103 protein-coding genes, 5 pseudogenes and 1 riboswitch (1 of these 109 running past the window's edge) are annotated in these 115,343 nt (G+C 67.9%); of the genes and pseudogenes, 62 read left to right on the top strand and 46 right to left on the bottom strand.

Features of this window, described 5'->3' with window-relative positions:
- Positions 1-36 carry the end of a methionine synthase gene (gene metH, locus AWC14_RS07185; RefSeq protein WP_057003118.1) on the top strand. Its footprint begins 3,690 nt before the window's first position, so only the last 36 of its 3,726 coding nucleotides appear in the window; the start codon falls outside the window, past its left edge; the stop codon is at positions 34-36.
- Positions 37-53: 17 nt separating this feature from the next.
- The gene (locus AWC14_RS07180; RefSeq protein WP_052425598.1) at positions 54-1,070 is read left to right on the top strand and encodes an SAM-dependent methyltransferase; all 1,017 of its coding nucleotides are present in this window, start codon (positions 54-56) and stop codon (positions 1,068-1,070) included.
- On the opposite strand, the gene AWC14_RS07175 is transcribed toward AWC14_RS07180, so the two are convergent.
- Positions 1,067-1,837, bottom strand: a complete 771-nt coding sequence (locus AWC14_RS07175; protein ID WP_045379517.1) for an enoyl-CoA hydratase/isomerase family protein — start codon at positions 1,835-1,837, stop codon at positions 1,067-1,069. The genes AWC14_RS07180 and AWC14_RS07175 overlap by 4 nt on opposite strands.
- 23 nt (positions 1,838-1,860) lie before the next feature.
- On the opposite strand from AWC14_RS07175, the gene AWC14_RS07170 reads away from it, so the two are divergent.
- The 5 genes from AWC14_RS07170 to AWC14_RS07150 all read left to right on the top strand — a co-directional run bounded on the left by AWC14_RS07170 (position 1,861) and on the right by AWC14_RS07150 (position 6,381).
- On the top strand, positions 1,861-3,258 hold the full coding sequence (locus AWC14_RS07170; RefSeq protein WP_057003119.1) for a sugar porter family MFS transporter: 1,398 nt from the start codon (positions 1,861-1,863) through the stop codon (positions 3,256-3,258).
- A 113-nt stretch (positions 3,259-3,371) separates the two neighbouring features.
- Entirely contained in the window at positions 3,372-3,653 is a 282-nt protein-coding gene (locus tag AWC14_RS07165) for a phosphoribosyl-ATP diphosphatase (RefSeq protein WP_045379514.1), read from the top strand.
- Positions 3,653-4,504, top strand: a complete 852-nt coding sequence (hisG, locus tag AWC14_RS07160) for an ATP phosphoribosyltransferase (RefSeq protein ID WP_045379512.1) — start codon at positions 3,653-3,655, stop codon at positions 4,502-4,504. The genes AWC14_RS07165 and hisG overlap by 1 nt, the downstream gene beginning before the upstream one ends.
- 27 nt (positions 4,505-4,531) lie before the next feature.
- Positions 4,532-5,014 carry a DUF4126 family protein gene (locus AWC14_RS07155; protein WP_045379508.1) on the top strand — a complete coding sequence of 161 codons (483 nt, stop codon included), beginning with the start codon at positions 4,532-4,534 and terminating at the stop codon, positions 5,012-5,014.
- Entirely contained in the window at positions 5,011-6,381 is a 1,371-nt protein-coding gene (locus AWC14_RS07150; RefSeq protein ID WP_045379505.1) for an FAD-containing oxidoreductase, read from the top strand. The genes AWC14_RS07155 and AWC14_RS07150 overlap by 4 nt, the downstream gene beginning before the upstream one ends.
- Here the strand turns inward: AWC14_RS07150 and AWC14_RS07145 are convergent, their stop codons facing one another.
- Both AWC14_RS07145 and AWC14_RS07140 read right to left on the bottom strand, forming a co-directional pair.
- Positions 6,382-7,158, bottom strand: coding sequence for a thioesterase family protein (locus tag AWC14_RS07145; RefSeq protein ID WP_045379502.1), 777 nt, complete (start codon positions 7,156-7,158; stop codon positions 6,382-6,384).
- Positions 7,155-8,021 carry a RecB family exonuclease gene (locus AWC14_RS07140; RefSeq protein ID WP_045379499.1) on the bottom strand — a complete coding sequence of 289 codons (867 nt, stop codon included), beginning with the start codon at positions 8,019-8,021 and terminating at the stop codon, positions 7,155-7,157. Before AWC14_RS07140 ends, AWC14_RS07145 begins: the two co-directional genes overlap by 4 nt.
- A gap of 74 nt (positions 8,022-8,095) precedes the next feature.
- Between AWC14_RS07140 and trmI the strand changes: the two genes are divergently transcribed.
- A complete protein-coding gene (gene trmI, locus AWC14_RS07135; RefSeq protein WP_057003120.1) occupies positions 8,096-8,938 on the top strand; it encodes a tRNA (adenine(58)-N(1))-methyltransferase TrmI in 843 nt (280 codons plus the stop codon).
- On the opposite strand, the gene AWC14_RS07130 is transcribed toward trmI, so the two are convergent.
- The 3 genes from AWC14_RS07130 to AWC14_RS07120 are packed head-to-tail and all read right to left on the bottom strand — an operon-like array spanning position 8,935 to position 10,293.
- Positions 8,935-9,228 (bottom strand): DUF503 domain-containing protein, encoded by a 294-nt coding sequence (locus tag AWC14_RS07130; protein ID WP_045379496.1) that lies wholly within the window; start codon positions 9,226-9,228, stop codon positions 8,935-8,937. The two genes, trmI and AWC14_RS07130, sit on opposite strands and share 4 nt — an antisense overlap.
- Positions 9,229-9,235: 7 nt before the next feature.
- Positions 9,236-9,781, bottom strand: coding sequence for a lipoprotein LppK (gene lppK / locus AWC14_RS07125; RefSeq protein ID WP_235215920.1), 546 nt, complete (start codon positions 9,779-9,781; stop codon positions 9,236-9,238).
- Between the two features lie 11 nt (positions 9,782-9,792).
- Entirely contained in the window at positions 9,793-10,293 is a 501-nt protein-coding gene (locus AWC14_RS07120) for an MTB12 family secreted protein (RefSeq protein WP_045379492.1), read from the bottom strand.
- A 146-nt stretch (positions 10,294-10,439) separates the two neighbouring features.
- Here AWC14_RS07120 and arc point away from each other — a divergent pair, with 146 nt between their 5' ends.
- From arc to AWC14_RS07090, 6 genes are all read left to right on the top strand, one after another.
- Entirely contained in the window at positions 10,440-12,266 is a 1,827-nt protein-coding gene (gene arc, locus AWC14_RS07115) for a proteasome ATPase (RefSeq protein ID WP_045379490.1), read from the top strand.
- A 115-nt stretch (positions 12,267-12,381) separates the two neighbouring features.
- Positions 12,382-13,878 carry a pup deamidase/depupylase gene (gene dop / locus AWC14_RS07110; protein ID WP_045379488.1) on the top strand — a complete coding sequence of 499 codons (1,497 nt, stop codon included), beginning with the start codon at positions 12,382-12,384 and terminating at the stop codon, positions 13,876-13,878.
- Positions 13,879-13,972: 94 nt separating this feature from the next.
- Positions 13,973-14,167 carry a ubiquitin-like protein Pup gene (locus AWC14_RS07105; protein ID WP_045379485.1) on the top strand — a complete coding sequence of 65 codons (195 nt, stop codon included), beginning with the start codon at positions 13,973-13,975 and terminating at the stop codon, positions 14,165-14,167.
- Positions 14,164-15,048 (top strand): proteasome subunit beta, encoded by an 885-nt coding sequence (gene prcB, locus AWC14_RS07100; RefSeq protein ID WP_057003121.1) that lies wholly within the window; start codon positions 14,164-14,166, stop codon positions 15,046-15,048. Before AWC14_RS07105 ends, prcB begins: the two co-directional genes overlap by 4 nt.
- Positions 15,045-15,803, top strand: coding sequence for a proteasome subunit alpha (gene prcA / locus AWC14_RS07095; protein ID WP_057003122.1), 759 nt, complete (start codon positions 15,045-15,047; stop codon positions 15,801-15,803). The genes prcB and prcA overlap by 4 nt, the downstream gene beginning before the upstream one ends.
- A 100-nt stretch (positions 15,804-15,903) precedes the next feature.
- A riboswitch (M-box (ykoK) riboswitch) is annotated at positions 15,904-16,074 on the top strand.
- Between the two features lie 87 nt (positions 16,075-16,161).
- Positions 16,162-17,670 (top strand): stealth family protein, encoded by a 1,509-nt coding sequence (locus AWC14_RS07090; RefSeq protein ID WP_045379587.1) that lies wholly within the window; start codon positions 16,162-16,164, stop codon positions 17,668-17,670.
- Positions 17,671-17,685: 15 nt separating this feature from the next.
- Here the strand turns inward: AWC14_RS07090 and AWC14_RS07085 are convergent, their stop codons facing one another.
- Positions 17,686-18,606, bottom strand: a complete 921-nt coding sequence (locus tag AWC14_RS07085; RefSeq protein WP_045379482.1) for a phosphodiesterase — start codon at positions 18,604-18,606, stop codon at positions 17,686-17,688.
- A 142-nt stretch (positions 18,607-18,748) separates the two neighbouring features.
- Here AWC14_RS07085 and pafA point away from each other — a divergent pair, with 142 nt between their 5' ends.
- From pafA to AWC14_RS07050, 7 genes are read left to right on the top strand one after another with little or no spacing between them, the layout of a single operon-like run.
- Entirely contained in the window at positions 18,749-20,107 is a 1,359-nt protein-coding gene (pafA, locus tag AWC14_RS07080) for a Pup--protein ligase (RefSeq protein ID WP_142281590.1), read from the top strand.
- A gap of 10 nt (positions 20,108-20,117) precedes the next feature.
- Positions 20,118-21,107 (top strand): helix-turn-helix transcriptional regulator, encoded by a 990-nt coding sequence (locus AWC14_RS07075; RefSeq protein WP_045379581.1) that lies wholly within the window; start codon positions 20,118-20,120, stop codon positions 21,105-21,107.
- On the top strand, positions 21,104-22,063 hold the full coding sequence (locus tag AWC14_RS07070; RefSeq protein WP_045379479.1) for a helix-turn-helix transcriptional regulator: 960 nt from the start codon (positions 21,104-21,106) through the stop codon (positions 22,061-22,063). Before AWC14_RS07075 ends, AWC14_RS07070 begins: the two co-directional genes overlap by 4 nt.
- 29 nt (positions 22,064-22,092) lie before the next feature.
- Positions 22,093-22,323: a Sec-independent protein translocase subunit TatA gene (gene tatA / locus AWC14_RS07065; protein ID WP_045379476.1), complete on the top strand. Its 231-nt coding sequence runs from the start codon at positions 22,093-22,095 to the stop codon at positions 22,321-22,323.
- Between the two features lie 52 nt (positions 22,324-22,375).
- Positions 22,376-23,311 (top strand): twin-arginine translocase subunit TatC, encoded by a 936-nt coding sequence (tatC, locus tag AWC14_RS07060; RefSeq protein WP_045379473.1) that lies wholly within the window; start codon positions 22,376-22,378, stop codon positions 23,309-23,311.
- Positions 23,295-26,036 (top strand): DEAD/DEAH box helicase, encoded by a 2,742-nt coding sequence (locus AWC14_RS07055; protein WP_045379470.1) that lies wholly within the window; start codon positions 23,295-23,297, stop codon positions 26,034-26,036. Before tatC ends, AWC14_RS07055 begins: the two co-directional genes overlap by 17 nt.
- A gap of 59 nt (positions 26,037-26,095) precedes the next feature.
- The gene (locus tag AWC14_RS07050; RefSeq protein WP_045379467.1) at positions 26,096-26,863 is read left to right on the top strand and encodes a DUF4333 domain-containing protein; all 768 of its coding nucleotides are present in this window, start codon (positions 26,096-26,098) and stop codon (positions 26,861-26,863) included.
- A 1-nt stretch (position 26,864) separates the two neighbouring features.
- Here the strand turns inward: AWC14_RS07050 and AWC14_RS07045 are convergent, their stop codons facing one another.
- The gene (locus tag AWC14_RS07045) at positions 26,865-27,821 is read right to left on the bottom strand and encodes a 5'-3' exonuclease (RefSeq protein WP_045379464.1); all 957 of its coding nucleotides are present in this window, start codon (positions 27,819-27,821) and stop codon (positions 26,865-26,867) included.
- Between the two features lie 18 nt (positions 27,822-27,839).
- On the opposite strand from AWC14_RS07045, the gene AWC14_RS07040 reads away from it, so the two are divergent.
- Positions 27,840-28,967: a M24 family metallopeptidase gene (locus AWC14_RS07040; protein ID WP_045379462.1), complete on the top strand. Its 1,128-nt coding sequence runs from the start codon at positions 27,840-27,842 to the stop codon at positions 28,965-28,967.
- Between the two features lie 87 nt (positions 28,968-29,054).
- Positions 29,055-29,729 (top strand): GNAT family N-acetyltransferase, encoded by a 675-nt coding sequence (locus AWC14_RS07035; RefSeq protein ID WP_045379461.1) that lies wholly within the window; start codon positions 29,055-29,057, stop codon positions 29,727-29,729.
- A gap of 83 nt (positions 29,730-29,812) precedes the next feature.
- Here the strand turns inward: AWC14_RS07035 and AWC14_RS07030 are convergent, their stop codons facing one another.
- Entirely contained in the window at positions 29,813-30,226 is a 414-nt protein-coding gene (locus tag AWC14_RS07030; protein WP_045379458.1) for a F420-dependent biliverdin reductase, read from the bottom strand.
- A 35-nt stretch (positions 30,227-30,261) separates the two neighbouring features.
- On the opposite strand from AWC14_RS07030, the gene AWC14_RS07025 reads away from it, so the two are divergent.
- Genes AWC14_RS07025 through AWC14_RS07010 form a run of 4 tightly spaced genes read left to right on the top strand, consistent with a single transcriptional unit; the run spans position 30,262 to position 33,678 of the window.
- Positions 30,262-31,011: an SDR family NAD(P)-dependent oxidoreductase gene (locus AWC14_RS07025; RefSeq protein ID WP_045379455.1), complete on the top strand. Its 750-nt coding sequence runs from the start codon at positions 30,262-30,264 to the stop codon at positions 31,009-31,011.
- The gene (locus AWC14_RS07020) at positions 31,008-32,183 is read left to right on the top strand and encodes a bifunctional cobalt-precorrin-7 (C(5))-methyltransferase/cobalt-precorrin-6B (C(15))-methyltransferase (protein WP_057003123.1); all 1,176 of its coding nucleotides are present in this window, start codon (positions 31,008-31,010) and stop codon (positions 32,181-32,183) included. The genes AWC14_RS07025 and AWC14_RS07020 overlap by 4 nt, the downstream gene beginning before the upstream one ends.
- Positions 32,180-32,935 carry a precorrin-4 C(11)-methyltransferase gene (gene cobM / locus AWC14_RS07015; protein ID WP_045379452.1) on the top strand — a complete coding sequence of 252 codons (756 nt, stop codon included), beginning with the start codon at positions 32,180-32,182 and terminating at the stop codon, positions 32,933-32,935. The genes AWC14_RS07020 and cobM overlap by 4 nt, the downstream gene beginning before the upstream one ends.
- A complete protein-coding gene (locus AWC14_RS07010) occupies positions 32,935-33,678 on the top strand; it encodes a cobalt-precorrin-6A reductase (RefSeq protein ID WP_045379449.1) in 744 nt (247 codons plus the stop codon). Before cobM ends, AWC14_RS07010 begins: the two co-directional genes overlap by 1 nt.
- On the opposite strand, the gene AWC14_RS07005 is transcribed toward AWC14_RS07010, so the two are convergent.
- Together AWC14_RS07005 and AWC14_RS07000 are read right to left on the bottom strand one after the other, a co-directional pair.
- Positions 33,666-33,941 (bottom strand): type II toxin-antitoxin system RelE family toxin, encoded by a 276-nt coding sequence (locus AWC14_RS07005; protein WP_045379446.1) that lies wholly within the window; start codon positions 33,939-33,941, stop codon positions 33,666-33,668. The genes AWC14_RS07010 and AWC14_RS07005 overlap by 13 nt on opposite strands.
- Positions 33,938-34,207: a type II toxin-antitoxin system Phd/YefM family antitoxin gene (locus tag AWC14_RS07000; protein WP_045379444.1), complete on the bottom strand. Its 270-nt coding sequence runs from the start codon at positions 34,205-34,207 to the stop codon at positions 33,938-33,940. The genes AWC14_RS07005 and AWC14_RS07000 overlap by 4 nt, the downstream gene beginning before the upstream one ends.
- A gap of 124 nt (positions 34,208-34,331) precedes the next feature.
- Between AWC14_RS07000 and AWC14_RS06995 the strand changes: the two are divergent.
- Both AWC14_RS06995 and AWC14_RS06990 read left to right on the top strand, forming a co-directional pair.
- Positions 34,332-37,485, top strand: a pseudogene (locus AWC14_RS06995) (AAA family ATPase).
- Positions 37,485-38,021 (top strand): maleylpyruvate isomerase family mycothiol-dependent enzyme, encoded by a 537-nt coding sequence (locus AWC14_RS06990; RefSeq protein ID WP_045379441.1) that lies wholly within the window; start codon positions 37,485-37,487, stop codon positions 38,019-38,021. The pseudogene AWC14_RS06995 and the gene AWC14_RS06990 overlap by 1 nt, the downstream one beginning before the upstream one ends.
- Positions 38,022-38,067: 46 nt before the next feature.
- Here the strand turns inward: AWC14_RS06990 and AWC14_RS06985 are convergent, their stop codons facing one another.
- From AWC14_RS06985 to cobG, 3 genes are read right to left on the bottom strand one after another with little or no spacing between them, the layout of a single operon-like run.
- Positions 38,068-39,528, bottom strand: coding sequence for a precorrin-2 C(20)-methyltransferase (locus AWC14_RS06985; RefSeq protein ID WP_045379438.1), 1,461 nt, complete (start codon positions 39,526-39,528; stop codon positions 38,068-38,070).
- Complete coding sequence (locus AWC14_RS06980) at positions 39,525-40,139, bottom strand: precorrin-8X methylmutase (RefSeq protein ID WP_057003124.1); 615 nt, start codon at positions 40,137-40,139, stop codon at positions 39,525-39,527. Before AWC14_RS06980 ends, AWC14_RS06985 begins: the two co-directional genes overlap by 4 nt.
- A gap of 9 nt (positions 40,140-40,148) precedes the next feature.
- Positions 40,149-41,285, bottom strand: coding sequence for a precorrin-3B synthase (gene cobG / locus AWC14_RS06975; protein ID WP_142281589.1), 1,137 nt, complete (start codon positions 41,283-41,285; stop codon positions 40,149-40,151).
- Between the two features lie 98 nt (positions 41,286-41,383).
- On the opposite strand from cobG, the gene AWC14_RS06970 reads away from it, so the two are divergent.
- From AWC14_RS06970 to AWC14_RS06960, 3 genes are all read left to right on the top strand, one after another.
- Positions 41,384-42,199, top strand: a complete 816-nt coding sequence (locus tag AWC14_RS06970; RefSeq protein WP_045379435.1) for an ABC transporter permease — start codon at positions 41,384-41,386, stop codon at positions 42,197-42,199.
- A 10-nt stretch (positions 42,200-42,209) separates the two neighbouring features.
- Positions 42,210-42,965, top strand: coding sequence for an ABC transporter ATP-binding protein (locus AWC14_RS06965; protein ID WP_045379432.1), 756 nt, complete (start codon positions 42,210-42,212; stop codon positions 42,963-42,965).
- Between the two features lie 281 nt (positions 42,966-43,246).
- The gene (locus tag AWC14_RS06960) at positions 43,247-45,892 is read left to right on the top strand and encodes a helix-turn-helix transcriptional regulator (RefSeq protein WP_235215919.1); all 2,646 of its coding nucleotides are present in this window, start codon (positions 43,247-43,249) and stop codon (positions 45,890-45,892) included.
- On the opposite strand, the gene AWC14_RS06955 is transcribed toward AWC14_RS06960, so the two are convergent.
- Together AWC14_RS06955 and AWC14_RS28580 are read right to left on the bottom strand one after the other, a co-directional pair.
- A complete protein-coding gene (locus AWC14_RS06955; RefSeq protein ID WP_045379429.1) occupies positions 45,893-47,278 on the bottom strand; it encodes an FAD-dependent oxidoreductase in 1,386 nt (461 codons plus the stop codon).
- 5 nt (positions 47,279-47,283) lie between these two features.
- A complete protein-coding gene (locus tag AWC14_RS28580; RefSeq protein ID WP_158089870.1) occupies positions 47,284-47,664 on the bottom strand; it encodes a nuclear transport factor 2 family protein in 381 nt (126 codons plus the stop codon).
- 181 nt (positions 47,665-47,845) lie between these two features.
- Here AWC14_RS28580 and AWC14_RS06945 point away from each other — a divergent pair, with 181 nt between their 5' ends.
- A complete protein-coding gene (locus AWC14_RS06945) occupies positions 47,846-49,297 on the top strand; it encodes a flavin-containing monooxygenase (RefSeq protein ID WP_045379573.1) in 1,452 nt (483 codons plus the stop codon).
- On the opposite strand, the gene AWC14_RS06940 is transcribed toward AWC14_RS06945, so the two are convergent.
- Complete coding sequence (locus AWC14_RS06940) at positions 49,298-50,110, bottom strand: SDR family oxidoreductase (protein ID WP_142281588.1); 813 nt, start codon at positions 50,108-50,110, stop codon at positions 49,298-49,300.
- A gap of 45 nt (positions 50,111-50,155) precedes the next feature.
- On the opposite strand from AWC14_RS06940, the gene cobN reads away from it, so the two are divergent.
- Positions 50,156-53,734, top strand: coding sequence for a cobaltochelatase subunit CobN (cobN, locus tag AWC14_RS06935; protein ID WP_045379421.1), 3,579 nt, complete (start codon positions 50,156-50,158; stop codon positions 53,732-53,734).
- 79 nt (positions 53,735-53,813) lie between these two features.
- Positions 53,814-54,194 (top strand): PPOX class F420-dependent oxidoreductase, encoded by a 381-nt coding sequence (locus AWC14_RS06930; RefSeq protein ID WP_045379418.1) that lies wholly within the window; start codon positions 53,814-53,816, stop codon positions 54,192-54,194.
- A 261-nt stretch (positions 54,195-54,455) separates the two neighbouring features.
- Here AWC14_RS06930 and AWC14_RS06925 read toward each other — a convergent pair whose 3' ends face one another.
- The 4 genes from AWC14_RS06925 to AWC14_RS06910 all read right to left on the bottom strand — a co-directional run bounded on the left by AWC14_RS06925 (position 54,456) and on the right by AWC14_RS06910 (position 57,466).
- Positions 54,456-54,875 (bottom strand): hypothetical protein, encoded by a 420-nt coding sequence (locus AWC14_RS06925; RefSeq protein WP_428838953.1) that lies wholly within the window; start codon positions 54,873-54,875, stop codon positions 54,456-54,458.
- A 94-nt stretch (positions 54,876-54,969) separates the two neighbouring features.
- Entirely contained in the window at positions 54,970-55,383 is a 414-nt protein-coding gene (locus AWC14_RS28025) for a hypothetical protein (RefSeq protein WP_142281587.1), read from the bottom strand.
- On the bottom strand, positions 55,380-57,140 hold the full coding sequence (locus tag AWC14_RS06915; RefSeq protein ID WP_057003127.1) for a hypothetical protein: 1,761 nt from the start codon (positions 57,138-57,140) through the stop codon (positions 55,380-55,382). Before AWC14_RS06915 ends, AWC14_RS28025 begins: the two co-directional genes overlap by 4 nt.
- Positions 57,131-57,466, bottom strand: a complete 336-nt coding sequence (locus tag AWC14_RS06910) for a type VII secretion target (protein ID WP_085241056.1) — start codon at positions 57,464-57,466, stop codon at positions 57,131-57,133. The genes AWC14_RS06915 and AWC14_RS06910 overlap by 10 nt, the downstream gene beginning before the upstream one ends.
- A gap of 277 nt (positions 57,467-57,743) precedes the next feature.
- Between AWC14_RS06910 and AWC14_RS06905 the strand changes: the two genes are divergently transcribed.
- A complete protein-coding gene (locus AWC14_RS06905; protein ID WP_142281586.1) occupies positions 57,744-58,280 on the top strand; it encodes a hypothetical protein in 537 nt (178 codons plus the stop codon).
- A 219-nt stretch (positions 58,281-58,499) separates the two neighbouring features.
- Here the strand turns inward: AWC14_RS06905 and AWC14_RS06900 are convergent, their stop codons facing one another.
- Entirely contained in the window at positions 58,500-59,210 is a 711-nt protein-coding gene (locus tag AWC14_RS06900) for a dienelactone hydrolase family protein (protein ID WP_045379564.1), read from the bottom strand.
- A 67-nt stretch (positions 59,211-59,277) separates the two neighbouring features.
- Here AWC14_RS06900 and AWC14_RS06895 point away from each other — a divergent pair, with 67 nt between their 5' ends.
- The 4 genes and pseudogenes from AWC14_RS06895 to AWC14_RS06880 form a co-directional block, all read left to right on the top strand.
- On the top strand, positions 59,278-59,697 hold the full coding sequence (locus AWC14_RS06895; RefSeq protein WP_045379408.1) for an FxsA family protein: 420 nt from the start codon (positions 59,278-59,280) through the stop codon (positions 59,695-59,697).
- A 70-nt stretch (positions 59,698-59,767) separates the two neighbouring features.
- The gene (locus tag AWC14_RS06890) at positions 59,768-61,300 is read left to right on the top strand and encodes an amidohydrolase (RefSeq protein WP_081968160.1); all 1,533 of its coding nucleotides are present in this window, start codon (positions 59,768-59,770) and stop codon (positions 61,298-61,300) included.
- Positions 61,293-63,098 (top strand): annotated as a pseudogene (lnt, locus tag AWC14_RS06885) (apolipoprotein N-acyltransferase); the annotation flags it as partial. The gene AWC14_RS06890 and the pseudogene lnt, both read left to right, overlap by 8 nt.
- Positions 63,099-63,227: 129 nt before the next feature.
- Positions 63,228-64,051, top strand: a pseudogene (locus tag AWC14_RS06880) (polyprenol monophosphomannose synthase); the annotation flags it as partial.
- Positions 64,052-64,091: 40 nt separating this feature from the next.
- On the opposite strand, the gene rbpA reads toward AWC14_RS06880, so the two are convergent.
- Positions 64,092-64,430, bottom strand: a complete 339-nt coding sequence (gene rbpA / locus AWC14_RS06875; protein WP_057003129.1) for an RNA polymerase-binding protein RbpA — start codon at positions 64,428-64,430, stop codon at positions 64,092-64,094.
- 191 nt (positions 64,431-64,621) lie between these two features.
- Between rbpA and AWC14_RS29140 the strand changes: the two genes are divergently transcribed.
- The 3 genes from AWC14_RS29140 (at position 64,622) to AWC14_RS06860 (ending at position 80,099) form a co-directional block, all read left to right on the top strand.
- Positions 64,622-64,960: a hypothetical protein gene (locus AWC14_RS29140; RefSeq protein ID WP_081968122.1), complete on the top strand. Its 339-nt coding sequence runs from the start codon at positions 64,622-64,624 to the stop codon at positions 64,958-64,960.
- A gap of 151 nt (positions 64,961-65,111) precedes the next feature.
- Entirely contained in the window at positions 65,112-77,474 is a 12,363-nt protein-coding gene (locus AWC14_RS06865; protein WP_045378510.1) for a type I polyketide synthase, read from the top strand.
- A 24-nt stretch (positions 77,475-77,498) separates the two neighbouring features.
- Complete coding sequence (locus AWC14_RS06860; protein ID WP_045378508.1) at positions 77,499-80,099, top strand: NAD-dependent epimerase/dehydratase family protein; 2,601 nt, start codon at positions 77,499-77,501, stop codon at positions 80,097-80,099.
- Between the two features lie 28 nt (positions 80,100-80,127).
- Here AWC14_RS06860 and AWC14_RS06855 read toward each other — a convergent pair whose 3' ends face one another.
- Positions 80,128-80,802, bottom strand: a complete 675-nt coding sequence (locus tag AWC14_RS06855) for a hypothetical protein (protein WP_045378504.1) — start codon at positions 80,800-80,802, stop codon at positions 80,128-80,130.
- A 77-nt stretch (positions 80,803-80,879) separates the two neighbouring features.
- On the opposite strand from AWC14_RS06855, the gene AWC14_RS06850 reads away from it, so the two are divergent.
- From AWC14_RS06850 to AWC14_RS06840, 3 genes are read left to right on the top strand one after another with little or no spacing between them, the layout of a single operon-like run.
- Positions 80,880-82,385: a carboxylesterase/lipase family protein gene (locus AWC14_RS06850; protein WP_045378502.1), complete on the top strand. Its 1,506-nt coding sequence runs from the start codon at positions 80,880-80,882 to the stop codon at positions 82,383-82,385.
- A 10-nt stretch (positions 82,386-82,395) separates the two neighbouring features.
- Positions 82,396-84,390: a DUF7064 domain-containing protein gene (locus tag AWC14_RS06845; RefSeq protein ID WP_045378546.1), complete on the top strand. Its 1,995-nt coding sequence runs from the start codon at positions 82,396-82,398 to the stop codon at positions 84,388-84,390.
- 23 nt (positions 84,391-84,413) lie between these two features.
- Positions 84,414-84,875 carry a gluconokinase gene (locus tag AWC14_RS06840; protein WP_045378543.1) on the top strand — a complete coding sequence of 154 codons (462 nt, stop codon included), beginning with the start codon at positions 84,414-84,416 and terminating at the stop codon, positions 84,873-84,875.
- On the opposite strand, the gene AWC14_RS06835 is transcribed toward AWC14_RS06840, so the two are convergent.
- Complete coding sequence (locus tag AWC14_RS06835; RefSeq protein ID WP_052425576.1) at positions 84,865-85,350, bottom strand: RDD family protein; 486 nt, start codon at positions 85,348-85,350, stop codon at positions 84,865-84,867. The two genes, AWC14_RS06840 and AWC14_RS06835, sit on opposite strands and share 11 nt — an antisense overlap.
- A 51-nt stretch (positions 85,351-85,401) precedes the next feature.
- Here AWC14_RS06835 and AWC14_RS06830 point away from each other — a divergent pair, with 51 nt between their 5' ends.
- Entirely contained in the window at positions 85,402-85,773 is a 372-nt protein-coding gene (locus AWC14_RS06830) for a DUF2784 domain-containing protein (RefSeq protein ID WP_142281595.1), read from the top strand.
- Here AWC14_RS06830 and AWC14_RS06825 read toward each other — a convergent pair.
- The 3 genes and pseudogenes from AWC14_RS06825 to AWC14_RS06820 all read right to left on the bottom strand — a co-directional run bounded on the left by AWC14_RS06825 (position 85,759) and on the right by AWC14_RS06820 (position 87,800).
- Complete coding sequence (locus AWC14_RS06825) at positions 85,759-86,640, bottom strand: DoxX family protein (RefSeq protein WP_045378536.1); 882 nt, start codon at positions 86,638-86,640, stop codon at positions 85,759-85,761. The genes AWC14_RS06830 and AWC14_RS06825 overlap by 15 nt on opposite strands.
- A gap of 159 nt (positions 86,641-86,799) precedes the next feature.
- A pseudogene (locus AWC14_RS29470) lies at positions 86,800-87,204 on the bottom strand (DUF6328 family protein); the annotation flags it as partial.
- 23 nt (positions 87,205-87,227) lie between these two features.
- Positions 87,228-87,800: a TetR/AcrR family transcriptional regulator gene (locus AWC14_RS06820; protein WP_045378493.1), complete on the bottom strand. Its 573-nt coding sequence runs from the start codon at positions 87,798-87,800 to the stop codon at positions 87,228-87,230.
- 54 nt (positions 87,801-87,854) lie between these two features.
- Between AWC14_RS06820 and AWC14_RS06815 the strand changes: the two genes are divergently transcribed.
- Positions 87,855-88,532: a class I SAM-dependent methyltransferase gene (locus tag AWC14_RS06815; RefSeq protein ID WP_235215895.1), complete on the top strand. Its 678-nt coding sequence runs from the start codon at positions 87,855-87,857 to the stop codon at positions 88,530-88,532.
- Here the strand turns inward: AWC14_RS06815 and mmpH are convergent.
- From mmpH to manT, 3 genes are read right to left on the bottom strand one after another with little or no spacing between them, the layout of a single operon-like run.
- A complete protein-coding gene (gene mmpH / locus AWC14_RS06810; RefSeq protein ID WP_045378490.1) occupies positions 88,516-89,589 on the bottom strand; it encodes an MMP endo-(1,4)-3-O-methyl-alpha-D-mannosidase in 1,074 nt (357 codons plus the stop codon). The genes AWC14_RS06815 and mmpH overlap by 17 nt on opposite strands.
- A complete protein-coding gene (locus tag AWC14_RS06805; protein WP_045378487.1) occupies positions 89,576-90,307 on the bottom strand; it encodes a class I SAM-dependent methyltransferase in 732 nt (243 codons plus the stop codon). Before AWC14_RS06805 ends, mmpH begins: the two co-directional genes overlap by 14 nt.
- Complete coding sequence (manT, locus tag AWC14_RS06800) at positions 90,301-91,557, bottom strand: MMP alpha-(1->4)-mannosyltransferase (protein WP_045378530.1); 1,257 nt, start codon at positions 91,555-91,557, stop codon at positions 90,301-90,303. The genes AWC14_RS06805 and manT overlap by 7 nt, the downstream gene beginning before the upstream one ends.
- A gap of 205 nt (positions 91,558-91,762) precedes the next feature.
- On the opposite strand from manT, the gene pncA reads away from it, so the two are divergent.
- The gene (gene pncA / locus AWC14_RS06795) at positions 91,763-92,320 is read left to right on the top strand and encodes a pyrazinamidase PncA (protein ID WP_045378484.1); all 558 of its coding nucleotides are present in this window, start codon (positions 91,763-91,765) and stop codon (positions 92,318-92,320) included.
- A complete protein-coding gene (locus AWC14_RS06790) occupies positions 92,320-93,144 on the top strand; it encodes a ketosteroid isomerase family protein (RefSeq protein WP_045378481.1) in 825 nt (274 codons plus the stop codon). The genes pncA and AWC14_RS06790 overlap by 1 nt, the downstream gene beginning before the upstream one ends.
- Here AWC14_RS06790 and AWC14_RS06785 read toward each other — a convergent pair.
- Positions 93,096-93,443, bottom strand: coding sequence for a DoxX family protein (locus AWC14_RS06785; RefSeq protein WP_045378478.1), 348 nt, complete (start codon positions 93,441-93,443; stop codon positions 93,096-93,098). The genes AWC14_RS06790 and AWC14_RS06785 overlap by 49 nt on opposite strands.
- 69 nt (positions 93,444-93,512) lie before the next feature.
- Here AWC14_RS06785 and AWC14_RS06780 point away from each other — a divergent pair, with 69 nt between their 5' ends.
- Genes AWC14_RS06780 through AWC14_RS06760 form a run of 5 tightly spaced genes read left to right on the top strand, consistent with a single transcriptional unit; the run spans position 93,513 to position 98,473 of the window.
- Complete coding sequence (locus AWC14_RS06780; protein ID WP_045378475.1) at positions 93,513-94,394, top strand: sigma-70 family RNA polymerase sigma factor; 882 nt, start codon at positions 93,513-93,515, stop codon at positions 94,392-94,394.
- On the top strand, positions 94,384-95,700 hold the full coding sequence (locus AWC14_RS06775) for an ABC transporter substrate-binding protein (RefSeq protein WP_045378472.1): 1,317 nt from the start codon (positions 94,384-94,386) through the stop codon (positions 95,698-95,700). Before AWC14_RS06780 ends, AWC14_RS06775 begins: the two co-directional genes overlap by 11 nt.
- On the top strand, positions 95,697-96,587 hold the full coding sequence (locus tag AWC14_RS06770) for a carbohydrate ABC transporter permease (protein ID WP_045378469.1): 891 nt from the start codon (positions 95,697-95,699) through the stop codon (positions 96,585-96,587). The genes AWC14_RS06775 and AWC14_RS06770 overlap by 4 nt, the downstream gene beginning before the upstream one ends.
- 2 nt (positions 96,588-96,589) lie before the next feature.
- Positions 96,590-97,420, top strand: a complete 831-nt coding sequence (locus AWC14_RS06765) for a carbohydrate ABC transporter permease (protein ID WP_237761601.1) — start codon at positions 96,590-96,592, stop codon at positions 97,418-97,420.
- Between the two features lie 3 nt (positions 97,421-97,423).
- A complete protein-coding gene (locus AWC14_RS06760; protein WP_045378466.1) occupies positions 97,424-98,473 on the top strand; it encodes an ABC transporter ATP-binding protein in 1,050 nt (349 codons plus the stop codon).
- Here AWC14_RS06760 and AWC14_RS06755 read toward each other — a convergent pair.
- From AWC14_RS06755 to AWC14_RS28575, 3 genes are read right to left on the bottom strand one after another with little or no spacing between them, the layout of a single operon-like run.
- Positions 98,470-99,396, bottom strand: coding sequence for an SDR family NAD(P)-dependent oxidoreductase (locus tag AWC14_RS06755; RefSeq protein WP_045378463.1), 927 nt, complete (start codon positions 99,394-99,396; stop codon positions 98,470-98,472). The two genes, AWC14_RS06760 and AWC14_RS06755, sit on opposite strands and share 4 nt — an antisense overlap.
- A complete protein-coding gene (locus tag AWC14_RS06750; protein ID WP_045378460.1) occupies positions 99,393-100,031 on the bottom strand; it encodes a TetR/AcrR family transcriptional regulator in 639 nt (212 codons plus the stop codon). The genes AWC14_RS06755 and AWC14_RS06750 overlap by 4 nt, the downstream gene beginning before the upstream one ends.
- A 38-nt stretch (positions 100,032-100,069) precedes the next feature.
- Positions 100,070-100,225, bottom strand: a complete 156-nt coding sequence (locus tag AWC14_RS28575) for a hypothetical protein (protein WP_156419143.1) — start codon at positions 100,223-100,225, stop codon at positions 100,070-100,072.
- A gap of 343 nt (positions 100,226-100,568) precedes the next feature.
- On the opposite strand from AWC14_RS28575, the gene AWC14_RS06745 reads away from it, so the two are divergent.
- Together AWC14_RS06745 and AWC14_RS06740 are read left to right on the top strand one after the other, a co-directional pair.
- Positions 100,569-100,802, top strand: coding sequence for an AbrB/MazE/SpoVT family DNA-binding domain-containing protein (locus tag AWC14_RS06745; protein WP_142281585.1), 234 nt, complete (start codon positions 100,569-100,571; stop codon positions 100,800-100,802).
- Positions 100,786-101,220, top strand: a complete 435-nt coding sequence (locus tag AWC14_RS06740) for a type II toxin-antitoxin system VapC family toxin (protein WP_081968121.1) — start codon at positions 100,786-100,788, stop codon at positions 101,218-101,220. Before AWC14_RS06745 ends, AWC14_RS06740 begins: the two co-directional genes overlap by 17 nt.
- 430 nt (positions 101,221-101,650) lie before the next feature.
- On the opposite strand, the gene AWC14_RS29135 is transcribed toward AWC14_RS06740, so the two are convergent.
- Both AWC14_RS29135 and AWC14_RS06730 read right to left on the bottom strand, forming a co-directional pair.
- Positions 101,651-101,872, bottom strand: a complete 222-nt coding sequence (locus tag AWC14_RS29135; protein WP_142281584.1) for a hypothetical protein — start codon at positions 101,870-101,872, stop codon at positions 101,651-101,653.
- An 84-nt stretch (positions 101,873-101,956) separates the two neighbouring features.
- Positions 101,957-102,610, bottom strand: coding sequence for a winged helix-turn-helix transcriptional regulator (locus AWC14_RS06730; RefSeq protein ID WP_045378452.1), 654 nt, complete (start codon positions 102,608-102,610; stop codon positions 101,957-101,959).
- A 156-nt stretch (positions 102,611-102,766) separates the two neighbouring features.
- Here AWC14_RS06730 and AWC14_RS06725 point away from each other — a divergent pair, with 156 nt between their 5' ends.
- From AWC14_RS06725 to AWC14_RS28570, 3 genes are all read left to right on the top strand, one after another.
- The gene (locus AWC14_RS06725) at positions 102,767-103,114 is read left to right on the top strand and encodes a TfoX/Sxy family protein (RefSeq protein ID WP_045378449.1); all 348 of its coding nucleotides are present in this window, start codon (positions 102,767-102,769) and stop codon (positions 103,112-103,114) included.
- Complete coding sequence (locus AWC14_RS06720; RefSeq protein WP_057003130.1) at positions 103,104-104,630, top strand: MFS transporter; 1,527 nt, start codon at positions 103,104-103,106, stop codon at positions 104,628-104,630. Before AWC14_RS06725 ends, AWC14_RS06720 begins: the two co-directional genes overlap by 11 nt.
- A 358-nt stretch (positions 104,631-104,988) precedes the next feature.
- A complete protein-coding gene (locus AWC14_RS28570; protein WP_156419144.1) occupies positions 104,989-105,138 on the top strand; it encodes a PIN domain-containing protein in 150 nt (49 codons plus the stop codon).
- Positions 105,139-105,290: 152 nt separating this feature from the next.
- Here the strand turns inward: AWC14_RS28570 and AWC14_RS06710 are convergent, their stop codons facing one another.
- The 9 genes from AWC14_RS06710 to AWC14_RS28565 form a co-directional block, all read right to left on the bottom strand.
- The gene (locus AWC14_RS06710) at positions 105,291-106,481 is read right to left on the bottom strand and encodes a PPE family protein (RefSeq protein ID WP_045378446.1); all 1,191 of its coding nucleotides are present in this window, start codon (positions 106,479-106,481) and stop codon (positions 105,291-105,293) included.
- Between the two features lie 20 nt (positions 106,482-106,501).
- Complete coding sequence (locus tag AWC14_RS06705; RefSeq protein WP_045378442.1) at positions 106,502-106,792, bottom strand: PE family protein; 291 nt, start codon at positions 106,790-106,792, stop codon at positions 106,502-106,504.
- Positions 106,780-108,078, bottom strand: coding sequence for an MFS transporter (locus AWC14_RS06700; protein WP_082632482.1), 1,299 nt, complete (start codon positions 108,076-108,078; stop codon positions 106,780-106,782). The genes AWC14_RS06705 and AWC14_RS06700 overlap by 13 nt, the downstream gene beginning before the upstream one ends.
- Positions 108,078-109,217 (bottom strand): PLP-dependent cysteine synthase family protein, encoded by a 1,140-nt coding sequence (locus AWC14_RS06695; protein ID WP_045385079.1) that lies wholly within the window; start codon positions 109,215-109,217, stop codon positions 108,078-108,080. The genes AWC14_RS06700 and AWC14_RS06695 overlap by 1 nt, the downstream gene beginning before the upstream one ends.
- A 105-nt stretch (positions 109,218-109,322) precedes the next feature.
- Positions 109,323-109,691, bottom strand: coding sequence for a putative copper homeostasis (lipo)protein LpqS (gene lpqS / locus AWC14_RS30305; protein WP_487246464.1), 369 nt, complete (start codon positions 109,689-109,691; stop codon positions 109,323-109,325).
- A gap of 259 nt (positions 109,692-109,950) precedes the next feature.
- A complete protein-coding gene (locus AWC14_RS06685; protein WP_045385076.1) occupies positions 109,951-110,571 on the bottom strand; it encodes a DUF5134 domain-containing protein in 621 nt (206 codons plus the stop codon).
- Between the two features lie 510 nt (positions 110,572-111,081).
- The gene (mymT, locus tag AWC14_RS29465; RefSeq protein ID WP_081968367.1) at positions 111,082-111,225 is read right to left on the bottom strand and encodes a copper-binding metallothionein MymT; all 144 of its coding nucleotides are present in this window, start codon (positions 111,223-111,225) and stop codon (positions 111,082-111,084) included.
- A 275-nt stretch (positions 111,226-111,500) separates the two neighbouring features.
- Positions 111,501-111,788, bottom strand: a complete 288-nt coding sequence (gene ricR, locus AWC14_RS06675) for a copper-sensing transcriptional repressor RicR (protein ID WP_045385073.1) — start codon at positions 111,786-111,788, stop codon at positions 111,501-111,503.
- On the bottom strand, positions 111,789-111,953 hold the full coding sequence (locus AWC14_RS28565) for a hypothetical protein (protein WP_156419145.1): 165 nt from the start codon (positions 111,951-111,953) through the stop codon (positions 111,789-111,791). It abuts the gene before it with no gap.
- A gap of 183 nt (positions 111,954-112,136) precedes the next feature.
- Here AWC14_RS28565 and AWC14_RS06670 point away from each other — a divergent pair.
- Together AWC14_RS06670 and AWC14_RS06665 are read left to right on the top strand one after the other, a co-directional pair.
- Positions 112,137-113,303 (top strand): annotated as a pseudogene (locus AWC14_RS06670) (permease); the annotation flags it as partial.
- A 110-nt stretch (positions 113,304-113,413) separates the two neighbouring features.
- Positions 113,414-114,937: a multicopper oxidase family protein gene (locus tag AWC14_RS06665; protein WP_045385071.1), complete on the top strand. Its 1,524-nt coding sequence runs from the start codon at positions 113,414-113,416 to the stop codon at positions 114,935-114,937.
- Positions 114,938-115,343: the final 406 nt, after the last annotated feature.

The following is a 115,343-nucleotide window of genomic DNA, read 5'->3' as shown; positions in this document are numbered from 1 at the left end:
CTGAGCTCCAACCTCGCCTACAACCCGGAGGACTGAGGCCGGCGTTGAGCGGCATGCACGCAACGTGGTGGCTTCCCCCGACCGAGGCGTTGAAGAATCTGCGCGCCACATTGGGACTGCTTGCCGACTCACGTGGGCTTAGTCGCATCCGTTTTCTCGGCGCGGCCGAGCGGATTGGCTTGATAGCGGCGCTGCGCAGGCCGGCGACCGTCGACGAACTCGGCCGCACCCTGAGCATCGGCGACGTCGACTTGCTCACGGGATTGCTGGACGTCGGTGTCGCGATCGGTGAGCTGCGATGCCGCAAAGGTCGATATTCCTTGAAAGGCAACCGGATCCGCGCGTTGGCGTCGCACGACGGCGAGTGTCTTCGCGGGTTCACTGCGGAGCTGGCCGACTATCGCGGCGACGTCTACCGCGACCTGCCGGCGCGGCTACGGACCGGCGAACGCGGTCAATACCTCGAGGAATACGACGAGGTGGTCGCACGGGGTTCGCGGCTGGTCGAACCATTCATCGCCCGGTTCGTCCGTCGAGTCGTCGAAGACCAATCCCCTCACATGATGCTTGAAATCGGTTGTGGCACAGGCATCTACGTCCGGCACGCGGCGGAGGCGTGCCCGCGGTTGTCCGTGGTCGTCATCGACCTGTCGGAGCGCGTCGTGGCGCTGGCGAAGGCCAACCTGGCTGCCTGGGGACTGGCCGATCGCTGTGCGGTACTGCACGCCGACATTCGCGACTCGGACCTTGCGGAGCTCGCCGGCCCGTTCGATCTGATCACGTTGCACAACAACATCTACTACTTCCCGCCGGCGGAGTGGCGGACCTTGTTTGCGGAGCTGCGACGACGCCTTGCCCCAACCGGCCGGCTGGTACTGACCTCGATGTTCGCCGGAAGTTCGCTGTCGGCAGCCGAATTGGATCTCGTGTTGCGCGCGACGGCGGGTTGTTGGCCACTACCGCAACGCGGCGAACTCGTCGACGCGCTCACCCACGCGGGGTACGGCGACGTCGCGTTTCACCGTCTGCTCGTCACCGATCCGCTGTTCGGCGTCGTCGCCGAGCGCTAACCGCGGCCCAGGCGCGTCAGGTAGGCCTGCGCCGCTGCTCGGGACTCGGGATCGCCCAGCGCGGTGACCAGCGAGTCGGCGTCGTTCCAGGCGCGGGCGGTGCCGACCATGCCTTCGGTGACGGCGTTGGTGTGCCGCTTGGTGGCGGTCAAGGTCAGCGCCGACTTGTCGACCAGCACGCCGACCAGTTCGCCGACCGCGGCGTCGAGCTCGGCGGCGGGCACCACGCTGTTCAAAAAGCCCGCCGTCAACGCCTCCGCGGCGCCGAACGGGCGGCAGGTCATTACCAGCTCCTTGGTCCGGGCCGGGCCGATCTCGCGCACCAGTCGGGGGATACCGCCCCAGGCCAGCGGGATGCCCAGGTCGACCTCGGGAATCGAGAAGCGGGTGTCGTCCGCGGCGATCCGCAGATCGCAGGCCGCGGCCAGCACCACCGCGCCGCCGACGCAGTGGCCGTGGATCCGGGCGACGGTCACCGCCCGCATCGCCTCGATCGCGTCGGCCATCCGCCGCCCGGCGTCGGCCGCCTCACGCGGCGGCGGCCCGCCCTCGGCAGTGAACGACGCGAGGTCGGCGCCGGCGCTGAACGCTCGGCCCCGCCCAGAGATCACCACCACCTTCACACTGGGCTGGGTGTCGAGCTGGCGCGCGGCGGCCACCAACTCGGTCAGGGTAGTAGTGGACAGCGGGTTCAGCTTGTCCGGTCGGTTCAGCGTGATGGTCGCCCGGGCGCCGTCGACGGCGACCTCGATCTCGGAGAACTTCATGCCACACCGTACGTTGGAAACTCGTGGGAAACGACGTGACCGCCCGTGCTGTTCGATTCGCGTCGGTGGCCGCGATCGGTGGGCTGCTGTTCGGCTACGACGTGTCCGTGACCAACGGCGCGGTGAGGGCGCTGCAGGCCGACTTCCAGATCGGCAACGTCGTCCTTGGGTTCGCGGCGGCCTCGGGACTGCTCGGGGCGGCGGCGGGAGCGACGATCGCCGGACGCATCGCCGACCGCACCGGCCGCCTGGCGATGATGCGGCTGGCCGCTGCGCTGGTCTTCGCCTGCGGGCTGGGTACCGGGCTGGCGAGCAGCATCTGGATGTTCATCGCCTTTCACATCGTGGGTGGTCTGGGCATCGGCGTCGCATCGGTGATCGGGCCGGCATACATCGCCGAGATATCGCCGCCAGACATCCGCGGCCGGCTCGGCTCGTTGCAGCAGCTTGCGATCGTGTCCGGCATCTTTTTGTCGCTGGCGGTGAATTGGCTGCCGTTTCACATCGCGGGCGGCTCGCGCGGCGAACTGTGGCTGGGCATGGCCGCTTGGCGCTGGACATTCATCGGAGAAATGATTCCAGCGCTGGTCTACGGTTTGCTGGCGTTCACCATCCCCGAATCACCGCGGTATCTCATTGCCTCACAGCGGGTTCCGCAAGCCCGCCAAGTGCTCTCGTTGCTGCTCGACGAACGCGACGTGGCTCCCACCGTGAACCGGATCGTCGAGACGCTGCAGCGCGAAACACCGCCGTCTTGGCGTGACTTGCGCAAGCCGACCGGCGGCCTGTACGGGATCGTGTGGGTGGGGCTGGGGGTGGCCTGTTTTCAGCAGCTCGTCGGCATCACGGTGATCTTCTTCTACTCCGATGTGCTGTGGGAGCACGTGGGCTTCGGTGAGGGGTGGTCGTTCACGATCGCTTTGGCCACCTCGGTGGTCAACGTGATCATCACCCTGATCGCCATCGCGTTGATCGACAAGGTCGGCCGCAAGCCGTTGTTGCTGGCGGGTTCGGCGGGCATGGCCGTGATGCTGGCCACAATGACCATTGTCTTCGCCAGCGCGCCGGTCATCGACGGCAAGCCGCACCTCGCCGGCGCGTCGGCGGTGGTTGCCTTGGTCGCCGCGAACCTGTTCGTCGTCGCGTTCGGCGTGTCGTGGGGCCCGATCCTGTGGGTGCTGCTGGGCGAGATGTTCCCCAACCGGATCCGGGCGGCCGCGGCGGGACTGGCGGCCACCGCGCAGTGGATCACCAACGCCACAGTCGCCGTGACCTTCCCGGCACTGCGGCACATGCTCGGCTTCGCCTACGGCTTCTACACGCTGTGCGCGGTGCTGTCGTTCGTGTTCGTGTGGCGCTGGGTGCGCGAGACCAACGGCGTGGCGCTGGAAGACATGCACGCCGAGTTACTGCACGACTAACCCCCTCTGCCGCGAGCGTGCATGGTTGTACGTCGATCTGCCGTGCAGAGCGTCATTTTGTGCACGCTCGCGGGGAGGTGGCGCGAAATTGCCGTGACTTTGCTGACCGGCGCATGAAACAATCGCTGGCCGTGAAGACGTTCGAAGATCTGTTCGCCGAACTCGGCGAGCGCGCCCGCACCAGGCCGCCCGGCAGCGGCACGGTGGCCGCGCTCGACAGCGGGGTGCACGCCGTCGGCAAGAAGATCCTCGAAGAGGCCGGCGAAGTGTGGCTGGCGGCCGAACACGAGCCCGACGACGCTCTCGCCGAGGAGATCAGCCAATTGCTGTACTGGACGCAGGTGCTGATGATCGCGCGGGGGCTCTCGCTCGACGACGTGTATCGGAAGCTGTGATGCTGCGCGTCGCCGTCCCCAACAAGGGAGCACTCAGTGAGCCGGCCGCCGAGATCCTCGCCGAGGCCGGATACCGTCGTCGCACCGATCCCAAGGACCTGACCGTCCTCGACCCGGTGAACAACGTCGAGTTCTTCTTCCTGCGCCCCAAGGACATCGCGATCTATGTCGGGTCGGGGGATCTCGACTTCGGGATCACCGGCCGGGATTTGGCCCGCGAGTCCGAGGCGCCGGTGGCCGAACGGTTGTCGCTGGGGTTCGGGTCGTCGAGTTTCCGGTACGCGGCGCCGGCCGGTCGTGACTGGACCACCGCCGATCTGGCAGGCCGGCGGATCGCCACCGCCTACCCGAACCTGGTGCGAAAAGACTTGGCGGCCAAGGGAATCAAAGCCACGGTGATCCGGCTCGACGGCGCGGTGGAGATCTCGGTGCAACTGGGAGTGGCCGATGCCATCGCCGACGTGGTGGGTTCGGGCCGAACCCTGAGCCTGCACGACTTGGTGGCTTTCGGTGAGCCGCTGTGTGATTCGGAGGCGGTGCTCATCGAGCGAGCCGACGCCGGCGAGCATCCCAGTGCCGCCCGCGACCAGCTGGTGGCCCGGGTGCAGGGTGTGGTGTTCGGTCAGCAGTATCTGATGCTGGACTACGACTGCCCGCGTTCGGTCCTCGACAACGCCACGTCGATCACGCCGGGGCTGGAGTCGCCGACGATCGCCCCGCTGGCCGACCCGGATTGGGTGGCGGTTCGCGCGTTGGTGCCCCGCCGCGACGTCAACGCGATCATGGACGAGCTCGCCGCGATCGGGGCCAAGGCGATCCTGGCCTCCGACATCAGGTTCTGCCGATTCTGACCGCGTTCCCGTGTTAGCGTCCTGGCCATGGCGACGCACGTCCTTGTCCTGCTGCTCGCTCTGCTGATCGGCGTGGTCGCCGGCTTGCGGTCGCTGACGGCCCCCGCCGTGGTCGCATGGGCGGCGCTGCTGGACTGGATCAACATGGACGGGACCTGGGCCTCGTGGGTCGGGCACCCGGTGACGGTCGCGGTGCTGAGCATTCTGGCGGTCCTCGAACTGGTCGCCGACAAGCTTCCCGCCACACCGAGCCGCACCGCCGCGATCGGGTTCATCGCCCGGATCGTCTTGGGCGCGTTCGCCGGTGCCGTCATCGGCACTGCGTGGGGCTACACCTGGAGCGCGCTGGGCGCCGGCGCCGTCGGCGCCGTCCTGGGCACTCTCGGCGGCTATGAAGCCCGCACCAGGCTGACCGCCGCACACGGCCACGATCCGTCCATCGCGCTGCTCGAAGACGCGGTCGCGGTGCTCGGCGGCTTCGCCATCGCGGTAACGACAGCTGTGCTGTGACAAGCCATTTCGACGCGATCGTGGTGGGTGCCGGTCAGGCCGGACCGCCGCTGGCAGGTCGGCTGACCGCCGCGGGGCAGCGCGTCGCGGTCGTGGAGCGCAAGCTGATCGGCGGCACCTGCGTCAACACCGGCTGCATCCCCACCAAGACGTTGGTGGCCAGCGCACACGCGGCACACTTGGCCCGGCGCGGCGCCGACTACGGTGTGGGCACCGGATCGGTCAGCGTGGACATGGCGAAAGTCAAGGCGCGCAAAGACGACATCATGCTCAAGGACCGCAAAGGTGTCGAGGACTGGCTGACCGGCATGGACGGCTGCACGGTTGTCCGCGGCCATGCCCGCTTCGAGGACGCGCACACACTGCGGGTCGGCGACCAACTGCTGCACGGCGACCGCATCTTCCTCAACCTCGGGGGCCGCGCCGTCGTGCCGGACATCGCCGGGCTTTCCGACGTCGCGTTCCTCACCAACGTGTCGATCCTCGACCTCGACGTGCTGCCGGAGCATCTGGTGATCATCGGCGGCAGCTACATCGCGCTGGAATTCGCCCAGATGTACCGCCGCTTCGGCGCCGCGGTGACGGTCGTCGAGAAGGGCCCGCGATTGGCGTCCCGCGAGGACGACGACGTCTCGGCCGCCATCCGGACGATCCTGGAGAACGAGGGCATCGACGTCGTCGTCAACGCCGACGACATCCGGGTTACCAAGCGGGACAACGGGTTCGAGGTGACACCGCGAGCCGATGCGGAAGCGATCGCAGGCAGCCATCTACTGGTCGCGGTGGGGCGACGGCCCAACACCGACGACCTCGGCCTCGAGCGCGCCGGTGTGCAGACCGACGCCCGCGGCTACATCACCGTCGACGACCAGCTCAAGACCAACGTGGATCACATCTGGGCGATGGGCGACTGCAACGGGAAGGGCGCGTTCACCCACACCTCCTACAACGATTTCGAGATCGTCGCGGCCAACCTGCTCGACGGCGACCCGCGCCGGGTCAGCGACCGCATCGCCACGTATGCGCTCTACATCGACCCGCCCTTGGGACGCGCCGGCATGACGGTCGAGCAGGTGCGCGCTTCGGGCCGCCCGGCGTTGCTCGGTCAGCGGCCGATGACCCGAGTCGGGCGGGCGGTGGAAAAGGGTGAGACACAAGGCTTTATGAAAGTCGTCGTCGACGCGGACACGAAACAGATTCTGGGAGCGGCCATCCTCGGCGTCGGCGGCGACGAGATCATCCACGCCATCCTCGATGTGATGTCCGCCAAGGCGCCCTACACCACCCTGTCACGCACCATGCACATCCATCCCACGGTCAGCGAGCTGATACCCACGATGCTGCAGGAGATGTCGCCGCTGCAGTAGTCAACGGCGTTGCACCAGAAGTGTTTGCGCCGACGTCCCGATAAACCCGCCGCGGTCGAAGATCTCCGCGCTGGTCACCCCGATCCCGTCGGGTCCGATCGAGCCGCGCGCCCGCAACGCAAAGTCACTGCCGTGCGGCGCCCGGTGCAGATGCACCACGGTGTCGGTATTCATGAAAGTGAACTGCTCGGGGTGCAGCGCAGCGCCCACGCCGTTGGCGGAGTCGACGACCATGGCCAGGTTCTGCAGCGGCGTGGCCTCCTCGGCATCCACCACATGCACCAGTGGGCGCAACCACCACACCGCCGCGCCGGCGGAATCGTCGGGCTGCGGGCGCCATTCCACCGACTTCAGATATCCGCCGACGTTCCACCAATACGACGGCAGCGGCCGGGCCGGGACCTCGACCAGTGGCGGGTAGCGGTCGGTGGCCACGTCGGCGGTGTCGCTGGTGGCCAGCGCCCAGGCGCTCAGCCGCGCCACCGGACGGCCAGCATGCATTTCGGCCGCCAGCAACGAGATTCGCTTGCCGGGCCGCTCGACCCAGGCCCGCACCGACACCGGCGCGACCGGGATGACACCCAGGATGTCGAGGCTCAGCCGGCCGATCCGCAGCGGCGAACCGGTCAGCAGCTCTTCGATGGCTTTGGTCAGCAGCGCCAGCGGCGGCGAGCCGTGCTGAAGATCGGACGCCCAGTTGCTGCGGGTGAAGTCGGTGGATTCGAACCGCACGACGTCGCCGTCGGCCCCGAGCCGACGGTAGTGACAACCGATCACGCCGCGGGATCCGCGCGGTGCAGGACGGTGTCCGGATCGCCCTCGTCGGGATGGTCCGGCCAGCCCGGGTAGGGCGGCGGCGTTCCGCCGTACACCGGACAGTGCGCCCGGTGTGGGCACCAGTCGCACAGCCGCGACGGGCGGGGCCGGAAATCGCCTGTGGCGCCGGCTGATTGGATTGCCCGCCAGATCGCTATCAGTGTCTTCTCGAAGCGCAGCAGCTCGTCCTCGTCGGGGGAGTAGTCCAGCAGCTGGCCGTCGGCCAGGTACACCAGACGCAGCCGGGTGGGCAGCACCCCGCGGGAGCGCAGCAGTGCCACTGCGTAGAACTTCATCTGAAACAGCGCCTTGAACTCGGCAAGCGCGCGGGCTTCCGGCGGCGCCTTACCGGTCTTGTAGTCCACTACGCGCAGCTCACCGGTGGGCGCGACGTCGATCCGGTCGATGAACCCGCGCAGCAGCGTGCCGTCGGCCAGTTCGACCTCGACGCGCTGCTCGCAGCTTTGCGGATCGAACCGCGTCGGATCCTCCAGCCGGTAATAGCCGGACAGCAGCGCCCGGGCCTCATCGAGCAGTTCGCTTCGCTGCGCGGCGTCCAAGTCGGCGGCCAGCGTGGGCTCTTCGGCCAGCAGCTGCTCCCACGCCGGGCCTACCAGCGCGCGGGCGGTGTCGGGGACGCGCTGCTCGGCCGGCAGACCATAGAGCTGTTCGAGCGCGGCGTGCACCAGCGACCCCCGCAGTTGCGCGATGGACGGCGGCTCGGGCAGCCGGTCGATCGCGCGGAACCGGTACAGCAGCGGGCATTGTTTGAAATCGGCCGCCCGCGACGGCGACAGCGCCGGCCGGGACGCTTCGCCACTCATACCCGCAGCCTAAAGTCCGTATCCGACAACCCCGCGCATCGGTGTCGGCGCGTCTGCTGGCAGGCTAGATAGCCGTGTCCGCAAGCGGTCCGTTCGGCGTCGGTGATCGCGTTCAGCTGACCGACGCCAAGGGCCGGCACTACACGATGCTGCTCACCCCGGGCGGCGAATTCCACACCCACCGCGGCGCGATCGCGCACGACGCCGTGATCGGGTTGTCCGAAGGCAGCGTGGTCAAATCCACCAACGGTGACCAGTTCCTGGTGCTGCGCCCACTGCTGGTCGACTACGTGATGTCGATGCCCCGCGGAGCGCAGGTGGTCTATCCGAAGGACGCCGCTCAGATCGTGCACGAGGGCGACATCTTTCCCGGCGCGCGGGTGTTGGAGGCTGGCGCCGGGTCGGGCGCGCTGACCTGCTCGCTGCTGCGCGCGGTCGGGCCGGCGGGCCAGGTGATCTCCTACGAGGTGCGCGCCGACCACGCGGAGCACGCCCGCCGCAACGTGGAGACGTTCGTCGGCGGCACGCCCGACAACTGGCGGCTGGTCCACGCGGACCTCGCCGACTGCGACCTGCCCGACGGGTCGGTCGACCGGGCGGTGCTCGACATGCTGGCGCCGTGGGACGTGCTCGGCGCGGTGTCGCGGGTACTGATCGCCGGTGGTGTGCTGATGATCTACGTCGCCACCGTCACCCAGCTGTCGAAGACCGTGGAGGCGCTGCGCGAGCAGCAGTGCTGGACCGAGCCGCGGGCGTGGGAAACGCTGCAGCGCGGCTGGAACGTCGTCGGTCTGGCGGTGCGCCCGCAACACAACATGCGCGGCCATACCGCCTTCCTGATTTCGGCGCGCCGGCTGGCCCCGGGCACAGTGACGCCGACGCCGTTGCGCCGCAAGCGGTTAGCGCCCGAGGGTTAGTCGTCGCTGCGTTGGAGCCCACGGCGCACCGACAGCAGCTCGAACTCGGGGTGTGCGGCCACCATGCGTTCGGCCGCGTCGAGCACCTTGACGGCATGCCCGCGGTCGGCCGAGGTCATCGCCACCCCGATTCCGGCGCGCCGGTACAGATCCTGTGACCCCGTCTCGGCCGCCGACACGCTGAGCTTGCGCTGCAGCTCGGCGATCACCGGACGGATCACCGACCGCTTCTGCTTGAGCGAGCGCACGTCACCGAGCAGCACGTCGAATTCCAGCCAGCCGATCCACATGGTGTCGTCAGGGCGTCGGCGTCGGAGGGGCCCCGGGTGGCGCAGCGCCGAAGGCGAGCAGTGTCTCCGCGGTGCGCTGCGAGAGCTGCCAGCCGCCCTGGTACGGCTTGAATTCCATCGGGAACGAAAATCCGGGCACACCGCGCCGGGGTGTGCTGACGTCGACGGTGGCCACCACATCGGCGGGATCCCGGTCCGACCAGGCGATGTCGCGCGCCTCGAAGGTCATCGGCGCGTAGCCGCCATTGAGCAGCGCGTTGGCGAATTTGTCCAGAGCTGCGGCGTTGTCGGGCGTTGCGCCCTCGACGAGGTTGAGCTTTTCGACGCCGGGCACCGCCGGGTCGGCAAGGCGGTACAGCACATCCGTGAGTGCTTCGGGCGCCGGCACCGGGGCGCTCTGCGGGGCCGCCGTCGTGGCCGGTGCAGCTTCCGACGACGACGACGTCGACGGGGCGGGAGAGCCCGAACCGCCGCTCGAACACCCCGGCAGCCCCAGCGCCGCCACCATGGCGGCGGCGCTTAGGACTGCCCGCAGGTGCCTGGAAACCGGCACGGCAGCAGCGGTCAGCCCGCGGACTGGATCTGCTGCACCAGCGTCATCGCCGAGGCGCGGGAGAGCTTCCAGCTGCCCTGGTTGACGAACGTGATGTTCTGCGTGGTCGGCGCCAGAGTCGGACCCGAGGCGGTGATATCCGCCGACGCCGCACCCGGCCCAGCCGGCGCGATGTTGGCCACCTGGAACGTCAGCGGCAGCGAACCGTGCTGGGCGGCCTGCTGCAGCTTGCGGTCGGCGATGCGTCCCTCGACGCCGCCGACGCCGCCCTCGACCAGATAGCCCTTGCTCGCGAAGGGAACACTCGGGTTTTGCAAGCCGTTGAGGACGCTGATCAACTGGTCGGGAGTCGGGACATCCGTGGCGGGATCGAGCGGCATCGGCACCCCGAATACCACGGGCTGCACTTGCGGCGCGGCCGGGGCAACGGATGCAATGGAGGTCACACCGGCGGCCGCCGCACCGATCGCGGCGACGGCTGCAGCAGCTGTGGCTAGGGATTTCACGGTCACGAATGTCCTCTCGATTAGGCCAGATCGGTGTCATGTTAAACGGTTCTGTCAGCGCGCCCCATTTCGAGTTCACGCATGAATCCCAAATCGCCGGTAGCGTTGAAGTATCCGCCGTGCCACATTCCGGTGCGGGAAAGGAGCGCAACATGGGTGAGTCAGAGCGTGAAGCGTTCGGAGCCCCTCGCGAACACGACTTGTCCAGCGACGATGCCGCCGAGCTGGAGGAGTTGCGGCGCGAGGCCTCGATACTGCGTGAGCAGCTGGAGAGCGCGGTAGGCCCCCAGAGTGCTGTGCGCAACGCCCGCGATGTGCACCAGCTCGAGGCACGCATCGACTCGCTTGCGGCGCGTAATTCCAAGCTGATGGAAACCCTCAAGGAAGCGCGCCAGCAGCTGTTGGCGCTGCGCGAGGAGGTCGACCGGTTGGGCCAGCCGCCCAGCGGGTACGGCGTGCTGTTGGCCACCCACGACGACGACACCGTCGATGTGTTCACCTCGGGCCGCAAGATGCGGCTGACGTGCTCGCCGAACATCGACGTCAACTTGCTGAAGAAGGGTCAGACGGTTCGGCTCAACGAGGCTTTAACCGTCGTCGAGGCCGGCACCTACGAATCGGTCGGCGAGATCTCGACGTTGCGGGAGATCCTGGCCGACGGTCACCGGGCGCTGGTCGTCGGGCACGCCGACGAGGAACGCATCGTCTGGCTCGCCGAGCCGCTGGTGGCAGCCGACCTGCCCGAGGGCATTCCCGACGCCCTCAACGACGACACCCGGCCCCGTAAACTGCGGCCCGGCGACTCGCTGCTGGTCGACACCAAGGCCGGGTATGCCTTCGAGCGCATCCCCAAGGCCGAGGTCGAGGACTTGGTGCTCGAGGAAGTGCCTGACGTCAGCTACGAGGACATCGGCGGTCTGACCCGCCAGATCGAGCAGATCCGCGACGCGGTGGAGTTGCCGTTCCTGCACAAGGAGCTCTACAAGGAGTACGCGCTGCGCCCGCCCAAAGGCGTGCTGCTCTACGGCCCGCCCGGCTGCGGTAAAACGTTGATCGCCAAGGCCGTTGCGAACTCGCTGGCCAAGAAGATGGCCGAGGTCCGCGGCGACGATGCACGCGAGGCCAAGTCGTACTTCCTCAACATCAAAGGCCCAGAGCTGCTGAACAAGTTCGTCGGCGAGACCGAGCGGCACATCCGGCTGATCTTCCAGCGGGCCCGCGAGAAGGCGTCCGAAGGTACCCCGGTGATCGTGTTCTTCGACGAGATGGACTCGATCTTCCGCACCCGTGGCACCGGCGTCTCCTCCGACGTCGAGACCACGGTGGTTCCCCAGCTGCTGTCGGAGATCGACGGCGTGGAGGGCCTGGAGAACGTCATCGTGATCGGCGCCTCCAACCGTGAGGACATGATCGACCCGGCGATCCTGCGGCCCGGCCGCCTGGACGTGAAGATCAAGATCGAGCGCCCGGATGCCGAAGCGGCACAGGACATCTTCTCGAAGTACCTCACCGAGGAGCTGCCGGTGCACGCCGACGATCTCGCCGAGTTCGGCGGCGACCGCTCGGCATGCATCAAGGCGATGATCGAAAAGGTCGTCGACCGGATGTACGCCGAGATCGACGACAACCGGTTCCTGGAGGTCACTTACGCCAACGGCGACAAAGAAGTCATGTACTTCAAGGACTTCAACTCCGGGGCGATGATCCAGAACGTCGTCGACCGGGCGAAGAAGAACGCGATCAAATCGGTGCTGGAAACCGGCCAGCCGGGTCTGCGAATCCAGCATCTGCTGGATTCGATCGTCGACGAGTTCGCCGAGAACGAGGACTTGCCCAACACCACCAATCCCGATGACTGGGCACGGATCTCGGGCAAGAAGGGCGAGCGGATCGTCTACATCCGCACGCTGGTCACCGGCAAGAGCTCGAGCGCAAGCAGGGCCATCGACACGGAATCCAACCTCGGCCAGTACCTGTAGTCGCCTTCCCCGCGAACGTGCGGGTGTCCCAGATTGACATGCGGACACACCCGTGTTTTGCGCACGCTCGCCCCGAAGGCTTCGTCGCCATCGTCATCCCTCTAGTCTTTAGGTCATGCAACGGATCATCGGGACCGAGGTCGAGTACGGCATTTCGTCGCCGTCGGACCCGACCGCGAACCCGATCCTCACCTCGACGCAGGCGGTGCTGGCGTATGCCGCCGCCGCCGGTATCCAGCGCGCCAAGCGCACCCGCTGGGACTACGAGGTGGAGTCGCCGCTGCGCGACGCCCGCGGGTTCGACCTGAGCCGTTCGGCCGGACCGCCGCCGGTCGTCGACGCCGACGAGGTGGGCGCCGCCAACATGATCCTGACCAACGGCGCGCGGCTCTACGTCGACCACGCGCACCCGGAGTACTCCGCGCCCGAGTGCACCGACCCGCTCGACGCGGTGATCTGGGACAAGGCCGGCGAGCGGGTGATGGAAGCCGCCGCGCGACATGTCGCCAGCGTGCCCGGGGCGGCCAAGCTGCAGCTGTACAAGAACAACGTCGACGGCAAGGGCGCCTCTTACGGCTCGCACGAGAACTACCTGATGAGCCGCCAGACCCCCTTCTCGGCCGTCATCGCCGGGCTGACGCCGTTCCTGGTGTCCCGCCAGGTGGTCACCGGCTCCGGGCGGGTCGGCATCGGGCCCGCCGGCGACGAGCCGGGGTTCCAGCTGTCGCAGCGCGCCGACTACATCGAGGTCGAGGTCGGGCTGGAAACCACGCTCAAACGCGGCATCATCAACACCCGCGACGAGCCGCACGCCGACGCCGACCGCTACCGCCGGCTGCACGTGATCATCGGCGACGCCAACCTCGCCGAAACCTCGACGTATCTGAAGCTGGGCACCACGGCGCTGGTGCTCGACCTGATCGAAGAGGGCATCGATCTGACCGACCTGGCGCTGGCACGCCCGGTCCACGCCGTGCACGCCATCAGCCGTGACCCGTCGCTGCGCACCGCCGTGGCGCTGGCCGACGGCCGGGAGTTGACCGCCCTTGCGCTGCAACGGGTTTATCTGGACCGGGTGGCCAAGCTGGTCGACACCCGCGACCCCGATCCCCGCGCCAACGACATCGTGGAGACCTGGGCGCACGTGCTCGACCTGCTCGAGCGCGACCCGATGGAGTGTGCTGACCTGCTGGACTGGCCGGCCAAGCTGCGGATCCTCGAGGGCTTCCGGCACCGGGAGAACCTGAGCTGGTCGGCGCCGCGGCTGCATCTGGTCGATCTGCAGTATTCCGACGTGCGGCTGGACAAGGGCCTGTACAACCGGCTGGTGGCGCGCGGCTCGATGAAGCGGCTGGTGACCGAGCAGCAGGTGCTCAACGCCGTCGACAACCCGCCGACCGACACCCGCGCCTACTTCCGCGGAGAGTGCCTGCGCCGGTTCGGCGCCGACATCGCGGCGGCCAGCTGGGACTCGGTGATCTTCGACCTCGGCGGCGACTCGCTGGTGCGAATCCCGACGCTGGAGCCGCTGCGGGGCAGCAAGGCGCACGTCGGGGCGCTGCTGGACTCGGTGGACAGCGCGGCGGAGCTGGTGGAACAACTGACGACGTGAGCTTCGTTACCCGAGGAAAGGTCGGTGGCGACCGGTAGGGTAGAGAGACCGGCGGGCGTGTAATGCGCCGCCGATGACATAGCAGGAGGCAGCGATGGCTCAGGAGCAGACCAAGCGCGGCGGTGGCGGCGGCGACGATGACGACCTGACCGCCAGCACAGCCGCGGGCCAGGAGCGTCGCGAGAACCTCACCGAGGAAACCGACGACCTGCTCGACGAGATCGACGACGTTCTGGAAGAGAACGCCGAGGACTTCGTGCGCGCGTACGTCCAAAAGGGCGGCCAGTGACCTGGCCGTTTCGCGATCGCCTGGCCACCAACTCAGCACTTCCCGGAATCCCCGCCAACCCTGTAGACCTGTCCTCGTTCGCTGACTTTCTGCGTCGCCAGGCGCCCGAGCTGCTGCCGGTCGGTGCGGGCAGCGCCGAACCCGGCGCCGGCAACCAGCTGCCGCACGGCACCACGATCGTCGCGCTGAAATACCCGGGCGGGGTCGTCATCGCGGGCGACCGGCGCTCGACGCAGGGCAACATGATCGCCGGGCGCGACGTGCAGAAGGTCTACATCACCGACGACTACACGGCCACCGGCATCGCCGGGACCGCCGCCATCGCCGTCGAGTTCGCCCGGCTCTACGCGGTCGAACTCGAGCACTACGAAAAGCTCGAAGGCGTGCCGCTGACGTTCGCCGGCAAGGTCAACCGGCTGGCCATCATGGTGCGCGGCAATCTCGGCGCGGCGATGCAGGGCCTGGTGGCGCTGCCGCTGCTGGTGGGTTACGACCTCGACGATCCCGACCCGGAGAAAGCGGGCCGCATCGTGTCGTTCGACGCGGCCGGCGGCTGGAACCTCGAGGAGGAGGGCTACAAGTCCGTCGGCTCGGGGTCGATCTTCGCCAATTCGTCGATGAAGAAGCTGTATTCGCAGGTGACCGACGGCGATTCGGCGCTGCGGGTGGCCGTCGAGGCGCTCTACGACGCCGCCGACGACGACTCGGCCACCGGCGGCCCGGATCTGGTCCGCGGCATCTACCCGACCGCGGTCACCATCGGCGCCGACGGCGCGGCCGAGGTGCCGGAGCAGCGCATCGCCGAGCTGGCCCGGGAGGTCATCGAAAGTCGTTCGCGCGCTGACACTTTCGGCCCGGATGCGCAACGGGGTGACTCGTGAGCTTTCCGTACTTCATCTCGCCGGAGCAAGCGATGCGCGAGCGCAGCGAGCTCGCGCGCAAGGGCATCGCCCGGGGCCGCAGCGTGGTGGCGCTGGCCTACGCGGGCGGCGTGCTGTTTGTCGCGGAGAACCCGTCGCGGTCGCTGCAGAAGATCAGCGAGCTCTACGACCGGGTCGGTTTCGCCGCCGCGGGCAAGTTCAACGAGTTCGACAACTTACGCCGCGGCGGAATCCAATTCGCCGACACCCGCGGCTACGCCTACGACCGCCGCGACGTCACCGGCCGCCAGCTGGCCAACGTCTACGCGCAGACGCTGGGCACCATCTTCACCGAGCAGGCCAAGCCCTACGAAGTCGAGCTGTGCGTGGCCGAGGTCGCCCATTACGGCGAATCCAAACCCCCTGAGCTGTACCGGATCACCTACGACGGATCGATCAACGACGAGCCGCATTTCGTGGTGATGGGCGGCACGACGGAGCCGATCGCCAACGCGCTCAAGGACTCCTACGCCGAGAACGCCGACCTCGCCGACGCCGTGCGGATCGCGGTGACTGCGCTGCGGGCGGGCAGCAGCAACGGCGGCGACCAGCCCAGCCTTGGGGTGTCCATGCTGGAGGTGGCCATCCTGGATGCCAACCGGCCCCGGCGCGCGTTCCGGCGGATCACCGGGTCGGCGCTGGAGGCGCTGCTGCCCAAGCCGGACTCGTCGTCGGGGAAGTCGGGGTCGGGCAAGTCGAAATCGGACGGTAAGTAAAGCCGACCGCTCGCGGGACCTGCACGGCGTCAAGCCGTTTGGCCGCGCCTGGCCCCGACGCGACCGTGTTGCCGGATCGAGGAATCGCGGCTATCCTGCTGGAGCACCTCGTTAGGCGAGGCTTCTGGACGAACACAGGCCACTGATCTGACGACGTCGAGAGACGCCCAAGATCAGGACAGATCTCCCCGGCTTAAGGGGTGATCCCAAGTGGCTTCCCGGTTTCCGGGATACGTCGCTCAGTGCCAAAGCTCAACGTGTGAGGGCATCGTCGCCGCTCCACCGCTTCGCGGGATCCCTCTTCGTGCGCGTCGTGACCGACATCGAGCGTGGAAGGCAGGTGTTTCCCATGACCAGCATGATCGACGTCCGCCGGACGGATTTGGACGGATCATTCGGCTCAGCCGATGGGCTGCGCCTGACTCCGTACGAGGCGATGGTGGCGGACCTGTTGTTCATCAGCGGCGAGCTGGAGATGGCGGGCATCCCGTTCCTGCTGATCCGCGGCGCCGACGGGCGGCCCGCGCTCATCGTGGATATCGCGCTGCGCGCCCGGGTGGCCGAGGCTCTGATGGCCGCATGTCTGGAAGCTCCGTTGCGCGCCAAGGTGTTCGACGGGACGGGACGCCGATCGGTCGATCTCGCCGACGGTCTGCTCTCGACGGCGCCCGACCCGCGGCTGCTGCGGATTTTCCGTCGGCGCGAATGCCCGCGGTCCGGCATTCGGTACGGCGCGTCGGCGGGTGTCGAGCTGCAGTTCTGGGTGTTCGACGGGCAGCAGGTGATCTGCCCGATCGAGAACTCGTTGACCCGGAAGGCGTTGCCGCTCAGCGACATTGTGTACGCAGACGTCGAACTGCACGGCCGCACTTGGTTGACCATCGACGGGATGTTCGCCCCGCATGCCGGCGACATCACGTTCGACATCGACATGGTGTTCTCCTGGGTCGACGGCAACGACCCGGAGTTCCGGGCCCGCCGCGCGGCGGCGATGGCCAATCATGTTGTCGGCGAAGGAGATGACGCCGACGCGCGGATCCGTCAGATCGACGAGCTCAAGTACGCACTGCGGTCGGTGCACGCCTTCGCGCCCTGGGTGCGGCGGATCTTCATCGCGACGGACTCGCCGGTTCCGCAGTGGCTTGCGCCGCACCCGAAGATCACCATCGTGCGCGCCGAGGAGCACTTCACCGACCTGTCCGCGCTGCCGGTGTACAACAGCCATGCGGTCGAGACCCAGCTGCACCACATCCCCGGTCTGGCAGAGCATTTCCTGTACTCCAACGACGACATGTTCTTCGGCCGGCCGCTCTCGCCGACCATGTTCTTCTCGCCAGGCGGGGTGACGAAGTTCATCGAGGCGGGCACCCGCATCGGGCTCGGTCTCAACCACCCCGAGCGCAGCGGCTTCGAGAACGCCGCCCGGGTGAACCGTCAGTTGCTGTGGGAGAAGTTCGGGAAGATCATCACCCGCCATCTGGAGCACACCGCTGCACCGCTGCGCAAGAGCGTGCTGCTCGAGCTGGAGCGCGAGTTCCCGGCGGACTTCGCCCGCACCCAGGCGAGTCGCTTCCGGTCGAGCACTGACATCTCGGTGACCAACTCGCTGTACCACTACTACTCGCTGCTGACCGGGCGGGCGGTGCAAAACGAGTCGGCGAAGGTGCTCTACGTGGACACCACGCTGCGGTCGGGCCTGGCGAAACTCCCGAAGCTACTGAAGAAGCGCAAGTTCGACTTCTTCTGCCTCAACGACGGCAGCTTCCCGGAGGTGAGCGCCGAAGAACGGGCCCGCGTGGTCGGGGAGTTCCTGGAAAGCTACTTCCCGGTCCCGGCGCCGTGGGAGCGGGTCGTCGGCGACGAGTGACAAGCGCCCGGCGCGCTAGCGTCGCGCGAACTGCGGCGCCAGGCGCGGAATGCGGGCGGCCGGAAGGATGCTCGTCGCGGCGTCGGCGAGTTCGCGCCGCACGGCGTCCGGGGCGACAAACCGGCCGACGGTCGGGCCGGCCGCCAGTGGCACGACAGTGTGCACCACCGTTTCCGGATAGCAGTGCACCAGGTTGAACGCCTGCGCGGCGTCGCGGCCGCGGGTGCCGGCGGTCAGCAGGTCTTGGGTGTAGCAGCTCGCCGAGGCCACCGAAACGGGAATGCCGGCGAAGGTGGCCGTGGTCGAGTAGTGCAGGTGGCCGGCCAGGATGCTGCGCACATCGGTGCCGCGCAACACCTCGCCCAGCGGGCTTTGGTCACGCAGCTCCACCATCACGGCGAGGTCCTGGACGCTGGGAACCGGGGGGTGATGCATCGCCAGGATGGTGCCGAACGGCGCCGGCTCGGCCAGCTGCTCGGACAGCCACCGCAGCTGCTCCGGCGCGATTTCGCCGTGGTGGTAGCCGGGCACCGAGGTGTCCAACACGACGACCCGCAGACCCGCGATGTGGTGCACCCGGTCCATCGGCGCCATCGTCGGCGCTTCGTGCAGCAGGTGCCGTCGCAACGCCGCCCGGTTGTCGTGGTTGCCCATCACCCAAATGACTTGAGCGCCAAGACGATCCGCGAGCGGCTCGACGAGGTCGCGCAGCTTGCGGTACGCATCAGGCTGGCCGGTGTCGGCGAGGTCGCCGGTGAAGACCAACGCGTCGGGTCGGGTTTGGGAGGCCTCGAGCCGCTCGAGCAGCTCCGATAATCGGGCGTCGGCGTCGACGTCTCCGTACAGGTCGCCGTCGCCGGCTACCAGGTGAGTGTCACTGATGTGTGCGATGACATGATCCGGCCGCGGGTGCTCCGCGACCCTGGGTCTGTCCACCGGACTGAAGACCTCTCTGAACGACGGTGCTCACTGGGACGAGCAGCACCCGACTCTACCGGAATGGCGGTCGAGAACGCCGACATCGGTCCACAGGCGCGTCTCTCGTACCCACATGGCCGGATACCAGTACGCTCGAATCGTGCAGCGGCGAATCATGGGCATCGAGACCGAGTTCGGTGTCACCTGCACGTTTCACGGCCATCGCCGCCTGAGTCCCGACGAGGTCGCCCGCTACCTGTTCCGCCGGGTGGTGTCGTGGGGCCGCAGCTCCAACGTATTCCTGCGCAACGGCGCGCGGCTGTACCTCGACGTGGGCAGCCATCCCGAATACGCCACCGCCGAATGCGACAGCCTGGTGCAGCTGGTCACCCATGACCGCGCCGGCGAGCGGGTGCTGGAGGACCTGCTGGTCGACGCCGAGCAGCGGCTCGCCGACGAGGGCATCGGCGGCGACATCTACCTGTTCAAGAACAACACCGATTCGGCCGGCAACTCCTACGGCTGCCACGAGAACTACCTGATCGTGCGGGCCGGCGAGTTCTCCCGGATCTCCGATGTGCTGCTGCCGTTCCTTGTCACCCGCCAGCTGATCTGCGGCGCCGGCAAGGTGCTGCAGACGCCCAAGGCCGCCACGTTCTGCCTCTCCCAGCGCGCCGAGCACATCTGGGAAGGGGTGTCGAGCGCCACCACCCGAAGCCGCCCGATCATCAACACCCGCGACGAGCCGCATGCCGACGCCGAGAAATACCGGCGCCTGCACGTCATCGTCGGCGACTCCAACATGTGCGAGACCACCACGATGCTCAAGGTCGGCACCGCGGCGCTGGTGCTGGAGATGATCGAAGCCGGGGTGGCGTTCCGTGACTTCTCGCTGGACAACCCGATTCGCGCGATCCGCGAAGTCAGCCACGACATCACCGGCCGTCGCCCGGTGCGGCTGGCCGGCGGGCGGCAGGCCAGCGCGCTGGACATCCAGCGGGAGTACTACGCCCGCGCCGTCGAGCACCTGCAGACCCGGGAGCCCAACGCGCAGATCGAGCAGGTCGTCGACCTGTGGGGCCGTCAGCTCGACGCCGTGGAAAGCCAGGACTTCGCCAAGGTCGACACCGAAATCGACTGGGTGATCAAGCGCAAATTGTTCCAGCGCTACCAGGACCGCTACGACATGGAGTTGTCCGACCCCAAGATCGCCCAGCTCGACCTGGCCTACCACGACATCAAGCGCGGCCGCGGCGTGTTCGATCTGCTGCAGCGCAAGGGGCTGGCGGCCCGGATCACCACCGACGAGGAAATCGAGGAGGCTGTCGACCAGCCGCCGCAAACCACCCGGGCCCGCCTGCGCGGCGAATTCATCAGCGCCGCACAGGCCGCCGGACGCGACTTCACGGTCGACTGGGTGCACCTCAAACTCAACGACCAGGCGCAGCGGACCGTGCTGTGCAAAGACCCGTTCCGCTCGGTCGACGAGAGGGTCAAGCGGCTGATCGCCAGCATGTAATTTGGGGCGCGTGGCGACCTCCAAAGTCGAACGGCTGATGAACCTCGTCATCGCGCTGCTGTCGGCCCGCGGCTACCTCACCGCCGAGAAGATCAGGTCCAGCGTCGCCGGCTACGGCGACAGCCCCAACGACGAAGCGTTTTCGCGGATGTTCGAGCGCGACAAGAACGAGTTGCGCGACCTCGGCATCCCGCTGGAGACCGGCAAGGCGTCGGCCTTCGACCCGGTCGAGGGCTATCGCATCAACCGCGACGCGTACGCGCTGCCGCCCGTCGAGCTGACCCCCGAAGAGGCCGCCGCGGTGGCCGTCGCCACCCAGCTGTGGGAGTCGCCCGAACTGGTCACCGCCACCCAGGGCGCACTGCTCAAGCTGCGCGCCGCCGGGGTGGACGTCGACCCCGACGCTCCGGTGACTGTCGCGTCGCCGGCCAGGCTGGGCGGCGTCCGCGGCTCGGAGGACAGCCTGAAAGCCCTGCTGGCGGCGATCGACGCCGGACAGGTCGTGCAGTTCCCGCACCGGCCGTCGCGCACCGACGCCTACACCACCCGCACGGTCGAGCCGTGGGGTGTGGTCACCGAAAAGGGCCGCTGGTATCTGGTCGGACACGACCGCGACCGCGGCGCCACCCGGGTGTTTCGGCTGTCGCGGATCGGCGACCCGGTCACGCCGATCGGGCCGCCCGGCGCGGTCAGCCGCCCCGAGGGGGTGAACCTGCGCGCGATCGTCACGGAGACGGTCTCTGACGCGCCGACCGGCGTGCAGGCCCGGGTGTGGGTCGCCGACGGGCGGGCCACTGCGCTGCGGCGCGCCGGAAAGGCCGTGGGCCCAAGGCAATTGGCGGGCCGCGACGGCGAGGTCATCGAACTCGAGATCGGGTCCACTGACCGGCTGGCGCAGGAGGTCACCGGGTACGGCGCCGACGCGGTGGTGCTGGAACCGGAGTCGCTGCGCGACGACGTGCTCGCGCGGCTGCGGGCCCAAGCTGGAGTCTCCGCATGACGCCCGTTTCGGCCCGGCTCGTGCGGCTGCTCAACATGGTGCCGTACTTCCAGGCCAACCCACGGATCACTCGCGCCGAAGCCGCCGCCGACCTGGGCGTGTCGCTCGCGCAGCTCGACGAAGACCTCCAACAGCTGTGGGTGTGCGGCCTTCCGGGCTACTACCCGGGTGACCTGATCGACTTCGACTTCTCCGGCGACACCATCGAGGTGACCTTCTCGGCGGGCGTGGACAAGCCGCTCCGGCTGTCCTCGCCCGAGGCCACCGTCTTGCTGGTGGCGCTGCGGGCACTGGCCGACATCCCCGGCGTGGTCGACCCGGAGGCGGCCCGCAGCGCGATCGCCAAGATCGAAGCTGCGGCCGGTGTTGCCGCGCGGGGTTCCGGGGCTGTCGACGAGCCGGCGCCCGCGGAGAGCCAGGCCGCGGCCGCGGTGCGCACCGCGGTGCGCACCAACCGCGCCCTGACGATCGACTACTACGCCGCCTCGCACGACACGCTGTCCACGCGCGTCGTCGACCCGATCCGGGTGGTGCTGGTCGGCGACCACAGCTACCTGGAGGCCTGGTCGCGGGAGGCCGAGGGGGTGCGACTGTTCCGGTTCGACCGCATCGTCGACGCGCAGGTGCTCGACGAGCCCTCGGCGCCGCCCGAACCCGCGCTGCAGGCACCGCCGGACACCTCGCTGTTCGACGCCGACCCGTCGCTGCCGTCGGCCACCCTGCGGCTGGCGCCGTCGGCGTCGTGGATGTTCGACTACTACCCGATGCGGCTGCTGCGCGAGCTGCCCGACGGCTACTGCGAGGCGGCGATGACCTACGCCTCCGACGACTGGATGACCCGCCTGGTGCTGGGGCTGGGGCCGGCGGTGCGGGTGCTGGAGCCCGAGTCGCTGGCCCAGCGGGTCCGCGATGCCGCGGCCGCGGCGCTGGAGGCCTACCAGGCCGCGGCGCGGTAGCATCGGGTGAACGTCTGGAGGTAACCAAAGTGGGCAGTCTTAGTCCGTGGCACTGGCTGATCCTCGCCGTCGTGGTCGTGGTGCTCTTCGGTGCCAAGCGGCTCCCCGACGCGGCGCGTTCGCTAGGCAAGTCGTTGCGAATCTTCAAGTCCGAGGTCCGTGAACTGCAGAACGAGAGCAAGTCGGAATCTCCTGCCGGCCCCACATCGGTGCAGTCGGAGCGGGTCGAGCCGCCGGCGGCCGACGGACGGTCGAGCTAGCCTGCCGTCGACCCACGCGTGCGGACGCGCCGCACGCGCCGTCTGACTGACCGTGCGCACCACCGGAATCCTGCGGAAGCTCGACCCGCGCCTGCGGCGCAGCCGCACCAATCCAGACGGGACGATGTCGCTCGTCGAGCACCTCACCGAGTTGCGCACCCGGCTGCTCATCTCGCTGGGCACAATCGTGCTCACCACGGCGCTGGGATTCGTGTGGTACTCGCATTCGCTGTTCGGGCTGGAAAGCCTCGGCGAGTGGCTGCGCCACCCGTACTGCGCACTGCCGGCCTCGGCCCGCGCGGACATCAGCGCCGACGGGCAGTGCCGGCTGCTGGCCACCGCACCGTTCGACCAATTCATGTTGCGGCTCAAGGTCGGGCTGACCGCCGGCATCGTGCTGGCCTGCCCGATGTGGCTCTACCAGCTGTGGGCGTTCATCACGCCGGGCCTCTACCGTAAGGAGCGCCGCTTCGCGGTGGCGTTCGTGATTCCGGCCGCGGCGCTGTTCGTCGCCGGCGCGGTGCTGGCCTACCTGGTGCTGTCCAAGGCGTTGCACTTCCTGTTGACCGTCGGCAGCGACGTGCAGGTGACCGCGCTGTCCGGCGACCGCTATTTCGGTTTCCTGATCAACCTGCTGCTGGTGTTCGGGGCCAGCTTCGAATTCCCGCTGCTGATCGTGATGCTCAACCTGGCCGGGGTGCTGAGCTATGCGCGGCTGCGGTCGTGGCGGCGCGGCCTGATCTTCGCGATGTTCTGCTTTGCGGCCGTCTTCACGCCCGGCTCCGACCCGTTCTCGATGCTGGCGCTCGGGACGGCGCTGACCCTGCTGCTGGAATTGGCGATCCAGATCGCCCGGCTGCACGACAAACGCAAGGCCAGGCGTGAAGCGCTGACCGACCTCGACGACGACGAGGCCGCGCCGATCGAACCGCCGTCGGCGGTGGCGGCGCCGTCGCAGATCGCCGGACCTCATGACGACGTCACCTGAACCGACCGAACTGGCCAGGTTCACCGCCGAGCTGGCCTTCGGCCTCGACCCCTTCCAACAGCAGGCGTGCGCGGCCCTGGAACGTGGTCACGGGGTGCTGGTGTGCGCGCCGACCGGGGCCGGCAAGACAGTGGTCGGCGAGTTCGCGGTGCATCTGGCGCTGGCCGCCGGCGGCAAATGCTTCTACACCACCCCGCTCAAGGCGCTGTCCAACCAGAAGCACACCGACTTCGTCGCGCGCTACGGCAAAGACCGCATCGGGTTGCTCACCGGCGACCTGTCGGTCAACGCCAACGCGCCGGTGGTGGTGATGACCACCGAGGTGCTGCGCAACATGCTCTACGCCGATTCGCCTCTGCTGCAAGGGCTTTCGCACGTGGTGATGGACGAGGTGCATTTCCTCGCCGACCGGATGCGCGGTGCGGTCTGGGAAGAGGTCATCCTGCATCTGCCCGACGAGGTGCGGCTGGTCAGCCTGTCGGCGACGGTGAGCAACGCCGAGGAGTTCGGCGGCTGGATCCAAACCGTGCGCGGCGACACGGCGGTGGTGGTCGACGAACACCGCCCGGTGCCGCTGTGGCAGCACATGCTGGTCGGCAAACGCCTCTTCGACCTGTTCGACTACGACCGCGACGGCGCCAAGCACCAACCCCGCGTCGACCCGAACCTGGTGCGCCACATCGCAAATCGCCGAGAGGCGGATCGGCTGGCCGACTGGCGGCCGCGCCGGGGCCCCGGGCGGCCCACCATGTACCGGCCGCCGTCGCGGCCCGACGTGATCCGGGTGCTGGACGCCGACGGGCTGCTGCCGGCGATCACGTTCGTGTTCTCCCGCGCCGGGTGCGACGCCGCGGTCGCCCAGTGCCTGCGCTCGTCGTTGCGGCTGACCACCGACGAGGACCGCGCCCGGATCGCGGAGGTGATCGACCACCGCTGCGGCGATCTGGCCGACGCCGACCTGGATGTGCTCGGCTACTACGAGTGGCGCGAGGGACTGCTGCGCGGTCTGGCCGCCCACCACGCCGGCATGCTGCCGATATTCCGGCACACCGTCGAGGAATTGTTCACCGCCGGGCTGATCAAGGCCGTATTCGCCACGGAGACACTGGCATTGGGCATCAACATGCCGGCCCGGACCGTCGTGTTGGAGCGGCTGGTCAAGTTCAACGGCGAGCAGCACCTCCCGCTGACACCGGGGGAGTACACCCAGCTGACCGGGCGGGCCGGCCGGCGTGGCATCGACGTCGAAGGCCACGCGGTGGTGATCTGGCACCCCGATATCGAACCGGCGGAGGTCGCCGGGCTGGCGTCGACCCGAACCTTCCCGCTGCGCAGTTCGTTCGCGCCGTCGTACAACATGACGATCAACCTGGTGCACCGGATGGGCCCGCATCAGGCGCACCGGCTGCTGGAGCAGTCGTTCGCGCAGTACCAGGCCGACCGGTCGGTGGTCGGGCTGGTCCGCGGCATCGAGCGCGGCGAGCGGATGCTCGGCGAGATCGCCGCCGAGCTCGGCGGTAAGGACGCGCCGATCCTCGCCTACGCCCGGCTGCGCGAACAGATTTCGCAAGCCGAACGCGCGCAGGCCCGCGCGTCGCGGCTGCAACGGCGGCAGGCCGCCAACGACGCGCTGGCCGCGCTGCGCCGCGGCGACATCATCACGATCCCGCACGGCCGCCGCAACGGCCTGGCGGTGGTGCTCGAATCCGATAAGGACAGCTCCGATCCGCGGCCGTTGGTGCTCACCGAACATCGCTGGGCGGGCCGGATTTCGTCGGCGGACTACTCGGGCGCTGCGGCGCCGGTCGGGTCGATGGCGCTGCCCAAACGGGTCGAGCACCGCCAGCCGCGGGTGCGGCGGGATCTGGCGTCGGCGCTGCGATCGGCGGCCGCCGGGCTGGCGGTTGAGCCGCGTCAGCGCCGGCGTCGCGGCCCGGGATCCGACGGCCCGGACGTCGATCCCCAGCTGGCGGCGCTGCGCCAGCAGTTGCGGCGCCATCCCGCCCACCACGCGCATGACCGCGAATCCCGCATGCGAGTCGCCGAGCGGTATCTGCGCATCGAACGCGACAACGCGCAGCTGCACAAGAAGGTGGCCGCGGCCACCAATTCGCTGGCGCGCACCTTCGACCGCATCGTCGGGTTGCTCACCGAGCGCGGGTTCATCCAGATGATCGACGACGATCCCCGGGTCACCGACGACGGCCGGCTGCTGGCCCGCATCTACAGCGAAAGCGACCTGCTGGTCGCCGAGTGCCTGCGCACCGGCGCCTGGACCGGTCTGCGTCCGGCCGAACTCGCCGCGGTGCTCTCGTCGGTGCTCTACGAGTCACGCGGCGACGGCGGTTCCGGTCCCACGCAGCCCGCGGAGACGCTGCCCGCGCCGCTGCGGCAGGCGCTGCACCGGACGCGACGGCTGTCGGCGGCATTGCGCGCCGACGAGCAGCGGCATCGCATCACCCTGAGTCGTGAGCCCGACGACGGGTTCGTCGCCGCGATCTACCGGTGGGCCAGCAGCGGGGACCTGGCCGCGGCGTTGACGGCAGCGGACGCCGACGCCGCCGGCTCGCCGCTGTCGGCGGGGGATTTCGTGCGGTGGTGCCGGCAGGTCCTCGACCTGCTCGACCAGGTCCGAAATGCCGCCCCGCAACCGGACCTCAGCGTCACCGCGAAACACGCGATCGACGCCATTCGGCGTGGCGTCGTCGCAGTTGACGCCGGGTAGGCTGAGGCCGCAGCTACGGTTGCATAGCCAGCACCGCGACTGAGAGGACCGGAAACACGATGAGCGGACCGCAGGGATCTGACCCGAATCCGTGGCAGCCACCGCAGGGTGACGATCAGCAGTCCGACCAGCCGACGCAGCAGGGATCGCCCTGGCAGCAGCCATCCGGCGAACAGCAGCCGGCCTGGCAGCAGCCGACCGGCGAGCAGCCGACGTGGCAGGCACCCGCGTATACGCCCACCGAGTACCAGCCGTACCAGCAGCCCGGCCCGTTCTATCCGCCGTCTCAGCCGTATGCGCAGCCGCCGGCTTACCCGCAGCCCGAGCAATACGGCGCCCAACCCGGCCAATACCCGCAGCAGCCGGGCCAGTACCCGGGCCAATACGGGCAGCCGGGGCAGTACGGCCAATACCCGCCGGGACAGTACGGCCAGCCCGGCCAGTACCCGCAGCAGCCGGGCCAGTACGGGCCGCCGCCGGCCGGCTCCAAGCGTTCGCGAGCGGTGATCGGGACGGTTGTCGGCGTGTTCGCTGCGATCGTCGTCGCAGTCGTTTTGGTACTCGGGTTTTGGGCGCCGGGGTTCTTCGTCACTACCAAGCTGGACATCAACAAGGCGCAGGCCGGCGTGCAACAGATCCTGACCGACGAGACCAACGGCTACGGCGCCAAGAACGTCAAGGACGTCAAGTGCAACGACGGCCAGAACCCGGTGGTGAAGAAGGGCGGCACGTTCGACTGCAGCGTCACCATCGACGGCAGCAAGCGCCAGGTGACCGTGACCTTCCAGGACAACAAGGGCACCTACGAGGTCGGCCGGCCCAAGTAGCTCACCCCGGCAGCGAATCCAGCGCCTTCTGCAGCCGCGCGATCGACGACCCGACGCCGTAACGCGTGGCGAGGTCGGCCACCCGCGGCGGATCGGCGGCGGTCAGCGGCAGCGCGTCAGTGGGCGTCGACAACGTGACCGGCGCGTCGGTGGCCACCCGCACCACCGGGCCGGCGGCCTCGATGTAGTCGGCGGCATCACGCAGCTTGCGCCGAAGTCCTTTGGACAGCGACGATTTCGGGTCGTCGACGGCCGCCAGGATCGTTGCCAGCGAGCCGTGCTGGGACAGTAGCGTCGCGGCTGTCTTCTCGCCGATGCCCGGCACGCCCGGAAGGCCGTCGGAGGGATCCCCGCGCAGCAGCGCCAGTTCGGCGTAACCTTCGCCGGCCCGGTCCACCGGGATCCCGTAACGGTCGGCGACCTCGGCGGGGCCCAACAGCGTCGCGCTGGTCAGGCCGCGGCCGAGGTAGAGCACCCGGACCGGCACCGGGTCGTCGCCGACCACCTGCAGCAGGTCCCGGTCGCCGCTGACGACGACGACGGGGTCGCGGCGTTCGGCGGCGGCCAGCGTCCCGATCACGTCGTCGGCTTCGAAGCCCTCCGCGCCGGCGGTGCAGATGCCGAACGCGTCGAGGATCTCCTCGATGATCTGCACCTGCGGTGACAACTCGTCGGGCACTTCCTCGACATCGACTTGGCCGGAGGGGTTTTCCTGCTCGACGCGGTGCGCCTTGTACGACGGGATGGCGTCCACCCGGAATTGCGGGCGCCAGTCCAGATCCAGGCACACCACCAGACGGCTCGGCCGCTGCCGGGTGATCACCAGCGCCACCGAGTCCAGGAACCCGCGGACGGCGTTCACCGGCCGGCCGCCGGGTGACGTGATCGACGTCGGCACCCCGTAATAGGAGCGAAACCACATGCTGGCGCCGTCGAGCAGGAGCAGGGGTGCGGGCATGCCCGATATCCTGCCAGCGTGGCCGCGCACCGATTCCCCGCAGACGTCTACGCCCGCCGGCTCGCCGCCGCGGCGACCGCCACCGCCGACGCCGGGCTGGCCGGCCTGGTGATCACCCCCGGCTACGACTTGCGGTATCTGATCGGTTCGCGGGCGCAGACCTTCGAGCGGCTCACCGCGCTGGTGGTGCCCGCATCCGGCGACCCGACGGTCGTGGTGCCACGCCTGGAGTTGGCCGCGCTGAAGGAGTCGGCCGCCGCGGATCTGGGTCTGGCGGTGGCCGATTGGGTCGACGGCGACGACCCCTACCGGCTGGTCGCCGCGGCGCTGGGCGGCGCGCCGGCGGCCACGGCGGTCACCGATGCGATGCCGGCGCTGCATCTGTTGCCGCTCGCCGACATCCTGGGCGTGGTGCCGGTGCTGGCCACCGGCGTGCTGCGCCAGCTGCGAATGGTCAAGGACGCGGCCGAAATCGACGCGCTGCGCAAGGCGGGTGCGGCGATCGACCGGGTGCACGCCAGGGTGCCGGAGTTCCTGGTACCGGGCCGAACCGAGGCCGACGTCGCCGCCGACATCGCCGAAGCGATTGTCGCCGAAGGACATTCGGACGTGGCGTTCATCATCGTCGGCTCCGGCCCGCACGGCGCCGACCCGCATCACGAGTGCTCGGACCGCGAATTGCGCGCCGGCGACATCGTCGTGGTCGACATCGGGGGGCCTTACGAGCCGGGATATCACTCCGACTCCACCCGAACCTACAGCCTCGGCGAGCCCAGCACTGAAGTGGCGCAACAGTATTCGGTGCTGCAGCGCGCGCAACGCGCCGCCGTCGACGCTGTGCGCCCGGGAGTGACCGCCGAGCAGGTGGACGCCGCCGCCCGCGACGTGCTGAGGGCGGCCGGGCTCGGCGAGTATTTCGTGCACCGCACCGGCCACGGCATCGGCTTGTCGGTGCACGAGGAGCCCTACATCGTGGCGGGCAACGACCTGCCGCTCACCGCGGGCATGGCGTTTTCGGTCGAGCCCGGCATCTACTTCCCGGGCCGGTGGGGGGCACGTATCGAGGACATCGTCGTCGTGACCGACGATGGTGCGGAACCGGTCAACAACCGGCCGCACGAACTGATCGTGGTACCGATCGCCTGAGCTGACTGCCCATACGGACTACGTCCGTCGGCGGCGACCCGCCGCGCCCGGCTTCGCCGCGCTTGCGATCGCCGCTACGCTCAGGCGATGACCAATCACGACCGCGCCGCCGCCCGTCGGGAGATCGCCGACGCTTTGCTCAACGCCCTCGAACGCCGGCACGAGGTGCTCGACGCAATCGTGGACGCCGATGATCGCAAGGCCGCGGTCGAAGCGATCGTCGGCCTGCTGGGCACGTCGCATCGGGGCGCCGAGGCTGTGATCGGGATGTCGCTGGATCAGCTCACCGAGGATTCACGCAAGAAGATCGCCGCCGAGCTCGAGGATTTGAACAGCCAACTGAGCTTCACGCTGAAGGAGCGACCGGCCAGTTCGGGCGAAACTCTGGAGCTTCGGCCGTTCGCCGGCGAATCCGATCGCGACATCTTCGCCTTGCGGACTCAGGAGGTCGGCACCCACGGTGACGGCTCGGCCGGGCCGGCCGACAACCTCGACGACGAGATCCGCTCGGCGATGGCACGAATCGACGCCGAGGAGGCGGCGTGGTTCGTCGCGGTCGACGGTGAGGAGAAGGTCGGCATGGTGTTCGGCGAACTCATCGGTCACGAAGTGCACGTGCGGATCTGGATTCGACCCGACTGCCGGCATCGGGGCTACGGGACTGCCGCGCTGGCCAAGTCGCGACCGGAGATGGCCGCGTACTTCCCGGCGGTGCCACTGGTCATTCGGGCGCCGGGCGCCCGCGACGCCCGCACGGGCTAACCTCACTTTTGGCGCGAGCGTGCGTGTCCCAGATGTCGTGCGGATAAACCCCGGGTTTGCGCACGCTCACGGCCAACGGAAGCTCAGCCCTTGCCGCGGTCCAGCAGATCCGAGGAACCCAGCACCCGCTCCACCTGCACCTCGATCACCACCCGCCGCGGGTTGACCCGCGGCGTGCGATACCGCTGGGCGTAGCGCAGCTCGGCGTCGCGGACGGCGTCGACGTCGCTGTTCACCTTGGCCCGGCCCTCCAAGGACAGCCAGCGGGCGCCGTCCACCTGGCTCAACACGGCGACGCCGCCGCGTTCGGCGTTGACCGCCTTTTGCGAGCCACCGGTGGTGATCACCCGCGCGATGTGCGTCTTGGGGTCGAAGGTGAAACCCACCGCCACCACATGCGGCGAATTGTCGGCGCGCAGCGTGGTCAACATCGCCAGATGACGTTCGGTGAGAAACGCCAGCGCGTCCTGGGTGAGCCGGGTGGTGGTATTCGCCATCGTTGCTCACGCTATCGCAGGCGATAATCGCAGCCGTGAATGACACGGGTGCCCGGCCAGTGGTGATTTTCGGTGGCCGCAGCGAGATCGGCATCGAGGTCACGCTGCGGTTGGCGCCCGGCGCGGCGGTGGTGCTGGCGGCGCGCAGGGCCGAGCAGCTCGTCGAGCAGGTGTCGATGGTGCGCGCCGCGGGGGCGGTGGCAGTGCATACATGCGAGTTCGACGCCGACGACCTGGAATCTCACGGCCCGCTGGTCGCCTCGATCATCGACCAGCACGGCCCGATCGGCACCGCGGTGCTGGCGTTCGGGGTCCTCGGTGACCAAGCCCGCGCCGAGACCGACGCCGCGCACGCGGTGGCGATCGTGCACACCGACTACGTCGCGCAGGTCAGCTTGTTGACCCACCTGGCCGCGGCCATGCGGGCGGCGGGTCGGGGATCGCTGGTGGTGTTCTCCTCGATCGCCGGGGCGCGGGTGCGCCGCGCCAACTACGTGTACGGCTCGGCCAAGGCGGGTCTGGACGGCTTCGCCAGCGGATTGGCCGACGCGCTGCACGGCACCGGGGTGCGGCTGCTGATCGTGCGGCCGGGCTTCGTGATCGGCCGGATGACTCGAGGAATGACACCGGCCCCGCTGCCGACCACCCCGGCGCGGGTCGCCGACGCGACCGCGCGTGCGCTGGCCAAAGGTCGGCGCTCGGTGTGGGTGCCGCGGGCATTAGGGCCGGCGTCTATGGTGATGCGGATGCTGCCGCAGTTCGTCTGGCGCCGGATGCCGCGATGATTGTCGTGGTCGGCATCGGCGCCGACGGGATGGCCGGCCTGTCGGAGGCGTCTTCGTCTGAATTACGCAGGGCCGCAGTGGTTTACGGGTCGAAGCGGCAACTCGATTTGCTCGACGACTCCGTCGCGGCGGAACGCCGGGAGTGGCCGTCGCCGTTGCTGCCCGCGCTGCGCGGCTTGCCCGACGAACCGACCGACGTGCACGTGCTGGCCAGCGGCGACCCGCTGTTGCACGGCATTGGCGGAACGCTGATCCGGCTGTTCGGGGCCCAGTCGGTCACCGTTTTGCCGCATGTGTCGGCGGTGACGCTGGCATGTGCGCGAATGGGCTGGAGCGTGCAGGACACCGAGGTGATCAGCCTGGTGAACGCTGCGCCGCACACTGCGGTGCGCCGAGGCGGACGGGCCATTGTGCTGTCACGCGATGCCGGCACACCGGCCGCGTTGGCCGGGCTGCTCACCGAACATGGCCGCGGCGACTCGGAATTCAGCGTGCTCGAACAGTTGGGCGGGCCCGGGGAGCGCTGCCGGCGCAGCACGGCCTGCGGCTGGGCCGCTGCCCCGCCGGACGACGTCGACGGCACCAATGTAATCGCGGTCCGCTACCTGCCAGACGAACAGATGTCGGCCGCGCTGCCCGAGGATGCGTTCAGCCACGACGGGCAGATCACCAAGCAGGGCATCCGCGCGGTGACGTTGTCGGCGTTGGCTCCTCGGCCCGGTCAGCGGCTGTGGGACGTCGGGTCGGGTTCGGGAAGCATCGCGGTGGAATGGGCGCGCAGCGGGAAGGGTTGCAGCGCCGTCGCTTTCGAGCGCGACGAGGACCGTCGCGGCCGCATCATGCGCAATGCCGCCGCCTTCGGCGCCGATATCGACGTGCGCGGTGCGGCGCCGGAGGCGTTTGCCGGTGCCGCAGCACCGGCGGCGGTGTTCATCGGGGGCGGCCTGACCCAGCGTGGCGTGCTGGAGGCCTGCCTGGAAAACCTGCCCTCAGGCGGACGGCTGGTCGCCAACGCCGTCACGGCAGAATCGGAAGCCGTTCTGCTGCAGGCCCATTCGATCCTGGGCGGGGACCTGCAACGTTTCCAGCATTATCGCGGCGAGCCGTTGGGCGGCTTCACCGGTTGGCGTCCGGCGCTGCCGGTCACCCAGTGGGCGATGGTCAAGCCATGACGGTGTACTTCATCGGGGCCGGCCCGGGCGCGGCGGACCTGATCACCGTGCGCGGGCAGCGGCTGTTGAGCCGATGCCCGGTTTGCCTGTACGCCGGCTCGATCATGCCCGACGACTTACTGGCACTCTGCCCGCCCGGCGCGCGAGTGGTCGATACCGGCCCGCTGACGCTGGACCAGATCGTCGCCGAGATCACTTCTGCCGACGCCGCCGGCCAGGACGTGGCGCGGCTGCATTCCGGTGACCCGTCGCTCTACAGCGCGGTGGCCGAACAGTGCCGCCGACTCGACACACTGGGGATCGAGTACGAAATCGTGCCCGGCGTCCCGGCTTTCGCCGCCGCGGCGGCCGCACTGGGCCGCGAGCTGACCGTGCCGGGGGTGGCGCAGACGGTGACGTTGAGCCGGGTCGCCACCTTGTCGACGGCCATGCCACCCGGTGAGGACCTGGCAACGTTGGCGCGTTCGGGCGGCACGTTGGTGTTACACCTGGCCGCCGCGCAGATCGACGCGATCGTTCCGCAGCTGCTGGCCGGCGGCTACCGTGCCGAAACGCCCACGGCTGTCGTCGCTTTCGCGAGCTGGCCGCAGCAGACCGTGCTGCGCGGAACGCTGGCCGACATCGCCGGGCAGATGCACGACGCCGGAATCACCAAGACCGCGGTGATCATCGTCGGCGATGTGTTGGCCGCCGAGGGATTCACCGACAGCTACCTGTACTCGACCGGCCGTGTCCGCGGGAGCCGGCACTGATGCGGGTGTTGCTGCTCGGCGGCACCGCCGAGGCTCGCGCACTGGCTGCGCGGCTGCACTCCGGGGTCGAGGTGATCAGCTCACTGGCCGGGCGGGTGCCGGATCCGGCGCTGCCTGTCGGGCCGGTGCGGATCGGCGGCTTCGGCGGTGTCGAGGGGTTGCGGAAGTGGTTGCGCGACGAAGGGATCGACGTCGTCGTCGACGCCACCCACCCGTTCGCGGCGACCATCACCGCGAACGCCGCGTCAGCGTGCGAAGAGTTACGGCTGCCGCATTTGGTGCTGGCCCGGCCGGCGTGGGAGCCGGGCGACGCCATTATGGTCGCATCCGACACTGAAGCCGCTGAAATTGTCGCACACCAAGGGTTTTCGCGGGTATTCCTCACCACCGGCAGGTCGGGGGTCAGGGCTTTCGCCGACAGCGACGCCTGGTTTCTGATCCGCGCGGTCACCCCGCCGGACAGCGACGTGTTGCCCCGCCGCCACCAATTGGTGTTGTCCCGCGGGCCGTATAACTACGAGGGGGAGTACGTGCTGATGCGTGAGCACCGCATCGACGCGCTGGTGACCAAGAACAGCGGTGGGCAGATGACCCGCGCGAAGTTGGACGCCGCCGCCGCGCTTGATATTCCGGTGGTGATGGTCGATCGCCCGCCGTTACCGGCCGGCGTGACGACGGTGGGCAGCGTCGACGAGGCAGCGGAATGGGTTGCTAATGCGGGCCAGTCGCGTCATAGCCGGTAAACGTCACTACGGCGCGCGACATGCAGAATTGCAATCCGGCGGTTGCGGTCGTCGGTGAGGTAGATAACGCGGTAGTCGCCGCGACGAGCCGAGTGCAGACCCGCAAGGTCGTTACGCAACGGCTTACCCAGTCTGTGCGGGTTCGCTACCAGGGGGCCGAAGATGAATTCGACGCACGCGGCGGCCACTTTCTCGGGTAAGCGTTGGAGGTCACGTGCAGCGGTCGCCGTGATAGCGACCTCGTAGGGATCGTCGTCGCTCACCGGGCGGTATAGCGGCTACGGATCTGGTCGTTGCTGACAAAGCGTCCGGCTGCCACATCCGCTAGACCCTGTTGAATCGCATCCACGGCACCCGGTGTGCGCAACACTTCGAGTGTTTCTTCGATGGACGCGAGTTCGTCAGCAGAAATCAACACTGCGGCGGGACGCCCATGCCGGGTAATCGTGACGCGCTCGTGCGTCCGCTCAACGTCAGCGACGTATTCCGAAAGATGATTGCGTGCGTCACCCAGTGGAACAGTCGCCATTGGACGAGTATAGCCAAAAGTATCGCCAAATAGCCACTGCATTTCCCCAGCATCAAAGTGGCGCGGGGTGTCACCATAACCGAGTGAGCGGTGACGGCGGGCTCGCGATGGCCGAGGCGGCCTTATGACCGCCGCGGATTTGGCTTGCCCGGCTTGCGGCACCGCCCTGAGCGCGAACGCAAAATTCTGTCACGACTGCGGTTCGCCGCTCACCGCCCGGCCTGGTGCCGCGGAGTACAAGCAGGTGACGGTGTTGTTCGCCGATGTGGTGCGATCGATGGATATCGCTGCGGCCGTGGGCGCCGAGCGACTGCGCGAGATCATGGCCGCGCTCGTCCAACGCGCTTCGGCGGTCGTGCGGCATTACGGCGGCACCGTCGACAAATTCACCGGCGACGGAATCATGGCGATCTTCGGGGCCCCAATGTCCTTGGAGGACCATGCTGTTCGTGCCTGTGCAGCTGCCCTGGATATCCAGGAAGAAGCCAAGCGGTTAGCCGTGGAGGTGGAGACGAAAGATGCTCTAGCGCTGCAGCTGCGAATAGGACTGAACTCCGGTGAGGTGATCGCAGGTGAGATCGGTTCGGGCGCCATGGGTTACACCGCGGTAGGAGTTCACGTCGGTATGGCTCAGCGGATGGAATCCGCGGCCCCCCCCCGGCGGCGTAATGCTCAGTGTGTCCACCGCGCGGCTCGTCGAGAACGTCGCCGTCCTCGCCGACCCAGAACTGGTGACCATCAAGGGTGCCGCCGATCCGGTGTCGGCACGCCGACTTGTGGCTTTGGCGGCACCCCGCGAGCGCATTGGTCCGCATGCCTCGACACTGGTGGGACGCGAGTGGGAACTCGCCGCTCTGACGGCGATGCTGAATCGTTCGACAACAGGCCATGGCTGCGTGGCCGGAATAGTCGGACCGCCCGGCATCGGCAAGAGCCGCATCATCGCCGAAACGGCCTCGGTTGCGGATAGCCAGGACGTGCAAGTCTTTTGGACATACTGCGAGTCTCATACCAGCGAGGTCGCATTTCACGCGGTGACCCGGTTGCTGCGAGCGGTGTTGGGAACGGCGGATCTCGACGATGCGACAGCGCGGGCCAAGGTACGAAACCAATTGCCGGATGCCGATTCCGCGGACCTTGTGCTTCTCCACGACCTACTCGGCATCCGCGATCAGGCGGCGGAGCTGCCCGATATCGCGCCCGATGCTCGCCGGCGCAGGCTGACCGCGCTCATGAATACGGCAGCGCTAACCCGCTCGACACCATGTGTCTACGTTATCGAGGACGCGCACTGGATCGATCAGGCCAGCGAATCTATGCTCGCGGATTTTCTGGCGGTGGTTCCGCGGTCTCGCTCACTGGTACTGATCACGTACCGGCCCGAATACCGCGGCGAACTCACCAGGACCCCGGGCGCGCAAGTGATTGCGCTTGCCCCACTGGATGACTCGCAAACTTCGGCATTGATCGAGGAGTTAATGGGGTCGGACCCTTCGGTTGCCGCACTGGCCGAGCAGGTCGCTGACCGAGCCGCCGGAAACCCGTTTTTCGCCGAGCAGATCATCCGTGACCTTGCCGATCGAGGCGTGATCACCGGCGGACCAGGGGCATATGTATGAGGGGATGAACAGGGCGAAGTTCACGTGCCGGCCAGCCTGCAAGCGGCCATAGCCGCCCGAATCGACCGCTTGGACGCGCCAGCCAAACGCACGTTGAACGCGGCCGCAGTGATCGGATCGTTCGATGCCGAGCTTCTCACCGCGGTGGACGCTGATCCGAACCTCGAAACGCTGGTCCAGGCAGAGCTCATCGACCAGGTCAAGTTCAGCCCGCGCGCCGAGTATGCATTTCGCCATCCGCTCATCCGCTCGGTGGCCTACGAGTCACAGCTCAAATCGGACCGTGCCGAGTTGCACCGAAAGTTGGCGATAGCCATCGAGCAGTCCGACGAAAATGCGTCGCTGATTGCCGAGCACCTAGAGGCCGCCGGGGATCTACACGAAGCATTCAGCTGGCACATGCGTGCCGGCACGTGGTTGCGGGCGTATCGCGACATAGCAGCGGCCTGGACCAGTTGGCAGCGAGCACGCCGGATAGCCGACCGGCTGCCCGCCGACGACCCTCACCGCACCGCAATGCGTATTGCACCGCGGGCCAGGCTGTGCGCGACGGCCTGGCGCGCAGGAGGCAACGTCGCCGACACCGGTTTCGACGAGCTCCGCGATATGTGCACCGCAGCCGGTGACCAAGTCTCGCTCGCCATCGGAATGGCCGGGCAAGTTCAGGCATGCGTGGGCCATGAGCGCTTTCGTGAAGCTTTGCGGCTGTCCTCCGAACTCGAGTCGTTGCTGGAGTCGATTGCCGACCCAGTGCTGACGGTCGCCCTGCTGTGGATCGCGTTGAACCCAAACGTCAGAGTGGGCGAGGCAACAGAGTGCGTGCGGTTGGCGCAGCGCGTGATCGACCTGGCCGACGGCGATTACCACATGGGTGATCTCATCATCGAAACACCGCTGATATGGGCGCTGATGACACAAGCCGTCGCACGGGCGTGTCTGGGGCAACAGACGTGGAAGCGCCAAATGGAACAGGCCGCAGCAATATGCCGTGAGGTCCAGCCCGGCGGTCGCGCCGTGTTTGACTTGTTCCTACACACCTTCGGGACACTGCATGGGCTGCTGCGCCCCGACACCCCGATGCTGCAGGACACCTCCGACACCCTGAAACGGGCGGAACAGCGCGGCGACGACTTCGCGTTGACGGCGGCCCGTCTTCTGCATGGCCTCGTGCTGACTCGATCGGGCGGTCCGCAACGCAGTGAAGGCCTACACCTACTCGCGATGGCTCGTGAGGCCATGCTGGAGAAGCGTTTCATGGTCGGCGAACTGCCCATCATCGAGTTGGAAATTGCCAGAGAAAAAGTACGTGCAGGCGATCTTGACGGAGCTATCGGGATACTCCGTCAAGTGGTAGACCACGAAATCGCCGCAGGTGAACTGATTTACCGGGGAGCCGCTGTCGCCGCTCTCGTCGATACGCTGCTGCAACGCGGTACCGAAGCGGACGTTACGGAAGCGCAGTTCGCAATCAAGCAGTTGGGGTCCCTGCCGGTCGAGCCCGGATTCGTGCTCTATGACGTGACACTGCTACGGCTTCGCGCGTTGCTGGCCAAAGCCCGCGGCGATGAGACCACCTACCGTGATTTCGTCGATCGCTACCGCGGCATGGCGACATCGCTTGGCTTCGAAGGCCATATCGCGATGGCCGAGGCGATGTAGTGGACACTGACCCGAAGGAGCTGCACCTGGCAGTGTGCCGAAGGTTCGGTGAGGCGGTGCGGTCGGCCGACGGGAAGTGGGACCGCCCAACCCCCTGCGAGGCCTGGGATGCGCGCGCAGTGCTGGAGCACGTGATCGGCTTTCACGACGTGCTGCTCCTGCGGCCGCTCGGACTGAAGCCGCCGCGTCCCCGCGACAATCCGCAGCGGCGCTGGGAGTTGACCTACGACGCGCTCAAGGAGGCGCTGGACCGTGAGTGGGTCATCGACGTACCACTGCCACACCTCACCCGAGACCTGCTGGTGCACACCTGGGATCTGGCCCGGGCAGTCGACGCAGACGACCGGCTCGACCCCGCCTGGTGCACACTGTTTTTCGACGAACTGCCCGCTGACTCGCATGAGCTGACCGCGTCAGGGATGTTCGCGCCTCCGCTCGCCATCGACGACGATGCCGACATCCAGTCGAAGCTGCTCGCCCGCCTTGGCCGCAACCCGTCCTGGCGACCGCCGGGTGCGTCGAATGTGGGCTTATGACACGCTGTTTCGAAAAAAGCGTGGATCAACCGCACACTCGCCGCCATCAAATGGGGTAGCGGCGCGGGGTGAAGACGCGGTCGTCGTACCACTGGGTTTGCGACGAGCCGACGATCAGCAGACAGCGCATGTCCACCTCGGCCGGGTCCAGATCCGCCAACCGCACCACCGTCACCCGCTCATCCGGCCCGGACACGTCGCGGCCGATCACCACCGGCGTGCCGGGATCACGATGGTCCAGCAGCAGATCACGCATCGCCGCGACCTGCCAGGTCCGACTCTTCGACGCCGGGTTGTAGATCGCCAGCACCATGTCGGCGGCGGCCGCGGCGGAAAGCCGCGCGGCGATCACGTCCCACGGCTTGAGCCGATCCGACAGCGAGATCACCGCGTAGTCGTGACCCAGCGGCGCGCCGACCCGACTGGCCACCGCCTGCGCCGCGGTCATCGCCGGAATCACCCGAACCGACACACCCGGCCACTGCTTGGCCTCTTCGAGTACCGCGGTCGCCATCGCGAACACGCCAGGATCACCCGACGACACCACCGCCACCGCGCGGCCCTGCTCGGCCAACGAGCACGCCAACCGGGCCCGCATCACCTCGTCGGTGTTGTCGCTGGCATGACGGCGCTGACCGTCACGGACCGGCACGCGATCCAGATACGGGCCGTAGCCGATCAGGTCGGTGGCGGCGTCCAGCTCGCGGCGGCATTCGGGCGTCATCCAGTGAAAGTGTCCGGGGCCCAGACCCACCACCGCGACGCCGCCGCAGCGTGACTCGCGACGACGCCCGCCCGGCACCATGGCCAGCGAAAAGTACGGCACGCTGGTTTCGTCGACCGACGCGGCGGGCAACACCCGCTGGCTCGCAGTGCTGGCACGCTCCACATACAATGCGTCGTCGAGTTGCCCGGCCATCGAAAGCGCTTCCCGCACAGCGGGATACGACCGGCCCAGCTTCAAGACCACCGCGGCGTCGGCCTCGGAAAGCCTACGCGCCAACTCGGCGACCGGCAGCGTGCCCGGCAGCACCGACAGCACCTCGTCACCGGCCACCAGCGGTGTCCCGATCGCCGCCGACGCCGCGCTGACCGACGTCACCCCCGGCACGATCACCGCGTCGAACCGCTCCGTCAACCGGGTGTGCAGATGCATGTAGGAGCTGTAGAACAGCGGATCGCCCTCGGCCAGCAGCGCCACATCGCGGCCGGCGTCCAGATGCCCCGCGATCCGCGACGTGGCCTCGGTGTAGAAGTCCTCGAGCGCCCCGGCATAACCGCCGGGATGATCGGTGGTCTCGGTGGTCACCGGATACACCAGGTGCTCCTCGATTTGCCCGGGCCGCAGGTAAGCCGAGGCGATGCCGCGGGCGATGCTGCGGCCGTGCCGCGCACTGTGATACGCCACCACATCGGCTTGTCCGATCACCCGCGCAGCCTTGACGGTCACCAGCTCCGGGTCCCCGGGTCCCAGCCCGACGCCGAAAAGCGTGCCGCGCCCGGTCATTCGATGCTGGCCGCGATCGCGTTGACGGCGGCGGCGGCCATCGCGCTACCGCCGCGGCGGCCCCGCACCACCAGATACGACATCCCGCGCGGACGGTCGATCAGCTCCTCTTTGGACTGCGCAGAACCGACGAAGCCGACCGGCCCGCCCAGCACCGCGGCCGGCGCCGGCGCGCCCTCGTCGACGAGCTCGAGCAGCCGGAACAGCGCGGTGGGCGCGTTGCCGATCGCGACCACCGCCCCGCCCAGCCGCTCGGCCCACAGCTCCACCCCGGCGGCCGAGCGTGTCGTGGCCCGCTTGGTGGCAAGCTCCGCGGCGCGGGGATCGGCCACCAGCGACACGACCGGCCCGGGCGCCTTGGTGATCCCGGCGGCAACCATCGACGAGTCGCACAGCACCGGAGCGCCGCCGGCCAGCGCCGCGCCAGCGCGGGCGACCACGTCGTCGGTGTAGGCGACATGCTCGGCGAGGTCGACCTGGCCGCAGGTGTGGATCAGCCGCACCACCACCTGCTCGACGTCGGCGGGGAACCGGGTTAGGTCCGCTTCGGCGCGGATGGTCGCGAACGACTGCCGGTAGATCTCGGCGGCGTCACGCAGGTAGTCGAGCATCCGCTCACCTTAAGACCTCAACCGTCGGTATCCCTCTGCGGTAGCCACCAGCACCTCGCCGACGGGCGGGCTGCCGCAGGCCCGCTCACAGCCGACGAAATGTCGCCTGACGCCCGCCTCGCCGGTCTGCACGGCCGCGGCGGCGTCGGCCCGCACGTCGGCCGCCGAATGCGCGCAGCCCGGGCTGCCGGTGCAGGCGCTGACGGACAGCCACGGCGAGGCCTCGTCGAACACCAGGCCCAGCGGCGCCAGCACCCGCAGCGCCGCGTCGGCGACCGCCTCGTCGAGGTCGCAGACCAGCACCGAGCGCCACGGCGTGACGACCAGCGGCGCCTCGATCGCGGCCAGGTATTCAGCGACGCGGGCCGGCAATACTCCCAGCGGCACGACAGCGCCCAACGCGACCCGGCCGTCGTCCTGCGAAATCCAGCCCACCGGCCACGCGGTGACCGGCGCGTAGCGCTCGCCGCGGTCGGCGCCGGGCATCAGCAGGCGCAGATCAGCCAATTCGACTACGCGCCAAGCCTTTCCGCGCGTCTTGGCAAACCGCACCGCAACCTCGACCAGTCTGTCCACCACCTTGCCGGCCTGAAGCCGGACGCCGGTGTCGCGGCCCGCCAGCAGCAGCGCCACGCCGTCGCCAAGCACATGCACGCCCACGTCGGCGCCCAACCCCGAGACATCCCCACGGCCGTCGTCGATGCCGAACCAGAACCGCCCCGGCAGCGACGCCAGCGCCGGCTCGGCCTGTATCGCCGCGTCCAGCTCGCCGACCCACCCGCGCACATCGGCCACACCGCCGACCCGACCGGACAACGGCGATGCGACGACGTTGCGGACCCGCTCGTGCGTCGTCGACGGCAGCAAACCGGCCTCGGCCACCGCCTCGGCGACTCCCGCGGTATCGGTAATCCCGCGGATCTGGACGTTGCCGCGAGCGGTCAGCTCGAGCGTGCCGGAGCCGAACCGGGAGGAAGCGGAGGCCAGCGCGGCCAACTGTGCGGCGCTGATCATCCCGCCGGGCAGCCGCACCCGCGCCAGCGCGCCGTCCGCCGCCTGATGCACCTGCAGTGCACCCGGGCAGCCGTCGGTGTGGCGGGTTCTCGGCACGTGTTCACGGTACGGGTTGCCCCGCAGGCTCGACATTGGCTCACCCAGCGGAAAACCCTTACCCGATCTGATCCGCGGCACATAGCGTCTGAGGCCGCAACCCTGCGTTGCGCCGTATCTGCTTGTGCCCAACCATGAGGACGTCCGTGAGCATCGCAACTGCGCCGATCGGCACAGGGCTGGCCCACCCAGGGCTGTGGGCGCGTCGCAAATGGGAAATTCTGCGGGTCGCGTCGCCCGTGGCGCTGGTGGTGCTGTGGCAGCTGGGCAGCGCCCTCGGCCTGATACCCCAGGATGTGCTGCCCGCTCCCTCGCTGATCGCCGAGGCCGGCGTGGAACTGCTGGACAACGGACAGCTCGTCGACGCGCTGCAGGTGTCCGGGATGCGGGTCATTGAGGGCCTGCTGCTGGGCGGGCTGGTCGGGATCACGCTGGGGTCAGCGGTTGGCCTGTCCCAGTGGTTCGAGTCGACGATCGACCCGCCGATGCAGATGCTGCGGGCGCTGCCGCATCTGGGACTGATCCCGTTGTTCATCCTGTGGTTCGGGATCGGTGAGCTGCCCAAGGTCCTGCTCGTGGCGTTGGGCGTGGCATTCCCGCTCTACCTCAACAGCTTTGCGGCGATCCGCCATGTCGATCTGAAGCTGTTCGAAACCGCTCAGGTGCTTGGCTTTTCGTTCTGGCAGCGGTTCACCCGGATCATCGTGCCCAGCGCGGCGCCGCAAGTGCTGGTGGGACTGCGGCAGTCGCTGGCGATCGCATGGCTGACATTGATCGTCGCCGAACAGATCAACGCCGACAAGGGGATCGGGTTTCTGATCAACAACGCCCGCGACCTCCTGCGCATCGACATCATCATCTTCGGACTGATCGTCTACGCGCTGCTCGGCATCATCACCGACGCCGTCGTTCGTTTCTTCGAGCGCCGCGCCCTGCGCTATCGACAGTGAAAGGCCAACTGTGACAGCTATTTTAGAAACAACTGCGAGTCGCGAGGACACCGATGTCGCGGGGCGGCTGCGTCATGTCGACAAGTGGTACGGCAGCCGTCAGGTGCTCGACGACGTCTCGGTGCAGGTGAGACGGGGCGAGATCGTCGCGCTCGTCGGGCGCAGCGGCTCGGGCAAGTCCACGGTGCTGCGAGTGCTGGCCGGGCTCTCGACGGATCACACCGGCGAACGTGTGACGGCCGGCGCGCCGGCGCTGGCGTTCCAGGAACCGCGACTGTTTCCCTGGCGCGACGTGCGCACCAACGTCGGCTACGGGCTCACCCGCACCCGGCTGTCGACGGCACAGATCCGGCAGCGCGCCGAGCGGGCGCTCGCCGACGTCGGGCTCGGCGACCGCGCGGACGCGTGGCCGCTGACGCTCTCGGGCGGTCAGGCGCAACGGGTCTCGTTGGCCCGGGCACTGGTGGCCGAGCCCCAGCTGTTGCTGCTCGACGAACCCTTCGGCGCGCTGGACGCGTTGACCCGGCTGACCATGCACGCCCTGCTGCTCGAGCTGTGGCGCCGTCACGGGTTCGGTGTCCTGTTGGTCACCCACGACGTCGACGAAGCCCTCGCGCTCGCCGATCGCGTGCTGGTCCTCGAGGACGGCCGGGTGATTCACGCGCTGAGCGTCGACCATCCCCGCCCGTCGCCCACCGACCCCACCGCTCATACCGAGCGCTACCGCGCCGAACTGCTCGCCCATCTGGGAGTACTGCCGCGGTGAGGCCGAAGGTCAGCCGGTGAGATCGCGGAATGCGGAAAACGTCCGGCTGGTTGGACGCTGCTCTAAGATCCGCAGCACGCGATCAGCACGGTGCTAACGGCCGTCGGGACTGAGTGAGGTGCCACGTGGCGAGTCCTGAATCTGGCCCCGGCAGCACCACCTTTGGCCGCAAAGTCGGGAACTCCCGCGGCGGCTATCACGCATGGGCAAACTCGCGCGGGCGAGCTGGGCCCGGCGTAATCTGCCCCCAACAGCGCGTGGCTCAGGAGGCTCTGTACCCGGTGCAAACAGAGACCGCGTCGAAGTGGCCGATAGTCGCCCGTGATGACGAGTTCCGCCAGGCATTGGCGGCACTCGACGACGGCTCGGAATTTCGCGGTGTCGCGCTGGTCGGTGCCAGCGGGGTGGGCAAATCGACGCTCTGCCGCGCGCTCGCCGCGGCTGTCGAAGCGCGGGGGGACACGGTGCGCTTTGTACTGGGCACCGAAACCGGACGCGCGGTGCCGTTGGGCGCGTTCTCGCGTGCGGTCACCGTCGACGCAGCGCATGAGCCCGCCACCATGCTGGCCGCCGCGCACGCGACCCTGGAACAGGACGCGAACCTGGTGGTCGTCGTCGACGACGCTCAGCTGCTCGATCCGCTGTCGGCCACATTGGTGTACCAGCTGGCGATGGGCCGCAGCGCGCGGCTGGTGGTGACGATCCGGTCGGGCGAACCGGTGCTCGACGCGATCACGGCGCTGCTGAAAGAGCGGCTGTTGCTGACGTTGCACATCGACGCGTTCACCCCCCAGCAGACCGCGGACCTGGCCCGCCGAGTGTTGGGCGGCGTGGTCGAGCCGCGCTTGGTCGACGAGCTCTACGCCCGCAGCGGCGGCAACCTGCTGCTGCTGCGCGGCCTGCTCAGCGCCGGCCGGGAAAACGGCGTCCTGGTCTACACCGACGACGGCTGGCAGCTTCGCGGACCGCTGCGCGCGGACCGCGAGCTCTACGACTTGCTCGAGTTCCGGCTGCGGTCCCTGACGCCGGAAGAGTTGGAAGCCGTGGAGATCTTGGCCACCGGAGAGCTCCTGGACTGGGAGATACTGCGCGAGCTGTGTGACGCCGAGGCGGTGGCCCGCCTGGAGCGGCGGGGCTTGATCCAACTGCTGGCCGATGGATCCGAGACCGTGGCGCAGTTGAATCACCCCGTTCTGGGCGACGCGGCAATTCGACTGGCCGGGGTGGTGCGGTCGCGACAACTCAATGGGCTTCTGGCACAAGCGCTTCAGAAACACCTGCGGGCCGGAGGACGGCGCGCGCGATTGCCCGACCTGCGCGGCCAGATCCGGCTGGCGCAATTCATGATGCGCAGCGACTTGGAGCCGGACCTCGATGTGATCATCGCCGCCGCCGCGAGCGCGGTCACCATGTCGAACCTCGGCTACGGCGAAGAGCTGGCCCGATACGCGCTGGACTGCGGCGGCGGTCTGGCGGCCGCGCTTGTGCTCGCCGACGCGCTGAGTTGGCAGGGACGCGGTGACGAAGCCGAGGCGGTGCTGTCCGGGTTCGAGCCCGACAGCGGCGACGAGCTGCTGACCATGCGGTGGGGTTGTCTGCGCGCCGCGAACCTGTTCTGGCAGTGCGGTCGAACCGACGCCGCCCAACGGGTACTCGAAAACGTCAGGGGCCGCGTCGATTCGGAGGCAAGCGGCGCTATGGCGATGGCCCTGCAGGTCTCGTTTGCGTTCTTCTCCGGTGACGTCGCGACCACCATCGAGGTGGGCCCGAGCCTGTGTGCATCAAGTGTGCTTCCGCTGGCGACGGTGTGGGCGGCGGTGCCAACTGCCTGTGCGCTGGCCGGTGTGGGGCGGTTCGGCGAGGTCACACCGGTCGTCGAGGCCGGATTGCGGGCCGCGACACCCAGCGAGTCCGGGCCGCAGCGGTTCGCCCTCGGATTGGCCGAGGTGATGGCGCACACGGCCGCCGGTGATCAGCAGGCCGCCGAAGCGGCGGCAGAATGCTACGGCGCGATGGCCGCCGGCGTGCCCGCGGCCGACGCGATGGTGGCCGCGATATTCGGGCTGGTGCACCTTGCCGGCGGCGAGTTGGCCGCCGCGTGTTCGGCCTTTGCCGACTCGATTTCCGCGTTGTCGCAAGGCTTTCCGTCGGCCTGGATGATGCTGGTTACCGCGTGGCAGGCTCAGGCCGAAGGCGCGCGCGGAGACAGTGACGCCGCAGTGGCGGCGTTGGCCAAATCCCAGCAAGCCTACGGTCCGCATGTCGCGGTATTCCTGCCGGAACTCGAGATAGCGCGGGCCTGGGAGCGGGCATCCGCCGGCGAAACGACTGCGGCCCAACTGCATGCGATGCGAGCGGCGCAGTTCGCCCGGCGCTCCGGGTTGCCGGTTGTCGAGATGCGGGCATTGCACACTGCCGTCCGGTTCGGTGACCGCTCGCATGCCTCGCGGCTGGGCGAGCTCGCCAAGACACTGAACACTCGGATGGCCGACGCGATCGCTGCGCACGCACGCGCGCTTGCCGGCCACGACGGCGATCAGCTGGATTTCGCGGCGGACCGGTTCGCGGAGATCGGTGCGCTGGCACTCGCGGCCGATGCGGCCGCGCAGGCAGCGCGTGAACACGACCGCAGCGGCCGGCGCGGCAAGGAGCTGGAGTCGTCGACCCGGGCGCACTGGCTGGCCAGCCAGTACGAAATACGAACTCCGGCAGTCAAAGCCGCGGCACGGCCGCTTCCGATCACCGACCGTGAGCGCGAGATCGCGATGCTGGTGGCGAGCGGTTTGTCCAACCGTCAGATCGCCGATCGGCTGTCGGTGTCGGTGCGAACGGTGGACGGACACCTGTACCGCACGTTCGCCAAGCTGGGGATCGAGCGGCGCGACCAGTTGGTCAACTTGCTCAACGGCGTCCGGTCCGCCCGGTAGCTATCCCGCTACCAGTTCGGGCTCGCGGACCGCGGCCTCAAGCCGGGCCTGACGCCGGCCGGTGGTGGCGACCCGCGCGATCAACGAGGGCCGCAGCAGCCGCGTCGGCGGGTCGACGAGGTTCATCACCCGCACGAATTCTTCGGTCACGACCGGGTCGGAGGTGGCGGCTGCCAGCACCTGCGCGGTGTACCAATTCGACAATCGCATGGACAACGGACGTCGCCCCTTGGCCTGGGGCAGAGCAAGATCCGCACCCGAAGCCATCTTCCAGACCGATTTGACCGGCTTGGCGGCCGCGCGGAAAAACCGCCGGGGCAGATCGTGGTCACCGCGAAGCAGGCAGTCGCGCATGACAATTGCCTCCAGGGCAGCCACCGACATACCCTGCCCGTAGATTGGATTGAAACTACAGATCGCGTCTCCGAATACCAGCAGCCCCGCCGGGAAGTGCAGCATCTTGTCGTAGCGTCGCCATTTGCTGGTTGGGTAACGGTGGTGGCACGGCTCGGACAGTGGCTCGGCCGCTTTCATCGCGGCGATCATCGGTGCCGGGGCGAACTGCTCGGCAAAGCGGACCATTTCGGCCGGGTCGGCAGGGGGTTCGTGTCCGCTGAGACCGGCCAGTGTCAGCATCCAGGTGTCGTTCTCGTAGGCGAAAAGCGCGCCGCCGGTTGGCCGTCCGGGCACTGGGCCGATCAGAATCAGCTTTTCGTCCAGCGTGTCCGGCGGTATGCGCAACAGCTGGCTGACGTAGGCCACCTTGACCACGATGTGTTCCTCGGGCGGGCGCCGATAGCCCAAATTCTCCAGAAACGCCGGTGTGCGCGCGGCCCGCCCCGTCGCATCGACAACCAGGTCGGAGTCCATGAAGACGTTCTCGCCCGTGTCGCGATCGGCCACCAGCGCGCCGGCCACTCGACCGGACCCCTCGCCGAACAAGTTGACCACATCGTGGTTGTCGAGCAGTGTCACGTTGGCGAACCGTCGCAACCGGGCGCGGACGTGCGACTCCAGAAACGGCCTGCTGGCCAGGTACGAGGTCACCGCGCCCGGGTCGGCGAATCTGCCGGTGCGGTTCAAGTCGTGTCCGGCGAAGCGAAGCCACACGCGTGTCCCGTCTCCGCCCTCCAAGACGTTGGCTCCTGCGGCGACGAGCTCGTCGAGCAATTCGGGAAACAGTTCGTCGAGGATGCGCGAACCCGTGCTCAGCAGGCCGTGAACGTGACGGCTCTGCGGGACGCCGCGCCGGTGCACGGCGTCGTGCCGCAGAGCGTCGCGCTCCACCACTGTGACGGTGGAATAGAAGTCGGCCAGAACGCGGGCGGCGAGCAACCCGCCCATGCTTGCGCCCAGGACGACGGCGTGATCGCCGACCTTGCCCATCGTGATCAGGCTTGCAGTTTCGCGAATTTCGCGGTGTCGTAGTGGATTTCGCCGCGAGCGGCTTTGCCGTCGGCGTCGAACTTCAGCACGTTGACGAAGGGCGATTCGGCGCTGCCCTTGTCATTGCCGAAACGGACGGTGCCGAGCACGACGACGTAGTCGCCGCCGTCGATGTATGTGCTCGGTTCGACGTTCACCGTGGACCAGTGGTCCGGCAATCGGCTCATCATCTCGATAATGGCGTCCCGTCCGTGGACCTCGCCGCCGGGCGCGACCTCCTCGGAGGAATACCAGACCGCGTCGGGAGCGTAGGCCTCTTTCAATGCGGCCAAATCGCCGCGGCTGAACGCTTCGTGTGCAGACCTGGCGGTATCGACGTTCGACATTTCGCTAACCTCCTCGGCCGTGGTCGGGTGTAACTGCACCCGTGCTGACCAGTCGACTATGTCGCCGTCGCGCTGAGCCCGGATAGGGTAGTGGGCTACCTCAATTCCCGTTGTCGGGGGCACAGCGGCGCGCGGGACGTAGGATCGGCCCAGCCGACGTCTGGAGATTCGGATGGTTGACATGGCCGACAAACGCCCCGTGAAGATCGCGATCATCGGCGCCGGCATGTCGGGCCTGTGCATGGCTGCCAAGCTGCAAGACGCCGGCATCGACACGTACACCATTTTCGAGAAGGCCGACGACGTCGGCGGAACCTGGCGCGACAACACCTACCCGGGACTCACCTGTGACGTGCCGTCGCGGTACTACTCGTATTCGTTCCGGCCCAACCCGAACTGGTCGCATCTGCTGCCGCCAGGTCCGGAGATCCAGGCCTATTTCCGGCAAGTGGCCGACGAGCTGGCAATCCGCCCGCACATCAGGTTCGGCACCGACGTCGTCTCGGCAAGGTACGACGACGGACGCTGGCGGCTGACCACCGCCGACGGCGAGGAGTCGTTCGACGTGCTCATCACCGCGACCGGAGTGCTGCGGGTACCCCGTTATCCGGACATCCCGGGTCGGGAGACGTTCGCCGGTCCGGCTTTTCATTCGTCACGCTGGGATCACTCGGTTTCCTTGCCGGACAAGCGGATCGGGCTGATCGGTACCGGATCGACCGGTGTGCAGATCACCGCGGAGCTCGGCGGCAAGGTTCGGCAGCTCACGGTGTTTCAGCGCACCGCACAGTGGATCTGCCCGATGCCCAACCTGCGCTACTCTGCGCTGACCCGGGCGGCGTTGCGCCGCTGGCCGCGGCTGAACGACGTGCCGTACCGGTTCTGGGGCGCCTATGTGCGGCGCATGTTCGGCCGGGCACCGATTCGTCCCTGCTTCCAGCGCAAACTCTTTGCGGCTCAGTGTCGATGGAATTTGCGGCTCTCGGTGCGCGACCCGGCGTTGCGGGCCAAGCTCACCCCGAAAGACCAGCCGATGTGCAAGCGGTTGATCTTCGCCGGCCACTTCTACCGATCCGTGCAGCAGCCAGGCGTCGACTTGGTCACCGAGGCGATCGACCACATCGAGCCGCGCGGCGTCGTCACCGCAGACGGCGTTTTGCATGAGCTGGATCTGCTCGTGTACGCCACCGGGTTTGACGCGCGTGCCTACGTGCGTCCACTGGAGGTGATCGGTGAGAACGGGCTCACTCTGAACGAGGCCTGGGCGGATGGCCCGACGGCGTATCGCTCGGTCGCGGTGCCCGGCTTCCCGAACCTGTTCATGCTGATGGGTCCGCACTCGCCGATCGGCAACCAGTCGCTGGTGCCGATCGCGGAGGATCAGGCCGACTATGCGATGTGGTGGATCAACCAGATCCGGGACGGAAACGTCCGCGCCGCCGCCCCCACCGAGGTGGCCACCAAGGAATACAACGAGAGCATGAAAGCCGCGATGCCGCAAACGATCTGGGTCACCGGCTGCAACAGCTGGTACTTGGGCAAAGACGGCCTGCCCGAGTTGTTCCCGTGGGCGCCGGAGCGTCACCGCGAACTACTGCGTGAACCCGAACTCGCCCACTTCGACATCCGCTGATCAGGACGTCCCGGCCCGTTTCGCATACCCGGTGCGCTGCCCGGTGTCGACGGCGGTGAACACCCGCTCGGTACCCAACGCTCGGCCGAGCGCCTCGCCCAGCCGTCGCGGCAAAAACCGCTGCACGGCGACCGCGGCCGCTATCGATCGCGGAACCAACACGCGCGCTTTCGGTTTCACAATCAGGCCGGCGACTGCCTTGGCGACGTCGTCGGGCTCCGCGTTGCGGAATCCCTTCGCGTGTCCCACGCCGGCGATCATCTCGGTGTTCGTCAACGTCGGCAGTACCGCGGAGAAGTGGACGCCGCTGCCGCGGTTTTCCAGCCGAACGGTGTCGGTGAATCCGAGCACCGCGTGCTTCGTGGCGCAGTAGGTGGCAATGCCGGCCGTCGGCTGCACGCCAGCCAGCGACGCGATGTTGATGACTTGACCACGACCGCGCGGCAGCATCCGTTGCGCCGCCAATTTGGTGCCCAGGATCACGCCGTAGACGTTGACGTCGAGCAGACGCTTGGTGACGGTATCGGCCTCCTCGACGGCGCTGCCCACCGCGATGACGCCCGCGTTGTTCACCAAGACATCGACGGGCCCCAGCCGCTCCTCGACCGCGTCCAGGAAATCGGTGAAGGACTGGCGGTCCGTCACGTCCAATCGGCGGTGAAAATCCAGTCCCTCACCCGCCTGCTTGGCCGCCGATTCGTCGACATCCCCGATCGCGACCTTGGCGCCCAATCGGTGCAGAAGGCTCGCCGTGGCCAAGCCGATTCCTCGAGCCCCACCCGTGACCGCCACGACTTTTCCCGCGACAGGCATGGGCCACATCATTGCACGCCCGCCGGCCTGCGGTACGAATGACGAGTGCCCGATCCCACCGTGCTGCTGCTGTCGACGTCCGACACCGACCTGATCACGGCCCGCGCCAGCGGGGCCAACTACCGGTGGGCCAACCCGGCGCGGCTGTTGCCCGACGAGTTGCCGGCGCTGCTGCAGACCGCCGACGTCGCGGTGGTCCGGATCCTCGGCGGCTATCGGAGCTGGCAGGCCGGCATCGACACGGTGCTGGCCAGCGGCGTGCCGGCCGTGGTGGTCAGCGGCGAGCAGTCGCCGGATGCCGATCTGATGGAGCGCTCCACCACGCCGGCCGGGATCGCGGTGCAGACCCACATCTATCTGGCTCACGGCGGCGTCGCCAACCTGCGCCAACTGCATGCGTTCCTGTCGGACACGCTATTGATGACCGGGTTCGGGTTCACGCCGCCGCAGAGCATGCCGACGTGGGGAATGCTCGACCGCACGGCCGCAGACGCGCTTGCGATCGGCCCGACGATCGCGGTGCTGTACTACCGCGCCCAGCACCTGGCCGGCAACACCGGCTACGTCGAAGCGCTGTGTCAGGCGATCGAAGCCGCGGGCGGCCGGCCGCTGCCGGTGTACTGCGCGTCGCTGCGCACCGCCGAACCCGACATGCTCGAGGTGCTGTCGCACGCCGACGCGATGGTGGTGACCGTTCTGGCCGCCGGGGGAGTCAAGCCCGCGACGGCGTCCGCCGGCGGCGATGACGACAGCTGGAACGTCGAACACCTGGCCGCCCTTGACATCCCGATCCTGCAGGGACTCTGCCTGACCAGTTCGCGGCAGCAATGGCAGGACAACGACGACGGGCTGAGCCCCCTCGACGTCGCCAGCCAGGTGGCGGTCCCGGAGTTCGACGGGCGCATCATCACGGTCCCGTTCTCGTTCAAGGAGATTGACGACGAGGGGCTGATCTCCTATGTGGCGGACCCGGAGCGTTGCGCGCGGGTGGCCGGTCTGGCTGTGCGGCACGCACGGCTACGCCGGATTCCGAACGCCGACAAGCGGATCGCCATTGTGTTCTCCGCTTATCCGACCAAGCACGCCCGGATCGGCAACGCGGTCGGACTGGACACCCCGGCCAGCGCCGTCGCGCTGTTGAGGGCGATGCGCGAGCACGGGTACCAGATCGGCGAGCTGCCCGGCGTCGACGCCCAAGACGGTGACGCGTTGGTGCACGCGCTGATCGAACGCGGCGGCCAGGACCCCGACTGGCTGACCGATGGTCAGCTGGAAGGCAATCCGATCCGTGTGTCCGCCAAGGATTATCGCGCCTGGTTCGCCACTCTGCCCGCCGAGTTCACCGACGCGGTGCAGCAACACTGGGGGCCGCCGCCCGGTGAGCTGTTCGTCGACCGCAGCACCGACCCCGATGGCGAAATCGTCATCGCCGCACTGCAGGCCGGCAACGTCGTGCTGATGGTGCAGCCGCCGCGGGGATTCGGCGAGAACCCGGTGGCGATCTATCACGACCCCGACCTACCGCCCAGCCACCACTATCTGGCCGCCTATCACTGGCTGGACACCGGGTTCAACGCCCACGCCGTGCTGCATCTGGGCAAGCACGGCAACCTGGAGTGGCTGCCCGGCAAGACACTGGGCATGTCGGCGGCGTGCGGATCCGATGCGGCGCTGGGCGATCTGCCGCTGGTCTACCCGTTCCTGGTCAACGACCCGGGCGAGGGCACCCAGGCCAAACGCCGCGCGCACGCCGTGCTGGTCGACCACCTCATCCCGCCGATGGCCCGCGCGGAAACCTACGGCGACATCGCCCGGTTGGAGCAACTGCTCGACGAGCACGCCACGATCGCCGCGCTGGATCCCGGCAAGTTGCCCGCTGTCCGCCAGCAGATCTGGACGCTGATCCGCGCCGCCAAGATGGACCACGACCTGGGGCTGACCGAGCGGCCGGAAGACGACTCGTTCGACGACATGCTGCTGCACGTCGATGGCTGGCTGTGCGAGATCAAAGACGTCCAGATCCGCGACGGCCTGCACATCCTCGGCCAAAAGCCCACTGGCGAACAGGAATTGGATCTGGTGCTGGCGATCCTGCGGGCTCGCCAACTGTTCGGCGGCGAGCACTCGGTGCCCGGGTTGCGTCAGGCGCTGGGGCTGGCCGAGGACGGCACCGACGAGCGGGTGTCGGTCGACGAGGTCGAGGCGGCGGCACGGCACTTGGTGAAGGCGTTGCAGGACACCGGCTGGGAGCCCGACGCCGCCGATCGGCTCACCGACGACCCCGCCGTCGCAGCCGTGCTGCGTTTCGCCGCCACCGAGGTGGTGCCGCGGCTGGCCGGCACCGGGGCCGAAATCGAGCAGGTGCTAAGGGCTTTGGACGGCCGGTTCATCGCGGCCGGGCCGTCGGGCTCACCGCTGCGCGGCCTGGTCAACGTGCTGCCCACCGGACGCAACTTCTACTCCGTGGACCCCAAGGCGGTCCCCTCGCGCCTGGCATGGGAAACCGGTGTGGCGATGGCGGATTCGCTGCTGGCGCGATACCGCAGCGACTACGGCGATTGGCCGCGATCGGTCGGGCTGTCGGTGTGGGGGACATCGGCGATGCGCACGGCTGGCGACGACATCGCCGAAGTGCTTGCGCTGCTGGGGGTTCGGCCGGTCTGGGACGACGCGTCGCGACGGGTGGTCGGGCTGACGCCGATCCCACTGTCGGAGTTGGGCCGTCCTCGCATCGACGTGACGGTGCGGATCTCCGGCTTTTTCCGCGACGCCTTCCCGCACGTGGTGACGATGCTCGACGACGCGGTGCGGTTGGTCGCCGGCCTCGACGAATCGGCCGACGACAACTACGTGCGCGCCCACGCGCAGGCCGACCTCGCGCAGCATGGCGACGAACGACGGGCCACCACAAGGATTTTCGGCTCCAAGCCGGGGACCTACGGGGCGGGCCTCTTGCAGCTGATCGACAGCCGCAACTGGCGCGACGACGCCGACCTGGCGCAGGTGTACACGGCCTGGGGCGGATTCGCCTACGGCCGCGGGCTGGACGGCCGCGAAGCCACCGACGACATGAACCGGTCCTACCGGCGCATCGCGGTTGCCGCCAAGAACACCGACACCCGCGAGCACGACATCGCCGACTCCGACGACTACTTCCAATATCACGGCGGCATGGTCGCCACCGTGCGGGCGTTGACCGGTCGCGCGCCGGCCGCCTACATCGGCGACAACACCCGGCCCGACGCCGTCCGCACCCGCACGCTGTCGGAGGAAACCACCCGGGTGTTCCGCGCCCGCGTCGTCAATCCCCGCTGGATGACCGCGATGCGCCGGCACGGCTACAAGGGTGCCTTCGAGATGGCCGCGACGGTCGACTACCTGTTCGGCTACGACGCCACTGCCGGCGTGATGGCCGACTGGATGTACGAGCAACTCACCGAGGCTTACGTGCTCGACGCCGAGAACCGCAAATTCATGGCCGAGTCCAATCCGTGGGCGCTGCACGGGATGGCCGAACGGTTGCTGGAAGCGGTGAGCCGCGGCATGTGGGCCTACCCACAACCCGACACCCTCGACGGGCTTCGGCAGGTGCTGCTGGAAACCGAAGGCCACCTCGAGGGTTAGCCGGACCAGCAGACGCAAAGTCCCGAAATCCGCCCGGTTTAGGGTCATTTTGCGGCTGCTCGCCGGTAGATTCGGTGCCGTGGCACCCACCTTTGCCGACCTCGCGAAGTCGCGCTACGTCTTGCTGACCACCTTCACCAAGGACGGACGCGCCAAGCCGACTCCGGTGTGGGCGGCGCCTGACGGAGACCGGTTGCTGGTCATCAGCGAGGAAAAGTCGTGGAAAGTCAAGAGGATCCGCAACACCCCGCGGGTGACTCTGGCGATCTGCGACCTTCGCGGCCGTCCCAAGAGTGAGCCGATCGAGGCGACGGCCACCATCCTCGAGAAGACCTACAACGGCTCGGTCTACCAGGCCATCGGCGACAAGTACGGAATCGTCGGCGCGGTGTTCAACTTCTTCAGCAAAATGCGCGGCGGCATGGAGAAGAACGTCGGAATCGAGCTGAGCTCCATGTGATTTTAACCTCCACAGGTGCAGCCGGCTTCTGGTAGTTAACTATTGAAGGCTTCGGGAGGACGATTGAGCGGACGATTCACGCGGGCCAGCGTTGAAGGAGTAACTGACGTCCTTGAAATATGTAGCCGTGCAACCTAATTGAGCACGACGGGTAATGCACCCGCGTCGTGGATGTGTCCGACCAAGCGTCGCCCTTGTGCATCATTGCGTCCATTGGTGAGGACGGCCAGGCTTGCGGCGTTCGTAAATGCAGCGAGGGTGTCATAGCGACTCGCCAATGTCGGGAAGTAAGGCAATGTCCTCTGGCTGCCCATTGCGGAAGAGAGCGGCGAGTTCACGCACCCGCCTTTTCGCCCAGTCAACACTGAAGCGACTCAATACTTCGTACTCGTATTTGAAGCGTTGTGCCCGATCCCCCACCCATTTGGCCGCTTGGCCCGTGACTATGCCTTCGCAGTACCAGTAGAGAAGGTCATCGAGGCTGCCTGACCGGTCGAAACCGAGCTTTCCGCGCTCATAGAAAGCGAAATGATATGAACCGTCGTCGGCGATGAAAATATTGAGGCCGTCCTTAGTCCGCATTCCGACTGGCATAGTGCGGTCGCCCAGCTTCTCCGAAAGCCGATCGATTTCGATTTGAAGTTCCCTGGATTTATCGTCCAAGGGGTTGTCGGAACTCAGGATACACCTGGCACGAACTCGTGCGGCGCCGTGCTGAGCTATTTTCGGACAAGAAAGCGGCCTGAGCATTTCCTGGGCTGGATGGCAATCGCTGTCATTCCATTTCGAGAATACCGGCATGGGCTACGTCAAAATATTCGACGATGCGATCTCTCACCCACTCCAGTTGCTCTTTATCGGTTTGAGGTTCAAAACTGACTTGCTGAACCAACTCTTCGAGCGACACATTGACCGCTGGGGAAAACTTTGTGAAATACTGCCATTTGTAAGATTGGTCGGAAAGACCAAATACGTTTGACGCATCCAGCGGTGCGATCATGCAATTCACACTACCCTCCCGCGAGGATCTGTAGACTTGTATTTTACAGTCGTCGGACCGGTAGTAAACGACAGAACCCCGCCGCCCTCCTTCATCAACATTGTTGTCGACTTCATCTAGCGTAAACCCGAGGTCAGCCAATAACGGGCCGACAACCGCTTCGACTTCTGCCGGAAAACCGTCCGTCACGGCTGGCCGCCTTCTATTCGGACCCAGGAATTCCCGACTCGCTCGTATCCGTATTCGGCCGCGTGTTCGGTTAGGTACCGAATCTCCATCGCAGAAAAGGACTTCGGATCTGAACGGACCACATCTTCAAGCGAAGAGAATCCTTTGGGTACAACGTATTCGATGCGGGACACACCGTCCTCCATTTGGGTGCTGAGGAACTGTTCGTTGACTTGCCAGGCCAGTCCTCGCTCTTGTGCGTCGGTGAGTCCGTTGGTGAGGGCGTCCCAGGATGGGTTGCCGGTGTCGAAGTAGATTCCGCCGTTGGCTCGGGCTTCGCCGATGTAGCCGTCTTCTGGGCCGGCCCACTTGCCCAGGACTACTCGGTCTGGGTTGTCGCCAATGTAGTGGGTCGACATGTCGGCGAGTTGTTGGCTGAGCTGGGGGGTAGGTCCACCGTGCGCGAACGCGTGATTGAGATCCATGGCCGCCTGGTCTGCCCACGGATTGTAAATGGGAGGATGATCGAAGCCGAGCGGTGCGTGCGGCGAAACCGCCGGTCCGGTGTCGAGGACCCCGGCGCCTATCTCGCCCATTTCGCCTGCAACAGCGGCTCCTTCGCCACCGAAGAGCATCCCGGGCAGGGCCACAGCGGCGTCGGAGGCTTTGCCGCCCAGGTAGTAGGCCGGGTCCGGTGAGCCCACCGCGTTGGCGATTTCGCCGGCCGCCGCGCCCACCGGGTTCTGGGCCGTCTCAGCGGTGCCTTGGAGCATCTGTTTCCAGGAGTCCAGGACGCCGGGTGCGCCTGGTCCTCCTTGCCCGATAAGGTTCTTGATCTCTTGTTCGGTGGCCCGCCAGCGGTCACCAAACCCCTCCCCGAATCCCGGGGGCGGTGGCCGCTGGGGCGTGGGCGGCACGGCGTGGGGTCCGCCGTTGCTCATCCATTGCTGGACGTTCGCCGTCATCGCCGCCAGGCGAGCCTCGATCTGATCGGGCGGCACACCGTCGGCGGCCATGCTTTGGCGGGCCATCGCCTTGAAGCTCTCCACGTCTGGTGAGTTGAGCTGAGGCGGCGGTGCCCCAGGGACGCCGGCTTGTTGTTGAAGCCGGCTCAGCAGGTCGGGCAGGCTCCCAGCAGGAGGCTGTTGACCCGACGGCTGGCCCCGGCCCAGCACGAGGTCTTCCAGTGTCGGCGGCTTGCCTGTCGGGTCGGCGGGTGTCGGGCGGGGTTGCGCCGGTGGAGTACCGCCAGGCGGATGTGCAGGGGCATCCGGCGATTGGGTTCCGGTGCCCGCCCGAAGTACCGCCGCCAGGTCGGTGTTGGTGTTCTCGGCGGTGGTCAGCAGCGCGGTGATTTTGTGTTGCAGATCTTCGACTTTGGCCTTGATCTTCGCGACGTCCTCGTCGGCCATGCCGGTGGTATCCGGTGGGCTCACCGTGTTGGTCTTGGTGTCGATGTGCACCGCGGGGGTGGCGTTCGCCTCGCCGAAAATCTCGCTGAGCTGCTTTTTAACCGCCGCGACTTCCTGAGCGGCGTGCCCGGCACCGGCCCACACCTGAAACGCGGCTTGCGCCGAGAGCTCCATTTTGCCGCTGGTCTTGGCCAGCGCCTCTTGGGCGGCCGTGGCTGCCTCACCATGCCAAGTGGTGAACACCGGAAGATTCGCAATGTTTTGCGCGGCTTCTCGGCTGTGCCGTGCCCGCGCTGCGGCGGCCTCGGCGATCTCGTTGACCTGCTCGGGATCCCACTCCTGCAGGTCGGCGATGCTCAACCCCACCCGGCACTCATCCGCTCGGCCAAATCCGAAACGGTCGCGTCAATGGTGGTGCGCGCATCGGTGTCGGTGGCGTCGTATTTGTCGGCCGCGGTGCGCAAATCGTCGGCGTGGTTACAAAGCTCGCCGTGGTGGCTGGCGGTTTCGTCCGTCCAGTACGCCGCCAATTCCGCTAACGCCGCCGCGCTCTCGCCGATAACTCCACCGTGGGCAGCAGCGATGCGCTCATGAGCCGCCCCATGCCCGGCCAACAAATCCGCGGCGTGGGTGTCAACGTGCTCACCCGCCAACTGCACATCCGCCGAGTCAACCCCCAAATTCTCGTCCATCACCACCGCCCGCTCTCTCGCCCAGGCCTACGGGTTTGGGCAGCAGTTTACCGCCGCCCTAAGACCACGTGATGCGGCAAAACCTAATCCGCCGTCGACTTCGGCCTGGGTGCGGTGCTCATCGCGCCGCGATTTGCAACGGCGTAGATACGCCTCGGGGTCATCGACCGACACCTGGATGTCCCCTAACCACTGGTAGCTGGTGTACTGCTTCGATGGCGACGAAGCGTCATCGACGAGGCGGCGTGGTGTGAAGACTCTTCATGCAATGTGTCGGGTGTTAGAACAGCGGCGGCGCGCGCTAAAACAAGACCTGGGGCATCGCCAAATTGGTGTGGCGGCGTGCCAGGTGTTGGATGATCTGCTCGGGCAGGCTCGCGCGGTGGCTGCTCAGGTGCCCGCGGATGCCCCCATCACCCTCAGCTACATCGAGAATCAGATGGGTGATGAAATTGAGACGCTGCGGGTGATCTCGGTGACGCTGACCCGGATGGCGGACCTGATGAACGAAGCCGAAGATGTCATCTACGAGCGCCGCCAGCCCTTTATCCGCTTGATCGGCCGCATCGAATCCGCGGGTTACGCGGTAGACACCGACACGTTCACCACCGTGACCGATCCCCGGGACTGGTCAGTTCTAGACAGCATCGACGACCCCGGGGTCCACGTCGTGTTGGCTGCCGACAAGATCGCCCGCGCCGAGCAGGCCGCGCTCTATCAACAACGCCTGCAGCGCATGGACGCCGCGATCAACCGGATCGAAGCCGACTATGCCCAGAAAATTCGCGACCTCACGCATCAGCCCCGCGTGTAGTCTTGGCAGCCTCGCGCATGCCGCGTGACAAAATTGCGTCCATCGCGCTGGGCGTGAGGATTTCTGCGGAGATGGCTGCGCTGAGTTGGGCGCCCAAGACAGGGCCGCTGTTGACCCGACCCTAGCCGGGCTTACCCAACACCTTAGCACGATGTGCCGGTATCCCTTGTCGCCCAGGGTGTTTGGTGGGTATTTCTTGGTGAAATAGAATCTAGGGCTCTACTTGGCCGCTTCTGTTCGCAGGTGCTCCCTGAAGAACGCGAAGACCCGCGCCCACGCGTCCTGCGTGGCGGCCTGGTTGTAGCCGAAACCGGTGATGCGAAGCAGCGGTTGGGCCGGCAGCTTGTTGGCGAAGCTGTGCCCGGCGCGCGGATAGACCTTCACGTCGTTGGGGATCGCCTTGCGCTCCAGAACCCGCTGCAGCTTCGAGGGAGCCCCCATACCCAGGGGGTCGCGGCTGCCAAAGCTGGCCACTACCGGGCATGCCCCGTCCAGCGCCTGGTCGAGATGGCGGGGCAGCGGGGTGCCGTAGAACGGCGCCGAGGCGCCAAAACCCTTGGGCGACATCACCAATGCGAACTGGCCGCCCATGCAGAAACCGGCGATGCCGACCTTGCCGGAGCACTGCGGCAACGACAGCACGTGGTCGCGGGCAGCCAGGATGTCGTCCTGAGCAGGGCCGGCGCGCTGGGTCAGCAGCTCGCGCATGACCTTCGGGACGCAGCGTGCCCGGCCACCGCGCGCGAACAGGTTCGGGGTGATCGCGATGTATCCCGCGGCGGCGATGTGGTCGTTGACCGCTTCCTTGTCCGGTCCGTAGCCGATGGCGTCGTGAATCACCACCACGCCCGGAAAGGGGCCCTGCCCGTCGGGAACATCGAGCAGCGCATCGATCGGCCCGGCCGGAGTGTCCATCTGGATTGTCGTCACGACAGACATCTAACCGCGCCGCGCGCGGCGACGGAACTCCCGCGACAGGCGCGCGCGTTGGCATCACATGGTGTCGCGACTGTTTTTCGGTTACGTCCTTATCGAGCTCGCAGTGGTGGTGGCGCTGGCCCACATGATCGGGCTCGGGTGGACGCTGCTGGTGCTGCTGGGCACCGTCGTCGTCGGCGCCGCGCTGGCCGGATCGCGGGTCAAGCGCCAACTCGCAGACATGGTGGCGGGCCGCAGCCCGGTGACCGACGGCGCGCTGACCGCGCTCGGCGCCGCGCTGCTGGTCGTCCCGGGGCTGGTCACCAGCGTCGTCGGGCTGCTGCTGCTCTTCCCGCCCATGCGAACAGTCGCCCGCCCGCTGGTGGTCGCGATGGTTGCCCGCCGCATCGGCCGCCCGCTGGTCACTCCCGCCCGGCCCGACGTCATCGACGGCGAGGTCATCGACGTTATCGACGTCGAGCCGCCCCGACTGCCTTAGTTTTGCGGCTGTGACAACCCTGTTGCTGCACGGCCGGGTGCACAGCCCGACCCACCCCGACGCCACCGCGATGGCGGTCCGCGACGGCGTGGTCGCCTGGCTGGGCAGCGACGACGTCGGCCGCGGCCAGTTCCCCGACGCCGACATCGTCGACCTCGCCGGCAGTTTTGTCGCGCCCGCGTTCGTCGACAGCCACATCCACCTCACCGCCACCGGCCTGACGCTCACTGGCCTGGATCTGCGTGCGGCCACGTCGCGGCAGCATTGTCTGCAGCTGATCGCCGACCACGCCGCCGCGCACCCCGATCGGCTGGTGTGGGGCCACGGCTGGGACGAGTCCGCCTGGCCGGAAAACAGCCCGCCGTCCACGGCCGACCTCGATGCGCTGCTCGGCGACCGGCCCGTCTACCTGAGCCGAATCGACGTCCACTCAGCGCTCGCCTCGACCGCCCTGCGGCGGCGCGCTCCGGAGTTGGCGGCGGCCGACGGCGTTGCCGACCAGCTGCCGCTGGCCGGCGACGCGCATCACCTGGTCCGCGCCGCGGCTCGCGACCTGCTCAGCCCCGCTCAATTGGCCCAAGCCCGCATCGCCGCGCTGGACGCCGCCGCGGCAGCGGGCATCGTCGCCGTGCACGAGTGCGCCGGTCCGGAAATCGGCGGCCCCGACGACTGGGAGGCGCTGCGCGCTGTCGAGCACGGCGTCGATGTGATCGGCTACTGGGGCGAAGCGGTGCACAGCGCGGCGCGCGCCCGCGAACTCGTCGCCGAGACCGGCGCGCTCGGGCTGGCCGGTGACCTGTTCGTCGACGGCGCGGTGGGCTCTCGCACCGCCTGGCTGCACGAGCCGTACGCCGACGCCCCGGAGACTGCCGGCAACTGCTACCTCGAGCCGGAGGCGATCACCGCGCATCTACGGGCCTGCACCGAGGCGGGTGTGACGGCGGGTTTCCACGTCATCGGTGATGCTGCGGTGTCGGCCGCGGTCGCGGCTTTCGAGCGGGTGGTCGACGAGCTCGGGACCGTCGCGGTCGCCCGCTGCGGGCACCGGTTGGAGCATCTGGAGATGGTGACCGCCGAGCAGGCGGCCAAGCTGGGCGCCTGGGGCGTCATCGCCAGCATGCAGCCCAACTTCGATGCGTTGTGGGGCGGCAGCGACGGCATGTACGCCCGCCGACTGGGCAGCGATCGAGGTAGCCGACTGAACCCGTTTGCGCTGTTAGCATCCCAAGGCGTGCCTCTCGCGTTCGGATCCGACGCTCCGGTGACGGGCCTCGATCCGTGGGCGAGCGTGCGGGCCGCGGCTCATCACCACACTCCGGACAGCGCGGTGTCCGTGCGGGCGGCGTTTGCCGCCGCCACCCGCGGAGGGTGGCGCGCCGCCGGAGTTCGCGACGGGTTGACCGGCTCCCTGGCGCCTGGCGCGCCCGCGTCGTACGCAGTGTGGGACGTCGGCGAACTCGACGTCGCCGCCCCCGACAACGCGGTGCAGCGCTGGTCGACCGACCCACGCTCGCGGGTGCCCGCTTTGCCGCGCCTGGCGCCGGGCGAGGCGCTGCCGCGCTGCCGGCAAACTGTGCACCGGGGTGCGGTTATCCATGGCTGAGGAACGGCGGCGCTTCGACGACGCCACCGAGATCCTTCCGCTGGTCGACGACGACGCCACCGGCGAGATCCCCGTACCGGACGAGGATGACGACCTCGACGACTTCGACGACCTCGACGAGTTCGACGGCAGTCCGGAACCGTCCGACCGGACCCGACCAGAGCCGGGCGAGGCGATCCGGGCCCGCCTTGCCGCGCTCGGTACTGCAATCCTGGCGCGGCTGCCGAGGATCGGCGACGCGCTGAAGCCGCGGCTGCTGCGGCTGGGCGCCACCATCGCCGCGGCGCTGCTGCTCTACGCCAGCTTCCCGTCGACCAACTGGTGGTGGGCCGCCGTCGTCGCGTTCGCGCTGCTGGCCTGGGTGTTGACCCGGGCCGCGACGACGCCGGCGGGCGGACTGGGCTACGGCTTCTTGTTCGGGCTGACGTTCTACCTGCCGCTGCTGCCGTGGATCGGTGCGCTGGTCGGCGCGATGCCCTGGATAGCGCTGGCGACGGTATCCGCGGCGTTCCCCGCCCTCTTCGGGCTGTCGGCCGTCGCGGTGCGCCGGTTGCCGGGCTGGCCGGTGTGGTTCGCGCTGGTGTGGGTGGCTCAGGAGTGGTTGAAGTCGACCGGCCCCTTCGGCGGATTCCCCTGGGGCGTGGTGGCATTCGGTCAAACCGATGGCCCGTTCCTGCCGCTGGTCCGGCTCGGCGGCCCCCCGCTGTTGTCGCTGGGAATCGTGCTGATCGGGTGCGCCGCAACCGCGATCACGGTCGAGGTCGTGTCCTGGTGGCAGAGCCCGCAACGGGCGGAGCGTGTCCCGGCGGTCATGCTGCCGACCGCCTGCATTTGCGTGGTGCTGTTCGCCGCGGTCGCCGTGTGGCCGCCGGTCCGGCATTCCGGGACGGGCGCGGGCAACGAGCCCGTCGTCACCGTCGCCGCGGTCCAGGGCAACGTGCCGCGACTCGGGCTGGACTTCAACTCCCAGCGCCGGGCGGTGCTCGACAACCACGTCCGGGAGACGCGGCGGCTGGCCGACGACGTGCACGCCGGGCGCGTCCCGCAACCCCAGTTCGTCGTCTGGCCCGAGGACGCGTCGGATATCGATCCGCTGGCCAACCCCGACGCGGGTCAGCTGATCACGGCGGCCGCGGCGGCGATCGGCGCGCCGATCCTGGTCGGAACGGTGCTCGACGTCCCCAACCGGCCGCCGGATCAGCCGGCATACACCAACACGGTGATCGTCTGGAATCCGGGCAGCGGGCCGGCCGAGCGCCACAACAAGCAGATCGTCCAACCGTTCGGGGAGTATCTGCCCTGGCCGTGGCTCTTCAAGCACCTGTCCGGATTCGCCGCCTGGGCCGGGCACATGGTGCCGGGCCAGAGCAGCGGCGTGGTGCACGCCGCGGGCATCCCGGTCGGGGTGGCCACCTGCTGGGAGGTAATCTTCGACCGCGCCCCGCGCGAATCGGTGCGCAACGGCGCCCAGGTGCTGGCCATGCCCAGCAACAACGCCACCTTCGACCAGACCATGAGCGAGCAGCAGCTGGCGTTCGACAAGGTGCGCGCCGTCGAGCACGACCGCTATGTCGTCGTCGCCGGCACCGTCGGCGTCAGCGCGGTGATCGCGCCGGACGGCCGGGAGCTGGACCGCACCGACTTCTTCGAGCCGGCTTACCTGGACACCCAGGTGCGGCTCAAGACGACGCTGACGCCGGCCACCCGCTGGGGGCCGGTCGTGCAGTGGATCCTGGTCCTGGCGGGCGTCGGCGCCATTCTGGCCGGAATACTGCACAATGGGTGGTTCCCGCGTCCTGATCGCCGCTGGCTTCGGCCGATGCGACGGGCCGCGCCCGCGGACGGATCCGAGGACCTCGCGTCGGAGGAAACGGACGAGGAGCCGCCCGACGAGGACCTGATCGACGAGGACGACGAACCGCTCGACGAGGGCGGCCGACATTCCGCCCGGTGAGGGCCAGACAAAGGAGCCATATGACGGGCGACCGTCCCACTCAGCGCACGCTGGTGATCATCCCTACCTACAACGAGCGGGAGAATCTTCCGCTGATTCTGCGTCGACTGCACGAGGCCCGTCCCGACGTGCACGTGCTCGTGGTCGACGACAGCAGCCCCGACGGCACCGGACAGCTTGCCGACGAGCTGGCGGCCGCCGACCCCGAGCGGATCCACGTCATGCACCGCACGGTCAAAAACGGGCTGGGGGCGGCCTACCTCGAAGGCTTCGCCTGGGGCCTGGGCAGGCAGTACTCGACGCTGGTCGAGATGGACGCCGACGGCAGCCACGCGCCCGAGCAGCTGCACCGCCTGCTGGACGCGGTGGATGCGGGCGCCGACCTGGCGATCGGTTCGCGTTACGTCGACGGCGGCACGGTCCGCAACTGGCCGTGGCGGCGCATCGTGCTGTCCAAGGTGGCCAACACCTATTCACGGCTGCTGCTGGGGATCGGGGTCCATGACATCACCGCCGGCTACCGCGCCTACCGGCGCGCGGTGCTGGAGAAGCTCGACCTGGACGCCGTGGACTCCAAGGGCTACTGCTTCCAGATCGACCTGACCTATCGCACGGTCAGCAACGGCTTCACCGTCGTCGAAGTCCCGATCACCTTCACCGAGCGAGAACTCGGCGTGTCCAAGATGAGCGGGTCGAACATCCGCGAAGCGCTGGTCAAGGTCGCCCAGTGGGGCATCAACGGCCGCCTGTCCCGCCAGCCGCGAGCGTGCGTGTCGCCGGTCGACACGCCGGACTAATTGCCGGGTTTACGCACGCTCGCTGCGGAACACCGGCGCGTCAACTGCCGCGGCGGCGCGACCTGATCAACTCGAGGCGCTCCTTGAGCAGCTCCTCGAGCTCCTCGATCGAGCGGCGCTCCAGCAGCATGTCCCAGTGCGTACGCGGCGGCTTGACCTTCTTCGGCTCGGGCAGGTCACCCTCGATCAGGGTGCCTTCCATCCCGTTGCGGCACAGCCAGGTGCCGGGGATCTCGGCGTCGTCGGCGAACGGAACGTCGAACTCCTCGCCGTTTTCCGTGCGATACCGCGCAATCTGACGCGGCGCCAGATCGTGGTTGCGGTCGGTCTCGTAGCTCACCGCTCCGAGGCGGCTGCCTCTCAGCACACGATCAGCCATCGTGAAACTCCTCCAGTGCAATTCTCTTCGGGCTGGACAACGCTGTGGCGGTCCGCGCAGTTCCCTGTGGCCTCTTCGGCGCCGGGCGGTACGACGCAACCCCCCCATGATACCGGGACAGCGGCGCGGGGGCCGCTTTCGCGGCGCGCGGCTCCGCCGCGCTTGCGATCGCCACGGTTAAAGTCGGGGCCGTGAGCCGCCGTACCCGACCGCAGCCATGCCGTTGGTGTGGCCGCGACGTGACCGACACCGGGATGGGCCGCCGCCGGCAATACTGCCGCCAGTCCTGCCGACAGCGCGCCTACGAGCAGCGGGCCTCGGTGAACGGGGCCAACGGCCCCACGTTGCCGCCGGACGCCGTCGTGTTGTCCGCCGATGAGGCCGCTGACCTGTCCGACCGGGTCTATCAGGTGCGATGTGCCGCCGAGGACGTCGCGACCGCGCTCGAGGAGGGAGCCGGCGCGACCGAACTGCGCGAGCTGTGCGACGCGTTGGTGCGGGCGGCCAAAGCGGCCGACGGCTGGCGCTGACCGCGACTGACCGTCTCCAAGCTGTGACCTGTACAGTCGCGCCATGGATCGCTGGGCAACGCCGGTATTGGCCGCGCTCCCGGCTCACCGACTTTCGTGACTCGGCCGCATTCCGGGTTCGGCGACCGACGTTAGGCGAGGGGTAACAAATATGGCTGACCAACTCCAGCATGCGACCGAAGCGCTGCGTAAAGCGCTGGTCCAGGTGGAGCGGCTGAAGCGCAAGAACCGCGCTCTGCTGGAACGGTCCGGTGAACCGATTGCGATCGTCGGGATGTCTTGTCGGTTCCCCGGCGGCGTGCAAAGCCCTGACGACCTGTGGGACATGGTCGCCCAGGGCCGAGACGTGATGTCGGAGTTTCCCACCGATCGCGGCTGGGACCTGGCCGGGCTGTTCGATCCGGACCCCGATGCGCCGCACAAGTCCTACACCCGGCACGGCGGATTCGTCGACGACGTCGCGGGTTTCGACGCTGGGTTCTTCGGGGTGTCGCCGAGCGAGGCGCTGGCCACCGACCCGCAGCACCGGATGCTGCTCGAGTTGTCGTGGGAGGCGTTGGAGCGGGCCGGAATTGACCCGACCGGGCTGCGCGGCAGCGCCACCGGCGTGTTCGCCGGGATCATCGTCCAGGGCTACGGCATGCTCGCCGAGGAGATCGAGGGCTACCGGCTGACCGGGATGACGTCCAGCGTCGCCACCGGCCGCGTGGCGTACGTGCTGGGGTTGGAGGGCCCGGCGGTGTCGGTGGACACCGCGTGTTCGTCGTCGCTGGTGGCGCTGCACATGGCGGTGCAGTCGTTGCGTTCGGGCGAGTGCGATTTGGCCCTGGCCGGGGGAGCGACGGTCAACGCGACGCCGACGGTGTTCGTCGAGTTCAGCCGACATCGGGGACTCGCGCCCGACGGCCGGTGCAAGCCGTACGCGGGTGCGGCCGACGGCGTCGGCTGGTCCGAGGGCGGCGGCATGCTGGTCGTCGAGCGGCTTTCGGACGCCCGGCGATTGGGCCATCCGGTGTTGGCGGTGGTGCGCGGCTCGGCGGTCAACCAGGACGGCGCCTCCAACGGGCTGACCGCGCCCAACGGCCCGTCGCAGCAGCGGGTGGTGCGCGCCGCACTGGCCAACGCCGGGCTCACCCCGGCCGAGGTCGACGCGGTGGAGGGCCACGGCACCGGCACCACGCTGGGCGATCCCATTGAGGCCCAAGCACTTTTGGCGACCTATGGGCAGGACCGGTCCGAGCCGCTGTGGCTGGGTTCGATCAAGTCGAACATGGGCCACACCCAGGCAGCCGCGGGCGTCGCCGGCGTGATCAAGATGGTGCAAGCGATGCGCCACGAAATGCTGCCGTCGACATTGCATGTGGATTCGCCTAGCCCGCATGTGGATTGGTCGGCGGGCCGGGTGTCGCTGCTGACCGAACCCCACCCGTGGCCGGCCCACGACAAAGCGCGCCGCGCCGGAGTGTCGTCGTTCGGGATCAGCGGCACCAACGCGCATGTGATCATCGAGTCCGCCCCGCCCGCGGAGACGGCTGCCGAGAATCCGATGAAGCCCGCGGTGGTGCCGTGGGTCGTGTCGGCGAAAAGCGCTGCGGCACTGGAGAAGCAAGCGGCCCGGCTGTCGGAGTTTGTGGCCACCCACACCGAGCTGGATCCGGTCGACGTGGGCTGGTCGTTGGCGGGGCGGTCGACATTCGAGCATCGCGCGGTCGTCGTCGGTTCTGACCGGGAGCAGTTGCTAACCGGGCTGGGCGAACTGGCCGACGGCCTGCCCGGCGCGCGCGTGGTGCACGGCGGCGCCACGCCGGCCGGCAAAACCGTGTTCGTGTTCCCCGGCCAAGGTTCCCAATGGCTCGGCATGGGCGTCGAATTGCTGAACACCGCACCGGTTTTCGCCGAGCACATGCAGGCCTGTGCGGACGCCTTCGCGGAGTTCGTCGACTGGTCGCTGATCGACGTGCTGCGCGCCGCGCCGGGCGCCCCGGGCCTGGACCGGGTCGACGTGGTGCAGCCCGCGCTGTTCGCGGTGATGGTGTCGCTGGCCGAATTGTGGCGGTCCATCGGTGTGCGCCCGGACGCCGTGATCGGCCATTCGCAGGGCGAGATCGCCGCCGCCTACGTCGCGGGTGCGTTGTCGTTGCGTGACGCCGCACGCGTCGTCACACTGCGCAGCAAACTGTTGACCGAGCTGGCCGGCCGCGGCGGCATGGTGTCGCTGGCCTGCGACAGCGAGCAAGCGCGAGAGTTGTTGGCGCCCTTCGGTGATCGGGTCAGCATCGCCGCGATCAACGGCTGCTCCGCGGTGGTGGTATCCGGTGAAGTGCCGGCACTCGACGAGCTGATCCGGCACTGCACGGAACGCGAATTGCGCGCGCGCCGCATCGACGTGGACTACGCGTCGCATTCCGCCGACGTCGAGGCGATCCGCGACAAGTTGGCCGACGCGCTGGCCGGCATCGAGCCGCAATCGTCGCGTACCGCATTCTTTTCCACGGTCACCGGCGGCCTTTTCGACACCGCAGGATTGGACGCCGACTACTGGTACCGCAACATCCGGCAGACCGTCGAATTCGACCAGGCGGTGCGCAGCGCCTGCCAGCAGGGCTACCGAACCTTCGTCGAATCCAGCCCGCATCCGGCGTTGATCGCCGGCATCGAAGACACCGTCACCGACCACGGCGCAAACCCGATCGTCATTCCCACCCTCGGCCGCGACGAAGGCGGGTTCGACCGGTTCCTGACCTCCGCCGCGCAGGCCTTCGTGTCGGGCGTCGGTGTCGATTGGCGCGCAGCGCTGCCCGGCGGCACGTTCGTCGAATTGCCGACGTATGCCTTTGAGCGGCGGCGGTTTTGGCTCTCCGGCGACGGCGCGGCGCTCGACGCGGCCGGTCTGGGCCTGGCGTCCAGCGAGCATCCGCTGCTGGGAGCGGTCGTGGAGCGGCCGGACTCGGGCGGCGTGGTGCTGACCGGGCGCCTGTCGCCGTCGTCTCAGGGCTGGCTGAACGACCACGCCGTCTCAGGGATGACGGTGTTTCCCGGCACGGGATTCGTCGAGTTGGCCATCCGCGCCGGCGACGAGGTCGGCTGTTCGGTGGTCGACGAGCTGACGCTGCAGGCACCGCTGATGCTGCCCGCCTCCGGTTCGGTGGCGCTGCAGGTGGTCGTCGGTGCTGCCGACGAGACCGGCAAGCGCAGCGTGTCGGTGTTCTCCCGGGAGAACACGGATTCGGCGTGGACCTGCCACGCTGAGGGCGCGTTGAGCTCGGAATCGGTTGAGGCGGCGGCGGATTTGTCGGCGTGGCCGCCGGCCGGCGCCACCGCCGTCGACGTTGCCGAGGGCTACGAGCGGCTGGCGGCCCACGGCTACGGATACGGCCCCGCGTTTCGCGGGTTGACCGCGATGTGGCGCCGCGGCGACGAGGTGTTCGCCGAAGTGACCTTGCCCGAGGCTGCCGGGGGAGTCAGCGGGTTCGGCGTGCACCCGGCGCTGTTGGACGCCGCACTGCACGCATTGGTCGTCGGACACGACGCGGCCGAACTGGCATTGCCGTTCTCCTGGCAGGGCGTATCGCTGCATGCTGCGGGCGCCTCGGCGGTCCGGGTGCGACTCGCGCCGGCGGGCCCGTCGGCGGTGTCGGTCGAGCTGGCCGACGGCGTGGGGCTGCCGGTGTTGTCGGTGTCGGCGATGGTGGCCCGCCCGGTGTCGCAGCAGCAGCTGATGGCGGCGGTATCCGGCTCGGGCGCCGATCGACTGTTCGAGCTGGCGTGGTCACCGGCTTCCCCCGGGACCGGGGCCACGCCGTCGTACGAGATCTTCGAATCGCTACCGGCGACAGAGGATCCCGTCACCGCCGCATACGAACGCACGCACGCGGCGCTGACCGCGGTGCAGACCTGGCTGGCCGAACGCGACTCGGGCGTTCTGGTCGTCGTCACTCGCGGCGCCATGGCGCTGCCCGGAGAAGATGTCACCGACCTCGCCGGAGCCGCGGTGTGGGGACTGGTGCGCTCGGCGCAGACCGAGCACCCCGGCCGGCTGGTGCTCGCCGACGTAGACGGCCCCGTCGATGCCGCAACGATTTTGGCTGTCGGTGAGCCGCAGGTGCTGCTCCGCGACGGAGTGCCGTACACGCCGCGGGTGCGTGGCAGCCGCGCCGTCGACGGTCTGTTGGTCCCGCCGGACGGCGAGAAGCCCTGGCGGTTGGGTCTTTCGGCCGCAGGCACATTCGAAAACCTGCAACTCGAACCGGTGCCCAACGCCGACGCGCCGCTGGGACCCGGTCAGGTCCGGGTGGCTGTTCGCGCGATCGCCGCCAACTTCCGGGACGTGATGATCACGCTGGGCATGTTCACCCACGACGCGCTGCTGGGCGGCGAGGCCGCCGGTGTGGTGGTCGAAGTCGGGCCCGGTGTCACCGAATTCGCGGTCGGCGATGCGGTGATGGGCTTCTTCCCGGACACCAGCGGCACGCTGGTCGCCGGCGACACTCGGTTGTTGCTTCCGATGCCGGCCGACTGGTCGTTCGCCGAAGCGGCCGGCGTGTCGGCCGTCTTCACCACCGCCTACTACGCGTTCCTGCACCTGGCCGACGTGCAACCGGGGCAGCGGGTGTTGATTCACGCCGCCACCGGTGGCGTCGGCATGGCGGCCGTGCAACTGGCCCGCCATCTGGGGCTGGAGATATACGCCACCGCCAGCCGCGGCAAGTGGGACACGTTGCGGGCCATGGGCTTTGACGACGACCACATCGCCGACTCGCGGACCCTGGACTTCGAGGAGAAATTCCGGAGCGCCACCGGCGGCCGGGGGATGGACGTGGTGCTCGACTCGCTGGCCGGAGATTTCGTGGACGCCTCGCTGCGCCTGGTGGCCCCGGGAGGCGTGTTCCTGGAGATGGGCAAGACCGACATCCGCGATCCCGGCGTGGTCGCCGAAAACTACCCGGGCGTGCGCTACCGCGCCTTCGACCTCTTCGAACCCGGACGGCCGCGGATGCACCAATACCTGCTCGAGCTGGCAAAGCTGTTCGACGACGGCTTATTACGCCCTTTGCCGGTAACCACGTTCGACATCCGGCGCGCACCGGCGGCGTTGCGGTATTTGAGCCAGGCCCGCCACACCGGCAAGGTCGTGATGACGATGCCGGACGCCTGGGCAGCGGGCACGGTGTTGATCACCGGCGGTACCGGCATGGCCGGCTCGGCGCTGGCGCGGCACGTGGTGGCCGAGCACGGCGTGCGCCACCTGCTGCTGCTCAGCCGCCGCGGCGCCGACGCCCCCGGCGCGGCCGAATTGGCCGGCGAGCTCCGCGAAGCCGGCGCGCAGGTCCAGGTGGTGGCCTGCGATGCCGCCGACCGCGAAGCCTTGGCCAAGGTCGTCTCCGACATTCCGGTGCAGCATCCGCTGTCGGCCGTGATCCACGCCGCGGGTGTGCTCGACGACGCGGTGGTCAGCTCGCTGACCCCGGAACGCATCGATACGGTGCTGCGGGCCAAAGTCGACGCGGCGTGGAATCTGCATGAGCTGACGCGCGATCTGCACGTCTCGGCGTTCGTGATGTTCTCGTCGATGGCCGGCCTGGTGGGCTCGTCCGGACAGGCCAACTATGCCGCGGCCAACTCTTTCCTCGACGCCCTGGCCGCGCACCGACGTGCCCACCGGCTGCCGGCGACCTCGCTGGGCTGGGGGCTGTGGGAGCAGGCCAGCGAGATGACCGGCGGACTCGACGCCGCCGACCGGGCCCGGCTGAGCCGCAGCGGCGTCAAGGCGCTGTCCTTGGCCGAGGCGCTGCAACTGTTCGACACCGCAATGATTGTCGACGAGCCGTTCCTGGTGCCGGCACACATCGACACCTCCGCGCTGCGCAGCCACGCCACGGCGGTGCCGCCGATGTTCAGCGAGCTGATCACCGCGCCCACCCGCCGCCGCGTCGACGAGTCGCTGGCCGCCACCAAGTCGAAATCCGCTCTGGCGCAACGACTGCACGGCCTCTCCGACGACGAGCAACACGCCATGCTGCTGAACTTGGTGCGCTCGCACATCGCAACCGTGTTGGGCAACACCACCCCGGAAGCTATCGACCCCGACAAGGCGTTCTCAGACCTCGGGTTCGACTCGCTGACCGCGGTCGAAATGCGCAACCGGCTCAAAGCCGCTACCGGGCTGGCACTTTCGCCCACCCTCATCTTCGACTACCCGACACCGAGCAGGCTCGCCAGCTACATGCGCACCGAGCTCGCCGGTGTCCCGCAGGAAATCAAGCAGGTCCCCGCAGTCCGCGCGACGGGCGACGACCCGATCGCGATCGTCGGGATGGCATGCCGCTTCCCGGGCGCGGTCAACTCACCGGAAGACCTGTGGGACATGGTGGTTCAGGGCCGCGACGTGCTCACCGAGTTCCCGTCCGACCGTGGCTGGGACCTCGCCGGGCTGTTCAACCCCGACCCCGACGTGCCCGGCGCCTGCTACACCCGCACGGGCGGCTTCGTCGACGGCGTCGCCGACTTCGACCCCGGCTTCTTCGGCGTCGCCCCGAGCGAGGCGCTGGCCATGGACCCCCAGCAACGCATGTTCCTCGAACTGTCCTGGGAAGCGTTGGAGCGGGCCGGAATTGACCCGACCAGCCTTCGGGGCAGCGCCACCGGTGTGTTTGCCGGAATCATGACACAGGGCTACGGGATGTTCGCGGCCGAACCCGTCGAAGGCTTCCGGCTGACCGGCCAGCTGTCGAGCGTCGCCTCCGGCCGGGTCGCCTACGTGCTCGGCCTGGAAGGACCCGCGCTGTCGGTGGATACCGCATGCTCGTCGTCTCTGGTCACGCTGCACATGGCCGTGCAGTCGTTGCGCTCGGGCGAGTGTGACCTGGCGCTGGCGGGCGGCGTCACGATCAACGCCACCCCGGACATCTTCGTGGAATTCAGCCGCTGGCGCGGACTCTCACCGGACGGGCGCTGCAAGGCGTTCGCCGGCGCCGCCGACGGCACCGGATTCTCCGAGGGCGGCGGCATGCTGGTGGTGGAACGGCTTTCGGACGCACAGCGGTTGGGCCATCCGGTGTTGGCGGTGGTGCGCGGCTCGGCGGTCAACCAGGACGGCGCCTCGAACGGGCTGACCGCGCCCAATGGCCCGTCGCAGCAGCGGGTGGTGCGCGCCGCACTGGCCAACGCCGGGCTCACCCCGGCGGAGGTGGACGCGGTAGAGGGCCACGGTACCGGCACCACGTTGGGCGATCCCATTGAGGCCCAAGCACTTTTGGCGACCTATGGGCAGGACCGGTCCGAGCCGCTGTGGCTGGGGTCGATCAAGTCGAACATGGGGCACACCCAGGCCGCCGCGGGCGTCGCCGGCGTGATCAAGATGGTGCAAGCGATGCGCCACCAGATGCTGCCGGCGACATTGCATGTCGACGAACCCAGCCCGCATGTGGATTGGTCGGCGGGACGGATCGCATTGCTCACCGAGCCGCAGCCGTGGCCGGCCGACGGCAAAGTGCGCCGGGCGGGTATCTCGTCGTTCGGGATCAGCGGCACCAACGCGCATGTGATCATCGAGGCCGCCCCGGCGGTGCAGGAGCCGGACGACGAGCCGGTCAATCCGCCGGTGCTGCCATGGGTGGTGTCGGCGAAAACCGCTACCGCACTGGGCAAGCAAGCCGCCCAGCTGACCGGCTACCTCCACGAGCACAGCGAGCTGGAACTCCTCGACGTGGGCTGGACATTGGCGGGTCGGTCGACCTTCGAGCACCGGGCGGTCGTCGTCGGCTCCGACCGGGAGCAGCTGCTTGCCGGGCTGACCGAACTGGCCGACGGCGATCCCGCCGGCAGCGTCATCCAAGGCTGCGCAACACCGGCGGGCAAGACGGTGTTCGTCTTCCCCGGCCAGGGCTCCCAATGGCTGGGCATGGGCATGGGCCTGCACGCCGCCTACCCGGTCTTCGCCGAAGCGTTCAACACCGTGGTCGGCGAGCTCGACCGGCACCTGCTGCGGCCGCTGCGCGAAGTGATGTGGGGGCACGACGAAAACGTGCTCAACACAACCGAGTTCGCACAGCCGGCGCTGTTCGCCGTGGAAGTGGCGCTCTACCGGCTGCTGGAATCCTGGGGCATGCGTCCCGACTACGTGATGGGCCACTCGGTCGGCGAGCTGACCGCCGCGCACGTCGCCGGCGTCCTGTCGCTGGAGAACGCCGCGGTCCTCGTCGCCGCGCGCGGGCGGTTCATGCAGGCGCTACCCGCTGGCGGCGCCATGATCGCACTGCAGGCCACCGAAGAGGAAGTCCGGCCACTGCTCGGTGACGACGCCGGTATCGCGGCGATCAACGGGCCGACGTCCGTGGTGGTGTCGGGCGCCGAAAAAGCTGTGGCCGCGGTGGCCGAAAGGCTACGTGAAATGGGCCGCCGAACCCACCGACTGGCCGTGTCGCACGCGTTCCATTCACCGTTGATGGAGCCGATGATCGACGAGTTCGCCACGGTCGCAGCAGGACTCGCGCTCGGTCAGGCCAGCATCCCGATCATCTCGAACGTGACGGGCCAGCTGGCCGGCGACGACTTCGGGTCCGCGCAGTATTGGACGACCCACATCCGCCAAGCAGTGCGGTTCGCCGACAGCATCCGCTTCGCGCATTCCGCCGGAGCCACCCGTTTCCTCGAGGTGGGCCCCGGCGGCGGGCTGACGGCCTCCATCGACGAATCGCTGCCCGACGCCGACATTGTCTCGGTACCGATGCTGCGCAAAGACCGCCCCGAGCCCATCAGTCTGACCACCGCTGCCGCACAGGCTTTCGTCTCCGGCGCCGCGGTCGACTGGCGGAAGATGCTGGGCGGCGGCCGGTTTGTCGAATTGCCGACGTATGCCTTTGAGCGACGGCGGTTCTGGCTTTCCGGCGACGGCGCCGCGGTCGACGCCGCCGGGCTGGGACTGGGATCCAGTGAGCACCCCCTGCTGGGCGCCGTGGTGGAACTGCCGACGTCCGGGGGAGTGGTGCTCACCGGTCGGCTCGCGCCCGCATCGCAGCCGTGGTTGAACGACCATGCGATCAGCGGCGTGGTGCTGTTCCCCGGCGCCGGATTCGTCGAACTGGTGATCCGCGCCGGCGACGAAGTCGGTTGCGGCGTCGTCGAGGAGTTGATGCTGGCGGCGCCGTTGGTGTTGCCCGCCACCGGGTCGGTCGCGGTGCAGGTGGTTGTCGGTGGCGCCGACCAAACGGGTTTGCGTGCGGTGTCGGTGTTTTCCCGCGCCGACGCCGGCTCCGGCTGGGTGCTGCACGCCGAGGGCCAGCTCAGCTCCGGAAGTGTCGAACCGGCCGCGGAGTTGTCGGCTTGGCCGCCGGTGGGTGCGGTACCCGTCGACGTGACCGGGGTGTACGAGCAACTGGCCGCCCGGGGCTACGGCTACGGTCCCGCGTTCCAGGGCCTGACCGCGATGTGGCGCCGCGGCGACGAGGTGTTCGCCGAGGTGTCGCTGCCCGCCAACGCCGGAGTGTCACCGGCGGGATTCGGTGTGCACCCGGCCGTGCTGGACGCAGCGCTGCACGCGGTGATCGTGGCCGCCAACGGCCCCGATGCGGACGGCGGTGTGCTGGTACCGTTCTCGTGGCAGCGGGTGTGCCTGCATGCCGCCGGGGCGTCGGCGGTGCGGGCCCGTATCGCGCCGACCGGCCCGTCGTCGGTGTCGGTCGAGCTGGCCGACGGGCTGGGGCTGCCGGTGTTGTCGGTGTCGGCCATGGTGGCCCGGCCGGTGACACAGCAGCAGCTGATGGCGGCGTTGTCGGGTTCGGGTCCGGATCGGTTGTTCGAGGTGAACTGGTCGCCCGCACCCCCGGGCGCAGATGCCACACCGTCGTACCAGGTCTTCGAATCCGCGCCGACGGCAGGCGATCCGCTGACGGCCACCTTCGAACGCACGCACGCGGCGTTGGCCGCGGTGCAGTCGTGGGTGGCCGAGCCTGACTCGGGAGTGCTCGTTGTGGTCACTCGCGGCGCGGTCGCGTTGCCGGGCGAGGTCGTCACCGACTTGGCCGGCGCTGCGGTCTGGGGGCTGGTGCGCTCCGCGCAGACCGAGCACCCCGGCCGGCTGGTGCTCGCCGACGTGGACAAAGACATCGACGCCGAGGCGATATTGGCGGTCGGCGAGCCGCAGGTGGTGGTGCGCGGCGGCGTCACCCACATCGCACGGGTGCACGGCAGCCGCGCCGTGGACGGGCTGCTGGTGCCACCCGGCGACGGAAAACCATGGCGGTTAGGCCTTTCCAGCCCAGGCACATTCGAGAACCTGCTGATCGAGCCACTGCCCGACGCCGACGCGCCGCTGGCATCCGGGCACGTCCGGATCGCGGTCGAGGCCATGGCCGCCAACTTCCGCGACGTCATGATCACCCTGGGGCTCTACCCGGACGAGGACGCCGCGATGGGCGTCGAGGCGTCCGGCGTCGTCGTCGAAATCGGGCCCGGCGTTACCGAATTCGCGGTCGGCGACCGGGTCGCCGGCTTGTTCCCGGAAGGCACCGGCACCATCGCCACCACCGACCAGCGGCTGCTGCTCGGAATTCCCGCCGGCTGGTCGTCCACCGATGCGGCCACCGTGCCGGTTGTCTTCGCGACGGCGTACTACGCGCTGTCGACGCTGGCCGAGGTGAGGCCCGGCCAGCGGGTGCTGATTCATGCCGCCGCCGGCGGTGTCGGCATGGCGGCCGTGCAATTGGCTCGGCACTGGGGGTTGGAGGTGTTCGCCACCGCCAGCCGCGGCAAGTGGGAAACGTTGCGGGCCATGGGTTTCGACGACGATCACATCGCCGACTCGCGCAGCCTGGACTTCGAGGAGAAGTTCCGCACGGCCACCGGCGGTCGCGGAATGGACGTGGTGCTCGACTCGCTGGCCGGCGATTTCGTCGACGCCTCGCTGCGATTGGTCGCGCCCGGCGGCGTCTTCCTGGAGATGGGCAAGACCGACATCCGCGACCCGCAGGTGGTGGCCGACAATCACGCACAGGTTCGCTACCGCGCCTTCGACCTCTTCGAAGCGGGTGCCGACCACATCCGGCGGATACTCAGCGAGCTTGCGGCGATGTTCGCGAACAAGTCGCTGCGGCCGTTGCCGGTCACCAGGTTTGACATTCGTCGCGCACCGGCGGCGTTGCGGTATTTGAGCCAGGCCCGCCATGTCGGCAAGGTCGTGATGACGATGCCCGACGCGTGGGCCGCCGGCACGGTGTTGATCACCGGCGGTACCGGAATGGCCGGGTCGGCGCTGGCGCGCCATGTGGTGACCCAGCATGGAGTGCGTCACCTGCTGTTGCTGAGCCGCCGCGGCGCCGAGGCGCCGGGTGCGGCCGAGTTGGCCGCGGAGCTCCGTCAAGCCGGGGCACAGGTGCAGATGGTCGCCTGCGATGCGGCCGACCGTGACGCGCTGGCCGCGGTGGTCGGTCGTCTCGAGCGTCCGCTATCCGCGGTGTTCCATACCGCCGGGGTGCTCGACGACGCGGTGGTCACGTCGTTGACACCGGAGCGGATGGATGCGGTGTTGCGCGCCAAGGTGACCGCGGCGTGGAACCTGCATGAGCTGACCCGGGATCTGCACGTGTCGGCGTTCGTGATGTTCTCGTCGATGGCCGGCCTGGTGGGCTCCTCCGGACAGGCCAACTACGCCGCCGCCAACTCGTTCCTCGACGCGCTGGCCGCACACCGCCGCGCGCAGGGTCTGCCGGCCATCTCGCTGGGCTGGGGGCTGTGGGAGCAGGCCAGCGGCATGACCGGCGACCTCGGGACCGTCGACTTCGCCCGGTTCGCCCGCGACGGCATCGTGGCCATGTCTGCCGGCGAGGCCCTTTCGCTGCTCGACACCGCGATGATCGTCGACGAGCCGTTCCTGTTGCCGGCCCGCATCGACTTCACCGCGCTGCGCGCCAAGCACGACTCCGGCACCCTGCCGCCGATGTTCGTCGACCTGATCAATGCGTCGGCGCGGCGTCAGGTCGACGACTCGCTGGCCGCGGCCAAATCGAAATCGGCGCTGCTGCAACGCCTGGAAGGGCTGGCCGAGGACGAGCAGCATGCCGTGCTGCTGGATCTGGTGCGCTCACACATCGCCACCGTGCTGGGCAACACCACGCCGGAGGCCATCGATCCCGACAAGGCGTTCCAGGAACTGGGTTTCGACTCGCTGACCGCCGTCGAGATGCGCAACCGGCTCAAAGCCGCTACCGGGCTGGCACTTTCGCCCACGCTCATCTTCGACTATCCGAACTCCGCGGCGCTGGCCGGATACTTCCGTCAAGAGCTGCTCGGCGCCGGCAGCGACATACCGGAAAAGGTCGCGCCGGGGGAAGCGGAAATCCAGCGCGTCGTCGCCTCGATTCCGGTCAAGCGCCTCCGGCAGGCCGGGGTGCTGGACCTGCTGCTGAGTTTGGCCAACGAAACCGAAGGCATCGCTGCGACCGAGGTCAGCGAAAAAGACCTCGCGGACATGGATCTCGACGACTTGGTCAACGCGGCGTTGCTCAACGACGACGAGTAGACCGATGTCACCCGAGGTCGGCCAGTGAGAATTGCCGTCACCGGTGCCAGCGGCGTGCTCGGTCGCGGCATCGTGGCCAGGCTGCTCACCCTGGGCCACGACGTCGTCGGAATGTCGCGGCATTGCCCCGAAAGCTGGCCCACTGCAGCAGAATTCGTGCAAGCTGATATCCGCGACGCGAGCGCGGTGCGGCAAGCGATCTCCGGCGCAGACGTCGTCGCGCACTTCGCCTGGGCAACCGGCGACGAGGTCAACGTCGGCGGCACCGCCAATGTCCTCGACGCGATGGCCGAAACCGGCACCCGACGCGTCGTATTCTGCTCCTCGGCGCACGTTTACGGCCAGCGCCGCCCCGACGCGTCGCCGCTGACCGAGCAAGATGCGCTGAATCCGGCATCCGCACAAGGCCGCCAACTAGCCCGTGTCGAGGAAATGCTGGCCAACGCCGACGCGGAGTGGGTGGCGATCCGCTCGGCGACCATCCTCGGCCGAAACGTGGACAACTGGGTGCTGAAGCTGTTCACGGCGGCCCTGCTCCCGGGCATCAACGCATCCGGCCGCCTACAGGTCGTACACGCCGACGACGCCTACCGGCTGTTCATCAGGGCAATACTCGACGCCGGTGTCGACAGCGGGCCGGTCAACCTCGCCGCGTCGGGGGAGCCGGCGTTCGCCGAACTCGCTGCCGCGCTGGGCCGCCCGCTTGTGCGCATCCCGCCCGCGCTGCGCCGCTGGGCCGGCGGCTCGTTCGCCGAACTGCTCAACACCCCGACGATGGACACCTCGCGGCTGCGCGACAAATGGGACTTCACCCCGACGTGGACGGCCCGGGAATGCGTCGAGGACTTCGCGCTGGCCGTGCGTGGCCGGGTGAGCATCGGTCGGCGGGTGCTGTCGCTGCCCTGGCAGCTGACCAATGTGCAGGACATCCCGTCCGTCGACGCGCCGGCCGCGGACGGGACAGTCCCCGTGCTGGCCGGTCCCGACGGCAGCAACGGGGAGTTCGACACGCCGATCGATCCGCGGTTCCCGATGTTCTTGGCCACCAACCTCTCCGAGGCGCTGCCCGGACCGTTCTCGCCGTCGTCGGCGTCGGTGGCGGTGCGCGGCCTGCGAGCGGGCGGTGTGGGCATCGCGGAGCGGCTACGCCCTGGCGGCCTGGTGCAACGCGAAATCGCCACGCGCACAGTCGGAGTGTTCGCCCACCGCCTCTACGGCGCCATCACCACCGCGCACTTCATGGCCGAAACGGTGCCGTTCGTCAAACCTGAGTCGGTGGTCGCCAACAGCCAGTTCTTCGGTCCCAGCCTGGCCACGCTGCCGATCTTCGGCGAGCAGCGACTACCGCCCGAACCCCGCAGCGTGCCAAAACCGTTGCGCACCTTACGCAATTTGGGCATCTTCGGCCTCAACCTGGTCGGCCTGAGCGCCGGCACCGCACGCGACACCCGCGACTACATCGCCGACATCGACCGTTTGGAACAGCTGACCGCCGGCGATCTCGCGCAACTCGACGAGCGCCGCCTGTTGAGCCTGACCTTGCTGGCGCGCGATCTTGTCGTGCACGGCTGGGTGCTGGCCTCGGGGTCGTTTATGACGTTCGCCGCGTTCAGCGTGCTGCTGCGCGGGCTGGGTGGGCGCAATATCGCCCCGTCAGCCGGGCAGGACCTGGTCAGCGCGCGCCTGCTGGGCGCCCTGCACCGGCTGGTGGCCGTGGCCCGGCGCGACCCGAACGTGGCCCGCATACTCGCCGAACCGGGCAAGCACCTCGATGCACTGGCCGAAAAGGCACCGGAATTCCACGCCGCTGTTCTCGCCGAGCTGGCGCTGATCGGGCACCGCGGTCCCGCGGAAGTCGAGATGTTGTCGACCACCTACGCCGACGACCCCGAGCTACTGCTGCGCATGGTGGCCAAATCGCTGAACACGTCGACGATCCCGGAACCGCGGCACCTACCGATTCCCGTGCAGGCCCGGCCCGTCGCGGCGCTGGCCGTGCGTCAGCTGCGCGACCGCGAGGCTCGTCGCGACCGAATGGTGCGTGCCATTTGGGTGTTGCGGCGACTGCTGCGCGAATACGGTCGCCGCCTGGTGGATTCCGGCGTTCTCGACGCCGCCGACGACGTGTTCTATCTCTTGGTCGACGAACTCGACGCGCTGCCCGCCGACGCCGCGGACGTCGTGGCGCGACGGCGCGCGGAACGCGTCAGGCTGGCCGATGTCAGTCCGCCCGCGGTGTTCAGCGGCAGCTGGCAGGCCGGCAGCACGCTGGCGACCGTGCTGACCGCGGGGGAGACTCTGCACGGCCTCGGCGTGTGCGGCGGCCGGGTGCGCGGGCGGGTCCGGATCGTCCGACCGGAGACCATCGACGAGCTGGAACCCGGCGAGGTGCTGGTCGCGGAGGTCACCGACGTCGGCTATACCGCGGCGTTCTCCTATGCGGCCGCGGTCGTCACCGAACTGGGCGGCCCGATGTCGCACGCCGCGGTGGTGGCCCGCGAGTTCGGATTCCCTTGTGTGGTCGACGTCGCCGGCGCCACGCGGCGTCTGCCGCCCGGGGCGCTCGTCGAGGTCGACGGCGGCACCGGGGAGATCCGGGTACTCGACCTCGCCGACCGGGCATAGCCCGAATAGCCGGCAGTAACAGCAGGTTTCAGCAGCTGAACTTCTCGCCGACACCGTCCGGTGGCGGCACCGACTGCAGGCACCCGAACGGCTGCACACCCGCGGCGGCCAGCCGAACCGCCGAGCGGTGCGCGTAATTCACGCACACCACGGCGTCCTGGTCGGCACGACACCGATAGTCGCCGAACGACAACGACTTTCCGGCCGGCAACTCGGGTCCGTCGCCGCGGGCGAACGGACCGGGATCGGCACGCGCCGACCCGACCTGCAGGCTGGTGCCGTCGAAGTCGACCCAGCCGCCCTCCCAGTGGCCGTACGCCGTCGCCGGTTGCGGCGGCGGATTGATCAGGCCGACCAGGCAGGCGAGCGCGCCGCCGGTGTGCTTGGTGTCGGTCATGCAGGCGACTTTGCCGACGGTGAAAGCGATATCGTCGCCGAGTTCGGTGGTGGCCCCGTTACGCGTCGCCCGGTGAAACCCGGCGGCGTCGGCGGGCGAACCGCCGTCGACCCAGGCGATGACGTCGGCGATCGGCGCCCCGGCCGACGGCGCGGCGGAAGGGGCCGCCTTGCTGGACGACGGCGTGGTCGCCGAGGCATGCGACGACGTCGGCGCTGGAGCCGACGTCTGTGTCGGGCGGCCGGTAACCTCGTGCGAACATCCGGCGACCAGCAGTGACGCTGCGAGCAGCGCGGCAATTCGCATTCCGCCAGGTTAACGGTCGCGGCCCGAATCTCACGACCTGACCCGCGGGCGGTGATCAAGTTCGCTACCGTCGCAATATGCACGAACACACCGTCCGCGCACGCACCGCCGCCGGCACCGTCGAGGGCTTCACCCGCGACGGCGTGCACCGGTGGCGTTCCATTCCCTACGCCCGCCCACCCGTCGGGCCGCTCCGATTCCGCGCGCCCCAACCAGTCCAGCCGTGGTCGGGTGTGCGGCACTGCCACGCGTTCACCAAATGCGCTCCGCAGGAGCGCCGCTATACGATCCTCGGTCCCGGCAAATTTCAGCCGAGGGGCGAGGACTGCCTGACACTCAACGTCGTCACTCCGGAGGACACGCGCGACCAACCGTTGCCCGTCATGGTGTTCGTGCACGGCGGCGGATACATCCTGGGCAGCTCGGCCACTCCGCTGTACGACGGCGCCGCGCTGGCCCGCCGCGGATGCGTATACGTGTCGGTGAACTACCGGCTCGGCGCGCTCGGCTGTCTGGACCTGTCGTCGCTGTCGACGGCCGATATCACCATCGACAGCAACCTTTTCCTGCGCGACCTGGTGATGGCGCTGCGCTGGGTGCGTGACAACATCGCAGAGTTCGGCGGCGATCCTGACAATGTCACCCTGTTCGGTGAAAGCGCGGGCGCCCACGCCGTTGCCACCATGATGGCCGTACCGCAAGCCAAAGGGCTGTTCGCCCAGGCTATTTCGGAAAGCCCCGCGTCGGGCATGGTGCGCTCCAGCGAAATGGCGGCCGACTTCGCCGCGCATTTCGCCGCACTGCTGGGAGTACGCCGGCAAGACGCGGCCCATGCGCTGATGCAGGCCACGCCCGCCGAACTGGTTGGGGCGCAAAACCGACTGATCGACGAAGGTGTGCGAGACATCCTGGGCGCCTTCCCGCTCGGCCCGGCCTTCGGCGACGACTGCCTGCCACTGGATCCTCTCGAGGCGATGCGCCGCGGCGAGGCGCACCGCATTCCGCTGATCGTCGGCACCAACGCCGAAGAGGGCCGCCTGTTCACCCGTTTCCTGCGGATGCTGCCGACCACGGAGCCGATGATCGAAGCCCTGCTGGCCGAGGTCGATCCGGCTGCGCGGGAACGCATTACCCGCGCCTATCCGGACTATCCGGAACCGTCGGCGTGTATCCGGCTCGGCGGTGACTTCGCGTTCGGCTCGGCCGCCTGGGAAATCGCCGAAGCCCACGGCGCGCACGCGCCGACCTACCTGTATCGCTACGACTACTCGCCGCGCACCTTGCGTTGGTCGGGTCTGGGCGCCACCCACGCCACCGAGCTTCTCGCCGTCTTCGACGTCTACCGCACCAGATTGGGCGGGCTGCTGACCGCGGCCGGTGATCGGCGGTCCGCGCTTCGGGTCAGCAACGAAATACAAAGGCGCTGGCGCTCGTTCAGCCGCACCGGATCGCCCGGTGACGGCTGGCCCGCCTACAGCGACCCCGACCGCGCCGTCATGGTCTTCGACCGCAAATCCCATGTCGAGTTCGACCCGCACCCCGAGCGGCGGATGGCGTGGCAGGGCTTTTCGCTGGCGCGGTGATATCACGATGATGCCGCCACAGGCCGAAACCGTCATCGAGCGCCCGGCTGAGCTCACCGCCGCGTGGCTGACCGGGGTGCTGGGCACCGGAACCGTCACCGATTTCACCGTCGAACGCATCGGCACCGGCCAGATGAGCGAGTGCTACCGCGTCCGGCTGACCTACGCCGACGTTGGCGCGCAACCGGTTTCGGTGGTGCTCAAAGTCGCGGCGACCGACCCGGTGAGCCGTCAAACCGGGCTGAGCCTGGGGCTCTACGAGCGTGAAGTGCGTTTCTACCGCGAAGTGGCGCCGCGGCTGTCCGGCCCGGTGGCGCCGTGTTACCACGCCGCGGTCGACGCGGCCTCCGGCGCGTTCGACGTGCTGCTCGGCGACGCCAGCCCGGCCGTCGTCGGCGACGAAATCCGCGGCGCCACAGCCGCTCAGGCCGAGCTTGCGGTGCGCGAGCTGGCCCGCTTGCAGGGCCCGCTGCTCGGTGACCCGGCGCTGGCCGACGCGCCGTGGCTGAACCGGGACACGCCGGTCAACCAGGGACTGATCACCCAGCTCTACGGCGGCTTCGTCGACCGCTACGGCGACCGGATCGCGCCGCAACACCGCGCGGTGTGCGAACGGTTGGTGGGCGCCTTCGACGAGTATCTGGCTCAGGAGTCCGACAGCTTACACGGTCTGGTGCACGGCGACTACCGCTTGGACAACATGCTTTTCGGCGCGGTCGGCGCCGAGCGGGCGCTGACAGTGGTCGATTGGCAGACCGTCACCTGGGCTCCGGCGATGACCGACCTGGCCTACTTCCTCGGCTGCGCGCTGCCGGCGGCCGACCGCCGCGCACAGTACGACGCGCTGCTACACGCCTACCACGACGCGCTGGGCCCGGACGCGCCGATCAGCCTCGCCGACGTCCGCGAAGGCGTGCGCCGGCAGAGCTTTTTCGGGGTGATGATGGCCATCGTGTCGTCGATGCTGGTGGAACGCACCGAGCGCGGTGACGCGATGTTCATGACGATGCTGCAACGCCACTGCGAGCACGTCCTCGACACCGACGCGCTCGCGGCGCTGCCCGCGCCGGCGCCGCTCGAGTCGCTGCGCCCGTCGCACGATGATGAAGCCGCGCACACTGCGACCGCCGAGCCGCTGTGGAGCGAAAGCTGGTATGCCGACTTCGCCGATACCGCACAGGGTTTCGGCGGCTGGGTCAGACTCGGGTTGATGCCCAACCAGAATCGGGCATGGCTACACGCGCTGCTCTGCGGGCCCGAGATGCCGACGGTCGCGGTCGTCGAGTTCGACGCCCCGCTACCCGCCGACCCCTGGGGACTGCACACCGACGCCGTCGACTTCGCCCACTCCGCCGACACACCACTGCAGACGTATCGCGTTGGGCTGCAAGGCCGCGGCCAGTCCTACACAGACCCGTCCGCGCTGTTGCGCGGCGAGGCCGGTGAACCGGTCCAGGTGGCAATGGATCTGGTGTGGACCACCGACGGCACGCCCTATCAGTACCGGCTGACCACCCGCTACGAGATTCCCTGCACGGTGACAGGCAGCGTCACCGTCGACAGCACCACATACCGCATCGGCTCGGCACCCGGCCAACGCGACCACTCGTGGGGAGTCCGCGACTGGTGGGGCATGGACTGGAACTGGAGCGCACTGCATTTCGACGACGGAACGCACCTGCACGCCGTCGACATCCGGATACCCGCAACACCGGCGATCGGTGTCGGCTACCTCCAGGGCCGGCAGGGCACAGTCACCGAGTTGAGCGCCGTCGCCGGTCGGGAAGTCTTCGGCGACAACGGGTTACCGACCGAAGCGGTGTTGGCCGTCGACCCCGGTGGCATCACCGCGACGGTTGACCTGCGCGGCCACGCGCCGCTGCAGCTCATCGCCGACGACGGTCGGGTCAGCCAGTTTCCGCGAGCGTGGGGCACCGTCAGCACCGCGGACGGCCGAACCGGCGTCGGCTGGCTGGAGTGGAACCGCAACCGGCCGCAGCAGTGACCGCCACGCCGCCGATCGTGGTGATGGGAGTTTCGGGATCGGGGAAATCGACAGTGGGCGCGGCCCTCGCCCGGCGCCTGAACGTGCCTTTCGCCGATGCCGACGCCCTGCACCCCGAAGCCAACATCGCCAAGATGGCCTCGGGTAAACCGCTCGACGACACCGACCGTCACCCGTGGCTGGATGCCGTCGGGGAGTGGCTGGCCGTTCACTGCGACGGCGGGGTGATGAGCTGCTCGGCGCTCAAGCGCACGTACCGCGACCAGTTGCGTGAACACTGCCCGACGGTCCAGTTCCTGCATCTGAGCGGTTCACCGGAGCTGATCGCTGCCCGGCAAGCCGGTCGCACCGGCCACTTCATGCCCGCATCGTTGCTGAAGTCGCAATTCGAAACGTTGGAGCCCCTCGAACCCGACGAGCCCGGGATCACAATCGATGTCGACAACTCGGTCGACACGATCGTCGAAACCTACCTCAGCGCTTGACCACCTGGGTGCCGCCGGCCAACTCGTCGTGCTTGCCCTGCTTGGTCGGGCTGGAGCTGATCGTCGCCGCGATCACCACGTAGGCGATGAACGCCAGCAGGCCGCCGAAGTAGGGCACCACCGCCAGCAGGGTGAACGCGTTGCGGATGGCCGACTGTTTCGCGTCGGGCTTGGGCGCGCCGCCGGCGCCGCGGACCGCCAGGCCGAGCAGCTTCTTGCCCGGGCTGGAACCTTGGGTGACTTCGAACAGGACGAAATAGCCGAACATCAGCACACCGGAGAACAATCCGGTCACCAGGAACCAATAGTCCTTGTCGAGCATCAACAGCGAGAGCACGAACGCCACGATGTTGACGATGATCCCGTCGATCAGCCGGGCCAGGAAACGTTCGCCGAGCCCGCCGGGTCGCCGAGCGGAAGATGGCGGGGGATACCCGTACTGCGGCGAATTGGGATCAGGGGCACCGGTCGTCATTGCATTTACCATAGTGAGCTATTCGGCAGAAATGAACGAGGCACCATGGCGATGTACGAGATGGTGGTGGCGCTGGCGGTAGCCGTCCATTTCGCCTTCATTGCCTACCTGGTTGTCGGCGGGTTCGTCGCAGTGCGCTGGCCGCGTACCATCTGGCTGCACGTCCCCGCCGTGCTGTGGGGCGTCGCGATCACGACCGCGCATCTCGACTGCCCGCTGACCGGAGTCGAGCGCTGGGGCCGCGCGAAAGCCGGCATGCCAGCGCTGCCTCCGCAGGGATTCATCGCCCACTACATCACCGGGGTGCTGTACCCGTCCAGCTGGGCCGGTGCGGTGCAAATCGCGGTGTTCGCCGTGGTGGTCGCGTCGTGGGCGCTGTACGGGTGGCGCGCCCGCCGCCCGTCGGCGTCAGCTCAGCGGTAGCGCGTTTCGCCAGGCCGACTGGTTGGCGGCACGCCGTAGCTTGCGACGGCCACCGGCCCGCTTGCGCGCGGTATCGGCCAGTTCCGTGCCGCGCTCGCGGGCGGTCTCCGCAAGTTCGGTGCCGCGCTCGCGGGCGATGTCGGCGAACTCCGCGCCGCGCTCGCGAGCCGTTTCGGCGAGTTCCGCACCGCGGTCGCGGGCGGTTTCGGCGAGCTCGGCGCCCCGCTCCCGGGCCGCCTCGACCAGTGGCGCACTCTTTTCGGCCGCCACACTGGCCAATTCGCGGCCGCGTTCGGCGCCGAGCTGCAGCCGGTGACCGATTTTCTCGCCGAGATCGCCGAGCCGTTCGCCGAGCTCGGAGTCGAGCAGCGCGTTGTCGGACCCACCGAGTGGCAGCGCACCAGACACCGCTTCGGAGATCCGGCCCGCGGCGCGTCGACCACGCCACCCCAGCGACGGCTTCCCTTCGGTGTCGGCGGACGCGATGATCAGCCCACCAAGCAGGCTCAAATCGGTGAGGAAGTCGCGGCGTTGCTGAGCCTTGCGTTGTGGGTCGGACTCATTCCAAAACAGGTGTCCGCCAAGGCTGCCCGGGATCACGGTGAACGCCAGAGCCGCCGAGGCGAGCCGCGGCATCTTGCCGGTGGCGAGCAACAGGCCGCCACCAACTTGCACGGCCGCGTTGATCCGCGCGGCCGTCTGCGGGTCGGCGGGGACCTTGGTGCCCACCGGGTCGGGCAGTGTCCGCAAGGCCGCGAGTGTGGGCTGCGCAGCATCGGCGCTGGTCTGCGGGTTACGCAGGGTTTCGACACCTTGGCCGATGAATACCGCTGACAACAGGGGGCGAGCGATTCTACGAAGCAACATGGCCGGTGTGTTCCCGGGCTGACCGATGCGCAAACCGCTCAGTGGTCCGGCGGGACGTCGGTGGTGCGCATCCACAGCGGCAGCGCCGCCCACAGCCCGGGCCAGGGCGACCAGCGCACACCCACCGGCTACCAGGGCGGCGACGTGCCCGGCGACCGAGCCGAAAATCACCATGGTGACCCCGACCAGGGCCAACCCCAACAGCAGCAGGCCGCTGTACGCGAACCGATGAGCGGTCGACACCAGTGATCGAAGCCGATGCCGGCGAAACAGCAACCGATGCATCCCAACTGGAGCGACCAGCAGCACGGTCGAGCTGATCGAGCAGGCCACGGTGGCCAGATTCACGGCGCGCATCGCCGGTCCGAGTGCGTCGAACCGCTGCTGGAACGGCAACGTCAACAGAAAACCGGTGAGCAGCTGCACGCCGGTCTGCACCACCCGCAGTTCCTGCAGCAGGCTGGCCCAATTGCGGTCCAGTCGTTCGGTTTCGGTTTCCGAGCGGGCAGCCTCATCCCAACGTTGGTCACGCTCGGGATGGTCGACGTCCACGCCCGAGATCATGCCAGCCGAGCCGGGTGATCGGCCTATTTCAGCAGCAGTCGCGCCGATGTCTCCAGCCGGTCGGCGATCTGCGCATACGATGCGTACCCCATGCCCGCGCGCACCAACGCACCGGCGTAGAGCAATTCCAGTGATTCGACGACGTCGGGAGCGCCGTCCGGACCCAGCGCGGTGAGCAGGCGTTGGTGGATCTCGCGGCCGATGCGCAGGCGCAGATGCTTGACCTCGGGATCCTTGCCCAGCAGTGCGTTGGTGACCGCCCCGGCCAGTTCGGGCTCGTCGGCGACCAGCAGCGCGATGTGGCGCAACACGGCGATGACGCGATCGGCGGGATCGGGTGAGTCGTTGGGCGGAACCGGTGTCGACGCCAGCCGTCGCCAGAAAACTTCGGCGACGAGGTGCTCCTTGGACGCGAAATACGTGTACGCGGTCGCCGCGCCGACTCCGGCTTCGGCGGCCACCCGGCGAATCGTCAACCCGGAGAAGCCTTCTCGGCTCAGCACTTCGATTGCAGCGTGGCCCAGCCGGTCGACGGTTTCGGCTTGCTTGGCGGTCAGCCGCCGTCTCGTCGACTCCCGGGCTACCGGGTCGGACACGTGTCCGGACACTACTACAACGTAGTATGGGCGGCAACCATATCTGCAGGTCCGATGAATGAGATCCAGGTGATGACAAGCCACGCCGAGCGCACCCAGCAGTTATTCCAACTCGCCGAGCGGGTGACCGGATTCATGCCCGCCGACGAGGGCCGGGCACTACACGACGCCGCCGTGCGCTACTTCGATCGCGGTGTCGGCGTGGAGATCGGGACCTACTGCGGCAAGTCCACGCTGCTTCTGGGCGCGGCGGCGGCCGCGACCGACAGCGTTCTCTACACGATCGACCACCACCACGGTTCCGAGGAGCATCAGCCGGGGTGGGAGTATCACGACGCATCGCTGGTCGACGACGTCACCGGTCGGTTCGACACCCTGCCCACGTTCCGGCGCACCCTTGACGACGCCGGCCTGGACGACAACGTCGTTGCGGTAGTGGGTAAGTCGGCCGTGGTCGCCCGGGGCTGGCGCACTCCGCTGCAGTTCCTGTTCATCGACGGCGGCCACAGCGAGGCCGCTGCGCAGCAGGACTTCGAGGGCTGGGCGCCATGGGTCGCTCTCGGCGGTGCGCTGGTCATCCATGACGTGTTTCCGGACCCGCGTGACGGCGGCCAGGCTCCGTACCAAATCTATTGCCGCGCAGTGCAAAGCGGTGAGTTCACCGAGAGGTCGGCGACCGGCTCGTTGCGGGTGCTGGAGCGTACGTCGGCAGCTGTCAGCCCGGCGGACTGAACGCGCATTCGCAGTCGTAATCGCCCTCCAGCCCGCGGGGCAGGTCGGTGCCGCGGAAGATGCCGCTGCCCGCGGTGGTGCGCGACAGCGCATCGGCGGCGAGGATCACCGCCGCCCCCGTCCAGGTGGTGCGCTCCACCGGCCAGCGCTTACCGTCGCTGAATACCAAACCGGTCCAATAGGATCCGTCGTTTTCGCGCAAGTGCTGCATGGCCGCGAACTGGCGCAGTGCCTCCTGGCGGTTGCCCATCGCGTCGAGCGCCAGGACCAATTCACAGGTTTCGGCGCCGGTGACCCAGGGCCGGTCGTCGACGCATCGGATACCGAACCCGTCGACCACGAAGTCACCCCACCGCTCCGCGATCCGGGCGTTCGCAGCCGGTCCGCGCAGCGCACCACCGAGAACGGGGTAGTACCAGTCCATCGAATGGTGCGGCTTTTCGGTGAATGCGGACGGGTGAGCGGAGATGGCGTGGCCGAGTCGGCCCAGCGCCATTTCCCATTCCGGTTGCGGCTCGTCGAGGTGATTCGCCAACGCCACGGCGCAGCGAAGACTGTGAAAGATGCTGGCGCAGCCGGTCAGCAGCGCCTCGGGCAACGGGCCGGACAAGCCACGCGCCCAGCAGATTTCACCACCGGGCTGCTGCAAGTCCAGGACGAACTCGATGGCGGCGCGCACGGTCGGCCACATGGCGGTGGCGAACTCGCGGTCGCCGGTGACGAGCACATGGTGCCAGACGCCGACGGCAATGTATGCGCAGAAGTTGGTGTCGCTGTTGGCGTCTTCGACGACGCCGGCCCGCAGTTGGATCGGCCAGGAGCCGTCAGCTCGCTGTTCGTGCCGGCACCAGTCGAAGGCGTGACGGGCCGGCTCGATCAGGCCTACGGCGGTGAGCGCCATCGCGCATTCCACGTGGTCCCACGGATCGGTGTGCCCGCCCTCCGACCACGGGATCGCCCCTGACGGTTCCTGCACCGCGACAATAGATTCCGCCGTTTGCCGGCATTGTTGTGGAGTCAGGACGTCGCCGACGCCCGGTACCTCAGACCAGTTCAATGGCGCCCACCGGTTTCTCGAAGTACAGCGCGACGCTCTTGCCGACCAGCGGGTTGAGCGCCGACTCGGCCAGCCGGGTGAGCCATGGCCGCTGCATCAAGTCCCACACCAGCAGCCGGTGGTACGCCGCCACGGCCGGATGATCTGAATTCGACACTCCCACAGCGCATTTCAGCCACCAGAACGGAGCGTGGAGAGCATGTGCATGGTGGGTGTGGGTGAATTTCATTCCCGCGTTCGAGATTTTGTCGCGCAGCCGGCTGGCCCGGTAGATCCTGATGTGCCCGCCCTCGTTGCTGTGGTAGTCGTCGGACAGCAGCCAGCACACCTTTTCGGGCAACCACCGGGGCACGGTGACCGCAAGAGTGCCACCGACTTTGAGCACTCGGATCAGCTCGCCGATCGCGGTGTCGTCGGCGGGTACGTGCTCCAGGATTTCCGATGCGATGACGCAGTCGAAGGTGCCGTCGGGGTAGGGCAGGGCCAGTGCGTCGCCGACGACGGTCTCGGCGGTGGCCGAGGCCGGCGCTTCACCGGCCTGGGCCATGGCACGCAGCAGGGTGTCGACCTGCTCAAGTTCGGCGGCGTCCTGGTCGAAGGCCACCACGTCGGCGCCGCGGCGGTATGCCTCGAAGCTGTGGCGGCCCGCCCCGCAGCCGACGTCGATGACCTTGGTTCCGGGTCCGACGCCGAGCCGGTCGAAGTCGACGGTCAGCACGGTTCGGCCACCACGGCCGGGGAGGTGCGCGCGATCGCGCGTTCGTAGACGCGGGCGGTCTGCGCGGCCACCGACTCCCAGCTGAACACCTCCAGTGCTCGCCGGCGGCCGGCGGCGCCGAGCCGGCGCCGCTGATCCGGCGATGCCAGCAGCTCACCCACCACCCGGATCAGCTCGGCGGCATCACCGGGCGGCACCAGCCGGGCGCACCCGCCGTCGGGTCCGAGCACTTCGGGCAGCGCGCCGGCGCGGCTGGCCACAATCGGCGTACCACTGGCCATCGCCTCCACGGCCGGCAGCGAGAACCCTTCGTAAAGCGAAGGGATACAAGCAATTTCGGCCGAGGCCAGGAGTCCCGCCAGCTCGCTGTCGGAGAGCCCGCTCGACGTGTGCACAATGTCGGAGATCCCGAGTTCGGCGATCAGTTTCTCGGTGGGGCCGTTCGGCTCCAGCTTGGCCACCAGCTGCAGCTCCAGGTCGTGTTCAGCCCGCAGCTTGGCCACCGCCTGCAGGAGATGCCCGACGCCCTTGAGCGGCCGGTCGGCGCTGGCGATCGCGATGATCCGCCCGGGCACTCGCGGCCGCGCCGACGGGGCGAACAGAGCGGTGTCGACACCCAGCGGCACCACGTGCAGCTGGTCCGGCGACACGCCGAAGTCGGTGATGATGTCGGCGGCCGAAGACGACGAGACCGTCAGAAGGTCGGGAATGCTGCGGGCCACCCGCTCCTGCATCTTCAAGAAGCCATACCAGCGGCGCACCAACGGTTTACGCCACCATCGGGCCGCGCCGAGATCCACCAACCGGTCGCGGGTGATCGGGTGGTGCACGGTCGCCACCACCGGTAGCCCGGTGGCCGCGATCGTCAGCAGGCCGTCACCCAGGCTCTGGTTGTCGTGCACGACGTCGAACTCGTCTGCCCGCTGGGCCAGCAGGCGCGCGGCCCGCAGGCTGAAGGTGCGCGGCTCGGGGAAACCCGCCGTCCACACCGTGCCCAGCTCGAGCAGGTCGATGCGGTCCCGGATTTCGCGCGGATGCGGGATCCGGAACGGATCGGGCTCCCGGTACATGTCCAGGCTGGGCACGGGCGTCAACACCACCCGCGGATCCAGGCCGTCGGGATACGGCTGACCGGAGAACACCTCGACGTGGTGTCCGAGTTCGACGAGGCCCCGGCTCAGGTGCCGGACGTATACGCCTTGTCCGCCGCAATGCGTCTTGCTGCGATAGGACAGCAAAGCAATCCGCATGCTCATGCCCGCTTCGCTGTGGCGTGGCCGGAATCAATCACGGCGGAGGGATCGGTCAGGTCGTCGGCGAACTGTCTGGACACGTGTCTGGACTATAATTTGACAGGCTACGTGATGCAACGCACACCGTCCTCCCTCGGCAAGTTAGGAAGTCTAACCTCCAGCGCCGGCCGCTCTGACGTCCGCCGGCGATACGGTGGGTGATATGCGGGCGTTGATCATCGTCGACGTGCAAAACGACTTCTGCGAAGGCGGCTCGCTGGCTGTGCGCGGCGGCGCGGCGCTGGCCCGCGCCATCTCCGACTACCTGCATGTCTCGGACTATCCGCATGTGGTGGCCACCCAGGACTTCCACGTCGACCCCGGCGACCACTTCTCCGACCACCCCGACTACACGTCGACCTGGCCGCCGCACTGCGTGGCCGGGACCCCCGGGGCGGAGCTGCACCCCGACCTCGACACCAGCCGGGTCGAGGCGGTCTTCCGCAAGGGCGCCTATAGCGCCGGATACAGCGGCTTCGAGGGCGTCGACGACACCGGCACGCCACTGGTCGACTGGCTGCGGCAGCGCGGGGTCGACGAGGTCGACGTGGTCGGCATCGCCACCGACCAGTGCGTCCGAGCCACCGCCGAGGACGCCGCGCGAGCGGGCTTCGCCACCCGGGTGTTACTGGATCTGACTGCGGGAGTGGGGGAGAAGTCCACCGCCGCCGCCGTCGACGAGCTGCGAAGCGCCGGCGTCGCGGTGTTGCAAAGCGCCTGATGGACACACAGTCGGATCTGTTGGCCGCGGTCGAGCAGTCGCCGCGAGCCGCGGCCGCACATGACCGCGCGGGCTGGGTGGGGCTTTTCACCGGCGACGGCCGGGTCGAGGATCCGGTCGGCTCACGGCCGCATGTGGGTGCGGCGCAGATCGGCCGCTTCTACGACACGTTCATCGGGCCGCGCGACATCACGTTTCATCGCGACCTCGACATCGTCCGGGGCTCGGCCGTCATCCGCGACCTCGAGCTCGAGGTGGCCATGGGGTCGGCCGTGACGATGCACATCCCGGCCTTCCTGCGCTACGACCTGCGCGAGGTCGACGGGACATGGAAGATCGCGGCGTTGCGGGCCTATTGGGAACTGCCGAGCATGATGCTGCAGTTCCTGCGCAACGGGCTGCCGGCCGTGCCCGCCGGTGTCCAACTGTCGCAAGGGCTGTTGGCCAACCAGCGACTGCGCGGAACCCTCGGCTTCGCGGCGGGCTTCCGCCGCGTGGGCGCACGCCACAAACGATGCGTCGACAACTTCCTGAACGCTGTCGCCTCCGGCGACAAATTCGCCGCACTGCGCACGTTATCACCAACGGCCACAATGACTTTCGGTGACGACGAGGACCTCGGTGTCACCGAACTGATCGAGCGGCTCGCCGGTGCCGGCTGGGCAAAGCTCATCGGCGCGGGCCGCACCGTCGCGGTCTCGGTCACCGCGTCGCAGGGCCGTGGCGTCGTGTTCGCCGATATGGCCGCTCGCGGCACAGCAATCCAGCGGATCCGCTACTTCGCGGCCAGCAGCACCAGCGACGCCGCTGCCAACGCCAGGTAGGCGCCCGGAAACGCGATGTTGTAGAACACGCCGGCCCGAACGTGGGTGATGATCGCGCCGACGAAGAACAACACCAGGCCCACGGCGGCCGCAATGCCGATCGCCGGCACCACCAGACCCGCGAGCAGCCCGACGGCGCCCGCCAGTTTGAGCGTTCCGAGCATCGGTAGCCACGATCGCGGCACGCCCACCTCGGCCGAGTTGGCCAGCACAAACTCGGCGGGAATGTAGTCGGCCACCGCGATTCCGGCGGTGACCACCACGGTGATCGTCGTGACAACGAGGTATGCAATGCTCATGGCTGGTCTCCTTGGCAGCGGAATGTCGGTCTCATCTGGTTGACGAGTGCCGCGCAGGAAAGGTGACCCATGACCACCATCGAGGACCTCGCGCAGCGGTTCGATGCGGATCGACGACACCTGCGCTCGGTGGCGTTTCACTTGCTCGGATCCGCCGCCGACGCCGAGGACGCCGTGCAATCCGCCTGGCTCAAGGCCAGTCGCGCCGACGCGGACGGCGTCGAGAACCTGACTGGCTGGTTCACCACGATCACGGCCCGCGAGGCCATCGACCAGTTGCGCGCCCGCAATAGACGAGCCGAGCAACCGCTGGAGGACCTGGATCATCCGGCGGTGGCGCCCGCCGACGAGGACGTGCTGCTGGCCGAGTCGGTCAGCCGGGCGCTGCTGGTGGTCCTCGACCGCCTTTCGCCCGCGCAGCGAGTTGCGTTCGTCTTGCACGACGTGTTCGCCGTGCCGTTCGAGATCATCGGCGAGCTGCTGGATCGCTCGCCGGACGCCGCCAAGAAGCTGGCCAGCCGGGCCCGCGCGCGACTGCACGCGGCACCGTCCGACCAACCCACCCCGACGGCCGAGCACCTGTCGATCGTCGAGGCGTTCCTGGCGGCCTCACGGGGCGGTGACATCGCCACCCTGCTGCATCTGCTGTCTCCCGACGTGGTGCGCCGGGTCGACCGCGTCTTGGTTCCCGACGACGTGCCCACCGAAGTCCGCGGCGCCCGCCAGGTCGCCGAGGAAACCCGGCGGTTCACCGGGCGCGCCGCGGCGGGTGCCGTCCTGCTCGTCGACGGAGCACCCGGCATTGCGATCGCCCCGGGCGGACGGCTGCAGGCGCTGCTGCTCATCGCGATCGAGAGCGGCCGCATTCACGCCATCGACATCATCGGCGACCGCGATCGGCTGCGCGCCGCTGTCCTTGCACTGCCAGAATCAAAGCGCCATGGTCGCTAAGCCGTTCGGACGACGGACACTGCTGCGTGGCGCCGGTGTGCTCGGTGCGGCGCTGGCGCCGTGGCCGCAGGGCTGCGCTCCCGACGACGACGCGCTGACGTTCTTCTTCGCCGCCAATCCGGAAGAGGCCGACGCCCGGATGCGTATCGTCGACGCGTTCGAACGTCGGCACCCCGACATCAAGGTGCGCACGCTGTTGTCGGGACCGGATCCCATGCAGCAGATGTCGACGTTTTGCGCCGGCGGCAAGTGCCCGGATTTGCTGATGGCGTGGGAATTCAGCTACGCCGGGCTGGCCGACCGGGGAGTGCTGCTAGACCTCAACACCATGCTGGCCCGCGACCCGGCCTTCGCCGCCGAACTCAAACGGGACAGCATCGGTGCGCTGTACGAGACCTTCACGTTCGACGGCGGCCAGTACGCTTTCCCGGAACAGTGGTCGGGAAACTTCTTGTACTACAACAAGAAACACGTCGCCGAGGCCGGCGTGCCGAAGCCGCCGGGGCGATGGGACCGGCCATGGAGTTTCGCCGAGTTCCTCGACACGGCCAAGGCACTCACCCAGCGCGACCGGTCGGGGAGAGTGACCCGGTGGGGTTTCGTGGACACCTGGGTGGCCTCCTACTCGGCCGGGCTGTTCGGGATGAACAACGGTGTGCCGTGGTCGGATCCGCGGATGAACCCCTCGCACCTCAACTTCGACAACAACGCGTTCCTCGACGGTGTGCAGTTCTACGCCGACCTGTCCACCAAGCACAAGGTCGCGCCCACCGCATCGGAGACACAGTCGATGTCGACCATGGACCTGTTCTCCTCCGGCAAGGCGGCGATGGCACTGGGCGGCCACTGGCGCTACCAGACGTTCGACCGGGCCGAGGGGCTGGATTTCGACGTCACCGTGTTGCCCACCGGCCCACGCGGTCACGGCGCCAAGTCCAACATCGGTACCACCGGCCTCGCCATCGCGGCGAGCAGCGGTCGCAAGCAGCAGGCCTGGGAATTCGTGAAGTTCGCCGCAGGCCCCGTCGGGCAGGCGATCATCGGCGAAACCAGCCTTTTCGTACCGGTGCTGCGCTCGGCGATCAACTCCGCCGGATTCGCCGATGCGCATCGCCGGATCGGCAACCTCGCGGTGCTGACCGGCGGACCCGCGCACTCCGAGGGTCTGCCGGTCAGCCCGGCGTGGGAAAAGATCAACGCGTTGATGGACCGCAATTTCGGGCCGGTGCTGCGGGGCAGCCGGCCGGCCAGGTCGTTGGCAAGTGGGTTGTCACGTGAGGTCGACGAGGTGCTGCGCAATCCATGACAGCAATCGACTCGCGGCGACGTGCTTGGGCCGGGCGACTGTTCGTCGCCCCGAACCTGATCGCGGTTGCGGTGTTCATGCTGTTCCCGCTCGGCTTTTCGCTTTTCATGAGCTTCCAGAACTGGGACCTGTTCACCGCGCCGAAGTTCGTCGGGCCGGCGAACTTTCGGCACCTTTTCACCGCCGACCCGCTGTTTCTGATCGCGGTGCGCAATACGGTGATCTTCACGATCGGAACCATCGTGCCGACCGTCCTGATCAGCCTGGCCGTCGCCGGCCTGCTGAACCGGAAAGTCAAGGGCATCGGCATCTTTCGGACTGTGGTCTTCTTGCCGCTGGCCATGTCGTCGGTGGTGATGGCCGTCGTCTGGCAGTTCGTGTTCAACACCGACAACGGCCTGCTCAACATCATGCTCGGTTGGGTCGGGGTGGGGCCGGTCCCGTGGCTCATCGACCCGCACTGGGCCATGGTGTCGCTCTGTGTGGTCAGCGTGTGGAAAAGCGTGCCCTTCGCGACGGTCATCCTCTTGGCGGCAATGCAGGGGATTCCCGAAACCGTCTACGAGGCAGCCAGAATCGACGGCGCCCGGGAGGTCCGGCAGTTCTTCTCGATCACGGTGCCCCTGATCCGGGGTGCCTTGTCGTTTGTGGTGGTCATCTCGATCATCAACGCATTCCAGGCCTTTGACCTCGTCTATGTGCTCACCGGCCGTAACGGCGGGCCGGAGACCGGAACCTACGTGTTGGGCATCATGCTGTTCCAGCACGCGTTCGCATTCTTGGAGTTCGGTTACGCGTCGGCGCTGGCGTGGGTGATGTTCGCCATCCTGCTGGTGTTGACGGTCTTACAGCTGCGGTTCGCGCGTCGGCGTTCGTGGGAGGGCTGATCGTGCCGGTGTCGAGACCCAACGTCGTGCGTGCGGCCGCGCTGTATGCCGCGCTGATCGGTGTCGCATGGTGTGCACTGTTCCCGATCCTGTGGGCGGTGTCCGGCTCGCTGAAGCGCGAGGGCGAGGTCAGTGAGGCGACGCTGTTCCCGTCGCACCCGCGGTGGTCGAACTACCGGGAAGTCTTTGTCCTGATGCCGTTTTGGCGAATGTTTTTCAACACGGTGCTCTACGCCGGGTGTGTGACGGCCGGGCAGGTGTTCTTCTGCTCGCTGGCCGGATACGCGTTTGCGCGGCTGCAATTCCGCGGCCGCGACACAGTGTTCGTGCTCTACCTGGGCACGCTGATGGTGCCGCTGACCGTGACCGTGATCCCGCAGTTCATCCTGATGCGACTTGCCGGCTGGGTGGACACACCGTGGGCGATGATCGTGCCGGGGTTGTTCGGCACGGCGTTCGGCACCTATCTGATGCGGCAGTTTTTCCGAACGCTGCCAACCGATCTCGAGGAGGCTGCGATTCTCGACGGCTGCACGCCGTGGCAGATCTACTGGCGGATCGTGTTGCCGCACGCTCGGCCGGCGGTCATGGTGCTGGCGGTGCTCACTTGGGTCAATGTGTGGAACGACTTCCTGTGGCCGTTGCTGATGCTCCAGCGCAAGAGCATCGCGACGCTGACGCTGGGCCTGGTGCGGATGCAGGGCGAATACGTCGCGCGGTGGCCGGTGCTGATGGCCGCGTCGATGCTCATCCTGCTGCCGCTGATCATCGTCTACGCGGTGGCCCAACGTGCCTTCGTCCGCGGCATCGCGTTGACCGGGTTCGGCGGCTGACCAATGGCGTCGGTGACCTTCGAGCAGGCGACGCGCCGCTATCCCGGCACGCAGCGGCCGGCGCTGGACCACCTCGACCTTGCCGTCGACGACGGCGAGTTCGTCGTGCTGGTCGGGCCGTCCGGATGCGGCAAGACGACGTCGCTGCGGATGATCGCCGGCTTGGAAACCGTTGACTCCGGGCGTATCCGCATCGGCGACCGCGACGTCACCGACGACGATCCCAAGGACCGCGACGTCGCGATGGTCTTTCAGAACTACGCGCTCTACCCGCACATGACCGTCGCGCAGAACATGGGTTTCGCGTTGAAGATCGCCCGAACCCCGAAGGGCGAGATCCGCGAGCGCGTGCTGGACGCGGCGCGGCTGCTCGACCTGGAGCCCTACCTCGACCGCAAGCCCAAAGATCTCTCCGGCGGACAACGCCAACGGGTGGCAATGGGCCGCGCGATCGTGCGCCGGCCGCTGGTCTTCCTGATGGACGAACCGCTGTCCAACCTCGACGCGAAGCTGCGGGTCCAAACCCGCAACCAGATCGCCGGACTGCAGCGCCGATTGGGCACCACCACCGTGTACGTGACACACGACCAGGTCGAGGCCATGACGATGGGCGACCGGGTCGCGGTCTTGCGCGACGGCGTGCTGCAGCAATACGCGCCGCCGCGGGAGCTCTACCGCAACCCGGTCAACGTGTTCGTCGCGGAGTTCATCGGCTCGCCGGCGATGAACCTGTTCACCTTGCCGGTGACCGATCAGGCGGTGTCCCTGGGTGATTGGCTGATCCCGCTGTCGCGGGAGATCACTGCGGACCAAGTGACGGTCGGCATTCGGCCCGAGCATCTCGAGGTGGGCGGGCTCGGCGTCGAGATGGAGGTCGACGTCGTCGAGGAGCTCGGCGCCGACGCGTACCTCTACGGGCGGGTCGCGGAAACCGAGCATCCGGTGATCGCCCGCGCCGACGGCCACAACCCACCGCCGCGCGGCAGCCGGGTACGACTGCGCCCCCAGCCCGATCATCTGCATTTCTTCGGCGCCGACGGCCGCCGGATCTAGCTTGCCAGGCCGGCCAGCTGCATGCTCGTGTCCCACAGGTCGGCCGCTTTGGCGCGGTCGTAGGACTCGGCCGAGGAGCGGGTCTCCCGCTTGCCCGAAAAGTACCGGCCTGACGTGTTTTCCAGAGCGGGATCGGTGACCAGCCGGGCCAGCGCCCGGCCGGATTGGGCCGGCGTATGCACGTTGATGCCCGGCACCACCGTCAGTGCCGGGAGTAGGTAGCGCCACGCGAATGCCTGGATTCCCGAATAGTCACGGGCCAGCCCGGTCCCCGGCATCAGGCCCGGGTCGAATGCGTTGACCGTCACAGATGCGGGACCCAGTTCACCTGCGGCTAACCGGCGGTCGAGCTCGTAGGCGTTCAGCACATTGCACAGCTTCGACGTGGTGTATCGGCGGCGGCCGACCAGGGCGGCGTCGGTGCCGTCCGCTGCGGGATAGGCCACCGAACGCGCGTCGACATAGTGCGGCGCGGGCATGCCGGTGTGCCGAGCGGGGTCGTGAGTATCACTGGCCACCAGCACAATCCGTCCCGGCGTGGTCATTGCCGGCAGGAGTAAGTGGATCAGCAGAAACTGGGCCAGGTGGTTGACGACGAACGTCGTCTCCATCCCGTCGGGAGTACGGCTGTCGCCGGACACGAGTTGGATGCCTGCGTTGCAGACGATCGCGCGAAGCGGCATGCGACGACCGGTCAGCTCGGTGGCGAATCGACGCACGTCGTCAAGCGACGTCAAATCCAGTGGCAAGCCGGTCACGTCGCTGCCGGTGTCGCGTGCGAGGTCCTCCGCCGCTTTCCCGGTTGCGGCCGCTTTTCGGCCGGTGATGACCACCGACCAGCCCTGCTGGGCAAGCAGTTTCGCGGTGCGATAACCCAGGCTGCCGGTGCCGCCGGTGATCAGGACAGAGTTGTGTGCACTCATGATGTCGACCCCTTTCGCGTGGCGCGGTCGATGGCGGCGGGTGCGAGCGCGCGGATCGCCGTAAAGAGGTCGGCATACATCTGCTGCAGGTCGGTGGTCTCCGGCTCGAGCTGCAAGGCAAAAAAGCAGCCGTCGGAGAACGCGACGGCGAAGTGGGCGAGATCGTCGGCGGCAAGGTGTGCCGTGCTGGCGTCGCACAGCGGCGTCAGCACATGCTCGATTGCCGACCGGAAATAGGCCAGGGCGTGGCCGCGGACCCGCTGCACGGTCTCGGCGGCCCCCTGGTCGTGTTGGCCCTCGATGGCCAGCGTGTAGAACAGCCGCAAGAAGTCCGGGTTGGCGGCGACGGCGTCTGCTCCTTGAGTTTGCAGCGCCTCGGCGTGCTGCTCCGCCGGCCCGTCAAAGTCCTCCCAGCGGGGCAGCGCGGCAAACCACCGGTCGGCGCCGCGTTCCATCACCGAGGCCAGCAGCCCGTCTTTGCTGCCGAAGTGCCAATACAACGACGTCACCGGCACACCAGCGGCCTTGCAGATAGCCGAAACCGGTGTTGCCGCATAGCCTTTCTCGGCCATGAGACGCTCGGCGGCGTCGAGCAGTTGGTCTCGCGATCCCGTATCTTGCCGAGCACGGGTCACTTCCCTAGTGTAGCGAGCGCTACATACAGCGTCAAGGCTCAGAACACGGTGACAACGTGACGATCGCCCAGCGGACTCTGCAGCGGCACGTCAAGGGTGCCGAACACCGCGATCATCGGGCACATGCGTCCGACCGCCTGCGGCAATGTGCCGCTGCGCAACTCGACCGCGACGGTCTCGGCGGTTTCGGACACGGTCCACGCCGGACATCACTACGGGCGGCTGCGCATCACTGCGGGCCCCCGCGGCCAGCGACCGTCGCCAAGCCCGCAGAGTTTCTGGCCGAACGTGTGGCGACTTCCACCCCGGAACTCAAAAATGCCTCGCGAGCGGCAGCGATGACCGATTGATCGGCGGTCATCGGCCTCATAGCGAACCCTCGTCGGAGAGTGATCTTGAGTCGGCAGCAAACCGCCGACGACTGTGATGGTACCCGCAGGTACCACACGTTGGTAGCTGTCCGGCTGGACCCACCGATGCGCGAGGAGACGTTGAAGGCTGACTATCCCGGTACCACTGCGATGGTAACCTAATGGTATGCGTACTACCATAGACAAGGCCGGGCGCTTGGTGATCCCGAAGTCGCTCCGCGAGCAATCGGGAATCACCTCCGGTGAAGTCGAGATATCCCTCGACGGGGCTGCTATCCGCATCGAAAGCGTGGCAGCCGAAGACCTTGTCGAAGAAGACGGGATTCTATTGCTGCCCGGTGGCGGACCAGAGCTCGATGCCGACGCGATCAGGGAGTTGAGGCTTGCCGACCAGCGCTGAACATGTCCTGGTCGACACCAGCGCGGCGCTTGCGCTGGCGCAGCGCGAGAATCCATTTCACCTCGCCGCCAAGGCCAGGCTCCTCGGCTGCCACCGTGGAATGTCGGGGCATGCCGCGGCGGAGTTGCTGTCGGTACTCACGCGACTGCCGCCGCCACACCGCCTCACTCCTGTAGCAGCACTTCGCTTAGAGGAGAACAATTTTCCGGAGTCTCGCTTCCTGTCTGCGACAGATACAAAGCACGTATTACGGGAGATTGCCGAAGCGGGCTTGGCCGGCGGCGCGGTTTACGACGGTCTCGTCGGCGCGGCTGCCCGCAAGCACCAGTTGCCGCTCGTGACCTGCGATCGACGGGCCGAACCCACGTATCGTGTGCTTGGGGTCAATTACGAAGTGCTATCTCCGATTTCGAGATGAACCGCACATCCCATTGTTGGACGGCAATGAGTGCTGCTCGGCTCCGGACGAATAGCACTGCGCCCCAGGCGATTGTGTCACAGTGCGGCCCTACACACGGAAAGGCGCCGGCGTGGGCGGAGGCCGCCTCGTCGTCGCCTTATCAACTGAGCGGTCGACCTGATGCCCCGCATCGGACTCAAACCTCCAGCTTTTAGTGCAGCGACGAGCATGCTGGTCGCACTGGCCGACGCGGACGAACGCATGAAGTGGTGATTGTGGAGCCGCCCGAGTGGGTAGTCGTCGTAAGAGCCACGTCCAGCTTGGGGTCTGGACGCTTCTGATGGGAGGGTTCGATGAGGATGTTCGTTCGTCGCGCGGTCTGCGCCGCCGCGGTGGCATTAGCGCCCATGACGTACGTGGCAGCAGTGTCGCCCGGCGTGGGCTCGGCTCAACCCCCTGATTGCGGCCCGGGCAATTGGTGGAATCCGGGAGCCAACGCCTGCCAGCCTGTGACGCCGCCGCCGCCTCCTGACTGCGGCCCCGGCAACTGGTGGAACCCGGGAGCCAATGCCTGCCAGCCGGTAGCGCCCCCGCCGCCGCAGTAGCGAGACTGGGTCGGCAGCGACGGGCGGGTCGACGAATAGCACTGCGCTTCAGGCGTTTCGGTCACAGTGCCGAATTGCCTTGGGCCAGGCGGGAAAAGCGGGATCGCGCGTAAAGCCGACCCGAGCCCTCCCAGGGGAGAGGTGAGGGATCACGGGAATGGGTCGACGGGTGCGCTGAAAATAGCTCGCACGGCGGCTTCATCGCCTTGGATGTCGACGAGCCCGAGCACGTCGTCGAGTGAGAGCAGGCCTGTCGCCAGCCCGAGAATTATTTGTGCGTCAGCGGTTAGAACCGCGTCTAGTTGTCGATCATCGTGCGGGCTCGCCTCGATGCCTGAGCGCGTCGCCCGCATCTGAACAACTCGACGGTCGGCATCGCCGTTCACGGTTATCCCAACGGTCGCGGGCCGGTGTGCAGGCACTCTGCCGCGGAACAGGGCGGGCAACGCGACCAGGAGGCCGTCGGCGCGGAAGCTATCGCCTTCGGGCCCTCGGATCATGAGCGGCGTGGACCAGCGGATCAGGCCCTCGATCGGCTCGCGTAGTTGGGCGCCCCAGGTGGTGAGCGCGTAGGTGATTGCCCTGCTGCCTTCGGCCAGGCGCCGTTCGATCACTCCGGCGGCTTCCAGATCGCGCAGCCGATCGGCGAGCAGGTTGGTGGCGATGCCGGGGAGCCCATCAAGTAGCTCCTGGTAGCGGGCCGGAGCAATGAGGAGCTGGCGCACGATCAGCAGATTCCACCGATCGCCCACAACCTCGAGCGCGCGCGCCAGTCCGCAGTACTGGCCGTAGCTTCGGGCCACTAAGTGCTCCTTGACATTTTCAAGTTGACTTGAGTATACCAAGTAGACCGGACGTGAGGGAGTGGCCATGCTCGAGGAGTTCGTCGCCGCGATCCGTGACTGGCACACAAAGCCACCTGCCGGCAAGTGTCCGCGCGGCAAACTCAGGGAGGCTTAGTGGCCTACGACACCGACTTGGCTGCTCGTATCCGGGAGCAGCTGGCCAACACCCCAGAGGTGCATGAACAGGCCATGTTCGGAGGATTGGCCTTCCTAGTCGCCGGCAAGCTAGCGGTCGCGGCCAGTGGTCAAGGCGGACTCCTGGTGCGGGTTGATCCGGCACGTGTCGACCGATTGCTGGCAACCGGCACCGCACAGCCCATGCAGATGAAGGGACGCTCCGTCCGGGGATGGCTGCGCGTCGACGGTGACCACCTGCGCACCCAGCGTCAGCTCGCGAGGTGGATCGGCATCGGAATCACGAGTGCCGAACGCATTCCGCCGCGGAGCCGTCATGCGTCGTAGCGCGGGAATTCTGGTTGCGGTGTACGTGGCGGTGCTCGCGATCAACCTCGACGTCACGATCGTCAACGTTGCGCTGCCCAGCATCGCCACCGAGCTCGGCGCGGACACGCGCGGACTGCAGTGGGTCGTCGATGGCTACAACCTCACGTTCGCAGCGCTGGTACTCGCCGCGGGAAGTATCTCGGACCGCTACGGACGACGGCCGGCCCTGCTGGTCGGATTGCTCGGATTCGCTGTGACCAGCGCGGCGGGGGCCATGGCTCACAACACCGGCGCACTGGTCGCGGCGCGTTTCAGCATGGGGGCGTTCGCCGCGCTGATTTTCCCCACGACGCTGTCGATCATCACCAACGCCTTCCCCGACCGCCGCCAGCGCGCGGCAGCACTCGGGGGATGGGGTGCGGTTGTCGGGGTCGGTGTCGCATCCGGACCGGTCAGCGGCGGACTACTCCTCGAACACTTCTACTGGGGCAGCGTGTTCTGGGCTCTGGTGCCGGTCGCTCTCGTGGCTTCGGTTCTCGGCTTCTTCCTGGTCCCTGAGTCACGCGATCCTTCGGTGCCCGCGTTGGACATCCGCGGCCTGGTGGCTTCGATCGCGCTGCTCGGCGTGCTCGTCTACACGATTATCGAGGCCCCCGAACGCGGCTGGCGCAGCAACGCGACGCTCATCGGGTTCGTTATCGCTCTCGGTCTGGCCGTGGCATTCGTGGCGGTGGAGCGCGCAGCTGAACACCCAATGCTCGATGTGCGGCTGTTCACCGATCGACGATTCAGCGCCGCCAGCGGAGCGGTGACGGTCACCTTCTTTGCACTAGCCGGGTTCATCTTCCTGATCACCCAGTACTTCCAGGTGCTCCGCGAGTTCAGCCCATTTTCAACCGGAGCCCGTATCCTGCCGGTCGCACTGTCGATCGCGGTCGGCTCGCTAGTCGGCGGACTGCTCGCTACTCGCGTGGGCACCCGCGCGGTGGTGGTCGCCGGGCTCGTCTCGTTCGGCACGGCGATGGCGTGGATCGCCGGCAGCGTCGCGGCCGACACGCCCTACTGGACAACGATCGTCATGCAGATGCTGTTGATGGGCCTGGGCATGGGGCTAATCGCCACTCCGGCAACGGAATCCATCATGCTCGTACTCCCGCCTTCTCGAGCGGGAGTCGGCTCGGCGGTCAACGATGCCACCCGCGAGTTGGGCTCGACGATGGGTGTGGCCGTCGTCGGCTCGGTGTTCTCATCGATTTTTGGCGCCCGTCTCGTCGACACCGCCTTCGCGGCAACCGGGAAGGCCGCCGAGGCTGCCGATTCGGTCCCGGTCGCGTTCAGTATCGCGGCCCGCCATCCGGAGCTGCTCGCCGCTGCGCAGGACTCGTTCCTGTCCGGCCTAGCAGTGGCCTGCACGATGGTCGCGGCTCTGTGTTACGCAGCGGCGGCCGCAGGCATGGTGGCGCTGCCCGGCCGACGGTTCCAGCCTCCGTTTTCGACATCGGCAGAAAAATTGGAATCAGCGGGCACGGCCTAAACACGATCGTCGCGTGGGCTGGGTCATCGGGAAAGCCATTGCTGTCGTTGGCGATCCGGTCTGAACCCGGAAGTACTAGCTATGACGACCAAATCGTCTTTGCTGTCGAAATGGCGCGGGGAAGCGGATTCGTCACCGTGACGAATTGTCGCCAGACAGGGCCCCCGCTTCCACTCGCCGGTTTCGCCAAGGAGGTCGTAGTCGCTGGCTCGAGGCGGACAAACCTCGCGCGCGTTATATGTAATCACTGTAACGCCACTCGAGTCGGGAGCGGATGACCTGTGGCGCTGTGGTGCACCGGGTTACCGAGGAGCAAGAATCGGCGGCGTGGGAGTGGTTCCGAACGCATGATGAGCGGATGTACTCCTATGTGGATGCAACGAGGTTTCGTGTCCCGCGCGATCGCCGCCTGCGCAAGGCGTTAGCGTTCGACCAAGTTTTTGCCGCGGCCGGCTTCGTGGAAGTCCTGTCCGTTTTCATCGGAGGTGAGGCACGTGACTACTTCTGAGCTGCGGTGCCTCAGGTCGAGTGAAAACCTCGCTCTGGTTCGATCGTCGTAGTTTTCATTTGACCTGAGGCATCTGGACTTGGGGTTTCGAGACCACGAAACCTGCCCGGTGTGGCGATGTGGCGATCGTCGCCGGATGGGTCGTCGTTTCGTTATCCGGCGGTCGGTGGCCGCTGGATTACTGTGATGCGTGGCCCCGGCCGGGAAGCGGAGCTGTCGGTGCCGCGTCCGGCCGACGTCGCCAGCGGCAGTCCGCCGAGCATGCCTGCTGGTTCAGCGGGGGCGACCGTCGGTGCCGCGCCCAGCTTGAGGCCCGGCAGTACCGGGGCGGCGGAGCTGGTGGTGTGGGCTGCGCTGGCCCAGCTTTGCGGCACCGACAAGGCGCCGAGCGCGCCCGCTCGGCCCATGCCCGCCGACACTGCCGCACCACCGCCCGCGCTAGCGAGATCGGTTAGGCCCCGTGGCACCGGTGCGCTTGTCGCCGAACTGAGCCCGCCCACCAGGGCCGATCCCGACGCTGTGTTGCTGGCGGCGGCGCCCGGCATCAAAGACTTGAGCTGATTGGCGTTCGATAGCAGCGCACTGGATATCCAGCCGGCCGAGCTTGTCATCGATAAGGCCGGACTCAACGAGCTCAGGGCGGAGTTCAGCGACGACAGCGACGATGTGGCCGACGTCGACGACAGCGGTGATGCGAACCCTTGCAGGGCGGTGGGCAGCGCCGACATCGCCTGTGACAAGGCGGCTTGTGTGTTTGTCGCGGCGGATGTGCCGGTCGCTTGGGCGAGCGCGGCGGCTTGCCCGGCTAGCGCGCCCGGACTGGTGGTCTGCTGCGGTGGGGTGAACGGTGTCAGTGTCGCCGCGGCCGCGGAGTTCGCCGCATAGCCATACATGGCGGCGGCGTCTTGGGCCCACATTTCGGCGTAGTGGGCCTCGGTGGCCGCGATCGCCGGGGTGTTCTGGCCCAAAACGTTGGTGGCGATCAGCGACATCAACAGGGCACGGTTGGCCGCGACCAGTGGTGGGGGCACCGTCATCGATAACGCCGCCTCATAGGCGGCTGCTGCGGTGCGGGCTTGGTGCGCGGTTTGCTCGGCGTGGGTGGCGGTGGTTGTCAGCCACGTCACATGGGGCGCTGCCGCGGCCGCCATCGCCGCCGAGGCCTGGCCTAGCCATGGCCCGGTGGTGAGCCCGGTGACGACGGAGTGGTAGGAGACCGCCGCCGAATACAGTTCGTCGGCCAGCTGATCCCAGGCGGTCGCTGCGGCCAGCGTCGGCCCCGCCCCGGGCCCGGCATAGATTCTGGCTGAGTTGATTTCCGGTGGTAGCGCGCCGAAATCCATTTCTTCACCTCATAAATTGGTTAGCCGGCGGTGAGAGTGTTGGCGGCCTCGGTGGCCGCATACGAACTGCCGCTGGTGCGCAGGGTGATCGCGAAGAGTTCATGAATCGATGCGCGGATGGTCTGATACCACTGGGCGTGCGCACTGAACTGCGCAGCCGTTAGCGCCGACACCTCATCGGCCGCAGCGGGAATCACCCCGGTGGTGGTCACGGCCGCCGTCGCATTCGATGCATTCAGTGCCGAACCGATAGTCCGCACGTCGGCTGCCGCCGCCGTTAACGCCTCAGGCTGTGTGCTCACAAACGACATGGCTTTCTCCTCACTGCTGGTGACTGGGCTTGTGGTTTGGCGAAAGACCCCACGTTGATCTCGGGGGGTGCGGGGTTGAGCCGGTGCAGGGCGACTGCAGCGCTGACACCGACGAAAGTCAATGCGGCCCAGAGCAGTTCGCCGACACCGAGGCGGTGTGTGGCACCGAATAGCGATCCGGTGGCCAGGTTGCCGAGGAGGATTCCGGCGCCGACGATCGTGTTGTAGAACCCGTAATGGGTGGCCACGAGCCGGCCGCCGGCCAGGGCGACCACGGTGTCCATCTCAAAGGGGAACACCGCCGCCGAGCCGAGCGCGAGCAGGGCCGCCGATAGCAGTAGGGCGCCCACCGCGGCGGCAGCGCCGAGACGCTGGGTGTCGGGGACGATGATCAGCGGCACGAAGGATGCGGCCAGGATGATCATGCCGATGACCAGGCTGCGTCCCGAGGTCCAGCGGGTGGCGAACCAGCGGGTGATGCGCAGCTGTCCGGCGACCGCGACCAGACCTGATACCGCGAATAGTGCTGCTACGAGCCAGGTTTGGGAGCGTGGCGCCAGCATCGAGGCTTGCAGCGGCAGCGCGAGGTAGACCTGGAAGGTCAACACGTAGGAGCCGATCATGGCGGCGGCGAACAGCAGAAACGATCGGTTGCCGACGACGACCCGCCAGTCCTGCAGTATCGACGGTCTGGCTGCCGGCGTCGTCGGGTCGGTGCGGTGCTGGGGCAATGCGAACAGCTGCGCAACTGTGAGCGCGGCGAAGATAATCGCGGCCGCTGTGGCGGTGATCCGAAAGTCGATGGCGACCAAGGCGACTCCGAGCAGCGGGCCGAGCAGGATTCCGGCCTGGTAGAACATGTTGAACACGGCGAAGGCGTCCACGCGGCGATCGCCGGCGTCGGCGGCCAGATAGGCGCGCACCGCCGGGTTGAACAAGGCGCCCGCGAATCCGGTGGCCGCTGCGGCGATCAACACGGCCGGCAAGGATTGGGCGACGACCAGCAGGGCGAACCCGCCGGTGCGCAGCAGGCAGCCGGCCACGATCAGCGGCTTGTAGCCGATGCGGTCGGCCAGCGTGCCGCCGATGATGAACAGGCCCTGTTGGGAGAAGTTGCGCACCCCGAGCACCAGCCCGACCGCCCAGGCCGCGAGCCCCAGCGGGCCGGCCAGGTAGCCGGCCAAATAGGGCATCAGCATGTAGAAGCCGACGTTGATGCCGAACTGGTTGAGCATCAGCATCCGGCTGGGTGGGTCAAAGCTGCGGAATCGCGCGATAAACCCCATCACCACAACGCTTTCGCCGGGTTGATGACGGTGGTGGTTCGGGTCCAGGCGGTCACCACCTGTTGGTTGGGGTGGGTGATGACCGCGGGTTGCGGCGGTGGCTCACGATCGAGCAGACCGTGCTGGCAGCAGTAGTCGTCGTTGTAGATGGTGTCGAAGTAGCGTTGCGGCCCGTCGGGGAAGACCGCGGCAATCGTGGTGTCTTTGGAGAAAGTTCGTGCGGCCCAGCCGGCGACCAGGGCGACCGCGCCCACGCTCCAGCCGCCGCTGGCGTGGTGGGTGGCGGCCAGGGCGCGGGCGGCCCAGACGGCCTCGGCGGGGGCGATCCAGTGCAGCTCGTCGAACGCGTCGTAATCGATGTTGCCGGGGTAGATGCTCGATCCCAGGCCGCGCATCAGCCGGCTGGCGGCGGGTTGGCCGAAGATGGTCGAGCCGATGGTGTCCACCCCGATGAGCCGCATCGCCGGGTTGAATTGGCGCAGTACGCGTGCCACCCCGGCCGAGTGGCCGCCGGTGCCCACCGAGCACACCAGCACATCGACGCCGCCGAGCTGGTCGATGAGCTCCAAGGCCAGCGACTGGTAGCCGGCGACGTTGTCGGGGTTGTTGTACTGGTCGGGATTCCAGGCGTCGGGATCTTCGGCCAGCAGTTGGGCGACCCGGTCCTTGCGGGCCTGCTGCCAGCCGCCGACCGGATGCGGTTCGGTAACCAGATCCACCTCGGCGCCGTAGGCGGCCAGCAGCCGCTGGATGATCGGCTCCATGCCGGTGTCGGTGACCACCGTGACCGGATGCCCGTAGGCCATACCGGCCAGCGCCAGCCCTAATCCCAGACTGCCGCTGGTGGATTCGACGATCCGGGCGCCGGGGCGCAACCCACCGCGGGCCCGGGCCATCTCCACCATGTGCATGGCGGGGCGATCTTTCATGCTGCCGCCGGGGTTGAAGCCTTCGAGCTTGGCCCAAAAACCCCGGTCGGGCGGCGTCAGCGGGGCCGAAATCCGCAAAACTGGGGTGTGGCCCACCAATGCGCCGGGACGGCGATAGGCGCCGGCCGCGGGTCCGCAGCGGCGCGGCTTGAGTGTCTTTAGCGTGTGGATCGGGTGGACACGATGAGCAAGGGACACAACGTGAGTCATGGGAATTGTCGCTTCCGCGGCGGGCCGCGAACAGAGCAGCGGCCGTTGACAAGGGTCAGCGATCACCGGCCGTTGTGGCAGGCACAACGACCTGACGCTGACCAGTCAGCGACGTGCCAGGCAGAACCGCGTCAACAGATCGTGACCGGTAACAACACTCGCCGGTGCTCGGGGCGGGCCCCGCCCAGCCGAAACCATAAGCGGCGCCGCCCATCCCATAACGGCGACCACCGCGACAACCGCTCCCAGCGTCGCCAACGCGGTCGCTGACCGCGGCAACACCGCGGTCGCGAACTGTTCCGGGCAAGCGTGCGAGGAACCGTCGCCAAGATAGGCGTGATCAGCGTGGACGGCGAGCTGCTCACTGGCCGACACCAACACCGGCTGCCCCACCTGACCCGGACGTGATGCCATGTGGTGCAATCCGCACAGGCCCAGCGTGAGCACCCACACCACGGCCGCGGCTACCCCCACCCGCAGAACCAAACGCCGCTGGGACGATCCGCCGACCTGGTTGAGCCTCACGGTGCCTCGACTCCATCAGCACTGCCCGGCACCGCGGCCCCCACAACCGTGTGGCGCCGCGCCGTTACCGACCCGCGAGCACTCACCGCATCGACCGCTTCATCCAGGTCGAAGCGCGTAACGCGGATGGGCCGGAAACGCTTCACAACCCGACAATAAACCCACATACCCGATACCCGCAAGGGGTATAAACCTGCTTTCGGTCGATCTAGAGCATGGCGACGAGCATGATTGCCATGGCGACATCCATGACAGTTTGCGGAAAGACACCGATCCGGATCGATGCTGGGAGTTTGGCTGCGGCGAGGCTGGGCGCCCGCAGTGTCGCGGCGGCGACAACCTGGACGAGCGCATCGGCGATCAACAGCACGATCAGCGCCCACGCCAGGGCAGGCAACGGTAGCTGCGGGTGATCCATTCCGGCCATTGCCGGCATCGATTCTGACCCGAACGTCATATAGAGCATCGCCGCCGCCACCACGAGGTGGTAGCCGGCCGCGGCGATGTGGTCGGTGCGACGATCGGCTGGCCGCTGTGCTCGCCGCTGAACGACACGAGCCACCAACAGTACGGCAAAACACCCCACGGCGCCGGTGAAGATACTGCGCCATGCGCCCACTGGGATAGGTGCTCGCGGCGCGGCGAACATGACGAGCATGCCGGTGAGCATCACGGCGTGACCGGCATCGGATTCACAATCGGTTGCGTAGAAGCCCGTCGTCTGCTGCACGGATCTGCGCCAGCCGAGTCGAACGAGGCTGATTCCCAACGCGATCGCGGTCACGACGACCAGGCTCCAGCGCACCACGGGCGGGAACTCGTGAAACATTCGCGCGTATCGCTACCGGCCGCTTATGCCTGGCCGGCGTTCACACGTGCAGCCGAACCGGGCTCATCCAACGTGTTCAGGATTGCCGCCTTGGCGCTGGCGTATCCATGTGCGGCGCTGTTGTTGCCGGCGCCGACTCGTATCCCGCTGCTAGCACGAAAAATCCGCTCTCCCTTATCGATTCATCGCAATGGCGTGCGGGCCGCCCTTATGGCCCGTCAGCCGCTCCTGCAGCACCGGCCCCGGGTGGGCACGGCCTGTTGAGAGCCGGCCCGGCCGGCATAGCGTGCCGACAGCTTCCTCGGCGTTCACGCTGACAGCCGCCATGGGCCGGTCGCCGGCTGCGAACACCACTGTGTGGCCTTGAGATTGGGTAACGTGGGCGCGCCGTGTCACCGATGACGAAATCGTCTGGCGATGAACGGTGGCACGGCGCGTCTGCACCCCACGCTCAGGCGATCGCGGGCTTTAGCACCCGGGCGGCGGCATGGCTAGTTGCGCAACTTGCTACTAGCTGGCGGGGACGAGTTCCTCGCCGCACGTGCACCGATACGGCTGATCGGCCCCAGGGCAGTGGCATTCGGTCTCGATGCGAACCCGGCATCCACAACCCTCGTGGGTACAGGTCAAAACGGTGCCTGTCTCGTTTGCCATTGATTTCACCTCTCATCGTGTGGTGGGGCCCCGTCACGGGACCCAGCCAGTGGGTAGTTCACTTTCGGGTTGCCGCCACGATGGGCAACCACATTGCCAACATATACCCCCTACGGGTAGGTAGTAAACCCTCGGACGGGGACTGAGGTGAACGCTGCCGCCGCGCTGCCGGCACCGCAGAGCCCGCGCCTTCCTCCGATGAGAGTGGTGTGGGCCTTCGACACGTCACGTCAAGCATCGATTGGCCAGCGCTCTGTTGCGCTACCAGTAGGTGGTCAGGAGCGAACAAGTCGCGCGATGGCGGCTGAGGCTTCGGCGATTTTGGCGTCGGCCTCGTCGCCATCGGAGATCGCGCGGCTCACGCAGTGGCCCAGGTGTTCGTCGAGCAGGTTCAGCGCCACCGCCCGCAGAGCACTGTTGACCGCGCTGATCTGGGTGAGGACGTCGATGCAGTACTTGTCTTCGTCGATCATTTTCGCGATGCCACGCACTTGGCCTTCGATGCGGCGCAGTCGCTTGGCGTAGTTGTCCTTCTGCGCCGAATAGCCCTGTTCGGTTGCCATCTAGCCTCCTAGCATCCCGGTGATCGGTTTGATCCGGGCGCGATCCGAGGCGACGATGGCCATCGCCACCTCGGTGTTGACGTGGTCGCTGATCGCGATCGCACCTGCCACTGCAGCGCTTACACAGGGCGGCTGCTGCGCGGCGGCGCCGATAGTGGACCTCATGCGCCCAGCCTACCTGCCGATACCCCGGTCAGGTATGCCCATGACGACCGCCCGGCCGTCGCTGGCCCCGCCCCGGTCGTCGGCCGGTGCTTTGGTAGTCGGCAAGAACGATGTTTGACCTATACCCCCAAGGGGTATAGGTTGGGGCGTTGGCGAAGGCGCTACGAAAGGCAGGTGACGGCGATGGAGGCAATCGGCCGCGCGCTGGCGCTGGCGGGTTCGATGACCTGGGAGATCCTGTGGGCGCTGATTGTCGGGTTCGCGCTGTCGGCGCTGGTGCAGGCGGTGGTGCGCCGCTCGACGATCGTGGGGCTGATGGGTGATGACCGGCCCCGCACCCTGGCCGCCGCGACGGCGCTGGGTGCCGCCTCGTCGTCGTGTTCGTATGCCGCGGTGGCGCTGGCCCGATCGCTGTTCCGCAAAGGCGCCAACTTCACCGCCGCCATGGCCTTCGAGATCGGTTCGACCAACCTGGTGGTCGAGTTGGGCATCATCATGGCGCTGCTGATGGGCTGGCAGTTCACCGCCGCCGAATTCGTCGGTGGCCCACTGATGATCGTGGTGCTGGCCGTGCTGTTTCGGCTGTTTGTGCGGTCCCGGCTCATCGACGCCGCCCGCGCGCAGGCCGAACGCGGCATCTCCGGCTCGATGGAAGGCCACGCCGCAATGGACATGTCGGTCCAACGCGAAGGCTCGTTTTGGCAGCGGCTGTTCTCACGGCAGGCTTTCACCTCGGTTTCGCATGTATTCGTCATGGAGTGGGCGGCGATCCTGCGTGACCTGGTGTTAGGTTTGTTGATCGCCGGGGCGATCGCCGCCTGGGTGCCCGAATCGTTCTGGCAGAACTTCTTTCTCACCGACCATCCGACGCTGTCAGCGCTATGGGGGCCGATCGTGGGGCCCATCGTGGCCATCGCGTCGTTCGTCTGCTCGATCGGCAACGTGCCACTGGCTGCGGTGTTGTGGAACGGCGGCATCAGCTTCGGCGGGGTCATCGCCTTCATCTTCGCCGACCTGCTGATCCTTCCGATCCTCAATATCTACCGCAAGTACTACGGCACCAAAATGATGCTGACCTTGCTCGGCACCTTCTACGCGGCGATGGTCGCCGCCGGATACCTGGTCGAAATACTGTTCGGCACAATCGGTCTGATCCCCGCCGAGCGCAACGCGACGGTGATGCATGCCGGAATCTCGTGGAACTACACCACCTGGCTCAATATCGTGTTCCTGGTGCTGGCCGCAGTGCTGGTGGCCCGCTTCATCGCCACCGGTGGCGTAGCGATGCTGCGGATGATGGGCGGCTCCCCCGACACCGAACACGACCACCACCACCACGACCACGACCACGCCACGAGGCCGCTGGGCGCCCACAGTCCGGCCGAGCACAACCACGACACGGCGCAGGAGGGCGGCAATGCGTGAACCGCCGGCTCGGGACCACTCTGGGATCACACGCAATGCGGGGTGAGAACCAACGTGACCCGTCATCGTTTGACCGCACCCAGCTGAGCCGGCGCGGGTTTGTGGCCGCCACAATCGCCGGCGGGCTGGCGCTGGCCGGGTGCGGGCGATCAGCCGATCGGAACCGAAACCTGCGCGCCGCCATCAACGCTGCCGAAGCCGCGCGACCACACAGCGGGCGCACCGTCACCGCGTCGGTGACACCGCAGCCCGCCACGATCGACCTCGGCGGCACCCTGGTGCGCACCCTGGCCTACGGCAATGCCATTCCGGGTCCGCTGATCCGCGCCAACGTCGGCGACGCACTCGCGATCACCGTCGCCAACCGGCTGGCCCACCCCACCTCGGTGCACTGGCACGGCATCGCGATCCGCAACGACATGGACGGTGCCGCACCCGCCACCCCCGACATCGAGGCCGGCCGCGAGTTCACCTACCGGTTCTCGCTACCCGACCCGGGCACCTACTGGGCGCATCCCCATGCCGGGCTTGACGCCGACCACGGCATGTATCTTCCGGTGATCGTCGACGACCCGAACGAGGCGGCGCGCTACGACGGCGAATGGATTGTCGTGCTCGACGACTGGACCGACGGTATCGGCAAAACCCCGCAACAGATCTACGAGGCGCTGCGCCGACCAACCACCACCATGCATGACATGCCCGGCATGGATGCGATGCCCGGCCGCAGCGCTGCGGGCGCCAGCGCCCTGCTCGGCGGGGACGCCGGTGATGTCAGCTACCCGTACTACCTGATCAACGGGCGAATCCCCAACGCGCCCAGCACTTACCGGGCTAAACCCGGTCAGCGGATCCGGATCCGGATCATCAACGCCGGCTCCGACACCGCCTTTCGGGTCGCGCTGGCCGCACACCGCATGACCGTCACCCACACCGACGGCTACCCGGTGCAACCCACCGACGTCGACGCGCTGCTGATCGGCATGGGCGAACGCTACGACGTGATCGTCACCGCCGGTGATGGGATCTTTCCCCTCGTGGCGCTCGCCGAAGGCAAAAACGCCCTTGGACGAGCCCTGCTAGCCACCGGTGCCGGCAGCCCGCCCGAGCCGGGGTTTCAGCCACCCGAACTGGGCGGCCGCGTAGGCACGGTCGACATTTTCACCGCCACACCGGCCGTCGATCTGGGAGCGGCCCACCCGAACACGGTCCTTAACGTTGATCTTGGCGGCTCGATGAGCACCTACGTGTGGACCATCAACGGCCGGCCCTACCCCGATAACTCGCCGCTTGCCATCCAAGAAGGCCAACGGGCAACGCTGGCGTTCACCAACAACGGGCCCGGGATGTGGCACCCGATGCACCTGCACGGCCACACCTTCCAACTGATCAAGCCCGACGGCAGCCGGGGCGCACGCAAAGACACCATCAACGTGTTGCCCAAGCAGAAACTGCGCGTCGAGCTCATCGCCGACAATCCCGGCATATGGATGTTGCACTGCCACAACACCTATCACAAAGAAGCCGGCATGATGACCAGCCTCAACTACACCACCTGACGATCAACCCGACTGCTGGTGGCGGCCACGACATCAACCCGCTCTGCTGCTCTGGAGGCTGATTGGATCATCAGCTGTGAGCTCGACGCCTGACAACGGAGGCGTTCCTCGTGTCGCAACGAGCCGCTGGTAATTGACCCATTCCTGCAGAGGTTGGGGATCGGCGTGGAATTGGCCCATCCGATGATTAATCTGCCTCAGGAGGTAGCCTCGATTTTGCATGGAAATTGGCGTGGGCTCGGTCTGATATCGAATTGTGTTGCGGGCTAGTGATTTTGGTGTGGGGGCGTGGTTGGTGTGTCCCGTGTCGCCGGGTGGGGCGGGGTTTTCCAGGGCCAGTGGGTCTTTCGTGATCGGCGGTCAGATTGGGTTGTTGGTTATCCGAAGGCGGTGCGGATGGCCTGCC

It is taken from the genome of Mycobacterium kyorinense (genome assembly GCF_002101735.1).
Taxonomy (GTDB): Bacteria; Actinomycetota; Actinomycetes; order Mycobacteriales; family Mycobacteriaceae; genus Mycobacterium; species Mycobacterium kyorinense.
This window is presented reverse-complemented; position numbering and strand designations above follow the sequence as displayed.

Coding starts and splice junctions, on each gene's coding strand:
- AWC14_RS07180 (WP_052425598.1), top strand. CDS start 54: ATGCACGCAACGTGGTGGCTTCCCCCGACCGAGGCGTTGAAGAATCTG.
- AWC14_RS07175 (WP_045379517.1), bottom strand. CDS start 1,837: ATGAAGTTCTCCGAGATCGAGGTCGCCGTCGACGGCGCCCGGGCGACC.
- AWC14_RS07165 (WP_045379514.1), top strand. CDS start 3,372: ATGAAACAATCGCTGGCCGTGAAGACGTTCGAAGATCTGTTCGCCGAA.
- hisG (WP_045379512.1), top strand. CDS start 3,653: ATGCTGCGCGTCGCCGTCCCCAACAAGGGAGCACTCAGTGAGCCGGCC.
- AWC14_RS07155 (WP_045379508.1), top strand. CDS start 4,532: ATGGCGACGCACGTCCTTGTCCTGCTGCTCGCTCTGCTGATCGGCGTG.
- AWC14_RS07140 (WP_045379499.1), bottom strand. CDS start 8,021: ATGAGTGGCGAAGCGTCCCGGCCGGCGCTGTCGCCGTCGCGGGCGGCC.
- AWC14_RS07130 (WP_045379496.1), bottom strand. CDS start 9,228: ATGTGGATCGGCTGGCTGGAATTCGACGTGCTGCTCGGTGACGTGCGC.
- arc (WP_045379490.1), top strand. CDS start 10,440: ATGGGTGAGTCAGAGCGTGAAGCGTTCGGAGCCCCTCGCGAACACGAC.
- dop (WP_045379488.1), top strand. CDS start 12,382: ATGCAACGGATCATCGGGACCGAGGTCGAGTACGGCATTTCGTCGCCG.
- AWC14_RS07105 (WP_045379485.1), top strand. CDS start 13,973: ATGGCTCAGGAGCAGACCAAGCGCGGCGGTGGCGGCGGCGACGATGAC.
- AWC14_RS07090 (WP_045379587.1), top strand. CDS start 16,162: ATGATCGACGTCCGCCGGACGGATTTGGACGGATCATTCGGCTCAGCC.
- AWC14_RS07070 (WP_045379479.1), top strand. CDS start 21,104: ATGACGCCCGTTTCGGCCCGGCTCGTGCGGCTGCTCAACATGGTGCCG.
- AWC14_RS07055 (WP_045379470.1), top strand. CDS start 23,295: ATGACGACGTCACCTGAACCGACCGAACTGGCCAGGTTCACCGCCGAG.
- AWC14_RS07050 (WP_045379467.1), top strand. CDS start 26,096: ATGAGCGGACCGCAGGGATCTGACCCGAATCCGTGGCAGCCACCGCAG.
- AWC14_RS07045 (WP_045379464.1), bottom strand. CDS start 27,821: ATGCCCGCACCCCTGCTCCTGCTCGACGGCGCCAGCATGTGGTTTCGC.
- AWC14_RS07035 (WP_045379461.1), top strand. CDS start 29,055: ATGACCAATCACGACCGCGCCGCCGCCCGTCGGGAGATCGCCGACGCT.
- AWC14_RS07030 (WP_045379458.1), bottom strand. CDS start 30,226: ATGGCGAATACCACCACCCGGCTCACCCAGGACGCGCTGGCGTTTCTC.
- AWC14_RS07020 (WP_057003123.1), top strand. CDS start 31,008: ATGATTGTCGTGGTCGGCATCGGCGCCGACGGGATGGCCGGCCTGTCG.
- cobM (WP_045379452.1), top strand. CDS start 32,180: ATGACGGTGTACTTCATCGGGGCCGGCCCGGGCGCGGCGGACCTGATC.
- AWC14_RS07010 (WP_045379449.1), top strand. CDS start 32,935: ATGCGGGTGTTGCTGCTCGGCGGCACCGCCGAGGCTCGCGCACTGGCT.
- AWC14_RS07000 (WP_045379444.1), bottom strand. CDS start 34,207: ATGGCGACTGTTCCACTGGGTGACGCACGCAATCATCTTTCGGAATAC.
- AWC14_RS06985 (WP_045379438.1), bottom strand. CDS start 39,528: ATGACCGGGCGCGGCACGCTTTTCGGCGTCGGGCTGGGACCCGGGGAC.
- AWC14_RS06980 (WP_057003124.1), bottom strand. CDS start 40,139: ATGCTCGACTACCTGCGTGACGCCGCCGAGATCTACCGGCAGTCGTTC.
- cobG (WP_142281589.1), bottom strand. CDS start 41,285: ATGTCGAGCCTGCGGGGCAACCCGTACCGTGAACACGTGCCGAGAACC.
- AWC14_RS06970 (WP_045379435.1), top strand. CDS start 41,384: ATGAGGACGTCCGTGAGCATCGCAACTGCGCCGATCGGCACAGGGCTG.
- AWC14_RS06955 (WP_045379429.1), bottom strand. CDS start 47,278: ATGGGCAAGGTCGGCGATCACGCCGTCGTCCTGGGCGCAAGCATGGGC.
- AWC14_RS28580 (WP_158089870.1), bottom strand. CDS start 47,664: ATGTCGAACGTCGATACCGCCAGGTCTGCACACGAAGCGTTCAGCCGC.
- AWC14_RS06945 (WP_045379573.1), top strand. CDS start 47,846: ATGGCCGACAAACGCCCCGTGAAGATCGCGATCATCGGCGCCGGCATG.
- AWC14_RS06940 (WP_142281588.1), bottom strand. CDS start 50,110: ATGCCTGTCGCGGGAAAAGTCGTGGCGGTCACGGGTGGGGCTCGAGGA.
- AWC14_RS06910 (WP_085241056.1), bottom strand. CDS start 57,466: ATGGACGAGAATTTGGGGGTTGACTCGGCGGATGTGCAGTTGGCGGGT.
- AWC14_RS06895 (WP_045379408.1), top strand. CDS start 59,278: ATGGTGTCGCGACTGTTTTTCGGTTACGTCCTTATCGAGCTCGCAGTG.
- AWC14_RS06890 (WP_081968160.1), top strand. CDS start 59,768: ATGGCGGTCCGCGACGGCGTGGTCGCCTGGCTGGGCAGCGACGACGTC.
- rbpA (WP_057003129.1), bottom strand. CDS start 64,430: ATGGCTGATCGTGTGCTGAGAGGCAGCCGCCTCGGAGCGGTGAGCTAC.
- AWC14_RS06865 (WP_045378510.1), top strand. CDS start 65,112: ATGGCTGACCAACTCCAGCATGCGACCGAAGCGCTGCGTAAAGCGCTG.
- AWC14_RS06855 (WP_045378504.1), bottom strand. CDS start 80,802: ATGCGAATTGCCGCGCTGCTCGCAGCGTCACTGCTGGTCGCCGGATGT.
- AWC14_RS06850 (WP_045378502.1), top strand. CDS start 80,880: ATGCACGAACACACCGTCCGCGCACGCACCGCCGCCGGCACCGTCGAG.
- AWC14_RS06845 (WP_045378546.1), top strand. CDS start 82,396: ATGCCGCCACAGGCCGAAACCGTCATCGAGCGCCCGGCTGAGCTCACC.
- AWC14_RS06840 (WP_045378543.1), top strand. CDS start 84,414: ATGGGAGTTTCGGGATCGGGGAAATCGACAGTGGGCGCGGCCCTCGCC.
- AWC14_RS06835 (WP_052425576.1), bottom strand. CDS start 85,350: ATGACGACCGGTGCCCCTGATCCCAATTCGCCGCAGTACGGGTATCCC.
- AWC14_RS06830 (WP_142281595.1), top strand. CDS start 85,402: ATGTACGAGATGGTGGTGGCGCTGGCGGTAGCCGTCCATTTCGCCTTC.
- AWC14_RS06825 (WP_045378536.1), bottom strand. CDS start 86,640: ATGTTGCTTCGTAGAATCGCTCGCCCCCTGTTGTCAGCGGTATTCATC.
- AWC14_RS06815 (WP_235215895.1), top strand. CDS start 87,855: ATGAATGAGATCCAGGTGATGACAAGCCACGCCGAGCGCACCCAGCAG.
- manT (WP_045378530.1), bottom strand. CDS start 91,557: ATGCGGATTGCTTTGCTGTCCTATCGCAGCAAGACGCATTGCGGCGGA.
- pncA (WP_045378484.1), top strand. CDS start 91,763: ATGCGGGCGTTGATCATCGTCGACGTGCAAAACGACTTCTGCGAAGGC.
- AWC14_RS06790 (WP_045378481.1), top strand. CDS start 92,320: ATGGACACACAGTCGGATCTGTTGGCCGCGGTCGAGCAGTCGCCGCGA.
- AWC14_RS06785 (WP_045378478.1), bottom strand. CDS start 93,443: ATGAGCATTGCATACCTCGTTGTCACGACGATCACCGTGGTGGTCACC.
- AWC14_RS06780 (WP_045378475.1), top strand. CDS start 93,513: ATGACCACCATCGAGGACCTCGCGCAGCGGTTCGATGCGGATCGACGA.
- AWC14_RS06775 (WP_045378472.1), top strand. CDS start 94,384: ATGGTCGCTAAGCCGTTCGGACGACGGACACTGCTGCGTGGCGCCGGT.
- AWC14_RS06770 (WP_045378469.1), top strand. CDS start 95,697: ATGACAGCAATCGACTCGCGGCGACGTGCTTGGGCCGGGCGACTGTTC.
- AWC14_RS06760 (WP_045378466.1), top strand. CDS start 97,424: ATGGCGTCGGTGACCTTCGAGCAGGCGACGCGCCGCTATCCCGGCACG.
- AWC14_RS06755 (WP_045378463.1), bottom strand. CDS start 99,396: ATGAGTGCACACAACTCTGTCCTGATCACCGGCGGCACCGGCAGCCTG.
- AWC14_RS06745 (WP_142281585.1), top strand. CDS start 100,569: ATGCGTACTACCATAGACAAGGCCGGGCGCTTGGTGATCCCGAAGTCG.
- AWC14_RS06720 (WP_057003130.1), top strand. CDS start 103,104: ATGCGTCGTAGCGCGGGAATTCTGGTTGCGGTGTACGTGGCGGTGCTC.
- AWC14_RS28570 (WP_156419144.1), top strand. CDS start 104,989: ATGTACTCCTATGTGGATGCAACGAGGTTTCGTGTCCCGCGCGATCGC.
- AWC14_RS06710 (WP_045378446.1), bottom strand. CDS start 106,481: ATGGATTTCGGCGCGCTACCACCGGAAATCAACTCAGCCAGAATCTAT.
- AWC14_RS06705 (WP_045378442.1), bottom strand. CDS start 106,792: ATGTCGTTTGTGAGCACACAGCCTGAGGCGTTAACGGCGGCGGCAGCC.
- AWC14_RS06700 (WP_082632482.1), bottom strand. CDS start 108,078: ATGGGGTTTATCGCGCGATTCCGCAGCTTTGACCCACCCAGCCGGATG.
- AWC14_RS06695 (WP_045385079.1), bottom strand. CDS start 109,217: ATGACTCACGTTGTGTCCCTTGCTCATCGTGTCCACCCGATCCACACG.
- AWC14_RS06685 (WP_045385076.1), bottom strand. CDS start 110,571: ATGTTTCACGAGTTCCCGCCCGTGGTGCGCTGGAGCCTGGTCGTCGTG.
- mymT (WP_081968367.1), bottom strand. CDS start 111,225: ATGGCAAACGAGACAGGCACCGTTTTGACCTGTACCCACGAGGGTTGT.
- ricR (WP_045385073.1), bottom strand. CDS start 111,788: ATGGCAACCGAACAGGGCTATTCGGCGCAGAAGGACAACTACGCCAAG.
- AWC14_RS28565 (WP_156419145.1), bottom strand. CDS start 111,953: ATGAGGTCCACTATCGGCGCCGCCGCGCAGCAGCCGCCCTGTGTAAGC.
- AWC14_RS06665 (WP_045385071.1), top strand. CDS start 113,414: ATGCGGGGTGAGAACCAACGTGACCCGTCATCGTTTGACCGCACCCAG.